Annotated in this window: 87 protein-coding genes and 2 pseudogenes (2 of these 89 only partly in view); 59 read left to right on the forward strand and 30 right to left on the reverse strand. The window is 65.3% G+C overall.

Annotated features, from left to right (window positions below):
- A protein-coding gene (locus tag QCE63_RS23105) for a Flp family type IVb pilin (protein WP_309836266.1) crosses the window boundary here: on the reverse strand, positions 1-77 show its 5' portion. Its footprint begins 94 nt before the window's first position; the window shows 77 of its 171 coding nt (coding positions 1-77); the start codon lies at positions 75-77; its stop codon lies off the left edge, out of view.
- A 522-nt stretch (positions 78-599) separates the two neighbouring features.
- Here QCE63_RS23105 and QCE63_RS23110 point away from each other — a divergent pair.
- The 5 genes from QCE63_RS23110 to QCE63_RS23130 all read left to right on the forward strand — a co-directional run bounded on the left by QCE63_RS23110 (position 600) and on the right by QCE63_RS23130 (position 4624).
- Entirely contained in the window at positions 600-854 is a 255-nt protein-coding gene (locus QCE63_RS23110; protein ID WP_309836268.1) for a hypothetical protein, read from the forward strand.
- A gap of 347 nt (positions 855-1201) precedes the next feature.
- Positions 1202-1480, forward strand: coding sequence for a DUF3649 domain-containing protein (locus tag QCE63_RS23115; protein WP_309837309.1), 279 nt, complete (start codon positions 1202-1204; stop codon positions 1478-1480).
- A 47-nt stretch (positions 1481-1527) separates the two neighbouring features.
- The gene (locus QCE63_RS23120; protein WP_309837312.1) at positions 1528-3105 is read left to right on the forward strand and encodes a PepSY-associated TM helix domain-containing protein; all 1578 of its coding nucleotides are present in this window, start codon (positions 1528-1530) and stop codon (positions 3103-3105) included.
- Positions 3105-3383, forward strand: coding sequence for a DUF3325 domain-containing protein (locus QCE63_RS23125; RefSeq protein ID WP_309836269.1), 279 nt, complete (start codon positions 3105-3107; stop codon positions 3381-3383). Before QCE63_RS23120 ends, QCE63_RS23125 begins: the two co-directional genes overlap by 1 nt.
- 71 nt (positions 3384-3454) lie before the next feature.
- Positions 3455-4624 carry an L-dopachrome tautomerase-related protein gene (locus tag QCE63_RS23130; protein ID WP_309836270.1) on the forward strand — a complete coding sequence of 390 codons (1170 nt, stop codon included), beginning with the start codon at positions 3455-3457 and terminating at the stop codon, positions 4622-4624.
- Positions 4625-4634: 10 nt separating this feature from the next.
- Here QCE63_RS23130 and QCE63_RS23135 read toward each other — a convergent pair whose 3' ends face one another.
- Entirely contained in the window at positions 4635-5759 is a 1125-nt protein-coding gene (locus tag QCE63_RS23135) for a DSD1 family PLP-dependent enzyme (RefSeq protein WP_309836271.1), read from the reverse strand.
- Positions 5760-5775: 16 nt separating this feature from the next.
- Complete coding sequence (locus QCE63_RS23140) at positions 5776-6678, reverse strand: DMT family transporter (RefSeq protein WP_309836272.1); 903 nt, start codon at positions 6676-6678, stop codon at positions 5776-5778.
- A gap of 189 nt (positions 6679-6867) precedes the next feature.
- Between QCE63_RS23140 and QCE63_RS23145 the strand changes: the two genes are divergently transcribed.
- The 13 genes from QCE63_RS23145 to QCE63_RS23205 all read left to right on the forward strand — a co-directional run bounded on the left by QCE63_RS23145 (position 6868) and on the right by QCE63_RS23205 (position 20688).
- Positions 6868-7173 (forward strand): non-heme iron oxygenase ferredoxin subunit, encoded by a 306-nt coding sequence (locus tag QCE63_RS23145; protein WP_309836273.1) that lies wholly within the window; start codon positions 6868-6870, stop codon positions 7171-7173.
- Between the two features lie 25 nt (positions 7174-7198).
- Positions 7199-8443, forward strand: coding sequence for an FAD-dependent oxidoreductase (locus tag QCE63_RS23150; RefSeq protein WP_309836274.1), 1245 nt, complete (start codon positions 7199-7201; stop codon positions 8441-8443).
- On the forward strand, positions 8430-9722 hold the full coding sequence (locus tag QCE63_RS23155; protein ID WP_309836275.1) for an aromatic ring-hydroxylating dioxygenase subunit alpha: 1293 nt from the start codon (positions 8430-8432) through the stop codon (positions 9720-9722). The genes QCE63_RS23150 and QCE63_RS23155 overlap by 14 nt, the downstream gene beginning before the upstream one ends.
- Positions 9723-10232: an aromatic-ring-hydroxylating dioxygenase subunit beta gene (locus QCE63_RS23160; RefSeq protein ID WP_309836276.1), complete on the forward strand. Its 510-nt coding sequence runs from the start codon at positions 9723-9725 to the stop codon at positions 10230-10232.
- Between the two features lie 30 nt (positions 10233-10262).
- Positions 10263-12668, forward strand: a complete 2406-nt coding sequence (locus tag QCE63_RS23165) for a xanthine dehydrogenase family protein molybdopterin-binding subunit (RefSeq protein WP_309836277.1) — start codon at positions 10263-10265, stop codon at positions 12666-12668.
- Positions 12665-13501, forward strand: coding sequence for an FAD binding domain-containing protein (locus QCE63_RS23170; RefSeq protein WP_309836279.1), 837 nt, complete (start codon positions 12665-12667; stop codon positions 13499-13501). The genes QCE63_RS23165 and QCE63_RS23170 overlap by 4 nt, the downstream gene beginning before the upstream one ends.
- Positions 13502-13520: 19 nt before the next feature.
- Positions 13521-14705 carry a 2Fe-2S iron-sulfur cluster-binding protein gene (locus tag QCE63_RS23175; protein ID WP_309836280.1) on the forward strand — a complete coding sequence of 395 codons (1185 nt, stop codon included), beginning with the start codon at positions 13521-13523 and terminating at the stop codon, positions 14703-14705.
- Positions 14706-14785: 80 nt separating this feature from the next.
- On the forward strand, positions 14786-15751 hold the full coding sequence (locus QCE63_RS23180; RefSeq protein ID WP_309836282.1) for an amidohydrolase family protein: 966 nt from the start codon (positions 14786-14788) through the stop codon (positions 15749-15751).
- 34 nt (positions 15752-15785) lie between these two features.
- Positions 15786-16538: an Asp/Glu racemase gene (locus tag QCE63_RS23185; protein ID WP_309836284.1), complete on the forward strand. Its 753-nt coding sequence runs from the start codon at positions 15786-15788 to the stop codon at positions 16536-16538.
- A gap of 11 nt (positions 16539-16549) precedes the next feature.
- On the forward strand, positions 16550-17386 hold the full coding sequence (locus tag QCE63_RS23190; protein WP_309836286.1) for an alpha/beta hydrolase: 837 nt from the start codon (positions 16550-16552) through the stop codon (positions 17384-17386).
- Positions 17373-18407, forward strand: a complete 1035-nt coding sequence (locus tag QCE63_RS23195; RefSeq protein WP_309836287.1) for a 2,5-dihydroxypyridine 5,6-dioxygenase — start codon at positions 17373-17375, stop codon at positions 18405-18407. Before QCE63_RS23190 ends, QCE63_RS23195 begins: the two co-directional genes overlap by 14 nt.
- Before the next feature lie 18 nt (positions 18408-18425).
- Positions 18426-19049, forward strand: coding sequence for an N-carbamoylsarcosine amidohydrolase (locus tag QCE63_RS23200; protein ID WP_309836288.1), 624 nt, complete (start codon positions 18426-18428; stop codon positions 19047-19049).
- Positions 19050-19092: 43 nt separating this feature from the next.
- Positions 19093-20688, forward strand: a complete 1596-nt coding sequence (locus QCE63_RS23205; protein ID WP_309836289.1) for an MFS transporter — start codon at positions 19093-19095, stop codon at positions 20686-20688.
- A gap of 20 nt (positions 20689-20708) precedes the next feature.
- Here the strand turns inward: QCE63_RS23205 and QCE63_RS23210 are convergent, their stop codons facing one another.
- Entirely contained in the window at positions 20709-21215 is a 507-nt protein-coding gene (locus QCE63_RS23210; RefSeq protein ID WP_309836290.1) for a MarR family winged helix-turn-helix transcriptional regulator, read from the reverse strand.
- A gap of 397 nt (positions 21216-21612) precedes the next feature.
- Here QCE63_RS23210 and QCE63_RS23215 point away from each other — a divergent pair, with 397 nt between their 5' ends.
- Positions 21613-22935: an MFS transporter gene (locus QCE63_RS23215; protein WP_309836291.1), complete on the forward strand. Its 1323-nt coding sequence runs from the start codon at positions 21613-21615 to the stop codon at positions 22933-22935.
- Between the two features lie 70 nt (positions 22936-23005).
- Positions 23006-24235, forward strand: coding sequence for a benzoate/H(+) symporter BenE family transporter (locus QCE63_RS23220; RefSeq protein WP_309836292.1), 1230 nt, complete (start codon positions 23006-23008; stop codon positions 24233-24235).
- 174 nt (positions 24236-24409) lie between these two features.
- Here the strand turns inward: QCE63_RS23220 and tssM are convergent, their stop codons facing one another.
- From tssM to tssH, 10 genes and pseudogenes are all read right to left on the reverse strand, one after another.
- Entirely contained in the window at positions 24410-28396 is a 3987-nt protein-coding gene (tssM, locus tag QCE63_RS23225; protein WP_309836293.1) for a type VI secretion system membrane subunit TssM, read from the reverse strand.
- An 84-nt stretch (positions 28397-28480) separates the two neighbouring features.
- On the reverse strand, positions 28481-29896 hold the full coding sequence (gene tssL, locus QCE63_RS23230) for a type VI secretion system protein TssL, long form (RefSeq protein ID WP_309836294.1): 1416 nt from the start codon (positions 29894-29896) through the stop codon (positions 28481-28483).
- A gap of 12 nt (positions 29897-29908) precedes the next feature.
- Entirely contained in the window at positions 29909-31255 is a 1347-nt protein-coding gene (gene tssK, locus QCE63_RS23235; RefSeq protein ID WP_309836296.1) for a type VI secretion system baseplate subunit TssK, read from the reverse strand.
- 92 nt (positions 31256-31347) lie between these two features.
- Positions 31348-31833 (reverse strand): annotated as a pseudogene (gene tssJ / locus QCE63_RS23240) (type VI secretion system lipoprotein TssJ); the annotation flags it as partial.
- Between the two features lie 280 nt (positions 31834-32113).
- A complete protein-coding gene (locus QCE63_RS23245; RefSeq protein ID WP_309816312.1) occupies positions 32114-32596 on the reverse strand; it encodes a type VI secretion system tube protein Hcp in 483 nt (160 codons plus the stop codon).
- 29 nt (positions 32597-32625) lie between these two features.
- Complete coding sequence (locus QCE63_RS23250; RefSeq protein ID WP_309836298.1) at positions 32626-33162, reverse strand: hypothetical protein; 537 nt, start codon at positions 33160-33162, stop codon at positions 32626-32628.
- Positions 33159-33521 carry a tlde1 domain-containing protein gene (locus tag QCE63_RS23255; protein ID WP_309836299.1) on the reverse strand — a complete coding sequence of 121 codons (363 nt, stop codon included), beginning with the start codon at positions 33519-33521 and terminating at the stop codon, positions 33159-33161. Before QCE63_RS23255 ends, QCE63_RS23250 begins: the two co-directional genes overlap by 4 nt.
- A 20-nt stretch (positions 33522-33541) precedes the next feature.
- A complete protein-coding gene (tssC, locus tag QCE63_RS23260; protein WP_309836300.1) occupies positions 33542-35044 on the reverse strand; it encodes a type VI secretion system contractile sheath large subunit in 1503 nt (500 codons plus the stop codon).
- A gap of 75 nt (positions 35045-35119) precedes the next feature.
- Positions 35120-35659 (reverse strand): type VI secretion system contractile sheath small subunit, encoded by a 540-nt coding sequence (gene tssB, locus QCE63_RS23265; RefSeq protein ID WP_309836302.1) that lies wholly within the window; start codon positions 35657-35659, stop codon positions 35120-35122.
- A gap of 51 nt (positions 35660-35710) precedes the next feature.
- Positions 35711-38410, reverse strand: coding sequence for a type VI secretion system ATPase TssH (gene tssH / locus QCE63_RS23270; protein WP_309836303.1), 2700 nt, complete (start codon positions 38408-38410; stop codon positions 35711-35713).
- An 847-nt stretch (positions 38411-39257) separates the two neighbouring features.
- On the opposite strand from tssH, the gene QCE63_RS23275 reads away from it, so the two are divergent.
- From QCE63_RS23275 to QCE63_RS23320, 10 genes are all read left to right on the forward strand, one after another.
- Positions 39258-39761 carry a TagK domain-containing protein gene (locus tag QCE63_RS23275; protein WP_404990170.1) on the forward strand — a complete coding sequence of 168 codons (504 nt, stop codon included), beginning with the start codon at positions 39258-39260 and terminating at the stop codon, positions 39759-39761.
- Positions 39758-40276 carry a type VI secretion system baseplate subunit TssE gene (tssE, locus tag QCE63_RS23280; RefSeq protein ID WP_309836307.1) on the forward strand — a complete coding sequence of 173 codons (519 nt, stop codon included), beginning with the start codon at positions 39758-39760 and terminating at the stop codon, positions 40274-40276. The genes QCE63_RS23275 and tssE overlap by 4 nt, the downstream gene beginning before the upstream one ends.
- A 73-nt stretch (positions 40277-40349) precedes the next feature.
- A complete protein-coding gene (gene tssF, locus QCE63_RS23285) occupies positions 40350-42245 on the forward strand; it encodes a type VI secretion system baseplate subunit TssF (RefSeq protein ID WP_309836308.1) in 1896 nt (631 codons plus the stop codon).
- Positions 42245-43345 carry a type VI secretion system baseplate subunit TssG gene (tssG, locus tag QCE63_RS23290; protein ID WP_309837314.1) on the forward strand — a complete coding sequence of 367 codons (1101 nt, stop codon included), beginning with the start codon at positions 42245-42247 and terminating at the stop codon, positions 43343-43345. The genes tssF and tssG overlap by 1 nt, the downstream gene beginning before the upstream one ends.
- A 47-nt stretch (positions 43346-43392) precedes the next feature.
- The gene (locus QCE63_RS23295) at positions 43393-44385 is read left to right on the forward strand and encodes a type VI secretion system ImpA family N-terminal domain-containing protein (protein ID WP_309837315.1); all 993 of its coding nucleotides are present in this window, start codon (positions 43393-43395) and stop codon (positions 44383-44385) included.
- Positions 44386-44595: 210 nt separating this feature from the next.
- On the forward strand, positions 44596-44754 hold the full coding sequence (locus tag QCE63_RS23300; protein ID WP_309836310.1) for a hypothetical protein: 159 nt from the start codon (positions 44596-44598) through the stop codon (positions 44752-44754).
- Positions 44751-45854: a non-hydrolyzing UDP-N-acetylglucosamine 2-epimerase gene (gene wecB / locus QCE63_RS23305; protein WP_309836311.1), complete on the forward strand. Its 1104-nt coding sequence runs from the start codon at positions 44751-44753 to the stop codon at positions 45852-45854. The genes QCE63_RS23300 and wecB overlap by 4 nt, the downstream gene beginning before the upstream one ends.
- 700 nt (positions 45855-46554) lie before the next feature.
- Entirely contained in the window at positions 46555-47937 is a 1383-nt protein-coding gene (locus QCE63_RS23310) for a hypothetical protein (protein WP_309836312.1), read from the forward strand.
- A gap of 51 nt (positions 47938-47988) precedes the next feature.
- Complete coding sequence (locus QCE63_RS23315; protein ID WP_404990171.1) at positions 47989-48534, forward strand: SDR family oxidoreductase; 546 nt, start codon at positions 47989-47991, stop codon at positions 48532-48534.
- A 139-nt stretch (positions 48535-48673) separates the two neighbouring features.
- Positions 48674-49657 carry a LacI family DNA-binding transcriptional regulator gene (locus QCE63_RS23320; RefSeq protein WP_309836313.1) on the forward strand — a complete coding sequence of 328 codons (984 nt, stop codon included), beginning with the start codon at positions 48674-48676 and terminating at the stop codon, positions 49655-49657.
- A gap of 9 nt (positions 49658-49666) precedes the next feature.
- Here the strand turns inward: QCE63_RS23320 and QCE63_RS23325 are convergent, their stop codons facing one another.
- Together QCE63_RS23325 and QCE63_RS23330 are read right to left on the reverse strand one after the other, a co-directional pair.
- Positions 49667-50407, reverse strand: a complete 741-nt coding sequence (locus QCE63_RS23325; protein ID WP_309836314.1) for an enoyl-CoA hydratase/isomerase family protein — start codon at positions 50405-50407, stop codon at positions 49667-49669.
- A gap of 34 nt (positions 50408-50441) precedes the next feature.
- Complete coding sequence (locus tag QCE63_RS23330; protein WP_309836315.1) at positions 50442-51758, reverse strand: MFS transporter; 1317 nt, start codon at positions 51756-51758, stop codon at positions 50442-50444.
- 272 nt (positions 51759-52030) lie between these two features.
- On the opposite strand from QCE63_RS23330, the gene QCE63_RS23335 reads away from it, so the two are divergent.
- Both QCE63_RS23335 and QCE63_RS23340 read left to right on the forward strand, forming a co-directional pair.
- The gene (locus QCE63_RS23335) at positions 52031-52909 is read left to right on the forward strand and encodes an isocitrate lyase/PEP mutase family protein (RefSeq protein ID WP_309836317.1); all 879 of its coding nucleotides are present in this window, start codon (positions 52031-52033) and stop codon (positions 52907-52909) included.
- Between the two features lie 49 nt (positions 52910-52958).
- The gene (locus QCE63_RS23340; RefSeq protein ID WP_309836318.1) at positions 52959-53732 is read left to right on the forward strand and encodes a carboxymuconolactone decarboxylase family protein; all 774 of its coding nucleotides are present in this window, start codon (positions 52959-52961) and stop codon (positions 53730-53732) included.
- On the opposite strand, the gene QCE63_RS23345 is transcribed toward QCE63_RS23340, so the two are convergent.
- The gene (locus QCE63_RS23345; protein ID WP_309836319.1) at positions 53704-54402 is read right to left on the reverse strand and encodes a GntR family transcriptional regulator; all 699 of its coding nucleotides are present in this window, start codon (positions 54400-54402) and stop codon (positions 53704-53706) included. The two genes, QCE63_RS23340 and QCE63_RS23345, sit on opposite strands and share 29 nt — an antisense overlap.
- A 100-nt stretch (positions 54403-54502) precedes the next feature.
- On the opposite strand from QCE63_RS23345, the gene QCE63_RS23350 reads away from it, so the two are divergent.
- Genes QCE63_RS23350 through QCE63_RS23360 form a run of 3 tightly spaced genes read left to right on the forward strand, consistent with a single transcriptional unit; the run spans position 54503 to position 58222 of the window.
- Positions 54503-55813, forward strand: a complete 1311-nt coding sequence (locus QCE63_RS23350) for an MFS transporter (protein ID WP_309836320.1) — start codon at positions 54503-54505, stop codon at positions 55811-55813.
- Positions 55814-55835: 22 nt separating this feature from the next.
- Positions 55836-56792, forward strand: coding sequence for a D-2-hydroxyacid dehydrogenase (locus QCE63_RS23355; RefSeq protein WP_309836321.1), 957 nt, complete (start codon positions 55836-55838; stop codon positions 56790-56792).
- A gap of 35 nt (positions 56793-56827) precedes the next feature.
- Entirely contained in the window at positions 56828-58222 is a 1395-nt protein-coding gene (locus tag QCE63_RS23360) for an MFS transporter (RefSeq protein ID WP_309836322.1), read from the forward strand.
- Positions 58223-58435: 213 nt separating this feature from the next.
- Here the strand turns inward: QCE63_RS23360 and QCE63_RS23365 are convergent, their stop codons facing one another.
- Positions 58436-59140: a GntR family transcriptional regulator gene (locus tag QCE63_RS23365; protein ID WP_309836324.1), complete on the reverse strand. Its 705-nt coding sequence runs from the start codon at positions 59138-59140 to the stop codon at positions 58436-58438.
- Positions 59141-59220: 80 nt separating this feature from the next.
- Between QCE63_RS23365 and QCE63_RS23370 the strand changes: the two genes are divergently transcribed.
- From QCE63_RS23370 to QCE63_RS23395, 6 genes and pseudogenes are all read left to right on the forward strand, one after another.
- A complete protein-coding gene (locus tag QCE63_RS23370) occupies positions 59221-59976 on the forward strand; it encodes an SDR family NAD(P)-dependent oxidoreductase (RefSeq protein ID WP_309836326.1) in 756 nt (251 codons plus the stop codon).
- Positions 59977-59992: 16 nt separating this feature from the next.
- Positions 59993-61186 (forward strand): acyl-CoA dehydrogenase family protein, encoded by a 1194-nt coding sequence (locus QCE63_RS23375; RefSeq protein WP_309836328.1) that lies wholly within the window; start codon positions 59993-59995, stop codon positions 61184-61186.
- Positions 61176-62252: a phosphotransferase gene (locus tag QCE63_RS23380; protein WP_404990187.1), complete on the forward strand. Its 1077-nt coding sequence runs from the start codon at positions 61176-61178 to the stop codon at positions 62250-62252. Before QCE63_RS23375 ends, QCE63_RS23380 begins: the two co-directional genes overlap by 11 nt.
- Positions 62253-62382: 130 nt before the next feature.
- A complete protein-coding gene (locus QCE63_RS23385; RefSeq protein ID WP_309836330.1) occupies positions 62383-63408 on the forward strand; it encodes a phosphotransferase in 1026 nt (341 codons plus the stop codon).
- A 163-nt stretch (positions 63409-63571) separates the two neighbouring features.
- Positions 63572-63799, forward strand: a pseudogene (locus QCE63_RS23390) (metallophosphoesterase); the annotation flags it as partial.
- Between the two features lie 147 nt (positions 63800-63946).
- Positions 63947-64513 (forward strand): hypothetical protein, encoded by a 567-nt coding sequence (locus QCE63_RS23395; protein ID WP_309837367.1) that lies wholly within the window; start codon positions 63947-63949, stop codon positions 64511-64513.
- Positions 64514-64535: 22 nt separating this feature from the next.
- Here QCE63_RS23395 and QCE63_RS23400 read toward each other — a convergent pair whose 3' ends face one another.
- Entirely contained in the window at positions 64536-64934 is a 399-nt protein-coding gene (locus QCE63_RS23400; protein ID WP_309836331.1) for a hypothetical protein, read from the reverse strand.
- 279 nt (positions 64935-65213) lie between these two features.
- On the opposite strand from QCE63_RS23400, the gene recC reads away from it, so the two are divergent.
- From recC to recD, 3 genes are read left to right on the forward strand one after another with little or no spacing between them, the layout of a single operon-like run.
- Positions 65214-68774 carry an exodeoxyribonuclease V subunit gamma gene (recC, locus tag QCE63_RS23405; RefSeq protein ID WP_309836333.1) on the forward strand — a complete coding sequence of 1187 codons (3561 nt, stop codon included), beginning with the start codon at positions 65214-65216 and terminating at the stop codon, positions 68772-68774.
- Positions 68771-72553, forward strand: coding sequence for an exodeoxyribonuclease V subunit beta (gene recB / locus QCE63_RS23410; protein WP_309836335.1), 3783 nt, complete (start codon positions 68771-68773; stop codon positions 72551-72553). The genes recC and recB overlap by 4 nt, the downstream gene beginning before the upstream one ends.
- Entirely contained in the window at positions 72550-74700 is a 2151-nt protein-coding gene (recD, locus tag QCE63_RS23415) for an exodeoxyribonuclease V subunit alpha (protein WP_309836336.1), read from the forward strand. Before recB ends, recD begins: the two co-directional genes overlap by 4 nt.
- Before the next feature lie 91 nt (positions 74701-74791).
- Here recD and QCE63_RS23420 read toward each other — a convergent pair whose 3' ends face one another.
- Together QCE63_RS23420 and QCE63_RS23425 are read right to left on the reverse strand one after the other, a co-directional pair.
- Entirely contained in the window at positions 74792-75544 is a 753-nt protein-coding gene (locus QCE63_RS23420; protein ID WP_309836338.1) for an SDR family oxidoreductase, read from the reverse strand.
- Between the two features lie 260 nt (positions 75545-75804).
- The gene (locus QCE63_RS23425; RefSeq protein ID WP_309836340.1) at positions 75805-76485 is read right to left on the reverse strand and encodes a TetR/AcrR family transcriptional regulator; all 681 of its coding nucleotides are present in this window, start codon (positions 76483-76485) and stop codon (positions 75805-75807) included.
- 156 nt (positions 76486-76641) lie between these two features.
- Here QCE63_RS23425 and QCE63_RS23430 point away from each other — a divergent pair, with 156 nt between their 5' ends.
- From QCE63_RS23430 to QCE63_RS23445, 4 genes are all read left to right on the forward strand, one after another.
- A complete protein-coding gene (locus tag QCE63_RS23430; RefSeq protein WP_309836341.1) occupies positions 76642-77190 on the forward strand; it encodes a hypothetical protein in 549 nt (182 codons plus the stop codon).
- Positions 77191-77212: 22 nt separating this feature from the next.
- The gene (locus QCE63_RS23435; protein ID WP_309836343.1) at positions 77213-78121 is read left to right on the forward strand and encodes an amidohydrolase family protein; all 909 of its coding nucleotides are present in this window, start codon (positions 77213-77215) and stop codon (positions 78119-78121) included.
- A 21-nt stretch (positions 78122-78142) separates the two neighbouring features.
- Complete coding sequence (locus QCE63_RS23440) at positions 78143-79060, forward strand: alpha/beta hydrolase (protein ID WP_309836345.1); 918 nt, start codon at positions 78143-78145, stop codon at positions 79058-79060.
- Between the two features lie 317 nt (positions 79061-79377).
- Positions 79378-80025, forward strand: coding sequence for a hypothetical protein (locus QCE63_RS23445; RefSeq protein ID WP_309836348.1), 648 nt, complete (start codon positions 79378-79380; stop codon positions 80023-80025).
- 27 nt (positions 80026-80052) lie between these two features.
- On the opposite strand, the gene QCE63_RS23450 is transcribed toward QCE63_RS23445, so the two are convergent.
- Complete coding sequence (locus QCE63_RS23450) at positions 80053-81729, reverse strand: FAD-dependent oxidoreductase (protein WP_309836349.1); 1677 nt, start codon at positions 81727-81729, stop codon at positions 80053-80055.
- Positions 81730-82070: 341 nt separating this feature from the next.
- Between QCE63_RS23450 and QCE63_RS23455 the strand changes: the two genes are divergently transcribed.
- The 10 genes from QCE63_RS23455 to QCE63_RS23500 all read left to right on the forward strand — a co-directional run bounded on the left by QCE63_RS23455 (position 82071) and on the right by QCE63_RS23500 (position 92102).
- Positions 82071-83123 (forward strand): sugar ABC transporter substrate-binding protein, encoded by a 1053-nt coding sequence (locus tag QCE63_RS23455; protein WP_309836350.1) that lies wholly within the window; start codon positions 82071-82073, stop codon positions 83121-83123.
- A gap of 69 nt (positions 83124-83192) precedes the next feature.
- Positions 83193-83996, forward strand: coding sequence for an ATP-binding cassette domain-containing protein (locus tag QCE63_RS23460; RefSeq protein ID WP_309836351.1), 804 nt, complete (start codon positions 83193-83195; stop codon positions 83994-83996).
- Between the two features lie 17 nt (positions 83997-84013).
- Complete coding sequence (locus QCE63_RS23465) at positions 84014-85273, forward strand: ABC transporter permease subunit (RefSeq protein WP_309836354.1); 1260 nt, start codon at positions 84014-84016, stop codon at positions 85271-85273.
- Positions 85274-85308: 35 nt separating this feature from the next.
- The gene (locus QCE63_RS23470) at positions 85309-86040 is read left to right on the forward strand and encodes an SDR family oxidoreductase (protein WP_309836355.1); all 732 of its coding nucleotides are present in this window, start codon (positions 85309-85311) and stop codon (positions 86038-86040) included.
- 22 nt (positions 86041-86062) lie between these two features.
- Positions 86063-86827 carry an SDR family NAD(P)-dependent oxidoreductase gene (locus QCE63_RS23475; RefSeq protein WP_309836356.1) on the forward strand — a complete coding sequence of 255 codons (765 nt, stop codon included), beginning with the start codon at positions 86063-86065 and terminating at the stop codon, positions 86825-86827.
- Between the two features lie 39 nt (positions 86828-86866).
- A complete protein-coding gene (locus QCE63_RS23480) occupies positions 86867-88051 on the forward strand; it encodes an ROK family protein (protein WP_309836357.1) in 1185 nt (394 codons plus the stop codon).
- 88 nt (positions 88052-88139) lie between these two features.
- Positions 88140-89072, forward strand: coding sequence for a sugar kinase (locus QCE63_RS23485; protein WP_309836358.1), 933 nt, complete (start codon positions 88140-88142; stop codon positions 89070-89072).
- The gene (locus QCE63_RS23490; RefSeq protein ID WP_309836359.1) at positions 89065-90348 is read left to right on the forward strand and encodes a D-tagatose-bisphosphate aldolase, class II, non-catalytic subunit; all 1284 of its coding nucleotides are present in this window, start codon (positions 89065-89067) and stop codon (positions 90346-90348) included. Before QCE63_RS23485 ends, QCE63_RS23490 begins: the two co-directional genes overlap by 8 nt.
- A 26-nt stretch (positions 90349-90374) precedes the next feature.
- Entirely contained in the window at positions 90375-91151 is a 777-nt protein-coding gene (locus tag QCE63_RS23495) for an L-iditol 2-dehydrogenase (protein WP_309836360.1), read from the forward strand.
- 171 nt (positions 91152-91322) lie between these two features.
- Positions 91323-92102 carry an SDR family NAD(P)-dependent oxidoreductase gene (locus tag QCE63_RS23500; protein ID WP_309836361.1) on the forward strand — a complete coding sequence of 260 codons (780 nt, stop codon included), beginning with the start codon at positions 91323-91325 and terminating at the stop codon, positions 92100-92102.
- Positions 92103-92161: 59 nt separating this feature from the next.
- Here the strand turns inward: QCE63_RS23500 and QCE63_RS23505 are convergent, their stop codons facing one another.
- A complete protein-coding gene (locus QCE63_RS23505) occupies positions 92162-92401 on the reverse strand; it encodes a hypothetical protein (RefSeq protein ID WP_309836362.1) in 240 nt (79 codons plus the stop codon).
- 196 nt (positions 92402-92597) lie between these two features.
- Between QCE63_RS23505 and QCE63_RS23510 the strand changes: the two genes are divergently transcribed.
- Positions 92598-93242 (forward strand): DsbA family oxidoreductase, encoded by a 645-nt coding sequence (locus QCE63_RS23510; protein ID WP_309836363.1) that lies wholly within the window; start codon positions 92598-92600, stop codon positions 93240-93242.
- A gap of 308 nt (positions 93243-93550) precedes the next feature.
- Here QCE63_RS23510 and QCE63_RS23515 read toward each other — a convergent pair whose 3' ends face one another.
- The 7 genes from QCE63_RS23515 to QCE63_RS23545 all read right to left on the reverse strand — a co-directional run.
- The gene (locus QCE63_RS23515) at positions 93551-95245 is read right to left on the reverse strand and encodes a cyclic peptide export ABC transporter (RefSeq protein ID WP_309836364.1); all 1695 of its coding nucleotides are present in this window, start codon (positions 95243-95245) and stop codon (positions 93551-93553) included.
- Positions 95246-95255: 10 nt separating this feature from the next.
- The gene (locus QCE63_RS23520) at positions 95256-96023 is read right to left on the reverse strand and encodes an ATP-binding cassette domain-containing protein (RefSeq protein WP_309837316.1); all 768 of its coding nucleotides are present in this window, start codon (positions 96021-96023) and stop codon (positions 95256-95258) included.
- A gap of 103 nt (positions 96024-96126) precedes the next feature.
- Positions 96127-98136, reverse strand: a complete 2010-nt coding sequence (gene fhuB, locus QCE63_RS23525) for a Fe(3+)-hydroxamate ABC transporter permease FhuB (RefSeq protein WP_309836365.1) — start codon at positions 98134-98136, stop codon at positions 96127-96129.
- Positions 98129-99064 carry an ABC transporter substrate-binding protein gene (locus QCE63_RS23530; protein ID WP_309836367.1) on the reverse strand — a complete coding sequence of 312 codons (936 nt, stop codon included), beginning with the start codon at positions 99062-99064 and terminating at the stop codon, positions 98129-98131. Before QCE63_RS23530 ends, fhuB begins: the two co-directional genes overlap by 8 nt.
- Positions 99049-102615 (reverse strand): penicillin acylase family protein, encoded by a 3567-nt coding sequence (locus QCE63_RS23535; RefSeq protein ID WP_309836368.1) that lies wholly within the window; start codon positions 102613-102615, stop codon positions 99049-99051. Before QCE63_RS23535 ends, QCE63_RS23530 begins: the two co-directional genes overlap by 16 nt.
- A gap of 16 nt (positions 102616-102631) precedes the next feature.
- On the reverse strand, positions 102632-103903 hold the full coding sequence (ectB, locus tag QCE63_RS23540) for a diaminobutyrate--2-oxoglutarate transaminase (RefSeq protein WP_309836371.1): 1272 nt from the start codon (positions 103901-103903) through the stop codon (positions 102632-102634).
- Positions 103904-103938: 35 nt separating this feature from the next.
- Positions 103939-115343, reverse strand: partial view of a non-ribosomal peptide synthetase gene (locus tag QCE63_RS23545; RefSeq protein WP_309836373.1) — the 3' portion only. It continues 1951 nt past the right edge of the window; only the last 11405 of its 13356 coding nucleotides appear in the window; its start codon lies off the right edge, out of view; the stop codon is at positions 103939-103941.

The raw sequence follows: 115343 nt of genomic DNA on the forward strand, positions 1-115343 counted from the left end.
ACACCGGCAATGAGTCCGTACTCGATGGCCGTGATGCCGCGTGTGTCCGCGAGATAGCGTTTAAAGACGCGTTTCATGATGTTCCTCGGTTCTTTCTGTCGCCGGGTCATCGGCCAGAGATTCACGCGCCGGAATTCTCCATCCTCTCTCAAAGACGGGTCCGTTTTATAAGGCGATTATCGCTGGCCGATGAAGGCGACTGCTCTCAGGTTCTGTTTTAAATCTTCCCGTGTGCCCGGGTGCAAAGCCCCGTTCAGCATTTTTCCGGAATGTGTTCCGGTAAAAAATAGAACAGGTACTTCTTGAGCATGATATCGGCCGGGCCTTACATGGCCTGAGCCCGCCTTTAACAAATCTTTAATCTTTTTTTTGCACGAAGTAATTTCTTCTTCCTGGTTCCGAGGCTGTGTATGAATACCTAGGGTTTTCCGACTTGCCTTTCCGCGCGAAGCATTCTAGGAATTGGGAAATCGATGCGTTCGAACAAGCAGGGCAAGCGATTTACGAGCAGGCGGACGCAGCGTTCGCTCGTACAGATCACGGCTCACCGGCTCACCGGCTCACGAAACAATGCGAAGGCTTGTGCGAAAATGCGGTCCATGAACAAGACCACGTTCCTTATTCTTCCACTCGTCCTCGCTGCGCTTAGCCCGCTCGCGCACGCCAGCTTGGCGGAAGGCGCCCACGAATTCAAGGAAGACGCCAAGTCGGCTGGGCGACAAACCGGTCATGCCGCTCGCGATGCGGCCCACGCCATTGGCCAAGGTGCGAAGACCGCTGGGCATGCTGTTGCCGATACATCCAAACGCGGGTATCACGCCACCAAAAAATGGATCACCGGCGACGACGAATAGCACCCGTGCCACCCCTTGGCTCGAACCCGGTTTTAAGCGTCGTTTGACAAGTCTCGACGCCGGTTAATAATAAGCGTTATCATTTAGGCTGCTCTCCTGGCATCGGGCCGGAGTCGGACATTGCGCGTTTTCGTTACGGCGCAGCGCATTCGGCAAGCGGCGACATCGGCAGTTCCAGTCACGCATCCGGGCTCGATCGACGCCCGATCACCATCACCCACGGCTTTGAACCCGCGCAAACGATCCGGTATCCCGGCTCGCTTTGCGCGGGCGCAGTAACGCACAGCATCTGAGGAATTGACTTGAGAACACACGCCACGGCGGGCGGAACGGGACGTCCCGCAGCAATCGGAAAGTACGGGCCGCTGATCTCCCGCATCGTTGCCGCCATTCTGGGCGGCTATGCACTCGCCTCGCTCACCAGCGTCGCGGCGCTCGTTCTGCCCATGAGCAAGCCGCAAGCGGTGCTCACTGGCATGCTCGCGAGTTTCATCGTGTATGTGTGCGCAGTGATCTGGGTGTTCGCCGTGCGCAGCGCGGGGCGCGCCTGGGGCGGTTTGCTCGTCGCGGCACTGCCTTTGCTGCTTGCGTCGTGGAGCGTGTGGTCCGGAGGAGGCGCATCTTGAAGCCGACGCATGACGCGAAACCGCGAGCACGCGGCATCCGCCAGACCATGTCGGACCTGCATACATGGGCCGGTTTGCTGGCCGGCTGGATTCTCTATGCCATGTTCCTGACCGGTACCGTCAGTTACTTCAAGGACGAGACCTCGCAATGGATGCGCCCCGAGCAGCCGCATCAACAGAACCTGCCCGATCCTGCACAGGTCGCGCAGCGCGTGACGACAACCCTCGGTTCGATTGCCGCAGGCAGCCCGCAATGGAGCTTCGGATTACCGGATGAGCGCACCAGCGTGATCGACTCGTTCTGGCGCGCGCCGCCGAAGGCGAACGGCAAGCGCGCCTTCGAAGAGGCGAGCTTCGATCCCGCCACGGGCGAGCGCAGCAGCGCGCGGAAGACGCTCGGCGGCGAATTTTTTTATCGCTTTCATTTCCAGTTTTATTACATGCCGGTGCTTTGGGGCCGCTGGCTTGCGGGCCTGTGCGCGATGTTCATGCTCGTCGCGATCGTAAGCGGCGTCATCACGCACAAAAAAATCTTTACCGATTTCTTCACGTTTCGTTGGGGCAAGGGCCAGCGTTCCTGGCTCGACGCGCATAACGCGCTGTCGGTCTTCGGCCTGCCGTTCCACGCGATGATTACCTACACCGGCCTCGTCACACTGATGGCGATGTATATGCCGTGGGGCGCGCAGACCGCGTTCAAGACGCCGGCGGAACGGCAGGCGATGATGTCGCAACTGAGTGCGTTCATTCAGCCAGGCAAGCCCTCCGGGCAGAAGGCCGCGCTCGCGCCCGTCGATGCGATGGTGCGCGAAGCCGAAGCGCGCTGGGGCCGCGACAAGGTGGGACGCGTGACGATCACCAATCCGGGCGATAGCACGGCGCGCGTGGCGGTTTCGCGCGGCGAGGCGCAACGCGTGTCGATGAGCCCGCAATATCTGCTCTTCGACGGCGTGAGTGGCAAGCTCATCGACGTGAAGGACAGCGTCGGCGGCGCGGCGGAAACGCGCGGCGTGCTGTACGCGCTGCATCTCGGACGCTTCAGCGATCTGCAGTTACGCTGGCTGTACTTCATCGTGAGTCTCGCGGGTACGGCAATGGTCGGCACCGGGCTCGTCATGTGGACCGTCAAGCGCCGTCAGAAGCTGCCCGATCCGGCGCGGCCTTATTTTGGTTTCCGGCTGGTCGAGCGTCTGAATATCGCGAGCATTGCCGGACTCTCGGTTGCCATGACGAGCTTCCTGTGGGGCAACCGGCTGCTGCCGGTGGGCATCGCCGCGCGCGATGAAACGGAGATCAACGTGTTCTTCACGGTATGGGCCGCAACCTTGCTATACGCAATGATGCGTCCGGCCAGGCGGGCGTGGATCGAACTGCTGTGGCTCGCCGCTGCGCTGCTCGCGCTGCTGCCCGTGCTCAATGCGCTGACCACGGACCGACCGTTCTGGCGCAGCGTCGCGCAAGGCGATTGGATTTTCGCAGGGTTCGATCTCATGATGCTGGCCTTCGCGCTATTGCATGCGTCGCTGGCGCTGCGTGTCATGCGTCATCGTCCGCGCGTGAAGGCAGCGCGTAAGGAAACGCCTGCGCGTGCGATATCCGTTGAGCGCGAAGAGGAGAATGCGTGATGCATCTTCTGACCTTCTTCTTCTGCCTGATTGCCTTCGCGTGTCTGGCTGCTTCAATGGACCATCACCAGCAAGCCGTATGGCGCCGCGAATGGTCGCCAGGAACATCGCGAGGCTTGCGCGTCGCTGGATGGTGCGGGCTGCTGCTCGCGTTGCGCCTGATCGTCGATCAAGACGGATGGGCGCTCGGACTCGTTCGTTACAGCGGCTTGACAAGCCTGGCCGCAGGGCTCGTGTTCGGCTCGCTCATCATGTGGCAAAGGCGCGCCGCGTCTTGACAGTCCAGGCATCCGTTCCTAGCATCAAGCGGTACTCGAAGGATCCACCCTGACTAACGAGGAGACGCTTGATGAAGGATCGGGATGCGCACCGCACGATGCGTCGTCGCGTGCTGGCTTCACTGGGCGCGGGTGCGCTTGCGGCACTGGGTTTTGAGCAGGCGGCGCACGCCGCTGCGCCAAACCTCGAAACGGTCGCCACGTTCGACGATGACTTCCGCCTGGTCGGTATCGGCGTGTCGAAGCAGGGGCGCGTGTTCGCGACCGCGCCTTCGTCGGTCAAGCGCTCGCGCTACAGCATGGTCGAGGTCGATACGCACACTGGTGCGCTCACACCCTTTCCCGATGAAACCTGGAACGTCTTCAAGCCCGATGAAGACGGTGCGCATCAGTGGATCTCGCTTCAGGCGCTATGGGTCGACGAGCACGATCATCTCTGGGCGCTCGACTCGTCATTGCCTTCGGTGGATCAGACCCGTCAACCGCCGAAACTCGTCGAGTTCGATCTCGCCACGCGCAAGGTCGTGCGTCAGTTCGATTACGGCAAGCTCGTCACGCCGAAGGATTCGCTCAACGACATTCGTGTCGATCACACGCATGGCTTTGCGTTCATCAGCAATGCGGCCAATCAGGGCGGCGTGGTGGCGACGAATCTCAGGAGCGGCGCCTCACGCCTGCTGCTTGCCGGCGATCGTTCGAGCGTGTCGGATCCCGCGCAACATCTGATGTTCGGCGACCAGCCCGCCCGCAAGCTCGACGGCAGCGTGCTGGTGCTGCAAACCGACGGCATCGCGCTGTCTCCCGAACGCAAGTGGCTGTACTACCGGCCGTTGACGGATCATCACTACTGGCGCATCGAGACCGCAGCGCTCATCGACGAAACGCTGCCGGCCGGGGCGCTCGCGCAGCGCGTGCAATATCTCGGCGACGGCGCGCTGACGGGCGGCCTCATCATGAGTCCAGCGGGCGTGTTGATTGGCGGCGATCTCGAGAAACGCACGGTGGTCGGGTTCGATGTGATCGAGCGCAACGGCAAGCCCGCCCTCAGGGAGCACACGCTGGTGGGCAAGCATCGCGAGCTGTCATGGGCCGATGGATTCGCGTACTCGAACGGCTATCTCTACATCGCAGATTCCCATCTGCACGAAACCAACTTTTCCAACGGTTATCCGCGCAAGGGCAAGTTCGCGATTTTTCGCGTGCGCTTGCCGAAGCAGCCTGCGCACGGACTCGCGGGTTGAAGTCCTGCGATCACCAGCCATGAAAGCGCGGCCATACGGCGGTGCTTCCGTCGCTCGATAACGCGTGGTACTCGGGATACTGGGCGCCGGTCGCGCAGGCGTGATTCGGCAGGATGCGCAGCTTCATGCCGATGGGAAAACGTCGCGTGAGATCATCGGCTGAGGCGACGGCGATGATGCCGTGCTCCTGATTTGCGCCGATGACTTCGCAGCCCGGCAGCGGCGTCCCATCCAGCGCGCAGGCCAGGCCATAACCGAAGTCGCGCGTCTGCTTCGATGTGCCGCGGTCACGACTCATCGCCATCCAGCCCGCATCGACGATGACCCAGCCCTTGTCGGGCTGATGCCCGATGACACTTGCCAGCACGCTCAACGCAATCTCATCGGTCGTGCATGCGCCGACGTTCGCCATCACCAGATCGAAGAACACATAAACGCCCGCGCGCACTTCATCGATGCCTTCGAGATGGGTCGCGGCGAGCGCGGTCGGCGTGGAGCCGATGCTCACGGTCCTGCAAGCGATACCCGCTTCACGCAGACGTTCGGCCGCACGCACGCAACCGTCGCGTTCCTGGGCGGCCAGTGCGGCAAGCGCGTTGGGTTGGTTCAGTTCATAGCTTGAACCGGCATGCGTCAACACGCCGCCGACCCCGATGCCGCCTTCCTGCAAGATGCGGCCGATGTCGATCAGTGCATCGTCTTCGGGTGCGAGGCCCGAGCGGTGACCGTCAGTATCGATCTCCAGCCACACTTCGAACGATGCCCCTTCCGCGTTGCAATAGTCGCCGATCGCGCGTGCCGCCGCCACGTTGTCCGCGATGATCTTCAGCTCGCAGCCGCGCTGCCTGAGCGCGAATGCGCGCGGCAGTTTTGCGGGCGCGATGCCGACCGCATAAAGAATGTCCGTGATACCAGCCGAGAAGAATTGTTCCGCTTCCTTGAGCGTCGACACCGTGATGCCGCGCGCGCCCGCCGCAATCTGCGCGCGCACGACATCGAGGCACTTCGTGGTCTTCACATGCGGGCGGAACTTCACGCCGAGCGCGTCCATGCGTGATTGCATCGCAGCGATATTGCGCTGCATCCTGGCGATATCGATGATCGCCGCGGGTGTGTCGAGTTGAGCGAGTTGCATGATGTTCGTGAAAGTGTCAGGCGATGGGACCTTCGGGCAGCTTGCTCTGCCACGCCACGGCGATCGCGCTGCCGACGATCAGCGCAATGCCCGCAAGCGACAACGGCGCGATCGTCTCGCCCCAGGCCAGATAGGCAAAGAGCGCGGCCCACACGATGCTCGTGTAGTTGAAGGGCGCGAGCGTGCCGGCGTCCGCGCGGCGAAACGCAACGGTCATCAGGACCTGTCCGGCGGTGGCAAGTGCGCCGAGGAGGGCCATCAGGAGCAGCGCGCCGAGCGTCGGCGCTTTCCAGCTGAATGGAAGTGTCGCGGCCATGACGACCGTGCCCACCGTGGTGAAGAACAGCACCGTGGTGCGGGAATCGTCGCTGGCGCGTATGCGCTTGATCTGGATGATCGACAGCGCGCCGCACAATGCGCTCATGATCAATAACGCCGGGCCGAGCCAGTTCGATTCACCGCCGCCCGGACGCACGACCAGCAGCACGCCGGCAAAGCCGATCATGGCGGCCACCGCCGCGCGTGGCGTGAGCCGTTCCTTGAGCAGGAAAGGTGCGAGCACCACGACCAGCAGCGTCTCCGAATACGCGATCGCCACCGCCTCGCCGAGCGGAATATAGGGCAAACCCGCAAAGAAAAATCCGGACGCGCCGAGCAGCGTCAGCGCGCGCCAGGTCTGTCCCCGGATGTCCAGCCGCCTGACGCGCTGGATGAGCGAGCGCTCGCCGATGCAGCACATCGCGACGGCCGGCACGAGACCGAACAGCATGCGGAAAAAAGTCAGTTCGTTGGCCGGATAGTGCAGCGCGACGGCCTTGGCCAGCGTGTCCACGATGGCGAAGCAGAGCATCGACACGAGGATGTATCCGATGCTCGCAAGCGGAAGATGTCCGGCGCGGGTGGCGACAGTCGAGGGCATGACGCGTGAAGTCGTGACAGAACCCTGAATCATCGCATGACGGCATCGCATACGTTCCGGTCCGCTCTGTTCCGGTTTTTTTCGATACGGGAAACCACTATTTTTGATCAGCTTGACTCGCCGAAAAGTCCTGCTAGGATACGTTCATCAGATTCGTCAGCATACTGAACATATCGGAAGGAGCGACAGATGGCTCTCAAGTTCGCGGCGCAACTCGCCGACCTCGTGGAAGACGAGCCGCTTGGCGTGACGATCGGCGAGGAACGCATCGCGCTCTATCTGCTGGACGGCGAAGTGCATGCCACGCACAACGTCTGCACGCATCAGTTCGCGCTGTTGAGCGACGGCTATATGGAGGACGGTTGCATCGAATGTCCGCTGCATCAGGGGCGTTTCGACATCCGCACGGGCGCCGCGCAGTGCGCGCCCGTCACCGAGCCGCTGCGTGTCTACGGTGTGCAGGTGGAAGGTGGCGAGATCTTCGTCGACCTTTGAAACACGTGAAGCGGAGCGGCGAATCATGACTCAGACGGTATTGATCATCGGTGCAGGGCAGGCCGGCGCGCGCGCTGCCGAGGCGCTGCGCACGCACGGCTTCGACGGCCGCCTCGTGCTGGTCGGCGACGAGGCGCACGCGCCCTACGAAAGGCCGCCGCTATCGAAAGACGTGCTGACCGCGCAGACCGATGCGGACTGCTTCAAGGGCTGGGTGCACCCGGCGCAGTTGTACGCGGATGCACGCATCGAATGGATCAGTGATCGCGTGCTGCAACTCGATACGCAACGTCACGTTGCGACGTTGGAGCAAGGCGGGGAACTGCGCTACGACCACTGTCTCCTGACCACAGGCGGCCGCGCGCGCCAGTTGCCCGGCATGCCCGAAGGCCCGCATACGTTCTATCTGCGCACACTCGACGATGCCATGCGCCTGCGCACACGCCTGGTGGACGCGCGTTCCGTGGCGGTGATCGGCGCCGGTTTCCTGGGGCTCGAATTTGCCGCCAGTGCACGTAGCCGTGGACTCGATGTGAGCGTGTTCGAATCGGCGGCGAGCCTGTTGAGCCGCGCGCTGCCGCCGTCGATGGCAGAACGCCTGCGCCTGAAACACGAAGATCACGGCGTGCGCTTCTTCTTCGACGCAAAGCCGCTGTCGTTGCAGGCGCATGCCACGGGCGTGCAAGTCAACGACATGTCATTCGACTTCTGCGTGATCGCCGTCGGCCAGGAACCGGACGATGCGCTCGCACGGGCCGCAGGCATCGCGACCGACAACGGCATCCGTGTGGATCGCCACTGCCGCACGTCCGCGTCCGATGTCTACGCCGCCGGCGATTGCGCGAGCTTCCCATATGGCCCGGCGGATCGCGCGGTGCGCCTCGAGTCGTGGCAGAACGCGCAGGAACAGGCGGTCATCGCAGCGCGCAACATCGCGGGCCAGTTGGTCGCCTACGCTCCAACGCCGTGGTTCTGGACCGATCAATACGACTGGAACATCCAGATGCTCGGCTGGCCGGGCATCGGCGTGGAGCAATGGATCGAACGCGCGGGCGCGGACGGCAAGACCCTGCTGATGGGCTTGTGCGAAGGCGTCATCGTGCAGGCGCTCGCCATCAATCAGGGCGGCGAGTTGCGCGCGCTCCGGCGGCTCGTCGAGGACGCGTTGCCGGTGGACGCGAACGTGCTGTCCGACCCCACGATCAAGCTGCGCCAGCTCGAACGGCTGATTCGCTCAACACAATCGGGAGATCAAGGTGTACTCGTCTGAAACGGTCATCGGGGTTCATACGCCCCAAACAAAGAATCCGCCGATAGAAGGGCTCGCATGGCCCGAAGAAGGGCTGCAGTGCATCCCCGACTGGGTGTACACGAGCGAAGCGGTCTACACGCGCGAAGTGGAACGGATCTTTCACGGCCGCACCTGGAACTTCGTCGCGCTCGAAGCGGAAGTGCCGAATGCGGGCGACTACAAGCGCTCCTATATCGGACCCACGCCGGTGGTCGTTTCGCGTGCCGAAGACGGCTCGATCAACGTCTTCGAGAACCGCTGCGCGCATCGCGGCGCGGAGTTTTGTCGCCATAGCCGCGGCAACAACAAGGAATTCGTCTGTCCGTATCACCAATGGTCTTATGACCTGAAGGGCAATCTTCAAGGCGTGCCGTTCCGGCGTGGCGTCAACAAGCTCGGCGGCATGCCGAAGGACTTTCGCACCGATGAGCACGGCCTGCGCAAGCTCGCCGTCGCGACCCGCAACGGCGTGGTCTTTGCATCGTTCACGCATGACATGGAACCGCTGGCGGACTATCTCACGCCCGAAATCCTCACGGACTTCGACGCCGTGTTCAACGGCAAAAAGCTGCGCGTGCTCGGCTTCTACAAGAACGAGCTGCCGTGCAACTGGAAGATGTATCACGAGAACCTGAAGGACCCGTATCACGCGACCCTGCTGCATTCCTTCCTCGTCGTGTTCGGCCTGCTGGTGGCGGGCAATCGCTCGGCGATGGTCGCGGACAGCAAGTACGGCATTCACGGCACCATGGCCTCGGCCAAGAGCGATACGCTCTACGCGACCGTCGATGAAGACAAGAAGAAGGAAATGCGTTCGTTCCATGACGGCATGGTGTTGCAGGACGAACGTTTCCTCGAATTCGTCAAGGAGTTCGATTCCGAATGGTCCGTGACGATGCAGACCATCTGGCCCAACCTGATCGTGCAGCGAGAAATGAACACGCTGGGCGTCCGCCATATCGTGCCGAACGGCCCGAACAGCATGATCATGCTCTGGACCATGTTCGGCTATGAAGACGACACGGAAGAGATGGTGCGTCACCGCCTGCGCCAGGGCAATCTGATGGGGCCGTCGGGCTTTCTCGGTCTCGAAGACAACGAGGCGATGAAGTTCGTTCAGGAAGGCGTGCGCCGCTCGGTGACCGACCGCAGCATCATCAAGCTGGACGGCGACAAGATCGGCACGGCGGACAACCTGATCTCCGAGGCTGCCATCCGCGCCATGTACAAACACTATCGTGAAGTGATGGAGTTCTAGATGTTGCCAGGATTCGAGAAGCAGCCCATTGCGCACGACAAGGCGTTGATCGCACGCGCCGCGGTGGAGGACTTTCATGCCGAGTATTGCGCGGCGCTGGATAGCGGCGACATCGAGCGCTGGCCTGAGTTCTTCACCGAGAACTGCGTGTATCGCGTGACCGAATATGAGAATGCCGCGAACGGCTTTCCGGTCGGGCTCGTGTATGCGGAAGGCCGCAACATGCTGCGCGATCGGGCCGTGGCCATCTCCCGCACGCAGATGTTCGCGCCACGTCAGATGCTGCATTTCGTGTCGAACGTGCGCATCCTGAACGCCACTGATGAAGAGATCGTCGCGCAGAGCAACTACATGCTGTTGCAGACGCTGGTGGAAGGCGCAACCACGCTGCATCAGGCGGGCAGGCTTTTTGACCGCTTCGCGCGCAATGGTAACGTGCTGCTGCTGAAGGAAAGGCAGGCGGTGTACGACACGGCGATGATCGCCAACGATCTGGCCTATCCGGTCTGAACTTCAGTGTCGATCCGGGAGAGTGCGCATATGAGTCACACGGAAAATACGGAAGCACCTGTCGAGAGCGGTGGTGTCGGCGCGCGTGTCAGGCGTCGCGAGGACGAACGGCATCTGCAGGGCAAAGGCAAGTTCGTCGCCGACTATACGTTTCCTGATTTGCAGGAGGTCGCGTTCCTGCGCAGTCCCGTGGCGCATGCGCGCATCGTGCGTATCGCCAAGCCGGAGCGCTACGTACAACAGGTGATCCTGCGCGATGACATGCAAGGCGCGACCGATATCGTCGCGGATTCGAGCCTGCCTTCGTACAAGCCTTCGTCACATCCGCCGCTGGCGTCCGGCAAGGTGCGCTTTGTCGGCGAGCCGGTAGCAATGTGTTTCGCGAAGACGCGGGCGCAGGCGGAAGACATCGCCGAAGAAATCGAGCTCGATCTCGACGAATTGCCGGCGCTCGCTAACGCCTTCACCGCGCGCGAGCGGACCGATGTACGCGTGCACGATCACTGGACAGACAATCTTTTTCTCGACCTCAAGGCCGACGTCAACTTCGACGAACGCGCGAAGGACGCGCCCATCGTCGTGAAACAGAAAGTGGATCTCGCGCGTCAATGCATGGTGCCGATGGAAGGCAAGGCCGTGCTCGCGTACTGGGACGATACGCATGGGCAACTCGTCGTGATCACGTCGACGCAGGTGCCGCACATGATCCGCACGGTGCTGTCGCAGTGCCTCGGTATCGACCATGCGCAGGTGCGCGTCATCTCGCCCGACGTGGGCGGCGCGTTCGGCTACAAGTGCGTGTTGCAGCAGGAAGAGCTGTGCATCGCCTGGCTGGCGCTTACTTTCCGGAAACCGTTCCGTTTTATTGAAGATCGCCGCGAGCATCTGATTGCCGGTGCGAACTCGCGTCAGCACCACTATGAACTCACCGCCTATGCCGATGAAACCGGCCGCCTGCTCGCACTCGATGCGGAACTGCTGATCGACGGCGGCGCCTATTCCGCATGGCCCTTCACGATCGGACTGGAAACCGGGCAGGCGCTCGGCAATCTTCCGGGACCGTACGATTTCAAGGGGTATCGCTGCCGCACGCAATGCGCGGCCACCAACAAGCCGGGCTTTCTGCCGTATCGCGGCGTGGCGCGCACGGGCGTGTGCTTCGCAATCGAACTGACGATGGATGCAATTGCGCGCGCGGTCGGACGCGAGGCGTGGCAAGTGCGTCACGACAATCTCGTGCGCGGCGCGGACATGCCTTATACGAACGTCGTGAAGAAGCACTACGACAGTGGCGATTTCCAGGAAAGCCTGCGCCGCGCGGTCGAGCAACTGGACGTGCCGAAGTGGCGCGCGCGCCAGAAGGCGGGCGAGAAGGATGGGCGTCTGGTCGGCGTGGGCTTCGCGACTTTTACTGAACAATCCGCGCATGGCACGGCGGTGTTCGCCTCATGGGGCCTGCCGGTAGTGCCGGGCTACGATCTCGCGACTGTGCGCATCACGGCGGACGGCGGCCTCGAAGTGCGCGCGGGCATTCACTCGCATGGCCAGGGCATGGAGACGACGCTTGCGCAGATCGCAAGCGAAGTGCTCGGCGTGACGCTGCAAAAGATCAAGGTCGTACACGGCGACACGGCGCTGACGCCGTACTCCACCGGCACCTATGCATCGCGGAGCATCGTGATGGCGGGCGGCGCGGTGGCCGCGACCTGCCGCGAGCTCGTGCCGCGCCTGCTGTTCATCGGCGCGCATCTGCTCGGCGAGCCGCAGGAAGCGGTCCGCTTCGAGCAGGGCGAAGTGATCGGCGCGCAGGGCCGTGTATCGATCGGGGAGATCGCGGCCGCATGGTATCTGCGTCCCGAGCGGCTGCCCGCCGGCGTGAACCTCGCCGGTCTGGAAGCGACGCAAGGCTACAAGCCCAAGGTGGACACCGGCGCGTTCAGCTACGCGACGCACGCCGCCGCCGTGGCCGTCGATCCGAAGACGGGCGATGTCGAAATCCTCGACTACGTCATCGTCGAGGACTGCGGCCGCATGATCAATCCGATGGTGGTCGAAGGACAGACGATCGGCGGAACGGCGCAAGGCATCGGCACCGCGTTCTATGAGGAAACGCTCTACGACGACAACGCGCAGCCGCTGACCTCCACGCTCGCCGACTACATGCTGCCCGGGCCGACCGAATTGCCGCCGCTCAGGATCATTCACATGGAAACGCCATCGCCTTATACGGAGTTTGGCGCGAAGGGTGTCGGCGAAGGCGGCGCGATTGCTCCGCCCGCCGCGCTGTTCAACGCGGTGAACGATGCGCTTACGCCGCTCGGCGCCACCGTATCGGAGACGCCGCTCACGCCGCGCCGCTTGCTGTCGGCGATCGAAGCCGCGCGAGCGAACCGTCAGGCCAAGCGCGAGGAACTGAGTCAGGAGGTGGCGGGATGAAGGCCGCTGCGTTCGACTATGTGAGGCCGGCGTCCTTGCCGGAAGCGCTCCGGGAATTGAGTGACGCGAAGCCCATCTCCGGCAGTCAGTCGATGGGTCCGATGCTGAACCTGCGCCTCGCGCGCCCGTCACGCGTGATCGATGTATCGCGCATCGCGGACTTGCGCAGCGTGACCGAGAGCGGCGACTTCGTGCGCGTCGGCGCGGCGGTGACGCATGCGGAGATCGAGGACGGCAAGCACGAACTGCTGCGTCATCCCTATCTGCAACACGTGGCGAGCGGCATCGCGTATCGCGCGATACGGAATCGCGGCACGATCGGCGGCAGTCTCGCGCATGCCGATCCGGCGGCGGACTGGCCGCTAGCGTTGTCCGCGCTGGATGCACGTCTCGAAGTGGCAAAGGCGGGCGGCGCGCGGCAAGTGCGAGCGAGCGGCTTCATGCTCGGCGCGTTCACGACGCTGCTCGAAGAGGGCGAAATCATCACAGCGGTGCTGCTGCCGAAACTGGGTCCGACGCTGCGCTGGGGTTACTACAAGCTGTGTCGCAAGACGGGTGAATTCGCGCATGCCAGCGCGGCAGCGGCGTTCGATGCACGCTCGGGACTCGCACGCGTGGTGCTCGGCGCGCTCGACGGGCCGCCTGCCGCGCTCGATGAACTCGCGCGCCAGATCGCCCAGCGCGGCCCGTCCGCCGTCACTGAAGACGCGCTCGCCCAAGCGGTGGCCGGCGCGATGCCCAACGCCGACAGCATCGACCGCTCGATCCATGCCGCCGCGTTGCAGCGCTGCCTTGCGCAGGCGCTCGGCGACGCCAGCACGACTCAAGCCTAGAAGAGACTGAGAGACTGCAATGTCCGTCATCGAACTCACCATCAACGACCGTTCCGTGCGCAGCGACGTGGAGTCGCGCGTGCATCTCGGCGACTTCCTCCGCGAAACGCATCACCTCACGGGCACGCACCTCGGCTGCGAGCACGGCGTGTGTGGCGCATGCACCGTGCTCGTCGACGGCGAACCGGTCCGTTCGTGCATCACCTTCGCCGTGGCATGCGATCAACAGAAGGTGCGCACGATCGAAGGCTTCGACGACGACGAACTGATGCGCCGTCTGCGCCGTTCGTTTTCGACCCATCACGGCCTGCAATGCGGATACTGCACGCCGGGCATGCTCATCACGGCGCGCGATATCGTGCGACGTTTCCCCGACGCCGACGAAGCGCAGATCCGCCTCGAACTCTCGGGCAACCTGTGCCGCTGTACGGGCTACATGGGTATCGTCGCGGCGATCAAGGCGGTGCTCGCGGACCTGAAGGAGAACCCGATCGCGGATGCGCCTGTCGCCCGCAAAGTGGTTAGCGATGCAACCATCGCCGCGCCCGCGTTTGAGACCTTCTCGGCTGCGCCCGCCAGCGCGTCTCAAGCTGCTGCGCCCACGGTGGCCACCGTCAACGAAGCCGCGGGCACACAGCGCAAGGGCTGGACGGCGATCGACGACAGCTTCGTCGTGCCGTTCCCGCTCGATCAGGTCTGGACTTTCATGGGCGACTTGCCTTCCGTCGCGCGCTGCCTGCCGGGCGCGGAACTGCTGGATCATGACGGCGAGTCGCTGAAGGGCAAGATCGCGATCAAGTTCGGTCCGATGTCGGCGAACTTCGCCGGCGCGGCGCGCCTGGAACGCGATGACGCCGCGCATCGCGCGGTGATGCGCGGCGCGGGGCAGGACAACATCAGCCGCTCGCGCGCCAACGGCGACGTCACCTACGCCTTGTCCAGCGAGGAAAACGGCGCGCGGACGCGCGTCGCGGTCACGCTCGAATACATGCTGCAAGGCCCGCTCGCGCAGTTCTCGCGCTCGGGGCTCGTGAAGGATTTCGTGCGGCGCATGATCGCGGACTTCGGCGCGCGCATCACCGCGCAACTCGGCGGCGGCGATGCGCCGGAGGCATCGGCAGCGTCGGCGAAGTTCAATGCAGGTGGTCTCGTCTGGAGCGTGATCTGGAGCCGCATCAAACAGCTTTTCGGCAAGGGCGATTGAACGGGACATGACCGGCCACGCACCGGCTTTTTTCGGCCATATCGTCAGCCTACTGATCAAATAGCACATCGAGGTTCTACATGAGCAAGCGGATTCGCAAGATCGCCCTGGAAGAGCACTTCAGCACGCCGGGTTTCCAGGGATATTCGAAGAGCTTCACGCAGCACATTGCACCGGACGTACTGCGCGATCTCGCGGCGCGCCTGAATGACTTCGACGAGCAGCGCATCGTCGAGATGGACCGCGCCGGGATCGACTATACGATCCTCTCGCAAACGGGTCCGAGCGTGCAGGGCGAGCCCGACGCGGCGCTTGCGATCAGCCGCGCGCAGGAGAGCAACGACTTCCTGGCCGCGCAGATTGCGCGGCATCCGGCGCGCTTCGGCGGCTTCGCAACCTTGCCGATGCACACGGCGCAAGCCGCATCGAATGAATTGACGCGCGCGGTTCGTGAACTCGGCTTCAAGGGGGCGCTCGTCAACGGCCATACGCTCGGCGTGTATTACGACGACCGCGCCTACGATCCGTTCTGGGCGACGATGCAGGAACTGGACGTGCCGCTCTACCTGCATCCCACCGATGCATTCGTGAATCCGCGCGTGCTCGATGGTCATCCGGAACTCACCGGCGCGACCTGGGGCTGGGGCGTCGAGACGGGCAGCCATGCGTTGCGCTTGCTGTTCAGCGGCGTGTTCGACCGCTTTCCGAAGCTCAAGCTCATCCTCGGTCACATGGGCGAAGGCCTGCCTTATCTGCGCTGGCGCTTCGACAGCCGCTTCGCCGTGTATTCGCACGGCTTGACTCTGGAGCGTGCGCCTTCGGAATACATCGGCACGAATATCCTCATCACGACCTCGGGCGTGTGCTCGGCGCCCGCGCTCATGGGCGCGATCGGCGAGATGGGCGCGGAGGCGGTGATGTTCTCGGTGGACTATCCATACGAATCGACGGCCATCGCAGCGGACTTCATCGAACGCGCGCCGCTCGACGACGCCACGCGCGCGCTCGTCTGCCACGGGAACGCGGAACGCCTGTTCCGCCTTTGATCGGTCGCAAGCAATCAAGCACAGGGAGCAGCACATGACGAAGCCATACCGTATCGGCCAGATCGTGCCGAGTTCGAACACGACGATGGAAACCGAAATCCCCGCGATGTTGCTCGCGCGCCAGTCGATCCGGCCCGAGCGCTTCACGTTCCATTCGAGCCGCATGCGCATGAAGAAGGTCGTCAAGGAGGAACTGGCGGCCATGGATGCGGAGTCGGACCGCTGCGCCGTCGAACTGTCGGATGCGCGCGTGGACGTGCTCGGCTATGCCTGCCTCGTCGCGATCATGGCGATGGGACACGGCTATCACCGCGTGTCGCAGAAGCGCCTGCACGAACGCACGGTGGAAAACGGCGGCGATGCGCCGGTCATCACGAGCGCGGGCGCGCTGGTCGATGCGTTGCAAGTGATCGGGGCGAAGCGTGTCGTGGTGGTCGCGCCGTACATGAAGCCGCTGACTGAACTTGTGGTCGACTATATCCGCAACGAGGATTACGAAGTCATCGACTATCGCGCGCTGGAGATTCCGGACAACCTCGAAGTGGGTCGCCACGATCCGAGCCGCCTGCCCGAGATCGTGATGTCGATGCGTTATCAGGAAGCGGACGCCATCGTGTTGTCGGCGTGCGTGCAGATGCCTTCGCTGCCGGTCATCGCGAAGGTCGAGGCGTTGACGGGCAAGCCGGTCGTCACGGCGGCGGTCGCGACCACGTATGCGATGCTCAAGCAACTCGGCCTCGAAGCCGTGGTGCCGGGCGCGGGCGCGCTGCTGTCGGGCGCTTACTGAACGAGGCGTCTATGTCCACCTTCGTCTGTGGCGCGAACCTTCACGCCAACGGTATTCGCCAGCATTACGTCCGCTATGGCCGCGAGCGTGCCGGCCGCGATCCGGTCATCATCGTGCCGGGCATCACGAGCCCGGCAGTGACCTGGGGATTCGTCGCGGAACATCTCGGCCAGGTCTTCGATACGTATGTGCTCGACGTGCGCGGCCGTGGATTGTCTTCGGCATCGGACACGCTCGATTACAGCCTCGATGCACAGGCTGCCGATCTGATTGCATTCGCAACTACCTTGGGTCTGAAACGCTACAGCGTGCTCGGGCATTCGATGGGCGCGCGCATCGGCATTCGCGCCGCACGATCGGCGCCTGCGGGCATGGTGCGGCTCGCGATGATCGATCCGCCCGTGTCGGGTCCGGGACGGCGCCCGTATCCGTCGCAATTGCCGTGGTACGTCGATTCGATCCGCCAGTCGCGCGAAGGCATGAGCGCCGAGGCGATGCGTGCGTTCTGCCCGACGTGGACCGACGCACAGCTCGCATTGCGCGCGGAATGGCTGCATACCTGCGATGAACGCGCGATTCGCGCGAGCTTCGAAGGCTTCCATACCGATGACATCCACGCCGATCTCCCGCACCTGAAGATTCCCGCCCGGCTGGTGACGGCGGGACGCGGCGACGTGGTACGCGACGAGGATGTCGAGGAAATCCGCGCAAGCGTGCCGCATCTCGAACACGTGCGCGTGCAGAATGCCGGGCACATGATTCCGTGGGACGACGAGGCCGGCTTTTACGCGGCGCTCGGCGAGTTCCTCGGTGCGTCCGTTCAAGGAGGCCGTCATGCCGGTCAGTGACTTTCAAATGGTGGATGCGTGGACCCGGGTTCTGAAGCTTTCGCGTCTGGAAGCCGGGCAGACAGTGACGATCCTCACGAGCGCGTCCACGCATCCGCAGACGCTCGCCACCGCGTTGATCGCGACGCAGGCGCTGGGCGCTATCGTGAACCGTCTCGACTTGCCGCCGGTGAACGGGGAGAAGTCCTTGAGCCGCGATTCGCTCGCGTATCTCGGCACGACGCCGCTCACGGGCAATCGCGCTGCCATCGCGGCGCTCAAGGAAAGCGATCTCGTCCTCGACCTGATGACGCTGTTGTTCTCGCCCGAGCAACTGGACATTCTGAAGACCGGCACGAAGATCCTGCTCGCCGTCGAGCCGCCCGAAGTGCTCACGCGTCTGGTGCCGACCGAAGGCGACCGGACGCGCGTGCTCGCGGCGCAGGCGCGCATTGCACGCGCGAAGAAGATGCACATCGTGTCCGCGGCGGGTACGGACTTCCATTGTCCGCTGGGCGAATTCGAACCCATCGCTGAATACGGTTTCGTCGATGAACCCGGCCGCTGGGATCACTGGCCAAGCGGCTTTGCGCTGACCTTCCCGGACGATCGAACAGCGCATGGCCGCATCGTGATCGATCGCGGCGACATCCTGTTGCCGCAGAAAAGCTACGTGCAGGACCGCATCGAACTGACGGTGGAAGGCGGTTATGCGACGCGCATCGAAGGCGGCATCGACGCGCAGTTGCTGAGCGAATACATGGCCACCTTCAACGATCCCGAGGCCTACGCGATCTCGCATATCGGCTGGGGTCTGCAACCGCGCGCGCACTGGTCGACGCTCGGCCTCTACGATCGCGAAGCGACCATCGGCATGGATGCGCGCGCCTTCGAAGGCAATTTCCTGTTCTCGCTCGGACCGAACAACGAAGCGGGCGGCAGTCGCACGACGACCTGTCACATCGACATTCCGCTGCGGCACTGCGACGTCTTTCTCGACGGCGAGCCGGTCGTGCGCGACGGCGTCGTGCTCGATCGATAAATCACAAAAGGACCCCCCATGTCCCACGATATCGAAACCTATCAGCGTCAGAGCTTCGGCACGGCGCTCGAGCCGAAGGCGCCATTCGGTCTGTTGATCGTCGATCTGGTGAACGGCTTCGCGGATCCCGAAGTGTTTGGCGGCGGCAATATTCCGCAGGCCATCGAGAACACGGTGCCGCTGCTGGCGCATGCGCGCGCGCAGGGCTGGCCGGTGGCGCACAGCCGCATCGTGTTCGCGGACGACGACGCCGACCACAACATCTTCACGATGAAAGTGCCTGGCCTGCTCACACTGAAGGAAGCGGCCCACAACAGCGCGATCGTGCCGCAACTGACGCCGCGCGACGGTGAACTGGTCGTGCGCAAGACCGTGCCGTCCGCGTTCTTCGGTACGCCGCTCGCCGCTTGGCTCACGCAACACGGCGTGCGCACGCTGTTGATTGCGGGCGCGGTGACGAGCGGCTGTGTGCGTTCGTCTGTCGTCGATGCGATGCAGTACGGCTTCCGTCCGTTCGTGCTCTCCGATTGCGTCGGCGATCGTGCGATCGGACCGCACGATGCGAACCTGTTCGACATGGCGCAGAAATACGCGGCCGTGATGAAGCGCGATGAAGCTCTGGCGCTGCTCAAGGACCTGTGATCGTCTGCATGGACGGCGCGCACGTCAACCGCATGGGATCGACATGGATACCTCTGTTTCCGGACAGCCACTGCGCTCCGTCACGCGCCACGAGTTCACGCTGATCGTTGCGTCATCGTTCGGCGCGCTGCTCGAATGGTATGACTTCTACATCTATGCGGCGCTCGCGGGCACGTTCGGCGCATTGTTCTTCCCGAGCGGCAACGACACGGTGGCCTTCCTGGCGAGTCTCGCCACCTTCGGCGCAGGCTTCCTCGTGCGGCCGCTCGGCGCGCTGTTCTTTGGACGGCTCGGCGACCGCATTGGCCGCAAATATACGTTCATGGCGACCATCGTGCTGATGGGTGTGGCGACGGTCGGCGTCGGACTGTTGCCTTCATACGAGCGTATCGGCATGCTGGCGCCGGCCTTGCTCGTCGCGTTGCGGCTGTTGCAAGGTTTCGCGCTCGGCGGCGAGACTGGCGGCGCGGCCACGTATCTCGCGGAACACTCACCCGCGGAACGGCGCGGCTTCTACACGAGTTCGCTGCAAACCACGGCGACGCTCGGATTGCTGGCATCCATCGCGGCCGTGAGCATCAGCCGCGCGGCCATGGACGAAGCCGCGTTTCGCAGCTGGGGCTGGCGCATGCCATTTCTCGTGTCGATCGTGCTGCTCGCGGTCTCGGTCTATCTGCGCACGAAGCTTGCGGAATCACCCACATTCCGCGACATGAAGCGCGCCGGACGGCTGTCGAAGTCGCCGATCGGGGAAAGCTTCGGCACGTGGGGCAATCTCAAGTACGTGCTGATCATGTTGTTCAGCACGGCGTCGGGCGTGGGCGTCGTGTTCGGCACGGGCCATTTCTATTCAATGGTCTTCCTGCAAAACACGCTCAAGGTCGCGCCGAACACGGTGAATCTCTTTCTCGCCATCGCGCTGATCGGCGTGTTTCCGTGTTATCTCGTGTTCGGGTGGCTCTCGGACCGCATCGGACGGAAGTGGATCATGATGCTCGCGTGCCTGCTGCTCGCCGCGACCACTCAGCCGATCTTCCACGCGCTGACGCACTATGCGAACCCGGCGCTCGAAGCCTTTCAGAAGCAGGCGCCCGTGACCGTTCGCGCCGACGATTGCCGCTTCACGCTGTTCTCGGCCCCGGTGACGGAGTGCGACCGCATCCGTGCGTTCCTGAGCGCGTCGGGCGTGTCGTATGAGCAAGCGCGGCCGGCGGCGGGCGAGGGCGCATCGACGACGATCGGTGCGCGCGTGGTGCACGGCAGCGACCGTCCCGCGCTGGAGCAGGCGTTGATTGCCTCCGGCTGGTCGCCGCATGCGGATCCCGCGCGCGTCGACGCCCCGATGGTCGTCTTCCTGATGTGGCTGCTGCTGCTCTATCTCGCGATGATCTACGGCCCGATGGCGGCCTTCATGGTCGAACTGTTTCCCGCGCGCATCCGCTACACGTCGCTGTCGTTGCCGTTTCATCTCGGCTCCGGCTGGTTCGGCGGCATGCTGCCTTTCGTGGTGTCGGCGATGGCGGTGGCGCGCGGCGACGTCTACTTCGGGCTCTGGTATCCGGTGGTGATTGCGCTGGTGTCGTTTGCGGTCGGCGTGCTGTTCGTGCCCGAAACATTCCGGCGCGACATCACGCAATAGCGCAGTAACGATCAAGGCCGTCAGTCGAAGTGCTTGAGCGAAGTCCGGCCGTACTGGTTGTTCCCCTCGACGAGCTTCATCATCATGCGCACGAAATGAACGCGATCTTCGGCACTCAGCGGTTCGAGAAATTTCACCTGTGCCTGGCGCATGCTGCCGTACATGTCCTTCATCGTGCGGCGGCCTTTCGCGGTGATGTTGGCGAGTTTCAGACGGCCGTCGTGCGGGCTCGGCTCGCGCTTGACCAGGCCGCGTTCCTCGAGACGGCGCAACACGTCCGCCATGGTCGTGCGATCGACGCCCACCTCCGCGCACAGCGAAGTCTGGTCGAGGCCGGGACGTTCGCTCAAGGTGGTCAGCAAGCCGTATTGCACTGGCGTGATGGCGAAGTCCTTGCAGCATTCGAAGAAGAGTGCGATGTGAATCTGGTTGAGCCGCCGGATCAGAAAGCCCGGGCGTTGCCACAAATGTCCGGTTTCGATGCCGCTATCGGCGACGGCCGCTTTTTTCTCGGCTGCGGTACCCATCCTTTACCTTTTTCGAAGAAGTTTCGTCACACGGGAGTGTAGCGTTCGCGCGCGGGGTCTGTCACAGACGCGGTCACGAAGCATGCTTGCACATGGTGCCCGATGCACCGCATCAGGGACCATGACGGCCGCGTCGATTGTAGGGGCAATCATGCTTGCGTCGCCATTTTTTTCCAGATACAAAGCTATCAATCAGCGTACTGACGAAATGCGTTGAGTTGCATTGCAGCAAGTCGATGTTGGATGTCGAAGCACGAAGTCAATAGAAGGACGCGTCGCTCAAGTCTCCGTGCGATTCGTTCATGTGCAGTGTCCCGCTCTGCGCATGAATGATCAGCATGCTGATTAAATGGCGGACGCGTTGAATATCACCTCACCCAGCGCCTTGGAGTTTCACATGAGTTCAACCCCTGTAAGGACGGACGACGTCGCCATCAAAGGGCGGTCGATGTCAGGCAACGATATCAAGACGCTGATGCTGGCGTCGCTGGGCGGTGCGCTCGAATACTACGACTTCATCGTCGCCGTGTTCTTCACGAAGCTGCTCGCGACGGTGTTCTTCCCGCCGCAGACGCCCGAGTGGCTCGCGCAGCTTGAAGTGTTCTGCATCTTCGCGGCGGGCTATCTGGTGCGGCCGATCGGCGGCATCTTCTTCGCGCACTTCGGCGACCGTATCGGCCGCAAGAAAATGTTCGCGCTGAGCCTGTTCCTGATGGCCGCGCCGACGCTGCTCATCGGCCTTCTGCCCAGCTACGCGATGCTCGGCATGGCCGCGCCGCTGCTGTTCCTGTTGTGCCGGGTGTTGCAGGGACTGTCGGTCGGCGGGGAAGTGCCGGGCGCGTGGATCTTCTGTTCGGAACACGTGCGGCGCGACCGCATCGGGCTCGCGTGCGGGCTGCTGATGTCGGGCTTGTGCACCGGCATCCTGCTCGGGGCGCTGTCGGCGAAGTTCCTGATCGGCAACATGGATCCCGCCGAACTCAAGACTTGGGGCTGGCGCGTGCCGTTCATCGCGGGCGGAATTTTTGGTCTGATTTCGGTTTATCTGCGCCGCTATCTGCAGGAGACGCCGGTGTTCGAAGCGCTGCGCGCCAAGCGTGAGGCCGATGCGCGCCTGCCGCTCGCGGTCGTGCTGAAGGAGCATCGCGGCGCGGTGATCGTCTCGCTGCTCGCCACGTGGGTGTTCTCGGGCATCTTCGTGCTGTACTTCCTCTACACGCCGACTTTGCTCCAGACGCAATTCCACTTCGCGCCGAAGGACGTCTTCACCAACAACTCGTGGTCGATCTTCGGCCTGATCCTTGGCAGCACCTTCGCCGGATGGGCCGCGGACAAGATCGGCGGCGGGCGCGCGTATGCCATCGGCAGCGTGGCGATGCTGCTCGTGACCGGCGCGTTCTATCTGAGCCTGAATGCGGGCAGCACGTCGGTCTGGGCGTTGTATATCGCGGGCGGTTTCCTGATCGGCACCATCACGCTCGGGCCGTACATCATCGTGAAAAGCTTCCCGGCCGAAGTCCGCTTCACCGGCTTTGCGCTCTCGTACAACACGGCCTATGCCATCTTCGGCGGCACCGCGCCCGCCATTGCGTCCTTCATGGTGGGACGGCAGGGCATGACGATGGCGCCCGCATGGTACATTGCCGCGTTGTGCGTGCTCGGCGTGATCATCGGCCTCATCTGGCGCGCGCCGGTGCACGCCGAAGCGGCCGCGCACTGACGCACGGCCTGGGTTCCGTCGCGGTCTTGCACGCTTTCAGTGCGAGACCGCTTGAGCAAGAGCACTCTCCATGTCCGTTGGTGACACAAGCGGCGAAAGCGGCGAAAGCGGCAAAAGCGGCGATCACGGCCTCGGCCGCTCGTGGCTTCTCTATCTCTCACTCGCGTTCGCGAGCATGAGTTTCTCCGCGACCGGCCCGGTCGCCATCATCATCGCCGCGTCGCGCGAAGGCGGCTTGAGCTTCGCGCAGACGTCGTCGTGGCTGTTCACGTCGATCGGCATCAACGGGCTCGCCAGCATTGCAATCAGCTGGAAGACGCGCCAGCCGCTGCTGTTCCTGTGGACGATTCCCGGCGCGGTGCTCCCCGCACCGGTGATCGCGCAATACGGGTTCGGGGCCGCGGTGGGGACTTATCTGGTGTGCGCGGCCGTGCTGCTGGTGCTGGGCGTGACGAACCTCGTCGGCCTGCTCGACCGCTGGGTGCCGATGCCCATCGTCATGGCGATGATCGCCGGGCTCTTCATCAAATACGTGCTGGCCGTGGTGCATTCGACCGTGGCCGCGCCGCTCATCGGCGGCTGCATGCTGCTGTGCTTCTTCGGCCTGTTGTGGCTCGAACGCCGCAACGCCGCGCCGATCCCGCCGCTGATCGGCGCCATGCTGGCGGGCGCGGCGGTGCTGTTCGCGACCGGCTTCCGGCTGCCGAGCCACAGCGGCGGCGCATGGATTGCGACGCCCGCGTTGATCGTGCCGCGCTTCGACCTTCACGCGATCTCGCAACTGCTGCTGCCGCTGCTCATCACCGTGCTGTTCGTGCAGAACGCGCAGGGCATCGCGGTGACGCGCGCATCGGGTTATCGGACGTCGTTGCGCCTCGTGACGCTCGTCAGCGCGGCGCTCACGGCGATCACCGCGCCCTTCGGCGGTTGTCCCTCGGTGCTGGCCGGGCCGAGCAATGCGATCCTGGTGTCGGGCGGCACGCACGGACGGCATTATCTCGGTGCGTTGATGGCGGGCGTCATCTGCGTGGCGATTGGCGTGTGCTCGACGGCTTATGTCTTCCTTCTGACGAGCCTGCCCGGCGCGTACATCGCGATCCTCGCCGGACTGGCGATGATGGGCGTGCTCGAAAAGTCCTTCGTCAGCGCGTTCCGGTCGGCCTTGCCCTTGAGCGCGATGATCGTGTTCGTCGTCACCTTGAGCGATGTCACGCTGCTGGGCGTCGGCGCGGCATTCTGGGGCGTGGTGGCCGGATGTCTGGTGTATTACGCGATCGAACACCCGCGACCGGCAGATTGACCCGGAAGATGCTGCGCCAGTCGGAGGCCGCTATCAGCAGGCCGCCGAGAATCGGCCCCGAAGCATCGGCCCCAAAGCATCGGCCCCAAAGCATTGGCCCCGAAGCATTGGCCCCGGCGCAATCGACACCGCGCGGATGGGGACGTGCGTTCCTGGTCTTGCAGGGGCTCTTGCTCAAGGCGAGGCCGGCATGGTCGAAGGCGCGGGCAGTCCGGGCGGCGGACCACTGTCCGCGAGGTCGAACAGCGGGACAGCGGCAGGGCAATGAAAGGCCGTGAGCAGGTCGCTCGTCAACGGATTGGCGAGGCTGCCGGTGCTCGCGATATCCAGCGCCGCCTTGCGTCCGTCGAAATCGAACACGACGCGCACGCGTCCCGGCGTCGCGGTCGGCACGATCTGGCCGCGTCCGAGCAGGCGCATCAGCGCCCACGGGCCGTCCACCGAGAGTGTCGAGGTGTCTGTCCGGATCCGCGGGCTCGCCGTGAGTTCGACATGCACGCCGCCGCGCGGTCCCGGCCAGGCGACTCTCAGCGGCGTCACCGGGCCATGCTGATACAACATGCTTTGCCCGTCGATATCGATGGCCAGACTCAGAATGGCGGGATCGAGCTCAGGCACGCGCACATCTGCTTTCCAGGCAATCTGCTTGCCCTGTTCACCGAAGAAGACTTGACGGATCGCCAGCGCGCGCTGGAAGGGTGCGAGATCCGGGCCCAGCACGGGCGCGGTGGAGCCGGGCAGGGTGTGGTAGCGCCAGGGCTGTGAGGACGTATCGACGAAGGGCGCCAGGTTCTTGGTGAAGAAGTCGTCGAGCAGACCGCCTTGCGCGAACATCCGCGTGAAATCGTCGATGCTGATATCGCGCGCGCTGTCCCGCACGAACGGATAGTGGCCTTCGACGGCCAGCCGGCATGCATCGCCGACCACCGCCTGCGTCTGACGCGACAGCAGTTGTCCGACGCCCTGGTTCACGTCGCGCGATCCCTGCAAGGCGAGCGCCTGCAACACCGCGCGAAACGGCGCGGGCATGGTGTCGGCGGCCATCTTGAGCTTCGCGGAGGCGTCGTTCGGCGGCGGCAGGCCATTGTTCGAGAGCGCGCTTTCGGCGATGGTCAGCGCCGTGTAGGTGTCGTTGAGCAAGGTGGCGACGCCGTCGAGTCCCGTGCGGCGTGCCTGCGGCGTCCCCGGTGCAGACGGTGCATCCTGCGCCGCTCGCGCCGGCGCGTCCTGTCGGACCTGCGCTTCGCCCGTCACCATCTCGCGCAGCGCGGCGAAGCGGTCGTCGACGAGTTCACGCTCCACGCGCTCCTGCGCCCGCATGCCGAACGCTCTCGCCTTGCCTGCGAACGCGGCGTCCGCCTGATCGAGCAGCGAACGCTTTTCGTCCGTCAGGCTTTTGGTGAGCGTGGTTTCGCGCGCGGCGGCGAATGCCAGTCGCGCGAGCGGCGAGTCGGGCGCCGCGAACTGACGCATGATCTGCAAGTTGAATCCAGCACTCGATCCGGTCACCGGACGAATATCCGCCAAAAACGCGCTCCAGTGCTGCTGATACTCCGTCAGATACAGGCGGCGGATGGCGTCGGTCAACGCATCGTCTCCGCCGCCGGCGGCGCTCACGAATTCAGCCGTTTTTTTTTGAGCCTCGCGTGCGTTACTGGTCCAGCCCGCGAGATACGCCCGGCCCATGACCCAGGCGTCGTCATCGCGTGCGATCTTGAGGAATTCCGCCAGGCGACGGTCGAACAGGGCGCGGTAGCCATCGAACGTAAAGAGGCCCGGCACGCCGCGCGAAAGCGGCTCGCCGCTTGCACGCGTGAACGACATGCCCGCCTGCGGTCCCACTGCGCGCAGCAGCGTGAAGTCGTCCGGTGCGTCGTCCTGCATCGCGGCCTTTGCGCGATCATAGAGGCGTTGCGTGCCGTTGCTCTGGTCGAGAAAGCCGCGCGCGCGCTCGATCAGTGCGTCGTTGCGGATGAGCGGCGACTGAACGACGCGCTGCCCCGCGAAAAGCCGGTCGAGATGTTCCAGCATCGACGCACGGCCGCCGTAGACCGACGCGCTGTCCGTTCTCGACCAGTCATCGAGCACCCAGGCCTTGATTTCGCTGCCCTTGAACTTCGCTGGCTCGTACAACATCAGGTAGACCCGCAGCGCGCCGTAGGCGGCCTTCGGATCCTGCCGCGCGATGGCCTGCGCGATGACCGCCTCAATGCGATGCACGATCTGCGGCAGCAGCAGGCTGGCTTCGAGGGCGCGATAGGTTGCGCCGCTCGCATCGACGATTTCGGGCGCCACGTACAGCCCATAACGATAGCTTGCGTCGGGACGGGCGAGATCGAGGCCGGTCCGGGCAGGCAGGTGCAGGGCGTCGGTCAGTGCATCGGGCACGTCGTCGGGCCTGGGCTCGCGATACAGTTGCGCGACCTTCGCGGAGAGCGCCTGGGTCTTGTGCGTGACGGCCGCCAGATAGCTGCTGTTGTTGCCGAAGCTTTCGTAGAGGGCGACGGCCAGCCAGGTGAACAGCAGCACCGCGAGCGCATGGCCGATCAGCCGTAGCAGGCGGAAGCGAACCTCCCAGCGCAGGTTGGGCCGCACCAGATGCGCTTCGGGCAGGATCACCTTCCTGAAGACATCGTGCAGGAAGTAGCTGCGGTTGCCGGCTGGAGTCGCTGACGTGGGACGGCCGGGGAGCGCGTGTTCGACGCCGTCGGCCAGACGCCGGGCGATCGTCGCGGGTTCGGCCGGCAGAGGCAGGCCCTCTTGCGCGGCGCTCGTGAAGTACACGCCGCGCAGCATCGCGTGACGTTCGGTGTCGTCGTAACGCGTGCCGGTGAACAGTCGCGCCAAGCACTCCGCGAGCGGCGCGGCGAGCGCGGCGAAGGCCTCGGGAAAGGCCACGAGACGGCGGCGACGGTCGAGATCGAATTCGTCTTCGAGGCGCGTGTTGAGGCCGTCAGCCAGACGCGCCGCCAGCAACGCGAGTTCTTCGCGGCAGCGCGCTTCGGTCGCCGGCGACGCGACCGGCAGCGTGAAGCCCCAGATCTGCGCGCGATGTTCCTCGGTCAGCGCGGCAAAGTAATCGGCAAAGCCGCTCAGGCGGTCCATCTGCGTGACGATCAGATACACCGGAAAGCGAATCCCGAGCATGCGGCGCAGGTCCGCGAGCTGCGTGCGAAGGGCGTCGGCTTCGGCTTCGCGCTGGGTGGCATCGGCGGCGGTGAGCAGGTCGAGCCGGATCGTCAGCAGCGCGCCGTTGATCGGCGCGCGCGGACGGTGGCGGCGCAGCATTCGCAGGAAACCCAGCCATTCCTGCGTGTCTGTCTCGCGTTGGCTCAGTTCATTCTTTGCGATGCCGGGATGCAGCGGTGCGACGGTCGCGGTCCGTGTCTCGCGGGCCAAGGTCAGCGGGCGGGAGGACTGACCTGGACGCGTGTAATAGCCCGGGGTGTCGATGCACAGGGCTTCGTCGGTGAGCCACCAGTCGACGGCGCAAGCAGAAGGCGCATCCGGGCGCGCCTGCCGGAGCGCGGCGCTCGCGGGCACCGGCAGGCCTGCGTTGAGCAGTGCACGCGTCTTGCCCGAGCCCGCTGAACCGAGCGCGATGAACCAGGGCAATTCATACAGATAACGGGTGCGCTGAAACAGCCGGGCGAAGCCGCCCGTGCGCGTGCTCTTGAGGCTCTCCAGCAGGCTCCTGAAGTGTGTTTCGAGTTGCCGGAGCCTGGGATTCGCCGGCGCTTCCTGTTTGTTGCCGAAAGCGAGTGCGCGGCGCAGGAACTGTTCGTCGCTGCGCATGCGGCACCAGATACGGTACAGCAGCCAGCCCACGAAGACGGCGACGACGGCTGCAATAGCGACGATGCGCGTGTCCGTGGACGCGAACGGCTTCTTCTCGCCGAAGCTCAGCAGCGGGGCGGCATGCCAGATGAGCAAGCAGAGCAGCGCGCCGAACACGACCGCCATCGATATATGTCTGAGCCGGAGCAGCGCGCCGCACAGAATCAGCGCGATCACGATCACGCGCAACGCGACGCTTTCGAGCGGCTTGAGTCCGCCGAACGCGAAGTACGGCCCGATGAACCAGACGGCCAGCACGAGCAGCAGCAACGCGATGATCGCGAGAAACATGCGTGAAAACAGGAACGACAACAGCTTCTTCATTCTTCGGGTCCACTTCTTCAAGTCCAGTAACGACGCTCGGCGTGATGGCTCACGCCAGTGAAAGCGGGTGCGCCGTGAGTCCCGTTACGGCACGACAGCGATCTCGACGCGCCGGTTCAGCGCGCGGCCCGACGCCGTGCGGTTGTCGCCGAGCGGACTGGATGCGCCCCGGCCGACCGCTTCCAGTCTTCCCGCCGGCACGCCGGCCGCTTGCAGTTGCTGGACGACCTGCGTGGCGCGTTCGAGCGAGAGCGCGTCGTTGGAGGCGTAGCGGCGGCTGCGGATGGGAAGGTTGTCGGTGTAGCCGGTGACCGTGACGCGGCCGGGAACCCGGGCCACTTCTCCCGCGATCTTTGCGATGAGGGGGTTCATCGCAGCGTTCACGTCGATTCCGCCCGGCGCGAACATTGCGTCGCCCCGGAAGGTCACGGTGCTGTGTTGCGCATCTTCATCAACGCTCACCATGCCGGCCGCAATTTCGTTCGCCAGCAGTTCGCGGAGGCGCGGAACGCGCGGCGCGGGCGGCGGCGTCATGCGGCCAATCTCGATGATCTGCGACTCGAGCGAGGCGCCTTTGTTGAGCAAGTGATACTTGAACCAGCCGAACAGGCCAAGCAACGCGAGCCCGAGGACGGCGAAACTGATCCATGCGGGGAAGTTCCATAACGACAGGCGTTGGCCGCGGGCGCTGGAGTCGGCGTGGGGGGAGAGGGCGAGGGGCAGGGAGGGGCGGGTCTGCTGAAGTTGGTTGAACAGACTGCGGCGGATTTCGTCGTGCTTGCGCGCGCCGTCTGCGTCCTTTGCATACCTGCCTATGAAACCCAGGTTGAGAACCCGGTAGATAACTTCGATCAAGTCCAGGTATTCGTGAGGTTCCGCTGACAGACGGCCGATGAGGTAGAAAATCTTTGCCCCACCATCGCGATCTGCATGGAATTTTGCCGCCAGACCTTCATTGCTCCACATCGCGCCGTTAAACTTCTTGCCCCATGAGGTTTTCATGGCGGCTTCATCAAGAGCGGTACATAGGCAGTAGCGCGCACCGAGCATGTAGTCGTGACGGATATTGGCCTGTTCGCACAGGCGCTGAAAATCGCGCACTTCGTCCTCGAGCAACTGCCGAAGCACTTTCATACCGACTTCATTCAGGTTATCGGGCATTTCCGCAAGCGCGCGCAAAAGCGGCCGCGCCGCTTCAAGCAATGGATTGCGCGCCGCGAGAATTGCACGCAGACGTGCTGCGGGGACTTCGCCTGGTGGCATGCGGCTCATGAGACTTTTGAACGCTTCGGCCGCCGCTTCCGCTTCCGCTTTTGCTTTTGCTTTTGCTTTGGCTTCCGCTTCCGCTGCCGCTTCCGCTGCCGCTTCCGCTTCCGCTTGCTTATCCGGAGCCGGTTTGGCGGGCGTCTTATCTTGCCGCGATGTCTCTTTAACATCCGTCGTGGTCTTAGCGTGTGTAATTTCTAGCCTCCCGATGCCTGCACTAAGTTCTTCCCGCACCTGCCGCTTGCGTCACCCGCGCACGCCCCACAACTGGAGTTGCAGCCCAGGAAAATCGCCCGCGACATGCAGCGCGATGCCGCCATGTTTCTCGACGGCACTCCAGAGCGGCCCGCCGCGCGCGATTTCGAAGTAGACGAAGCCGGTGTTGAAGGGAATCTGGCGCGGCGGCACCGGCAGGCTTTGCAGCGGAATGCCCGGCAGATGCCCGCGCACGAGATCGGGCAGACGCTCGGACGGCCCGACCTTGGCCTGGGACGCGAAGCGGTCGGCCAGCGCATCCGGCGCCATGTTCGCGAACACGGCGAGCACCACGGCGGAGAAGGAGCGCATCTCGCCCGGATCGACGACGGCATTGCTCACACCGTAGCCTGCATCATCGAGCGGAATACGCTGGGCGCTGCGCACCAGCACTGCGTTGAGCAGCCACTGCGTATCTTCGACGATCGGCCGCAGACACAGATGCGGCTCTTCATGCCGATATGGCGGATGCGTGTCGAGCGGACGACGCGTGGCCGGCCGGACATAGGTGGACAGTTCGCCGGCCATGCTCAGCAACAACGCATAGAGCTCCGCCGGAGACGTGGTCGGCACGCGGCGCAGATGCTGCAACAGGGGTTCGTAGCGATTGAGCGTCTGCAACAGCAAATAGTCCGATACTTCGGCCACAGAACCTGCTTGCCCGTCGCTGCCGGTCAGCCGCTTGGCGAGCTTGTCGGCGCGCATGTGAAGCAGGTCGTGGACGTCGCCGAGCCAGGTGGTGAGCAACGCGCTCGCACCGTATCCGCATACGGGTGGGACGAGGGAATCGTCCAGTTCGATGCTGCCGTCGGCGCGCAAGGACTTCACGCGCGCGAGCGGCAGGCCGATCCATCCGCCCGTCATCTCCTTGCGGGGCAACAGGCGCACGCGCAGGTTCGACAGCTGGACAGTCTTGGACCCCAGACCGGTGGAATTGGCATCGCGCAAGTCGATGGCGAACACGGAATGACGCGCGAGCGAATCCGCCGCATCGTCGAAGGTGGTTTCTTCGCCGTTAGGCACACGCACTGGCACCGCAAGGCAGATCTCCTGTTCGAGATGCTCCTGGCGGATGGTCAGCGGCGCGGGCGGCGGCGTGCTGCCGGGCGTGTCGAAGGGGGTGCCGTCGGCGAACAGGCCGCTCGCCGATTTCACGATGACCTTGCCGAGCGCGAGCGCCTCGGAATCGATCGCATAGTGCGAGAAACCGAAGAAGAACGGTGACAGCGGCGCGGCGCGCTTGTGCGCGAACTGCTCCAGATACCGCTCCTGTTGCTGGAACAGTTGCGGACAGAGAAAAAGGCCTTCGCTCCAGGTGACTTTGTTGTGCCAGCTCATGCGCTATGTGCTCATTCGTTGTGCGGCCGGTTGCCGGAAGGGGCGCTCGAGGGGGCGCTTGGGGGATTGAGTGAAGGATTGCCGGATTGAGGGTCGCTGATCCGGATGGCATCGGTATCGAGGTCGATGGCGAGCTGCAGTTTCGGCGCGCGCCGGTACCATGCCGCCGGCGGTGTCGCGGGCAGCATCGTCGTCGCGCGCCACACGGCGTGGGGCAGGTCGCGGTATGCCGCGATCACGCCCAGCGCCGTGCTGGCACCCTGGGCGTTGCGTGCGATGCGCCTGCTCTCGCCGGGCCGCAACATGAACTGGTCCCGCACCACGAGATCTGCCGCGAGCACGGTCTTCTCCTTGTCCTGAAGGGATTGAAAATCCGCCTCGTTGAATGCGTCGACACCCTTCAGTTCGTACACGCGCACGAGAATGGGCGCGGCGCGTTTCTGGTCGTCGGGATTCACCGTCGATGACGCGCGAATGGCCAGGTCGAGCTTCAGCGGCTCGCGTCGGGGCGGGGCGTCGGAGCTTGCGCAGGCGCCCAGTGCCAGCGCGCACACGAGCGTTGATACGCGCGCGCACACGGAAGAAGCACCGGACGAAGCGCCGGGCGAAGCACCGGACGAAGCACCGGACGAAGCACCGGACGAAGCACCGGACGAAGCACCGGACGAAGCACCGGACGAAGCACCGGACGAAGCACCGGACGAAGTACCGGACGAAGCGCCGGGCGAAGCACCGGACGACCACGCGGGCGCGGTGACGGATCGGATGAAACGAGTCAGCAGAAATCGCATGGATGGCGTGCAGGTCGGAACCCGATGCTTGTGCCTCGGGTTCCGGGTGAAAAGGCATCAGGTTCGTTCAGGCTTCCTTGTTGCCCTTGATGTCGAATGCCGCCGTGACGGCTCCGCCGCTGCCGCCCTGGGCGTTCTGCACGATGTACTCCTGTTTCACCTTGGCGAACGCCAGGCGCACTTCCTCGCGGACGCCGTTCTCGCCATGGGAGCCCGAAGGCTGCACCTTGGTGACCATCACGTCGCTCATGGTGATCTTCAGATACTCGAGCGGATTGCCGCCCGCCTTGCGCACGGTCAGGACGGCCTGATCGATGTGCTTGCCGGTCAGGCAATACTTCATCAGGTTGGGACTGGCGCGGTCCATCAGATGCTCGAAACTGAGATCGTCGACGCTTGCCTTGCCCGCGCCGCCGCCACTGCCTGCATGCATCATCGAATCCTGCGAGACGCGCCAGCCCCAGCTCGCCACTTCGATTTCGCTCTTGTGCGCCGCATCCTGCGATTCGCCGTCGATACCGTTGATCTTGATGAAGATGTCTTGTGCCATGTTTGTCTGTTCCTTGAGGTTGAGGGGGGTTATTGAAGTTGCGTCGGGCTCGTTTCGAGCAGCCGCTGGATGTGCGCGAGTCGGTCCAGGCACGGGGCGCGCCGGACCGCATCGCCTTCCGGCACGTCCGATACCGCTGGAATGGCCCGGTCCAGATAGGCCTTCATCTCTCCCGGCGCTGGCTCGATGAACGGCGCACCGCACACGGCGGCGGCGCCGAGCACCGGCCCGTCGTCGAGCACGCTCAGGACGGCCGCGGGATTCTTCGGCAGCGCCGTGGCAAGAGCGATGGTCAGGCCGATGGAAGCGCTCGCGTCCGTACCCTGCGCGAGCCGGGGTGCGAGTTCGACCCAGGCGGCGTTGCCGCTTGCGATGCTGTCGAGCACGGCATCGAACTGACCGTCGCGGTCGAGCGAGGTCACGGCCGGTTGAGCGCCTTGCGTCTCGATCTCCCCGGCGATGCGCGCGGCGTCCGGCGCCACCTGGGCGCTGACGCATGCCGAGGCAAGCAGCGCACTGGCGAAAGACGCAGGCAGGCCGGGTTTGAGGAACAGGAATCGCATCATTGGACGATCAATCCTCTGTCTGCGCTCCGGTTGATCTGTTCGCGCACGGGCCGCCCGAGAATCACGCAGCCGGTGGATGCCGTGTGCTCCAGGTTGTCGCCGTGAATCAAGAAGGCGGATCGTCCGAAGGTGGTGGTGCCGACTTCCGGTGTGAGGTCCATCGAAACGGCGCCTGTGCGTACTGAATGACGCGCATTGCCGATCCGATAACTGCCTCGCGGAATCGGGCCCACGTTTCGGATGTTTTCCATGGCGGGGTTGTTGCGGCCATCTCCTGCGCCGGAATAGCCGTTTCTGGCGACGATGTTGCCGTCCGGATCGCTGAGCGTGCCGGTGGTGCGGGTATAGGTCCAGGGCATGACGGTTCCTCCAGGCTGATTCAGGCGGTTTCCTTCACGGAAGGCAGACGGGCGACGAGTCTCAGCGATACCGTCAGTCCCTCGAGCTGGAAATGCGGACGCAGGAAGAACTTCGCCTGGTAGTAGCCTGGGTTGTCCTCGAGATCTTCGACCACGACCTCGGCAGCCGCGAGCGGACGGCTGGCCTTCGTGTCCTGCGAGGAGTTGGCAGGGTCGGCGTCGACGTAATTCATGATCCAGCCGTTCAGCCACTGCTGCATTTCCTCGCGTTCGCGGAACGAGCCGATCTTGTCGCGCACGATGCACTTCAGGTAATGCGCGAACCGCGAACACGCGAACAGATACGGCAGGCGTGCAGAGAGATTCGCGTTCGCGGTGGCGTCCGGGTCGTAATACTCCGCCGGCTTTTGCAGCGACTGGGCGCCAATGAACGTGGCGTGGTCGGTGTTCTTGCGGTGGATCAGCGGAATCAGGCCATTCTTCGAGAGTTCTGCTTCGCGCCGGTCGGAAATGGCGATTTCGGTCGGGCATTTCATGTCGACGCCGCCGTCGTCGGTCGGGAAGGTATGGCAGGGCAGGCTGTCCACCGTGCCGCCAGACTCGACGCCGCGAATCAGCGAACACCAGCCATACAGCTTGAAGGAGCGGTTGATGTTCACGCCCATCGCATAGGCGGCGTTGGCCCAGGCAAAGCGCTGATGATCCGCGCCGTCGGTCTCCTCTTCGAAATCGAATTCGTCGACCGGATTGCTTTTGGCGCCATAGGGCAGGCGCGCGAGGAAGCGCGGCATGGCCAGGCCCACATAGCGCGCATCCTCGGTGGTACGCAACGAGTTCCACGGCGCGTATTCGAGGTTCTGCGCGAAGATCCGGGACAGGTCGCGCGGGTTGGCGAGTTCCTGCCACGATTCCATCTGCAGGACCGCGGGAGAAGCCCCCGAGATGAAGGGGGTGTGCGCGGCCGCGGCCACCTTGGCGATCGAGCCGAGCAGGTCCACGTCGGGCGGCGTGTGGTCGAAGTAGTAGTCCGCGACGAGACAGCCATACGGCTGGCCGCCCAGTTGCCCGTACTCCTCCTCGTAGATCTGCTTGAACAGCGGGCTCTGGTCCCACGCAAGCCCCTTGTAGCGTTTCATCGTGCGGCGCAGGTCGTTCTTGGACACGTCCATGAAGCGGATCTTGAGCCGCTCGTCCGTCTCGGTGTTCGACACCAGATGATGCAGCCCCCGCCAGGCCGATTCCAGTTGCTGGAAATCGGCGTGATGCAGGATCAGGTTGATCTGCTCGGAAAGCTTGCGGTCGATCTGCGCGATGATGGCTTCAATGCTCTTGTAGGCGTCGTCGCTGATGGTGAGCGTCTGCTGCAAGGCCTGCTCGGCCAGCGTTTGCACGGCCTGTTCCACCGCCTCGCGCGCGGCCGCCGTCTTGGGGCGGAACTCGTGATTCAGCAGGGCGGAAATGTCGCTGTGGGCGAACGGGGCTGTCGGGGCGGCTGCGCTCGCCTGGACCTGGTTGACTGTCATGACGGGTCTCTGTCGTGTCTCGGTCGGGTTCGGTGGGCCAGAGTCGCGCGTGCGCGCGAGTCATCCGGCGGCGGATCAGTTCAGCGTGGCTTCGATGGCGTCCGGCGCGCTGTCGGCGGCCGGCTTCGGCGCGGCGGAGAGGGACTTGAGCAGCGCCGGATCGCGCAGAAGCGTGTTGACGAGCGCTTCCGCGCCGGATTTGCCGTCCATGTAGGTTTGCAGGTTGGCAAGCTGAGTGCGTGCCTCAAGCAACTGGCTCAGCGCGTCCACCTTGCTCGCGACCGCGGCAGGCGAGAAGTCCTCGATGCTTTCGAAGGTCATGTCCACCATCAACTGTCCTTCGCCCGTAAGCGTGTTGTGTACGGGGAACGCCACACGCGGCTTGATGGCCTTCATGCGTTCGTCGAAGTTGTCGATGTCGATTTCCAGGAAACGCCGGTCCGCCACGGCCGGCAGCGGTTCGACCGGCTTGCCGGAGAGGTCCGCTAGCACGCCCATGACGAAGGGCAGCTCGACCTTCTTTTCGGATCCGTAAACCTCGACGTCGTATTCGATCTGCACGCGCGGCGGGCGATTGCGCGCGATGAACTTCTGGGAATTATTGGCCTGCGACATAGGTGCCTCCGTGATCTAAAGAGCGGCGGAATGGGTGAATGAACTTGAGAGCTAGGCGGTGTACGCGACGTCCGCAACAGGCGACGGCGCGGTGAGCGCGAAGACGATGGCCTCGGGAGGATCGAGCAGCGGATCGCCGACGTCGGCGTCGATTCGCGTGATCGGCGTCTGCGCTGACATTGCGTCGAGCCACAGCCCGGACAGGCGCGGCAGCACATGTCTTTCAATGAAGCCGATGAGCACGCGCGCACCGGTTTCCTGCACGAGACAGCGGCTGACGATGTAGTCCGTCAGGCGTTCGCTGCAGACGAGCGAGATGCCGTGGCCTTCCGCCATGCGGCGTACGACGCGATTCAGATGCAGCCGCACGATGACGGCAAGCGACGCCTGCGCGAGCGGCCGGTAAGGCACGACGGTCACGCGGCCGAGGAAGGCGGGCGGGAAGGTCTTCAGCAACTCGGGTGTCAGCGCCGCCTGCAACGTGTCCTGATCGGGCGCACGCGCAGGGTCGGCGCACAGGCTCGCGATGCGCTCCGCGCCGGTATTGCTCGTGAGCAGGATGGTGGTGTTGCGGAAGTCGATATGGCGCCCGTCCGCGTCTTCCATGTAGCCCTTGTCGAACACCTGGAAGAACATTTCGTGCACGTCGCGATGCGCCTTCTCGATCTCGTCGAGCAACAGCACCGCGTAGGGACGGCGCCGCACCGCTTCGGTCAGCACGCCGCCCTCGCCTGAACCGACGTACCCCGGCGGCGCACCCTTGAGGCCTGAGACGCTGTGCGCTTCCTGATACTCGCTCATGTTGATGGTGATGAGATTCTGCTCACCGCCGTACAGCGCTTCGGCGAGCGCCAGCGCGGTTTCCGTCTTGCCGACGCCCGATGGCCCGGCGAGCAGGAACACGCCCACCGGCTTGTGGGGATCGGCGAGGCCGGCGCGCGCGGTCTGGATGCGTTCGCCGATGAGCGCGAGCGATGCAGGCTGACCGATCACGCGCGCCGCCAGCGTGTCGGACAACGCGCGGATGGCCATGATTTCGTCGGTGACCATGCGGCCCACGGGAATGCCGGTCCAGTCCGAAACGACGGCGGCCACGATGGCCTCGTTCACCTCCGGAAACACGAGCGGCATTTCGCCTTGCAGTTCGTGCAGGCCCTGTTCGAGCTGGCGAAGTTCGGCGGGCGTGGGACGGCGCTCGGCCGGCGCCGCGTCAGGGACCGGCGTCAACGCCGCTTCGCGGGCTCTGACGAGCGCTTCCGCCGCGGCGGACTGCGCCTGCCAGTGCGCCTCGAGTGCGCGTTGCTCGGCCAGCAAGGTGTCGATGCGGGCACGCGCCTCCTGCATGGCGCGTCCCGGCTGCAGGCCGATGCGCGCCTCTTGTTCGAGGAGGTCAAGTTCGACTCGTGCGGCCTGCAAGCGCTCAGTCAGTTGCAGGAGTTCACGCGGCGGCGCTTGCTGTGAGAGCGCAACGCGCGCGCAGGCGGTATCGAGCAGGCTGATCGCCTTGTCGGGCAACTGGCGTGACGGGATATACCGGTGCGAGAGCCGGACCGATGCCCGGATCGCTTCGTCGCGCATGATCACGCGATGATGACGCGCGAACATCCCGGCGAGCCCGCGCACCATCTCGATTGCTGCGGCTTCCTGCGGTTCGGCGATCTGCAGGACCTGGAAGCGCCGCGTGAGCGCCGGGTCCTTTTCGATATGACGCTTGTACTCTGCCCAGGTCGTCGCGCCGATGATCCGCACCGCACCTCGCGCCAGGGCGGGCTTGAGCAGGTTGGCCGCGTCGCCGGTGCCGGCCTGGCCGCCTGCGCCGACCAGCGTGTGGATCTCGTCGACGAACAGGATGACCGGCACGGGCGATTTTCTTGCTGCTTCGAGCACGCCCTTGAGGCGGGCCTCGAATTCGCCCTTCATGCTGGCGCCCGCCAGCAGCGCGCCGACGTCGAGCGACAGCAGGCGGACATCGGCGAGCACGCCTGGCACGTCGCCGCTGGCGATGGCCAGCGCGAATCCTTCGACCACGGCGGTCTTGCCGACACCGGCCTCGCCGGTCAGCAACGGGTGATTCTGACGCCGGCGCAGCAGGACGTCGGTCAGTGTGCGGATTTCCTGGTCGCGGCCGCTGATGGCGTCGATCTCGCCGCTGCGCGCGAGCGCCGTGAGGTCCGTGCAATAGTGTCCAAGCGCGCCTTCAGGCGTTGCGCTCACGGCTTGCGACATCTCGCCCGGCAGCGCCGGATCGAAGGCGCTGCCGTCGTAGGGCGGGTCGGCCGCTTCGGGCGAGCCGGCCGCCCAGGAGGCAAAGGTCTCGTCGAGGTTCTCTGAGGGAAGGCGCATGAACTCCCGTGATACCGCCAGCAGCTCCCGCCGCAATTCCGGCGTGCCCGCGAGCGCCGCCAGCAGCCACGCGCCGCGAATGCGCCGCTCGTTGCGGCCGAGCGATGCGATCACCCAGGCGCGTTCGATCGCCATCTCGACCGGGTGTGAGAAATCGCTGATGGAACTCGCGCCCCCCGGAAGCGAGCGCAGTGTGCGCACCAGATCCTGTTCCAGCGTTTCGTACTCGATACCGGCATGTCGCACGATCCGGTGCAGGTCGCTGTCGGTCAGCTGAAGCAACTGATGAATCCAGTGCGCCAGTTCCACATAGGGATTGCCGCGCAATTTGCAGAACGTGGTCGCGGACTCAATTCCGCGAAACAGCGTCACGCCTAGTTTTCCGAATAACGTCTGGCGAGAAATCATTTTCGTACGCGCGCCTGATTCACGCCCATGAATATTCGTTCAGGGCGTGGGTTGAGTTTGTGTTTTATTCCGAGTCCGATTAAAGACAAATGCGAGTGCAATACTTGTCTTCCAGTTCGGAGCCAATGTTATGAAGCCAATCATGAATTTCGATTCTGTAAACGTCAAGCTGGCCTCACGGCTCAACTTATCCCAATTATTCAAATGACAAAAAGCAGCATAGTCGCTCGGAAGAGCGTAGAATCGAATAATTTAATATTTAAAATCAATGTAATACGTATGTATCGCCCTATCGGCCGAAGCGACTCCCAATAGGCGCGGCTAGCCAATGCCGTTTGAGTAAAATCCTAAATTGAGGTTTTTCCGATTGATAAATCGTACAAAAAATCACAATAGGACGTTGCCGAATATTCCGATTACACGAAATCGAGCTTTTGAACTCTGGACAGGCATATTCGATTCGTGCGCTAATTCCTCTTATCGGGAGCAGGCTGAATTAAAAGACTGTTCAGGCTAGTTTTAACTCGCGGGTATTTTCGCGGGCATCAATGCGCGCCACTCTGGCGGCGAGCGTGCGGAGGGTTATCGGATGCGATTTGAATTTCTCTTCAGGCGTCGCTGTTCCATGCGCGACTGCGTGGAGCCCACGTTATCCGGCGCGCCTTCGCTTTCACCCGGTCGGGCGGAGCCGGGGGGCGGTGCGTGGATAGACGGGCTGCAGCCAGGTACCGACACGGACGCTTTCGTTCCAGTTCGCAAGGGCGCCGCTCTCGACGCGGCGCGGCAGGCCGCATGCGCAAGGTCCACGTCTTCCGCGAGTTCTGAGGCAGATGCACTGATCGCCGCCTTGCACACGGGCTATTACGAGGCACTCCATCCGGCTGGCAGTCAGGCCGGCGGCGAGTGGGCGGCGGCGGAAGTGTCCGATCCCGGCCCTCAGGAGGACGCATCGTCCGAATGTGGCAGCGTCGGCGAAGGGATCGACACGGAATCGATCAGTGCGTTTCTGGGTGAGGCACAGCGCGTCGAAGACGCTTTTGGCCCCCTGAACGACAGTCTCGCGTCAGGCGGCGTGGACATGAGCATTCCGCCCACGCCGGAAATTCTGCGGCTCTTCGCGCCGGCCGAGCATTCTGTCGTTCACGCCGGCTACGCCCATCACGCCAACCCTGTGCATGCCCCGCCCCGCAGGTTCACGGCGCCGCCTGCGCTGGCGCGTCGCGAGCATCATGCACTCGCCCTCGACAGCTGGTTGCCCGACCTTCACGCCGGGACCGAGCGGGACGCCGAGTGCACCGTCAGCGACGCTGGCGCGCGCACGCGGGCCCTGAATTGCGAGCAGCCGGCATGAGCGAAGCCAGGCTGCCGCGTCGCGCAGAAAGCCATCTGCTGCCTACGCTGATCGATCGCCTGCGCGACGACGCGCCGCAACGTCAGACGGAGGCGCCAGGCGAATACACCGTGACGCGCGCGCAACTCCGCGACATCATCCAGCGCGACCTTGCCTATCTGCTGAACGCGACCAGTCCCGGGCCGCTGATCGACGCCGTGCGCTACGCGCATGTCGCGGCCTCGACGGTCAATTTCGGCGTGCCGCCGCTGGCGGGCGCCTTCGTCGCGTCGCGTCAATGGGCGAACATCGAGAAGGCGGTCAGCCTGGCCATCGTGCGCTTCGAACCGCGCCTGATACCCGAGTCGCTGCGGATCGTGCCGCGTGTGCAGGGCGAGCGCCTGGCACGGCATGGCGAAGTGGCCTTCGAGATTCATGGTCTGGTGCAGGCCGAGCCGTATCCGCTCGAATTCATGGTGCAAAGCTCGCTTTGCCTGGAGTCGAGCCGTCTGCTGGCCTCCTCGAAGCAAGCTTGAGATTGCCCTGGAACCGAATCGAACCGAACCGAACGACTCAAACCGAACGAATCAAACCGATAGCGAACGCCGCATGGACCCGCGACTCCTCGATTACTACAACCAGGAACTGATCTACCTGCGCGAGAGCGCTGGGGAATTCGCGCAGGCTCATCCGAAGATCGCACGCCGTCTGGGACTGCAAGCCGGGGAAATCACCGATCCCTACGTGGAGCGCCTGATCGAGTCCTTCTGCTTCATGTCCGCGCGCATGCGCCTCAAGCTCGACGCGGAATTCCCGCGCTTCACCCAGCGCCTGCTGGAGGTCACCTATCCGAACTACGTGTCGCCGACGCCTTCGATGGCCGTCGTGCAGATCCATCCGTCCGGTTCCGCCGGCAATCTGAGCGACGGCCCCGTCTTGCCTCGCGGCACGACGTTGAAGACCCGCAAGGCCGATGGAGAAGCCACGTGCTGTACGTTCCGCACGAGCCAGGACGTGGCCCTGTATCCGTTGAAGATCGTGGACGTGCGGCTGACCGGCGTTCCGCCCGATATCCCGCGGCTCGACCGGTACGTGCCCGGGCAGGCGCAGGTTCGCGGCGCGCTGCGTCTGCGCATCCGCACCACGGACAATTCGAGGATTGCCACCCTGACGAAGCTGGACCGCCTGCCGGTGTACCTGGCGGGTGACGAAACCGTGGCGTCGCATCTGTTCGAACTCGTGCATGCGGCGGGCATTGCGTCGATCGTCGGCGAGCCGGGCCAGTTCGGCGACCCGAGCCAGCCATTCGCCGCGGTCCAGACGAACGCCGTGGTGCACGAAGGACTCGGGCTCGATCAGGGGCTGCTGCCGCTCACGTGGTCGAAATTCCATGGCCATAACCTGCTGCACGAGTACTTCGCGTGCCCCAGCCGCTTCCTGTTCTTCACGCTGACCGGCCTGAAGGAAGGGCTTGCCCGGACGCGTGGGCAGGAAGCCGAAATCGTCGTGCTGCTCGACCGTGTGTCCGGTCAGCTGGGCAATCTCGTCGACGCGGCGCGCTTCGCGCTCTTCTGCACGCCAGTCGTCAATCTGTTTCCGGACAGGCTGGACCGCATCGACGTCTCGGCCTCCAACACCGAAATCCATCTGGTGCCGAAGCGGCTGGCCCCGCTCGACTACGAGGTCCATTCCGTCGAGCGCGTGGTTGGGCGTCTGCCGGAGTCTTCGAACCCGCTCGAATTCCGCGCGCTCTATCAGACGCTCAACCACGACGAAGGCAATCACGGGCGCTACTTCTCCGTGCGCCGCGAACGCCGGCTGTTGTCGGACACGACCCGGCGCTATGGCACGCGCACGTCCTATATCGGCAGCGAGACCTTCGTTGCGCTCGTGGATCAGCACGAGGCGCCGTATCACGAAAACCTGCGGACTCTCGAAGCCGACGCCTGGCTCACGAACCGCGACTTGCCCCTGCTCGTGCCGCGCAACGGCGTGGACGACTTCGCGCCGCTCGAGAAGGGCCCTGCGCCGGTCGAAAGCATCGGCCTGATCCGGCCGCCCAGCGCGCCGCGCCCGCCCTGCGCGGAAGGCGAGATCGCCTGGCGGCTGATCCGCCAGTTGAACTTCAACTATCTGCCACTCGAGGAGATGGATCACCGGCCCGGAGGACAGGGCTTGCGCGACATGCTCAGGCTCTTTCTGGGCAGTCACGACGTCGAACAGCATCGGCAGGTGGAGAGTCTCATCGGTGTGAAGACCCATGCCGTCACGCGCAAGCTGCCGGGCAGCGGACCGCTCGTGTTCGGACGCGGCATCGAATGTCAACTGACGGTGGACGAAAGCGGCTTTTCCGGCGCCAGTCCTTATCTGTTCGGCCTGATCCTCGAGCATTACCTCGCGCGTCACGTGTCCATCAACTCGTTCACGCAAACAGAACTGGTGTCGATGCAGCGCGGCCGCATCATGCGCTGGCCGGTCCGCATCGGCACACGCGGGGTGGCGTGATGGAGCGCAGGCCGTCCACCATGCTGTTGCGCGAATCGGCCCTGTCGGCCGCGCTGCTCGAACGCCTTCAGAACGAGCCCTGGCGCTTCGGCTTTCTCGCGCTCGTGCGCCGGATCAGCGCGGACACGCGCATTCATCCTGTCGGCACCGCGGCGCGTCCGGGCGCCGAACCGTTCCGGCTCGGGCAACAGCCCAGCCTGGCGTTCGCGCCGCGCGAGATCGCGAGCGTCGGTGAAATCGATGGCCGTTTGCATCTGCGTCTGTTCGGGCTCGGCATGCTGGGGCCGAACGGGCCGTTGCCCATTCATGTCACGGAGATCGCGCGCGAACGCGAGGAAGCCCGGCGCGACTCAACTCTGAGCCGCTTTCTCGATATCTTTCACCATCGCTACCTGACGCTGCTGTATCGCGCATGGAGCAAGGCGCAGGCAGCGGCAGGGCTGGATCGCGCGGACGACGAAGCCTTTTCGTTTTATGTGGCCTGCCTGACCGGACAGGAGCGCGATGAGATCGCCGGGCGACGCTGGCCCGCGCATGCGCAACTGGCCGCTTCCGCCCATCTGGTGCGCGAGGCGCGCAACCCCGACGGACTGCGCATGACGCTCGAACATTACTTCGGCGTGCCGGTGAGTCTCGACGAATACGTGTTCCACTGGGTCAAGGTCGAACGCGAGGAACAGACCCGGCTGGGCTTGCCGAACCCCGCGTCGGTGATGGGTGACGGCGCCATGCTCGGCGAACAGGCGCCAGACCGGCAATTCCGCTTCCGGATCGTGATCGGGCCGGTGGGAATTGACGAATATTTGCGCTTCACGCCGCACGGCGCGGCCTTGCCGGAACTCGTCGATATCGTGCGCAGCTTCGTGGGCCGGGAGTTCCAGTGGGAACTCGTGCTGCGTATCAGGGCGGAGAGTGCGCCTTGCGCGCAAATCGGCGGTGCGGAGCAACTGGGTTGGTCGGGCTGGCTCGGTTCCTCGCCTGACGGCGAGCCCGTCACCGGAGTGCGCTTCGATCCCGAAGAGTATGCCGGGCAGCCGCACCTCGCGGGCATGCACAGCGAGGCAGTGCGGAATGGTTCGGCGATCAGGAGAACATCATGAGCAAGCAGCGCGGATTGACGCCGCAACCGGACGCACAAGACGACTGGATGACGCCGCTCGACCCGGCCGCGCCGTGTGGCGTGGACCTCGAATACGACCCCGAGTGCGTGGTGTTGTTCGCTCAGGCCGTGGCGCGCGCCGATGCTCAGTACGGCGACTTCGTCGGCACGGCAGAGCCGGTCAACTGGAGCGAGATCGAGCGCGATTGTCGCCGGCTCATGCAGCGCAGCAAGGATATCCGTCTGGCGGTCCTGTTCACGCGTTGCCGCACGCGGCTGGCGGGCGCGCAAGGGCTCGCGGACGGACTCGGCGTGCTGTCGGCGTGGCTGACATCGTATGGCGAGACGATTCATCCGCAAACGGGCGTGGATGAAGACCGGGACGCCGCGCTGGAGATCCGCATGAACGCGTTGCAAACGCTGACCGATACGAACGGTCTGCTTGCAGATGTGCGGGATATTGCGTTCGTGCGCTCGTCGGTGGCGCGTCTGCAGGTACGCGACGTCGAGCGCGCCTTCGCGCAGCCGAGGCCGAGCGACGCGTTGCCGGTGAAATCCGTGATGCAGCAACTGCGCGATCTGCGCATCCGGCAGCCCGAAGTACTCGCGGGTTTCGATCTGGCGCTGCACAGTCTCGGCCTCATCGATGCATGGAATCGCCAGCAGCTGGCCGCGTTCGCAGCCGATCTGGCGCCCTTGAAACGCGCGCTTGAGCGCGTCGTCGGCGAGGGGCCGGTGGACCGGGCATTAATGGAGCCCGACGCGCCCAAGGCGCCCAAGGAAGCCGAACAGGCGTCGGGTTCGGCGAACCCCTCTCCACCACCCGACGACCCGCTCAACGAAAGTACCTTGCCGGGCCGCGACGCAGCGCTGCACGCCATGCGCGATGCCCGGCACTGGTTCGAAGCCCACGAGCCCAGCAGCCCGATCCCCGTGTTGTTGCGCCGAGCGGAACGGTTCGTCGGCAAGCGCTACGGGGAAGCCGTGAAGGCTATCCCCGCTGCCGTGCTCGCCGAGTGGGACGCCGAGGAGTCGCCGTAGCGGCATCCATCCTGGATCCCGTCGTCGGCAGGCCGCGCGGAAGCGGTCGGCAGTCGGCATGCTGCTCGACAAGCCCTTCAGCAGCGTCTCGGACTGCGTTCATGTGACTGGCCGGCTTTTGTCGATGCCGATGCTTCTTTCGCCCATTTTCCATTCGCTGGATAATCTCTCGCGGGTCCGCTGAGGTTCATCGCCGAGCAGACACGGGCCGTGCTGGTGAAGGGCGGCCTGCCGGACTTCACGAGAGTGGAGAGCGTCATCTTCGCGCGGCTGTGCCTCGCCTGGCTCCAGAACGCGCGCAAAGGTTTCGCGGACGCGCTCCAGTCCTTCATCACACACATCATCTGGCTCTTTACGGAATGGTCGTGAACAAACGCAAGATCTTAGTCACTGTCGGGACGCGTCCCGAAGCCGTCAAGATGGCGCCGCTGATCGGGCGGCTGCAGAAGGAAGACTGGGCGGAATGCCGCGTGCTCGCCACCGCCCAGCATCGCGGCATGCTGGATCAGGTGCTCGACCTGTTCAAGATCCACGCGGACGTGGACCTCGACATCATGCAGCCCAACCAGTCGCTGCCCGAACTGACTTCGCGGCTCATCACACGGCTCGATCAGGTTCTCGACGTGGAGAAACCGGATGTCGTGCTCGCGCAGGGCGACACGACAACCGTGCTGACGGCCGCGCTCGCGTGCTTCTACCGGCGCATTCCGTTCGGCCACGTCGAAGCGGGGCTGCGCACCGGCGACCTGGACAATCCGTTTCCCGAGGAAATGAACCGCGTCGTCGCGAGCCGGCTGGCGCGCTGGCATTTCGCGCCGACGCAAAGCTCACGCCAAAACCTGTTGCGGGAGGGCGTGAACGATGCCTCCATTTTCGTGACCGGCAACACCGTGATCGACGCGCTGCTCGACGTGGCCGGGCGCTGCGACGGCGAGGCACCCTATCAGGGCGAGCGTCGTCTGATTCTGGTGACGTCGCATCGCCGTGAGAATTTCGGCGAAGGGTTCCGCAACATCCTGCGCGCGATCAAGGCGGTCGCGGACGCCAACGAGGACACGCACATTCTCTATCCGGTGCATCCGAATCCCAATGTGCGCGATCCGGCCCACGAACACCTCGGCGGGCATCCGCGCATCACGCTGTGCGAGCCGTTGTCCTACCTGCCGTTCGTCGCGGCGATGAAGCAGGCCTACCTGATCCTGACCGACTCGGGCGGCGTGCAGGAGGAAGCGCCCGCGCTGGGCAAACCGGTGCTGGTCATGCGCCGCGAGACCGAGCGTCCGGAAGCGGTCGAACATGAAGTAGTGAAGCTGGTGGGTACGGACTTTGACGAGATCGTGTCGAGCGTGCAGCGTCTGCTCGACGACCCGGCCGAGTACCAGCGCATGGCGCGCGGCGTGTCACCTTATGGCGACGGGCTCGCGTCGGGCCGTATCGTCGATGTCCTCAAGCGGCATTTCGGAGCGTAAGCGCACGGCAGACGTACCCGCATGGTTTTGCAGGGCGAGGACGGCTGCGCGTGTGGGTAGTACACGGCGGCCTGCAAATCATCTGCGCCACCCGCCTGCAATCAGGATCATTGGGCCGGTGACCCACTTTATCGGCAACGAGTCGCGCCTGACGAAGCACTATCGCGACATTGCTTCGAACCGGGCGTGACCGCGTTCTTCTGCACGATGCTGCCGCGCAGCACTGACGAGCGTTGGGGGCCGATCAGCGAGGACTACGGCATCGGCTTCCACGAAGACGACGATCATTGCCGGCTGGTAGAATCGCCGGGGTTGCGCGTCGCCTGCACAGAAGAGGTGTTCGTGCCTCACTGTCTCTCCGCATCCTTCAACAAGCAGGGCAAAGGACGGAAGCTTGCCTTGCTCGCGACGAACCAGGCTGTCCATGAGGCCAGGTGGATGCCGCACACGTCACGCGAACGTGCCAGGGTCGAGGGGTGGCGGTCCGGCATCGCGCAACGCGCGGGTTCGAAGCGGCTCGTCCGCATGTTGCAACCCGCCGCAACCCGCCGCACCCTGCCGGAGCCCGGCATCACGCACGCCGGCTTCGCGCTTGATCCATGTCTTTCGGGCGTTCAGCCAACCCCGGTCCGGGGCCGGCGCACGCCTGCGACCATCCGGCGTGCGCTGACGCGCCGGCAATCAGAACGGAGTTTCAAACATGCAGGTCTGGTCCCGCACAGCCTCGGGAGAAGGGCGCGTTACGTTGCCCATGATCATCGGCGTCGCGTTCGTTGCTTTCCTCATGACAGGCTTCTATCTGTCATACGCGCACACGGCCTGGTTCTTCCAGGACGACTTTGGCTTCATCGAGCATTATGCGGCGGAGGTCAGACTCCCACAGTTGTGGGACTTCACCAACTTCGGCCGCTTCGTCACGCGCAATGTCTACTGGCACTACGGCCAGCAGCTCTTCGCGCTCGACGCGCAGTATTACTATCTCTTCAATCTCTTCTGCATTGGCGTGACGAGCGTGCTGGCCGGACTGATCGTCTCGCGCGGTCATGACCGCTTTGCGGGTGTCGTGGCGGGCCTGTTCTACTATGCACTGCCCGCGACCGCCGCGGCCTACGTGTGGCTGTCGAACTCGCAGCATCTGATCGGCCATCTGTTCGTGGTGCTGTTTGTCTATCTCTTCGTGAGCCGCGCGCCGTCCGCCGATGGCCGCACCCGCTTCGGAACGATCCTCGCGCTGCTGATCGTCCTGACGCTCGGCTACATGTCGAACATCTTCATGTGCATGGCGGTCAGTCTGCCCATCTGGATGCTGGTCGCGGATCCCCGGCATCGCCGGGACTGGCGCAACTATGTGGTGCCCCTGGCCGGCATCGTCTTGTTCGTCATCTTCTATCTCAAGCTCAAGGCACAGCAGTCGGGCGCGTATGGCACGTCGTACAGGCCTTCGGTTTTTTGGGAGAACGCCGCCTACTATTTCTACGGCAACGCGTCGCGGGTCGTGTGGACGATCGCGGTGGTGGCGGGCGCGGCGCTTTCATGGGCCAAGGGCCGGCTGTTCACGGCATGGCTGTTTCTCGCCTCCCTGGCGTTCTTCTTGCCCTTCGCGTTCCTGCTCCACCAGCGCTACGAACAGTATGGCGTTCTCGCGCAATTGTTCTTCTTGATGGCCGCGCTGTGTGCGCTGCACGAGTCGCTGCCGGCGCGGCGCGTGAATCTGGCGCGCTGGATCGGGGTAGCGGCGTTGTTGTTCATCTGCGGGGCGGCATTCCGCGGCCCGATCGCCTATTTCAGCCGCGAACCTTATGGCGCGGGCGTGCGGGCCGACATCGAAACGCTGCGCAACTTTGATCGCGCTCACCCGGAAGTGTCCGTGTATTGCTTCCGTCCTAGCCAGGCGACGGTCAATACATCGGGCGTGAAGACCTGGGATATTCCAGCGGAATGGTGGTTCTCGGGCTTCGGCATGGCCTATACCGTATTCGTGAATCACGGCAAGACCTTCAGGCTCGCGTCCGGGCCGGAAGCGCCCCGATGCGACGTCACGTTCATGCTCGAGAACGGACACGTGGGGATCCCCGCGAACTGATGCCGCGCGGGCCAGGATTACGTCTTCGACGGCACCAAGGACACACCGTATGTGGAAACCGACTCCGTCGCTCCGCTCAACGTCTACGGCGCAACCAAGCTCGCCGGCGAACAGGCGATCGCGGCCAGCGGCTGCCGGCATCTGATCCTGCGCACGAGCGGGGTCTATGGCGCGCGCGGTGCGAACTTCATGCGCACCATCCTGCGGCTGGCGGAGCAGCGCCCGGAACTGACGATCGTCGCGGACCAGTTCGGCGCGCCGACCTGGAGCCGGACCGTCGCCGAACTCAGTGCCGGCATGCCCGGCCAGATTGCGCACGCGGAACGCGCCCGGCCTGGCTCGGCCGATGCGCTCGGTGGCCGCTATCACCTCACCAACGGCGGGCGCACGTCCTGGTGCGAGTTCGCCCGCGAGATCCTGCGCGTGTGGGGCAAGACGGAACAGACCCGCGTGACGCCCATTCCGGCCAGCGCTTATCCGGTGAAGGCGCGCCGGCCGGTCAACTCGTGTCTGTCGAACGCAAAGCTCGCGGCCGCCTTCGGCCTCGCCGCGCCCGACTGGCGGCACGCGCTCGAACTGTGCGCGCGACAGACCTGATTCCCGCCTGCATCGTCATCCAGTAACATGGCCGCACGGCGCACAGTGCGGCCGGTTCAGGCGCGGGGGTGAGCTTGTCGCGCGCCGCATCAGGAGCCAGATCAGAGTGGGAAGAAAAGGAGCGACTCAAGCGACCTCGATGAAAGACGTCGCCCGTCTCGCCGGCGTATCGACGATGACCGTCTCGCGCGCCATGCGCTCGCCGGGCAGCGTCTCGCCACACGTGCTGGAGAGCGTGCGCGCGGCCATCGAGGCGAGCGGCTATGTGCCGAACCGCATCGCGGGCAGCCTGTCGTCCAACCGTTCCACCGTGGTCGCGCTCGTCGTGCCGAGCCTGCGCAATGCGCTCTATGCCGAAACCATCAAGGGCATTTCCGAAGTGCTCACGCGCAACGGCCTGCATCTGATGATCTCCGACAGCGGGCTCGATCTCGAAGAAGAGGAGAAGCTCGTCGCCGAATACATCGCGATGCGCGTCTGCGGCGTGATCCTGCACAACACGAAACACACGCCGCGCACCGTCACCATGCTGCGGAACAACGGCATCCCTTGCGTGGAAACCGGCAATCTCAGCAGCGACCCCATCGACATGGTGGTCAGCTACTCGAATCATGCCGCGGGCAAGGCCATGGCGCGGCATCTGCTCGAACTGGGCTACCGGCGTTTTGCGTTTGCGAGTCTGGCGGTGGCAGGCAGCGACCGGCTGCGTCAGCGGCGCAACGGCTTTCTCGCGGAACTCAAGCGCGCGGGGGCGGGCATTGCGCCGGGGCTGGTGCTGGAAGTGGAGCCGGGACTCGAGAGCGGTTCACGCGCGCTGGCGCGCATCGTCGAACAGGAGCCTTCGGTGCAGGCCGTGTTCTTCGCCGGCGACGTGCTTGCCGCCGGCGCGGTCTTCGAATGCCAGCGGCGCGGCATTGCGGTGCCTGGACGCATTGCGGTGGCTGCATCCGATGACAACGAACTGATGCAGAACATCGTGCCGCCCATCACCACGGTCGCGTTTCCGCGCTATGAGATCGGCGTGCGCAGCGCGAGCATGATCGTCGCGCGGACCAAAGGGGTGACGCTGCCGGTGTCGAGCGTCGATGTCGGCTTCGAAGTGATCCAGCGCGGCAGTACCTGAGCGCGCTGTTTAACCCAGCCCGCTTTCATCCATGGCTTTCAAGGCCGCGATCAGCGCAAAGCGCGACTGCTCGACCGCTTCATTCGGATTGCTGCAACGCGTGTTGTAGTAGAGATCGCGGCCGAGGCTCACGATGTCGCGATTCCATTGCGCCGTGCATCCCGCCAGTTCCACAGCACGCTCCAGCACGGTGTCCGCCGGCACGATCTCGTTGACAAGATGAAACTGCTGCGCCTCCGCCGCGCTGAGCAGCCGCGCGCGATAGACCATGTCCCACAGCACCTTCTTCGGCAGACTGTCCTTCACGATGGCCAGCGCGAGAAACGGAAACAGTCCGTGCGCGATTTCCGGCAGACCGAAGGTCGCGCCTTCGTGCGTGACCGCGAGATCGCACGCGGTGAGCAGGCTGAAGCCGCCCGCATGCGTGGGGCCGTTGTTCGCGCAGACCAGCGGCTTGCCGACGCGTGTCATCGCGCGTTCCATGTCGCTGAACGCGCGCGCGAAGCCGAGCCGTCCTTCGCTCGTGCCGCCCGCGCTCATGTAGTCGCCGCCGGTGCAGAAGACCTCGCCGTGGCCCGTGAGTACGACGCCGCTGACCGACTTGTCGATGCGCGCCGCCTCGAACGCCCGCACGGCCTGTTCGGCCATGGCCTGCGTGACGCGATTGTTCTTGTCCGGCCTGCACATCGTGAGAATGCGGACGCTGCCGCGGTTCGAAATGTCGATCGTGCCTTCCTGCGCTGCATTCATATCGGGTTTCCGTTTGAGTGGTCGGTTGAGGGAGTCAGCCGCGCGCCTCGCGCAGCGCCTGGGCGGCGTCCTGCGCGTTCGTATCTTGGCGATGATGCCGGCTGACGACAGCAAGAATCAACCAGGCGATCACGCCATATGCGCCGATGGCCTGCAATCCGCCCGCCGTGCTGCCGGTCGCATCCTTGATGACGCCCACCACGTAGGGCGCGGCGAAGCCCGACAGATTGCCGAGCGAGTTGATGGCCGCGAAGCCGATGGCCGCGACCGCCGGTCCGAGCAAACCGGGCAGCAGCGCCCAGAAGACCGGCAATGCCGAGAACACGCCGAACGAAGCGAGGCACAGCAAGGCCAGCTTCAGCGCGGGCACGGCGACGAGCGTCGAGCCGACGAGCCCGGCGATGCCGAGCGCCATCGGCAGCAATACATGAAAGCGGCGCTCGCGATGACGATCCGAGCGCCGGCTCCACCACATCATGCCGAACGCGCCGACGGCGAACGGAATCGCGGCGACGATGCCCACCTGCATCAGACTCAGATGGAACTCGCGCACGATCTGCGGCAGGAAGAAGCTCAGGCCGAAGTTGATGCCGACAATGCCGAAGTACGCGGCCGCCAGCATCAGCACGAGCGGCCGTCTGACGATGTTGAGGAAGCCGTGTTCGTTGAACGCGACGCTGCGCCGGCGTTCCGCGTCGAGCGTGGCATCGAGCCAGGCGCGTTCGTCGTCGGCGAGCCATTCGGCTTGCGCGGGAGAATCGCGCAACACCTTCAGCACGACGACTGCGAGCACCAGCGAGGGCAGCGCCTCGGTGATGAACATCAATTGCCAGCCCTTCAGGCCGAAGACGCCGTCATGGCTCAGCAGCCATCCCGAGAGCGGCGCGCCAAACACGCTGGCGAACGGCATCGCGGCCATGAATACGCCCACCACGCGGCCGCGATGACGCTCCGGGACCCAGTACGTCAGGAACAGGATCACGCCGGGGAAAAAGCCCGCTTCGGCTGCACCGAGCAGCACCCGCACGATGTAATAGCTCCATGGCCCGGTAATGAACGCCGTGGCCCCGGACAGGATGCCCCACGTGAGCATGATGCGCGCGATCCAGCGGCGCGCGCCCACGCGTTCGAGCGCGAGGTTCGACGGCACCTCGAAGAAGAAGTAGCCGATGAAGAACAGTCCTGCGCCGAGGCCGAACACGGTGGAGGAGAATTTGAGGTCCGCGCTCATGGTCAGCGCGGCGAAACCGACGTTGACGCGATCGAGGAACGAGATCACGAAGCAGATGATGAGCAAGGGCACGAAGCGGCGCGTGACCCGGCGCATGGTTCGCGATTCGATGTCGGACATGGGTGTGTCTCCTGAGGGCGGCCGGGCGCTTTGGGTCCGGCTTTGTGCATGCATTATCTTGAGCGAGCGGTGTCTTCGAGGAATAGGGGAATACCCTCCGCGCTGACTTCAACCACGCCGATTTCACGAATCAAGTAATTGATATTAAACGCTAAAACAGAATTTATTACGACGTGATATCGATATCAAAAAATTGCCCGCATGTCTTGCTTCCACTGTTGAGTTATCGATATCATGAAACCTCGTCATTCACGCAAGCAGGGGAGAAGACCTTGAACCGTTCCGCCCAATTCCGCGAGTTGCTCAAATCCCCGCCGTTCGTGTGCCTGGGCGCACACGACGCCGTCACCGCCATGCTGGCCGAGCAGGCCGGCGCGAAGGCCATCTATGTGAGCGGCTTCGCGGCGTCCGCCATCGTCGCCGGGCAGCCCGACGTGGGCCAGCTCACGCAGACAGAAATGTTCGATCACATCCGCCGCATCTGCCGCGTGACCAAGGTGCCGGTTTTCGCCGATGCCGATACCGGCTACGGCGGCGTGCTCGATTGCCAGCGCACCATCAAGCTGTGGGAAGAAGCGGGTGCGTCGGTGCTGCATCTGGAAGATCAGGCCGTGCCGAAAAAATGCGGACACTTCGCGGGCAAGCAGTTGGTGCCGAAGGAAGAGATGCAGCAGAAGCTCGCCGCGATGTTGGCCGCGCGCACGGATCCGAACTTCTTCATCGTCGCGCGTACGGATGCGATCGCGGTGACCGGGCTGAACGACGCCATCGAGCGGCTCGAATCGTATGCCGCGATCGGCGCGGACGGGCTGTATGCGGATGCGCCTGAAAGCATCGATCAGATGCGCGAACTGATCCGCCGCCTGAAGCCGCTCGGCAAGCCGATCCTGTTCAACATGGCGCGTTCGGGCAAGAGCCCGTACCTGTCGCTGAAAGAGGTGCATGAGATTGGCTTTGACTACGCGCTGTGCCCGATCGAACCGATGTTCGCGATGCACAAGGCCGTCAAGGAAATGATGGAGATCTTCATGCGCGAAGGATCCACCAATGCGGTGGCGGATCGCCTGACTTCGTTCGAGGACTTCAACAAGTTCGTCGGTCTCGACAAGGCCGTTGCGGAAGAGGCGCGCTACGCGAACATCGGCCGCTGATCGTCCGGTGATATCGGGCGCAATGAAGCCCGCCAAGCCTGGAGGAGACATGCACATCAAGGACCGCATCAGGCATTTTGCCGCGCAGGGCGGGACCTGGAACGCCTCGCTCGATGCGCTCGCGGACGCCGCGCCGGAGTTCATCGACGCGTGGCTCGACTTCGCGGGCAAGCCGCTTCGGCACGGGCCGCTCGCACCGAAGACCAAGGCGCTGATCGGTCTTGCACTCAACGCGGCGATGACGCATCTGCACGAGGACGGCATCCGCGAACACTTGCGCCGGGCGCTCGAACACGGCGCGACGCGCGAGGAGCTGGTCGAAGTGCTGCAACTGGTTAGCGTGATGGCCGTGCATGCCTGCACGCTCGGCGTGCCGATCCTCGCCGAATGCCTGGCGCTCGATCCGCATCAGGCCGACGAACTCCAGCGCAGCGACGCACGCCGCGACGCGTTGCGCGCGGAGTTCGAGGCCAAGCGCGGCTACTGGAATCCGTTGTGGGAAACGCTGCTCGCGCTCGATCCGGAGTACTTCAAGGCCTTCATCGATTTTTCGGCGGCGCCGTGGTTGTCGGGCGCGCTGGAGCCGAAGGTAAAGGAGTTCGTGTACATCGCGGTGGCCGTCTCGGCGACGCATCAGTTCGCGCCGGGGACGCGCATCCACATCAAGAACGCACTGGGCTATGGCGCGAGCGCGGCCGAACTGCTGGAAGTGATGCAGCTTGCCAGCGCGATGGGCATCCAGAGCTTCACGGTAGCGTGGCCCTTACTCGACGAAGCCATCGCGGAGCATGCGCTCAGACCTGATCGAGGCGGAAGTCCCTGAGCGTGTCGAGCTGCTTCTGCACGCCGCGCGCGCGATGTTCGCGAAACAGGCGTTGCGCGGTATCGGCGTCGGCGCGGGCGAGCGCTGCGACGATCTCGCGATGTTCGCCCGCCGATGCATGCGGTTTCGGCCCGAGCTTCAGCGTGATGAAACGCACGCGATGAATCTGGTCCCAGTACTTGCGCACGATCTGTTCGAGCCGCGCGTTGCCGCACAGCTTGAGCAGATGCAGATGGAAGGCTTCGTCGGCGGCGGCCCAGGCTTCGAGATTGTCTTTTGCGAGCGCGCGGTCCATGGCGACGCACGCGCGCTCGAGCGCTTGCAGATCCTTCGCGGCGGGCTTGCTTATGGCGACCAGTTCCGCGGCGGTCGCTTCGAGGCTGGTGAGGATCTGATAGATCTCGCGCATGTCCGCGACGGATACCGGCAACACGCGCATGCCACGGCGCGGCACGAGTTCGACGAGGCCTTCGTCGCGCAGACGCACCATCGCCTCGCGCACCGGCGTGCGGCTCACGCCGAAGGACTCGGCGAGATCCTGTTCGGTGGCATAGGCGCCGGGGCGCAGCGCGTTGTCGAGAATGCGCGCTCGGATCTGCGCGAAGACGGTATCGGAGGAAGTCGTACGGGAAGAAGGAAGGGCGGTCTCGTTCGCTGGTGTCTTCGGCATGGAGGTCGCTCGATGATGATGCGCGCTGTCGCGGGCGTGCCAGGTTGAACGCATTATAGCCAGCGTGTTCACGCTGCATGAGATGTTCAAGGAGACCTGCATGGATGAACTCGAAGTCCGCACCATGCGCCGGGTGCTGCGGCGCTACGTGCCGCTGTTGATCGTGTGCTTCGTGGTGTCGTTTCTCGACCGCGTGAACATCGGCTTCGCCGCGCTGACGATGAATCGCGCGCTTGGCTTTTCGGCGACGACCTTCGGCATCGGCGCGGGCCTGTTCTTTATCGGCTATGTGATCTTCGAGGTGCCGTCGAACCTGATTCTCGAAAGAGTCGGCGCGCGCCGCTGGATTGCGCGGATCATGCTGACCTGGGGCGTGCTGTCCGCCTGCATGGCCTTCGTGCAGGGACCGGCGAGCTTCTTTACGCTGCGCGTGCTGCTCGGCATCGCCGAGGCGGGGTTCTTTCCCGGCATCATGCTGTACTTCACGTACTGGATTCCGGGCGCGTGGCGCGCGCGGGTCGTGAGCGTGTTCATGGCCGCGATGCCGTTCGCCAATGTGTTCGGTTCGCTGTTGTCGGGCGGGCTGCTCGGCCTCGACGGCGTGTTCGGCCTGCATGGCTGGCAACTGATGTTCATCGCGGAAGGTTTGCCGGCCGTCTTGCTCGCGTTCGCCGTGCTCGCCGTGTTGCGCGACACGCCCGCGCAGGCGCAGTGGCTCGCGCCGGACGAACGCGCGTGGCTTGCGAACACCATCGCTGCCGAACGCGCCCGCGTGCCCGCCACGCAACACGGCGGCTGGAGCGCGGTGCGCAACCCGGTGATCGTCGCGCTGGCGCTGGCGTATTTCGGCATCAACCTGTCGATCTTCGGACTGAGTTTCTTCCTGCCGCAGATCGTCCGGGAGTTTCATCTGAGCCTGTCGATGGTCGGCGTGGTCGCGGCCATCCCGTTCTTCATCGCCGGCTTTGGCATGATGTGGTGGGGCAGACGCTCGGACCGCCACGACGAACGCCGCTTCCATGTGCTGCTGCCGATGGCGCTTGCCGTCGTCGGACTCGGCGGCTCCACGCTTGTTGCCACGCCGGTCCTCAAGCTCGCTTGTCTCTGTCTCGCTGCGTTCGGCACTTTTTCGGCGGTGGCGATCTTCTGGTCCACCTTGCCGTTGTTGCTCGGCCCGGCGGTCGCGGCCATCGGCTTCGGCGCGATCAATTCGTTCGGCAATCTCGCGGGCTTCACCGCGCCCTATGCGATCGGCGTCATAAAGGACGCCACGGGTCATTTCGACGCCGGCATCCAGCTGATCGCGCTATATGGCTGCTTCGCGCTTGCTGCGCTGGCGTGGGCGATGCGCGGCCGGCATGGCCGGGCTGGAAACGACGCGAACGAACTCGCCGCCACCGAGCGTCCCTGATCCTCGAACCTCACTCAACCCGATGAACATCGTCTTTCTCGACCGCGCCACCCTCGCTCCGCACACCCGCCTGCGTCGTCCGGATTTTGCGCACACGTGGCGCGAGTATCCGGCGACTGCCGCGCACGAAGTCGCCGAACGCATTCGCGATGCGGACATCGTCATCACGAACAAGGCGCCGATCGGCGCGGCCGCGCTCGAACACGCGGCGCGCGTGAAGCTGGTCGCGGTGGCGGCGACCGGCACGAACGTCATCGACCTGGAGGCGTGCAAGGCGCGCGGCGTCGCCGTCTCGAACATTCGCGACTATGCGCGGCATACGGTGCCCGAACATACCTTCGCGCTGATCTTCGCGTTGCGGCGCAGTCTCGTCGCGTATCGCGAGTCGGTGCGCGCGGGCCGCTGGGAAGAGAGCGGCCAGTTCTGTTTCTTCGATCATCCGATCCGCGACCTTGCCGGCTCGACGCTCGGCGTCATTGGCGACGGCGCGCTCGGACGGGCGGTGGCCGCGCTGGGTCAAGCGCTCGGCATGCGCGTGCTGATGTCGGCGCACAAGGGCCGCGAGGGCATGGGTTCGCTGTACACGCCGTTCGACACGGTGTTGCCCACGAGCGATGTCATCACGCTGCATTGCCCGCTCACGCCCGCGACGCGCAACCTGATCGACACGCCCGAACTAAACGCGATGGAACGCCGCCCGCTGCTCATCAACACGGCGCGCGGCGGGCTCGTCAACGAGCATGCGCTGGGGCCGGCGCTGCGGGACGGGCGAATTGCCGGCGCGGGCTTCGATGTCGCGACGTCCGAGCCGCTCGCCGCCGAGCACCCGTTTCGTGCCTTGCTCGACCTGCCGAACTTCATCCTGACGCCGCACGTCGCGTGGGCCAGCGAGGAGGCCGTGCAGGCGCTCGCGGATCAGTTGACCGACAACCTCGAAGCGTTCGCGCGCGGCGCGCCGCGCAACCTCGTCATCGTCTGACCATCGTCTGACAAACACCGTTTCCGGAGACCGACATGCAGGCTGACACCCGTATCGGCGCACGCCTCGACAGCGTGCCGCTGTCCCGCTATCACTGGAAGCTGCTCGCGTTGATCGCGGCGGGCATGTACTTCGATTCATTCGACATCTACATTGCCGGCACCGTGCTCGCCGCGATGATCAAGAGCGGCGAGTCCACGCTGCAACTCAACGCGACTTTTGTGTCGGTGACCTTCATCGGCATGATGGTGGGCGCGTGGCTGTCGGGCGTGATGGGCGACCGCTACGGACGACGCTTCTGCTATCAATTCAATCTGCTGATCTATGGCCTTGCGTCCATCGCGGCAGCGTTCGCGCCGTCGATGACCTGGCTGATCTTCTTCCGGTTGGTGATGGGCATCGGGATGGGCGCGGAGATCGTGGTCGGCTACGGCACGCTGAGCGAGTTCATTCCGCCTGCGTGGCGCGGCCGCTTTGGCACGATCGTCAATCTGATCATCAACTCGTCGCTGTTTCTTTCGACGCTGCTCGGCTGGATGATCGTGCCGCATTACGGCTGGCGCTGGATGTTCGCGATTGCCGGCGTGGGCGCGCTCGTTGCGTGGTTCCTGCGCAAGCGCATGCCGGAATCGCCGCGCTGGCTGGCGTCGAAAGGACGTGAGCGCGAGGCGCTGGCCGTGGTCGAGTCCATCGAGGCGGCTTGCGGTGTGACGGCTCCGGCACCGTCTTCAGTGGTGCGCGAAAGCACGCCTGAAACGAGCGGCCGTCTGCGCGATCTGTTCGCGCCCGGCATGCGCGCGCGGACGATCAGCGCGATCACGGTGCTCGTGGTGCAGTTCGTCGCGCAATTTGCGTTCGTCAGCTGGATCCCGACGTTTCTCGTGAAGGAAGGTCACACGATTTCCAGTTCGCTCGGGCTGACGGCCATCATGTTCGCGGGCGGACCGGTTGGATCGCTCATCGCGTTCCTGTTGACCGAGCGCATCGGGCGCAAGTGGGGCATCGTCGCGTTCTCGCTGATCTGCGCGGCGCTTGGCGTCGGCTATCCGTTTGCGCAATCCGAGTTCGTGATCGCCGTGCTGGGGTTCGCGATCACCGCGTGCCTCTATGTACTGTCGTCGTTCACGATCGCCAGTTACGTGCCGGAGCTGTTTCCCACTGCATTGCGCTTGCGCGGCACGGGGCTCGCGAACGCCATCGGGCGCGCGGTCAGCATCGCGTTGCCGTATGCCGTGGCGGCGGCTTATGCGGGCACCGGCATCGCGGGCGTGCTGACGCTGATCGTCGGGACGCTGCTGGCGCAAGCGTTGATCGTGGGCATGTTCGGGCCGGAGACGAAGAATCGGTCGCTCGAAGACATTTCGGTGGGGACGGGCGAGGCGGGGCGGGAGCGTAGCGAGGATTTGGGGGCGCTTGAGCGCGGAAGGTGAGGGGGGGCTGCGAGCAAGCCGGACGATTGGCAGGCTTGCTCGTGGGCTTCCGAACATTGAAGGACCGCGACACCCCGCCGGTCAACCCGGTAAATCCGCAAGGTATTCAAAACAGTGCGTCTCCTTCAAAGACGTATTCAAGAGCGCGTGCAGCCTGTTTCGACATGCCGGCTAAAGACCCATTGCCTGAAACAGCCGCTGGCTCACGCCTGATCAATCGGCGTCATTCATCCGCGCGTGATTTTCGACAATGCACGCACGCACCGTCTGGACATGCTCGCGCGCCAGCGCTTCGGCTTCGTCTTCCTTGCCCGCAAGCACCGCGCTTGCAATGCGTTTGTAGTCGCGCAACCTGATCTGCTGCAACGAAGGCAGCCGATGCTGCGCGTACACGATCGGCATATGAATCGTCGGGAAGAGGCGCTTCAGTTCGCGATTGCGCGACAGTTCCAGCAGCGCCCGATAAAACTGTCGCCGTGCAAGGGTGAAGGCAAGGGCGTCGCGGGCATCGTCGGCGCGGGCGAGTTCGCGCAGGCTCTGCCGCACCTTGCTGGCAAGCGGCGCATCGGCGTGATTGCGCGCCGCTCCGCGTGCAAGCAGACCCGTCATCAATTCGGCGACGTCGAGCACGTCCAGCGTGTCCTGCACGTCGAGCGTTCGAATCACCGCGCCCTTGTGTTTCAGCAACTCGATGACACCCTCGGCCACCAGCCGTTGCAGGCCCTCGCGCACCGAATTCCTGCTGACCCCGAAGCGCGTGGAAAGATCGGCTTCCACCAGCCGTTGGCCCGGCACGAACGCCTGGCTTTCAAGACCGCGCAGGATGCCAAGGAACACCGCGTCGGATGCGGCGCCCTTGTCGGCGTCGGTCGCAGCGTTGTCATCCGGAGCGGAGCGGGTGGAGGTTTTTGCGTTCATCGGCGGATCATAACAGTTGAACAAAACGATTTTGTTCCTTAAGATTGTCCAACAATCGGCTTGAACAATAAGGAGACTTCATGTGCCCGAAGGAGACATTCGGCCTGCGCGGGAAGCACGTTCTGGTGACCGGTGCATCGAGCGGACTGGGCGCTCACTTCGCGTCGGTGTGCGCCGCGCAAGGCGCCGAGGTGATTCTCGCCGGGCGGCGCGGCGGCCTGCTGGCGGAGCGGGTCGAGCGTCTCAAGGAAGCGGGCGGCCATGCGTCCTTCATCCAGATCGACGTCAACGATGCCGCTTCGCGCCAGCAGATGGCCGAGTCGATCGGCGAACTGGACGTGCTCGTGAACAACGCCGGCGTGATGATCGACAAATCCGCCGTCGAGCAGAGCGAGGCCGATTGGGATACCGTTGTCGATACCAACCTGAAGGCGATGTTTTTCGTCGCCCAGGCGTTGATGCCCGCGTTGAAGGCCCGCGCGGGATCGATCATCAACGTGGCGTCGATTCTCGGGCTCAGACAGGCGGGCAATGTGCTGCCGTATGCGGTGTCGAAGGCGGGCGTGGTTCAGCTGACGCAGTCGCTTGCGCTCGAATGGGCGCGCCATGGCATCCGTGTGAATGCGATCGCGCCGGGCTACATCGAGACCGAACTGAATCGGGCGTTCTGGCGCACGCCCGCCGGCGAAGCATTGATCCGGCGCATTCCGCAACGCCGCCTCGGGCAACTCGACGACCTCGACGGCCCCTTGCTTCTGCTTGCCTCCGACGCATCGCGCTACATGACCGGGACCGTCATCGTCGCGGATGGCGGCCATTTGACCAGCAGTCTCTAAATCACTCCATCGACCCATGCTGACCGCTCCTCCCACTGCACGCAGCCGCGAGATCGCGGACCGCGTCGAAGCGTTCGTTCGTGAACGCGTGATCCCGTATGAACGCGATGGCCGCCTCGGTCCGCATGGTCCGTCGGCGGAACTGGTCGCGGAGTTGCGGGCGCTTGCACGCGAGGCCGGCGTGCTGACGCCGCACATCCTGTCCGACGGCGCGCATCTGTCCCAACTCGAAACCGCCGCCGTGCTCAAGCGCTCGGGGCTATCGCCGCTCGGACCGGTGGCCGTCAACACGATGGCGCCCGACGAAGGCAACATGTACTTGCTGGGCAAGGTAGGCACACCGGCGCAGAAGACGCGCTTTCTCGAACAACTGGTCTCAGGCGAGGCGCGCTCGGCGTTCTTCATGACGGAACCCGCCGAAGACGGCGGCGCGGGCTCGGACCCGGGCATGCTCAAGACCACCGCGCGGCCCGATGGCGATGCGTGGATCATCGACGGCAACAAGACCTTCATCACCGGTGCGGTCGGCGCGAAGGTGGGCATTGTCATGGCGCGCACCGACGATGGCGACAAGCCGCGCGCCACCATGTTCCTCGTGTCGCTGCCCGATCCGGCCATCGAGATCGTGCGGGTGCTGAATACGATCGATAGTTCGATGCCGGGCGGCCACGCGCGCGTGGCCATTCGCGGCTTGCGGGTGGCGTCGGAGGCGGTGCTGGGCGAGGTGCATGGCGGCTTCGAGTACGCGCAGATCCGTCTGTCGCCGGCGCGTCTGTCGCATTGCATGCGCTGGCTCGGACTCGCGGTGCGTGCGCAGGAGATCGCGGTGGACTACGCGAGCCAGCGTCATGCTTTCGGCAAGCGGCTGATCGATCACGAAGGCGTCGGCTTCATGCTGGCCGACAACGCGATCGACCTGCAACAGGCCGCGCTGATGATCGACTGGTGCGCGGGCGTGCTCGATCAAGGCGATCTCGGCACCACCGAAAGTTCGATGACCAAGGTCGCCGTATCGGACGCGCTGTTCAGGGTCGCGGACCGCTGCGTTCAGGTGATGGGCGGGTCCGGCGTCTCGCGCGACTCGATCGTGGAACAGTTCTTCCGCGAGATCCGCGCGTTTCGCATCTATGACGGTCCGACCGAAGTGCACAAGTGGTCGCTGGCCAAGAAGATCAAGCGGGCCGCGCTGGGAGGACTCTATCGTGTCTGACGCGGCGAATTTTGCAGGGACCGGGCCGGTGCGCGACGCGCATCGCTTCGATGAAGCAGCGCTCGGCCGTTGGATGCAGGAGCACGTCGAAGGCTTTGCCGGGCCGATGCACGTCGAGCAGTTCAAGGGCGGGCAATCGAATCCGACTTATCAGCTGCGCACGCCCGAACGCGAGTACGTGCTGCGCCGCAAGCCGCCTGGTCCGCTGCTGAAAGGCGCTCATGCGGTCGAACGGGAAGCGCGCGTGATCGCGGCGGTCGGCGCGGCGGGTTTTCCGGTGCCGAAGGTGTTCGGCGTCTGCGAAGATCCGCAGGTGCTGGGCAGCGCGTTCTTCGTGATGGAGCGGGTGCGAGGCCGGATCTTTTGGGAATCGGGTTTTTCGAACGTACCGCAGGCGGAACGATTCAGTTATCTCGACGCGATGAACGCGACGCTCGCCGATCTTCACCGGCTCGATTATGTATCGCTCGGTCTCGGCGATTATGGCAAGCCGGGGCGTTACGTGGCACGGCAGGTGGAGCGCTGGTCGCGGCAGTATATGAGCGACGAGGCCGCCGGACGCAATGCGGACATGGACCACGTCATCGCATGGCTCGAAGCGAACCTGCCCGCGCGCGATGAAACCGCGTTGACGCATGGCGATTTCCGCGCGGACAACCTGATCTTCGATGCCGTCGAACCGCGCGTGATTGCCGTGCTCGACTGGGAGCTGTCGACGCTCGGCGATCCGCTCGCCGACTTCGCCTATCACGCGATGATGTATCGCTTGCCGCCGGATATCCTGGGCGGCATCGGCGGGCTCGATTTCGCGCAACTCGGCTTGCCCGACGAAGCGGCCTACGTGCAGGCCTATTGCCGCCGCACCGGGCGCGAAGGCATTGCGGACTTCGACTACTACGTGGTCTTCAACATGTTTCGCTTTGCGGCGATCCTGCATGGCATTCGTGCGCGCGTCGCGCGGGGCACGGCGGTCAGTGAAGACGCGCGCGCCATGGGCGACCGTTTCGCGCGAGTGGCGCAGATCGCCTGGCGCGAGGCGCAACGGGCGGGCGCCATGCGCTCGTGACGATGTGCATCGGCGGCGGCCAGGGCATCGCGGCAATCTTCGAGCGCATCTGAAGGCTGCGATCGTCGATGGCTCGTTGAAAGCCAATGCCTGCACAATGCCCGATCAGTCCAGACCGGGGAGCGTCTGCATGACCGAGTTCGAGTTTCAATCGCCCAGGGCGCTTCGCGCCGTGTATTCGACGGTAGACGGGAATGCCCTGGGCGAATTCATTGCATCGGCTTATCCCTTCGATACGCCGTTCACCTGCCGCTTGCTGAGGCGAGGCTTCAACGATGTGTATCTCCTTCGCTTCGCCGATGGTCACAAGAAGATTGCTCGCCTGAGTTCGCGGCGGGCGAGAGGGGCGTCGAACGTCGCTTACGAAACCGCGCTGCTTCGGCACCTGAAGCAAGCGGGCGGCGATGTGGCCGCTCCGCTTGGCACGAAGACGGGTGCGCTGAGTATCGAGGTTGAGGCAGTCGAAGGCCAACGTTCGCTCGTCGTGTTCGAGTATCTGGAAGGGCAATTCCCCGGTGCCGACCCGCAGGACACGGCAGCGATGGCGGCTGGCCTCGCTACGCTGCATCGGCTGGCGGGAGGTTATGGAGGTCCGCCGAGTCAGTATGTGCTCGATCTCCGGCATCTTGTCGCGCGGCCATTACAGCGGCTGCTGGATCATGAAGCGATGGACGAGGCGCTTGCGGAGCGCTTGCGGAAGAGCGCCTCGGATCTCGTCGCGAAGATCGAGGCGGCCACGCCGCTGACGATGGTCGTCTGCCACGGCGACTGTCATGGCGGCAACACCTTCATCACGAGCGCTCCGGACGGCCGCCGCATCGGCTCGTTTTTCGATTTCGACGACGGCGGCCCGGGTTATCTGGCCTACGACCTTGCGGTCTATCTGTGGGCCATGTTGCTGCACAGGGAAGAACCGGGACTCAGTGACGAGCAGCGGGAACGATGGACGCGTTTCGTCGAGGCTTACCGCGACGTGTCGCCGGTGCCGCCAAACGACTACTCCGCGATTGCGCTGTTTGTTTGCGCGCGGCATTTCTGGTTTCTCGGGGAGTATGCGAGCCGCAGCGACGAATGGGGTTCGTCGGCGCTGCCGCTCGAATGGCTGCGAAAACAGGCCGACAAACTGGAGCAGTGGAGCGAAATGGCGACGCCGTGACGGTTATCTGAGACTCCCGACCCGTCCGATAGCGCTCATGGCACCCGGTTTACCAGCAGTCGAGATGAGATCACGATGAACCGGCGGCGGGACTGGGGAAGCGATAATCGCGGCCGAAGCGGGGTGATACCGACAGCCTTCCATCAAAGGACTCGAGACAAGAATGAACTTCGACATCATCGGAGATATCCACGGGCAAGCAGACAAACTTCGCGTGCTGCTGAAACGCCTGGGCTACGTCGAGCGCGACGGCGCCATGCGTCATTTGGAACGAACTGCCATCTTCGTCGGAGACTTCATCGATCGAGGTCCGCATCAGATGGATACGCTCCGGATTGTCCGCGCGATGACGGACGCAGGCAGTGCGCTGGCGGTCATGGGCAACCATGAATTCAATGCCGTTGCGTGGTTCATGCGCGACCCCGAGCATGACGAAGCGTATCTGCGTACCCGCGATGGAGAGCGAGGCGCGAGAAATCGTCATCAACACGCTGCTTTCCTGGCCGAGGTCGAGCACACGCCGCACGTCCACGCGGAAGTGATCGACTGGTTCCTGACCTTGCCGCTCTGGCTCGATCTGCCCGAGTTGCGCGTGGTGCATGCGTGCTGGCATCCGGACTTCATGGCGGAACTCGAACCGCATCTGAAGCCTGGCCGTCTCCTCGACGAGGCCATGATGATCAAGGCAAGCCACAGAGGTTCGAACGAATACCGGCAGGTCGAAACCTTGTTGAAGGGCATCGAGGTGAAGCTGCCGCCGGGTTGCGCGTTCGAGGACAAGTCGGGCATCACGCGGCATGTAGCGCGCACGCGCTGGTGGGACCCGCAAGCCGTCACGTATCGGGACGCCGCGCTCGTGCCGCCCGAGGACAAGATGCAATTGCCCGATGTCGGGATTCCGGCAACGGCCAGGATCGGCGGTTATGCGGGCGACAAGCCGGTGTTCTTCGGACACTACTGGATGACGGGTTGCCCGGAGGCGTTGTCGTCGAACGTGGCGTGCGTCGACTACAGCGCGGGGAGAGAAGGGCCGCTGGTCGCCTATCGGTGGGGCGGGGAGGATGCGCTGTCGTCGGCTAACTTCGTGTTGTCCGAGGAGGGTTGAGTGTGGTGCGGGAGAGGGTGGGTCAATCATGCCCCCCAACCCGCAACCCGCTCGACCAGAACGTCCGCGCTTCTCCATCAGAAGGAAAATCGCGACACAGGCTCCGGCGGTCCGCGGGCACGACGCTCAGCGCCGCTTCCAACGACGCTGCAAACAACGCTTTCGCGCGTTCGTATTCGTGTGCGCTGACCGGCGCCACGAGCCACCGTTGCGCATCGTCGCCGTTGACCCAGTCGACGGATTCGGTGAACACCGAAAGATATCGGTGCTTGCAGTGGATACATTCCAGCGCGCGCACGTTGAAGTGCGATTCATCGATCCATACGGCGTGCTCGCGCAGTTCGCGGCGGGCCTGCCAAGCCGCTTCAGAGGATTCGGGCCAGCATCGTTCACAACCGTTCAGCTGAGTCATGTCGTGCATTGTTGTTGTTCTCCCGGTGCTTGAGACTTCGCAAAAGGAACGCGCTTGCACGCTGTCCCATATCGACCGTGAGTTTAGTGCCCACCACTCTGCCAGCCAACTGTTCCGCGCTTCGGACACGATATGTCCGACCCGCCCCTCACACTGTGCACCGATGTTTGCACGCAAGCCCCACACGCGAATCGCAGCCTTCGCACATTCGCTAAAATTGATCCCCGCCGGCAGCCCGGCTGCCCGATGCCGTCCGCATGCTACCGCCGCACTCAATACGGAGTCTGCTTGAACCCGAATTCCCTGTCTCCCGGACTGATGCTCGTCCATGGCAACCGTTCCGAGCGTCTGCGCGACCTGCTGGTCGAGTGGATGAAGCGCTATCCGCTCGCGCCGCTCGAAAACGAAACCATCCTCGTGCAAAGCAACGGGATCGCGCAGTGGCTCAAGCTCGCGCTCGCCGCGCCTGCGCGTGCTGCGACCGGCGAGGGCGGTTGCGGGATTGCGGCGGCGCTCGACATCGTGTTGCCGTCGCGTTTCATCTGGAAGGCGTATCGCGCGGTGCTGGGCGCGGAGCAGGTCGCGGAAGTGTCGCCGTTCGACCGCACGCGCCTCGCCTGGCGCCTGATCCGCGTGGTGCCGGCGCTCGCCGGCCAGCCGGGCTTCGAGCCGCTCAGGCGTTTCATCAGCGAAGACGATGATCTCCGCAAGCGCTACCAGCTCGCCATGCGTCTCGCGGATCTGTTCGAGCAGTATCAGATGTATCGCGCCGACTGGCTCGCGGCGTGGGCGCAAGGCGAGGATGTGACGATCAGCGCGCGCGGCGAACCCGAGCCGCTGCCCGACGAGCAGCGCTGGCAAGCCGCGCTGTGGCGCGCGTTGCTGGACGACGTGGCGCAGTCGCCGGGCGGTGACAGCGGCGATATTTCGTCGACAGGCGGGCGCGCCGCCGTCCACGAAGCCTTCATGGCCGCCGCTAGTCTGCCTCATGACACGCGCCCCGCCGGCTTGCCGCGCCGTATCGTCGTGTTCGGGATTTCGAGCCTGCCGCGCCAGTCGCTGGAGGCGCTCGCGGCGCTGTCGCGCTGGAGCCAGGTGTTGTTGTGCGTGCCGAATCCCTGCGCGCATTACTGGGCCGACATCGTTCCCGACAAGGACCTGCTGCGCGCCGAGCACTCGCGTCAGGCGCGGCGCGCGGGCGCGCCCGCCGAACTGAACCCGGACGAACTGCATCTGCATGCGCATCCGCTCCTCGCGTCCTGGGGCAAGCAGGGGCGCGATTTCATCGGCCTGCTCGACGAGTTCGACAGCGCCGAAGCCCGCGAAAGCTATCGCGCGCAGTTCACGAACATCGGCGAGCGGATCGACCTGTTCGAGGAGCGCGAAGCCGAAACGATGCTGGAACAGTTGCAGGACGACATCCGCGACCTGCGTCCGCTCAGCGAAACGCGCGAGACCTGGCCGCCCGTCGATCCGGAATTCGATGATTCGATCCGCTTTCATATCGCACACGGCGCGCAGCGCGAAGTGGAGATCCTGCACGACCAGTTGCTCGCCGCCTTCAACGCCGATGACACCCTGCGGCCGCGCGACATCATCGTGATGGTGCCGGATATCGAAAGCTATGCGCCGCATATCCAGGCGGTATTCGGTCTGCTGGAGCGCGGCGATCCGCGCCATATTCCGTTCACGGTGGCCGATCGTGGTCAGCGCGCGGCTGATCCCTTGATTGGCGCGCTGGAAACGCTGCTCGATCTGCCGCGCTCGCGCTTCACGGTCAGCGACTTGCTCGATCTGCTCGATGTTCCGGCGCTGCGCCGCCGCTTCGGCATCACGACTGCGGACTTGCCGCGCCTGCGCGCCTGGGTGCGCGGCGCCAACGTGCGGTGGGGGCTGCACGCGCAGCAACGCGCCAGCCTCGGCTTGCCGAAGGAGAAGGAAACCGACGCGCTGCATACCTGGGCCTTCGGCCTGCGGCGCATGTTGCTCGGCTACGCGGTCGGCAGCGATGCGGGGGCGTGGCAGGGCATCGAGCCGTTCGGCGAAGTAGGCGGCCTCGATGCCGTGCTGCTCGGCCCGCTCGCGCGCCTGCTCGACGCGCTCGATCACGCCTGGACCACGCTGGGCACGCCCGCGACGCCCTCCGAGTGGGCCGTGCGCCTGCGCGACCTGCGCGAGGCCTTCTTCTTCTCGGACGATGCCGAGGACGCCTATACCTTCGCGCGTCTGGACAGCGTGCTGCAAGGCTGGCTCGACGCCTGCACGGAAGCGCAACTGGAAGACGCGCTGCCGCTTTCCGTGGTGGCGGATCACTGGCTGTCGCAGCTCGACGAGAACGAACTGTCGCAGCGCTTCTTTGGCGGCGCGGTGACCTTCGCGACGCTCATGCCGATGCGCGCGATCCCGTTCCGCCGCGTCTGCCTGCTCGGCATGAACGACGGCGACTATCCGCGCACCCGCGTGCCGATGGACTTCGACCTGATGCGCGGCCACTATCGCCCGGGCGATCGTTCGCGGCGCGAGGACGATCGCTATTTGCTGCTGGAGGCGGTGCTCTCGGCGCGCGATCACCTGCATGTGTCGTGGGTCGGGCGCAGCATCAATGACAACAGCGAGCGGCCGCCTTCGGTGCTGATCGGGCAGTTGCGGGATCACCTGGCGCAGGGCTGGACGCCGATGGACGAGTCCGGTCTGCTCGCGGCCATCACGGTGGAGCATCGTTTGCAGCCGTTCAGCGCGGCGTATTTCCGCGACGAGGACGCGCGTCTCTTCACGTATGCCGGCGAATGGCGCAAGACGCCCGCCGCTGACGCCGCTCCCGCCGATGACGCGCCGCTCGCGCTGCCCGAGCGCGAAGAGCCGTTGTCGCTGCGCGAGCTGGCCGAGTTTGCCAGGGATCCGGTGAAGGCTTTCTTCCGGCAGCGCCTGCGCGTGTCGCTCGACGACGAAGAAGCCGCCAGCGCCGACGAAGAGCCGTTCGTGCTCGATCCTCTCGCGCAATGGTCGTTGCAGAACGAGCTGATCCAGGCGCAGGCTGCCGGTCCGCTCACTGACGAAGCGCTTGCACAGACCCGCGAAACCGTCATGGCGGCCATCCGGAGACGGGGCGATCTGGCGAGCGGCGGTTTCGGCGATCACGCGGGCAGCAAGCTGCTCGAGCCGATGGATGCGCTCTTCGAAGCATGGCGCGCGCAGCTCGAACGCTGGCCGGTCGTGATCGAGCGTGATCGCGAGATTCGCTTCGAGACGGCGGGCGTCGCGCGGAACACGCTTGAACTGGCGGACTGGCTCGGCCACTGGCGCACCGACGAAACGGGCCGCGTCGCGCGGCTGCTGCTCACGACCAGCGCGCTCGTCGATGACAAGCGGCAGTATCGCTACGCGAAGCTGCTCGGGCAGTGGGTCGAACATCTGGCCGCGAACCTCGACGGCGCGGTGACGACGGTGGTGGTGAGCAAGAAGGGCACGGTCGACATGGCGCCGGTCGCGCCGGAGCTCGCGCGCACGCATCTGGCCGATCTGCTGCGGCTGTGGGAAGAGGGCATGACCCGGCCCTTGCCGTTCGCGCTGGATACGGCGCTCAAGTGGCTGTTCGAAAGCGGCAAGGGCGAGGCCGCGGCGCACGGCAAGGCGCGCGCCACGTATGAGGGCAGTCCGCCGTTCACACCCAGCGAAGTGGGGAGGAGCGCGTCGCTGCGGCGCGCCTATCCCGACTACGACGCGCTCGTCGCCAGCGGCGAATTCACGTCGTATGCGAAGCGCATGCTCGAACCGATGCTCACCGCGCTCGCCAGCCATCCCGCCGCCACCGATGACGCCACCGACGCCGCCGCAGGAGCCGAAGCATGACCGTCTCGTTCGAACAAGTCCAGATGCCGCAGCCGCTCGAACCGCTGCGCTTTCCGTTGATGGGGCGCAGTCTCATCGAGGCGAGCGCCGGCACGGGCAAGACTTTTACCATCGCGATGCTTTATGTGCGGCTCGTGCTCGGTCACGACCCCGAGGCCGCGCACGGAGACGCGCCGGCGCGTCCGCTCACGCCGCCGGAGATTCTCGTCGTCACCTTCACGGACGCGGCCACGAAGGAATTGCGCGATCGTATCCGCGCGCGCCTGACCGAAGCGGCGCGCTACTTCCAGGATGAACCGGACGCCGTCGCCGACGAGTTGCTGCACGAACTGCGCGAGCAATACGACCCGCCGCTGTGGCCCGCGTGCGCGCGACGCCTCGCGCTCGCCGCCGAATGGATGGACGAGGCCGCGGTGTCGACCATTCACGGCTGGTGTAACCGGATGCTGCGCGAGCATGCGTTCGACAGCGACAGCCTGTTCGAACAGACACTCGAAACGGATCAGAGCGACCTGCTCGCCGAGGTGGTGCGCGATTACTGGCGCACCTTCATGGCGCCGCTTAATGCCGACGATGCAGCCGCCGTCACGAACTGGGCGGCGGGACCGGAGGCGCTGCAAAAGGCGCTGCGCAACCTGCTCGATGTGAGTGCGCTGCTGCCGGCCGCGAAGACGCCCGCCGAGGAACTCGCTGCGCGTCCGCAACTGCTCGCGGCCCTGAAGGCGCCGTGGAAGGCGTGGCCCGCAGAGATGTCCGACCTGCTCGACGAAGCGCGCAACGCCGGCATCTACGACAAGAAGAAGTACGCGCCGGCCACCTGCCGCAAATGGCTCCAGGCGCTGAGCGACTGGGCGAATGATCCTGAACTGCACGAGCCGAAGCTGACGAAGACGGCGATCAGCCGGCTGTCGCCCGGTGAACTTGCAGAACACTGCGCACCCGGCGCGACGCCGCTATCGCACGAAGCGTTCGATGCGCTCGCGGCGCTCATGCCCAGGCTCGACGCGATCGAGGCCTGCCGTGGCGCGATCCTCGCGCATGCGGCGCGCTGGGTGGCGCGCCGCTTCGGCGACGAGCAGGCGAGCCGCGCGCAAATGGGCTTCGACGATCTGCTCGAACGGCTCGACGCCGCGTTGCAGGGACCGAATGGCGCGCGCCTCGCGGAAGTCATCCGCCGGCAGTTTCCGGTCGCGCTGATCGACGAGTTTCAGGACACGGACCCGGTGCAGTACCGCATCTTCGACGCGATCTATCGCACGGAGGATGCCGACGGCGACGATAGCCGCGAGGCGCTCATCATGATCGGCGACCCGAAGCAGGCCATCTATGCGTTTCGCGGCGCCGATATCTTCACCTACCTCGCGGCGCGGCGTTCCTGCGGCACGCGTCTGTTTACGCTGGCGAAGAACTTCCGCTCGACACACGCGATGGTCGCCGCCGTGAATCACTGCTTCAACCTCGCGGAAACGCGCGAGGACGGCACAGGCGCTTTCCTGTTCCGGCGCGGCGGGGCGAATCCGGTGCCGTTCGTCAGTGTGGACGCGCAGGGCCGCAAGGACCGTTTCGTCGTGGAGGGCGAGACGCCGCGCGCGCTGACGCTGTGGTCAGTCGCATCCCAGGCTGCCGATGAAACCCTGGCCAAGGGCGCCTACCTCGACCGCATGGCGGCGGCGTGCGCCACCGACATGGTGCGCCTGCTCGAACTCGGCCGACGCGGCGCGGCGGGCTTCGAAGGCGCAGCGGAGCGGCGCGCGCTGCGTCCCGCCGACATGGCCGTGCTCGTCAACACCCGCGATGAAGCGCGCAGGATCCGCGCGGAACTGGGTGCGCGCGGCGTGCGCTCGGTGTATCTGTCCGACAAGGATTCGGTGTACGCCAGTGAACAGGCGGGCGAGGTCGCGCACTGGCTGGCGGCCTGTGCCGAACCGGAAGATGGCCGGCTCGTGCGCAATGCGCTGGCTACCGCGACGCTCGGCCTGTCGTACGCGGACCTCGACGCCTTGTTCCGCGACGAAGCGCGCTGGGAAGCGTGCATGCTGCAATTCCGCGGCTATCGCGAGGTCTGGCGCGCGAAGGGCATCCTGCCGATGCTGCGCACCTTCCTGAACGACTTCCACGTGCCGGCGCGGCTGCTCGGACTCGATGCCGACGCACCGCGCACGGACGCCGACGGCGAACGCGTGCTCACCGACCTGCTGCATCTGGCGGAACTGCTGCAACAGGCCAGCGTGCTGATCGAAGGCGAGCAGGGTTTGATCCGGCATCTGCACGAAGAGCGCGAAGCTGCGGGCGACGGCGCAGGCGGCGATGCGCGCCAGATCCGCCTGGAAAGCGACGGCGATCTGGTCAAGGTGGTGACCATCCACAAGTCGAAGGGGCTGGAATATCCGCTCGTGTTCGTGCCGTTCATTTGCGCGTACCGTCCAGTCGAAACCAGCGACACCCTGATCAAATGGCACGATGACAAGGGTGCGCTGCACGTCGCCATCGACGGCGCGGGCGAGATGCTCGGGCGCGCCGACGACGAGCGTCTCGGCGAAGACCTGCGCAAGCTTTATGTGGCGCTGACGCGCGCGCGTTACGCGACGTGGCTCGGCATCGCGCCGCTCAAGGCGCTGGAGCGCAGTGCGATCGGCTATCTGCTGAACGGGCGCCATGCGCTCGGGCCCGCGCGTCTCGGCGCGGCCTTGCAGGAAGGTTTCGCGGCGTCGGACGATGTGGCGTTGCTGCCTGCGCCCGAGGCGGGCGTCGAACGGTTCCAGGCGGATGGAACGGACCAGCAGCGCGGCGCGGCCCGCGTCTCGGCGCGCGTGGTGCGCGAAGCGTGGTGGATCGCCAGCTATTCGAGCCTGAAGACGGCGGGCGGCGTGCATACCGTCGAGCCGGAAACGCGCCGCCAGGATGTGTTCAACGAGATCCGCGACGCGCAGAGCGATGGCGAGGACCCGGCAGGCGGCGAAGAGAACACTGCGCCCGATACCGTCGCGCCGTCCAGCGACACCGCCGCCGCCTTGCACGACTTTCCGCGCGGTTCGGAGCAGGGCAGCTTCCTGCACGACCTGCTCGAATGGGCCGCCGAACGGGGCTTTGCACAGACCGCGAGCGAACCCGCCGAACTGCGCGAAGTCATCGCGCGGCGTTGCAGCGTGCGCGGCTGGGAGCGCTGGATCGATCCGCTCAATGCGTGGATGCAGCAGATCATCTCAACGCCCTTTGTCTTGAAACCGGCATACGGCGTGCGGCCGGCGTCGTTCACGCTGGCCGGCCTGAAGACGGCCATCGGTGAAATGGAGTTCTGGTTCGCGGCCGAACGTGTCGACACCATCGAAATGGACCGGCTCGTGTGCGCGCACACCTTCGGCGGCGCCGAGCGTCCTGCGCTCGAACAGACGCAGCTCAACGGCATGCTGAAGGGCTTCATGGATCTCGTTTTCGAGGACGACGGACGCTATTACGTGGCGGACTACAAGTCGAACTGGCTCGGCGCGGATGACGCCCATTACACCGTCGAGCGGATTCGCACGCAGATGCTGCGCTCGCGCTACGACTTGCAGATGGTGCTGTATCTGCTGGCGCTGCATCGTCTGCTGAAGGCGCGCCTGCCGGACTACGACTACGACGTGCACATGGGCGGCGCGGTCTATCTGTTCGTGCGCGGCCTGAATGCGCCGTCGCAGGGCGTGTGCGCGGAGCGTCCGCCACGCGCGCTGATCGAACGGCTCGACGCCTTGTTCATGGGCGAGCGGCACGCCCTTGCTGCCGGACTGGAGACACAATGAGCACGCAGTTTTTTCTGGCGCCGGCCGCCGTTCCCTTCGATGCACGGCGCGCGCTCGACAGCGCCCATGACGCAATACAACTGCTCACGCAATGGGTGCAGCGCGGCTGGCTGCGCGAGGTCGATGCGGCCTTCGCGCAGTTTCTCGCGCGCGAAGCCAACGACGCCTCCGGCCTGCTGATCCTGGCGGCGGCGTTTGCCAGCCATCAGCTCGGCCGTGGGCATGCGTGTCTCGACTTGTCCGCGACGCTGTCCGATCCCACTTTCGCGTTGTCCTTGCCGCCGGATGGCGCGCCCGCTCGCGGCGATTCCGGGGCAGAAGATGACGACGACGCGCATTTGCTGCCATCCAGCGTGCTCAAGGGCGTGACGCTCGAACGCTGGCAAGCGGCGCTGGCTCATCCCGCCTTGCTGAGCGATGGCCCGGGCGACACGCCGCTCGTGCTGTCGGACGAGCGGCTGTATCTGCGTCGTTACTGGCGGTACGAACAGGACGTGTGCCACGCGATTCATGAGCGCATCGTGGCCGACGACACGGCGCACGACACGTTCGACATGCCCACGCTGCGGCATGCGCTGGATGCGCTGTTTCCCGCTGCGCATGCCACCGGCGACGAAGCCGAAGCCGACTGGCAGAAGCTGGCCTGTGCGCTGGCCGCGAAGAGCGCGTTCGCCATCGTGACGGGCGGGCCGGGCACCGGCAAGACGACGACGGTCGTCAAGCTGCTGGCGCTGTTGCAGGCCCAGGCGCTGTCTCGCGCCGAGCAGCCGCGCGCGTTGCGCATCCGCCTCGCCGCGCCCACCGGCAAGGCGGCGGCGCGGCTCAACGAATCGATTGCAGGCGCGGTCGCGAAACTGCCGCTCGACGCGTTTGCCCAAGGCGAAGCGATCCGCGCGGCGATTCCCGTCGATGTAACCACGCTGCACCGGCTGCTCGGCACGGTGCCGGACTCGCGCCGCTTCCGCCATCACGCGGGGCGTCCGCTGTCGCTCGACGTGCTGGTGATCGACGAAGCATCGATGGTCGATCTGGAGATGATGAACGCGGTGCTCGCCGCCTTGCCGCGCGGGGCGCGCATCGTCTTGCTCGGCGACAAGGACCAGCTCGCGTCGGTCGAAGCGGGCGCGGTGCTGGGCGAGTTGTGCAGCCGGGCCACGCGCGCGCATTACACGCCGGCCACGCAGGCGTGGCTCGAAGCGGCGAGCGGCGAGCGCGTCGCCGAGCGCTACATCGATCCGGCGGGCGGGGCGCTGGACCAGGGCATCGCGATGCTGCGCAAGAGCCACCGCTTCTCATCGACGAGCGGGATCGGCAAGCTCGCGCATGCCGTCAACGAAGGCAAGGGCGGCGACCTCGCGAGGATTCTCGCCAAGGGGCATGAGGACATCGCATTCGTGGACTGTCCCGAGCGCGGCGATGCGGTGTTGAAGGCGCTGGCCGTCGAAGGCGCGGTGGCCGCGACGGGCGTGACCGGCGACCTCTTTGCCGAGACGCCCGTTCGCCACGGCTACCGGCACTATCTGAAGACGATGCACGACCGCACACCCGCATCCAACGCCGATGACGACGCCTTCGACGCCTGGGCGCATGCGGTACTGCGCGCGCACGGCGAGTTCCAGTTGCTGAGCGCGCTGCGGCGCGGGCCGTGGGGTGTCGAGGGCTTGAACCGGCGCATCGCGCGGCTGTTGCAGGATGAGCATCTGATTCACGCGGGCGCCGAGTGGTATGCGGGACGGCCAGTGCTCGTTACCCGCAACGACTACGAACTGGGACTCATGAACGGCGATATCGGCATCACGCTCGCGCGACCGGGCAGCGACGGCAAGCCGATGTTGCGCGTCGCGTTCGCCGCCGGCGACGGCTCGTCGCGCATCCACTGGGTGTTGCCGAGCCGTCTGCAAGCCGTAGAGACCGTGTTCGCGCTCACGGTGCACAAGTCGCAGGGTTCCGAATTCACGCACGCCGCGCTGGTGCTGCCCGAGCGGATCAGCCCGGTGCTGACGCGCGAACTCGTCTATACCGGGATCACGCGCGCCCGAAAGTTCCTGACGATTGCAAGCGCGGGCGGCATGGCCCTGGTCGAGCAGGCGGTGCGGGCGAGCGTGCAGCGTGCGAGCGGTTTGTCCGCTGCGTTCGATGCGCGGTAATTTGACCCAGGAGAGGAGAGTGTGGCTTGACGGCGGAATGAGGGAAGGTTTCGATCGAAGCCATTCCGCCGCATGGATGCGGGTGTTGAACTCAGCGCTTGTCGGCCTGCGCGAGCCATTGCTCGAGACTGATGCGGCCGATTCGCGCCTGGCCGAGCGGCACGAGCGACTGTTCCTCGACACGGCCGCCATAGTAGAGGGCCTCGCGATCCGTCACGACCGGGCGCGTGTCGCCGTGCGCTTTCAGATAGCGCGCGACGATTTCCGCGAAAGGCTTCCGGTCGGGACCCGCGATTTCGACGATGCCGTTCACCGGCTCACCGAGCGCGACCTGCGCGAGGTTGTCGGCTACGTCGTCGGCGGCGATCGGCTGGAACAGGCCTTCGCCGATGCGGACCGTGCCATCGACGGTGCTGAAATCAGCGATACCGCCGATGAACTCCATGAACTGCGTCGCGCGGACGATGGAGTACGGCACGCCTGAGGCCTCGATCAGCTTTTCCTGTTCGACCTTGGCGACGAAGTAGGCATTCTCCGGCGTGCGGTCGCATCCGACGATGGAGAGCGCAACGTGATGACGTACACCCGCCGCCGTTTCGGCGCGGCCGACATTGCGGGCCGACGTGCGGAAAAAATCGAGTACCGCCTGTGGTTCCCACGACGGCGCGTTCGTGACATCGACAACGGCATCCGCGCCGGCAAAAGCGTGATCGAGCCCTTCGCCCGTGATGGCGTTGACACCGCTGCCTGGCGACGCGGCAAGCGCTTCATGACCGGCCGCGCCGAGCCGTGCGACGACACGCGATCCGATCAGGCCGGAACCACCCAATACGACGATCTTCATGGCAGATTCTCCCGAACATAAGAATGATTACGCGACGCGTCCGGCGAGGCTGTGAGTTGCGCACAGCCGTTCGCGCCGGGGCATCGTGTAATGCATTGTGGAAGAATCTTGTTCCACTAGAAAGTGCCAAGAATGGGTGATCCAACTAGTCCATTTGCGCTCGAAGTGAATGTTTTCTGGGGCTGCCCAGTTGCATCGTGCCGCGATGATCCAGAAGGCGATACGGTCTCCCGTGGCAACCAGCCTGGGCATCTACGCAGCTAGTCGGCGGGAGACAGGCGCATGCGTTCGAGAACGGCCGCAACCAGCGCGGCCGCATTGTCGATATCGTCGGTGATCTGCGCGATGCTGTTCAGGCGTTCATCGATGAGCAGCATCGCAAGCCCGTGCACATAGGCCCAACCCGCCGTCATCTCGATTGCCCGCGCCGTGTCGATGCGCTGTATCGCGTGTTCCGGCGCGTTTGCCTGGCCGAGCGTGCCGGCCAGCGCGCGAATCGACATTCTTCTGGCCTGAATAAGCGCCTCGTTCGACTGATCGAGCAACTCGTTGCGCGACATCAGCCTGAACAGATCCGGCTGCTTGACCGCGAAGCTGATGTAGCCCCGCCCGATTGCCTTGCGTCGTTCCAGCGGGTCCGCGATGCCTTTGGCCTGTTTCGCCATCCACGCGGCAAGCCGGTGATGTCCGATCGCCGCCAGTTCGCTCAGCACACCGGCTGTGTCGTTGAAGTGGCGTTGCGGGGCCGTATGCGACACGCCGACTTCCCGGGAAATCGCACGCAAGGTCAGGCCGCGCAGACCGTCCCGGCGTAGCACCTGTTCCGCTGCCTCAAGCAGGGCCTCGCGCAGCGAGCCGTGGTGATAGGGCCGGCCCGGCGGGGCTTGATCCGTCGCGGCTTTGGGTTGTCCCCGGCGCGATTTTCTGGGTGCTTCGTTCATCAGGCAGCCTTTGTCCATATGTTTCCATCGTAAACACATGTTGACCGATCGCGCGAACGAAGTCAAAATGTTTCCACTGGACACATATCGGCAGACGAACAGGCGCGGAGTGAGCGGTTCGTGTCCATTGATCTTCTCTTTCGCAGGAGTTTTGTAATGGACATGCTGCTGGCGTTTGCCCCTTTTATCGCGTTTGTCGTGATCGAGCGTATTGTCGGGATACCGGCCGGTCTGGCCGCCGGCGCGGTCATCTCGGCCATGTTGCTGGTGCGCGATGTGCTGTCGAGCGAACGTCGCGTGAAGATTCTCGAACTTGGCACCTTCCTGCTGTTCGGCGCACTGACGCTGTATTCGCTCGCGTATGGCGCGGCGTGGTCGGTGGCCGAGGTGAGATTGCGCGTCGATGCGGGGCTCTTGCTGATCGTCCTGGCGTCCATCCTGTTGCGTCAGCCGTTCACGTTGCAGTACGCTCGCGAGAGGGTGGCGCCCAAACTCTGGACCTCGCCCGGCTTCGTTCGGACCAACTACGCGATATCCCTCGCCTGGGCGCTCGCGTTCGCGGTGATGGTCGCGGCCGATATGTTGATGGCGTACATGACGTCGGTGCCGCATTCGGTGGGCATCGTCATCACGGTTGCCGCGCTGTATGCGGCGATCAAGTTCACCGGCTGGTATCCGCAGCATCAGGCGGCGCAGCAGGGTTGAAACGGCTGTATTGGAGACGTTCATGAGCACGCCAGCCAGGATCGTCGACGCACATGTCCACTTCTACGACTCGGGACATAATCGTCACGCCTTCCTGGAACGCGTGGATCCGGGCTATGAAGCCTTCGTCGGCCACTACGACGCGCTGCCGCGACGTGATCTGTTGGCCGGCTATCTGGCGGATACGCGCGATCATCGCATCGAAGGCGTGGTCTGGCATGAGTTCCTGTCCGACGATCCGTGGCAGGAAGCGTCATGGGCACAGCAATGCGCGACCGAGTCTGACGTGCGGCACGCGCTAGTCGCCATGGTCGATTTTCTCGATCCGGAACTCGAACGCAAACTGGATCAATATCAAAGCTTGCCGAATCTGACCGCCGTGCGCGAGCACCTTGTATGGGACCCGGCGAACCCGCTCAGGCGATTCGCGAAACGGCCCGATCTTCTCGACGACCCGGCGTGGTGCAAGCAACTGAGTCTGCTCGACGGGCGTTCACTCAAGTGCGGTCTGGAGATATTCGCGCATCAGTTGCCTGCGTTGACGGCTGTCATCAACGCCCATCCTTATATCGGTTTTACGGTGGCCGTGATGGGTTGGCCCCTCGACCTGTCCGACGACGGCTTCGCACGCTGGCGCAGCAATCTCGCCGAACTGGCGCGTTGCGACAACATCCGCGTGAGCATGTCGGCGCTCGAATGTATCTTCGGCATGCGCTGGACGGCCGATCAGGCGGAGCCATGGGTGCGCGCTACGCTGGACATCATCGGCGTTTCGCGATGCATGTTCGGCAGCCATATGCCGATTGCAGGACTGTCGACGGGCTTTGCGGAGTCATACGCGCGTTATGCGGGCTTCGTCGAAACGTACTCCGCCGACGAGCGCGATGCGCTTTTCTACGGCGTCGCGAACGAATGGTTCAAGCCATCCTGAGCGCTGCTTTGGAGAAGACGAATGCCCGAAAGCGAAAGACTTCAGGCGAATGGTGTCGAGCTTCATGTCGAAGTGTTCGGCTCGCGCTCCGATCCCGTGACGCTTCTGCTGATGGGCAATAGCGCCCCCGGGCTCGTATGGCCTGACAGGTTCTGTGAAGCATTGGCTGCCACCGGTCTATGCGTCGTCCGTTTCGATGCCCGCGACACCGGGCTCTCCACCTATATCGACTTCGACGAGGCGCCCTACACGCTGGAAGACCTCGCCGCCGATGCCTTTGCCGTGCTGGATGGGCTGGGTGCACGAAGCGCTCACGTCATCGGCTTGTCGCAAGGCGGGGTGATCGGATACTGGATGGCGCTGCAACAGCCGGAGCGGCTATGCAGCCTGACCGTGATGATGTCCTCGGCCGATTTGCGGCCCAAGAACGACGCTTTCGCGGGCCTCACGCCAAGGGCGGGCGAACTTCCGCGTCCCTCGGCGGACTACGTTGCACAAGTCATCGCGCTGAATGCGAGTGCGCCGGTGACGGCTGAAGCGCTGGCGCAGCGCTTCGTCGACAATTTCCGGCTCGCCGCCGGGCCGCGTTCGCCTTTCGATGAACACACCTGGCTGACGCTCGGCCGTGCGTATGCGGCGCAACTCATGCGGAGAACCGATGGCCTGTCCGCGAAACTCGCCAACAACAGTCATCACGCGCTGGCACAGAAGCGTTCGCGGATGCTGCAATCGAACGAACTTGCTTCGTTGCACGTTCCCGTACTGCTGATTCACGGTAGCGATGACCCGATCTTTCCGCTGGAACATGCGCAGTGGGCTGCGTCCGTGATACCGGGGGCGCGCTTGCATGTCGTGGACGCGATGGGGCATGCATTGGATCCCGCGTTTTTTGAACCGGTTCTCGCGGCGCTGGCCAGCTTTTATGCGCTGATCGATTAATGGCGGCATCGGATTGAGCGCCTGGGCGGACCGTCGGCCGGGAGGCGGGCTCGTGATACGATCGTTGGTGAATCCCGAAAGCCTTCCGGCCTACCCGGTCCCTGTTCATGCCGTGCCCGTCATGATTGAAAAAGGGCGCTGCACGAGCGGCGTGACCGCCACTTCATCTCCGAAACTCCCGACACGACCCGTTCTTCTGTTCGAGCCTGGCGTCGGCAACCTGAACCTGTGCGATTCGATACCCGCCGTGGCCCGATGGCTTCGCCATGAAGCCGCCCATGCAGGTCGAGCAGAAGTGACCATGGAGTCATGCAGCAATGAACAAGTCAAAAGCCAAATTAACCCGTATGGATGCCGAGCGGCTTTTCGAAGGGCTGGCGCCGTCGAAGCAGAGCGTGTCGAAACGCCCGGACAATCCGTTCGGTCCCGACGTGTCCAACGTCGTGAAGCGCGTCGACGATGAGGAGTCGGCGCTGTGGAAGGACAACCTGATTACGCTGCCGGTTGGAATGGATCTGCCGAAAGGCTATGCGTCGGCGGCCCGGATGCGCGAAGCGATGACGCAGGCATTGCACGTGAAATGGGTCAGGGAAGGCAAGGACGAAATCGTCGCCGAGTTTCCGGAAGGATGGGAAGCGATTCGCCCCAAGACCGGCGCCATCGAGCTGCGCGACGCCAGCGGCCGCGTGCGCGCGGTGTACGGCTGGGCCAAGGATGCCGAGTTCCGGCTGCTGCCGCGTTATCTCGTCGAATCGCAGGCGGATGGTTCGAACGGACTCGGCAGCGTGCTGGTTCGTGATCGCGAGAACGGGCGTATCGTTGAGCGGTCGTCGAACTGGTCCGCACAGACCGGAACCCGTCATCCGGACTGGCCCAAGCTCACTGCATGGCTGGACGCACACTACCCGGACCACCATGATCCGCTGCGTTACTGGGAAGACTGCGAGAGCAATCGCCGGGGCTGAGCGGGCAGGGAAGCGCCCGCGCTCCATCTAGTCAGTCTCAGCCAGACAAGCATGGATCTGCGCGACCACGGCCGCGCCTTCGCCGACCGCCGACGCAACCCGCTTGATCGATCCCGACCGCACATCGCCAATGGCGAATACGCGCGCCACGCTCGTCTGCAAGGGCATCGTGGCGGCTTCGGGTTGCGGCACCTGCATGCCGGTCAGGACGAAGCCCTTGCTGTCCAGCGCGACGCCGCAGGTCGCGAGCCAATTGCCGTTCGGCTGCGCCCCGATGAAAACGAACAGATGATGCGTCGCCACCGTGTCGGCGGCACCGTCTTCCCGCCGATAGTGAACGCGTTCGAGCCGGGCATCGCCTTCGAGCGCGGTCAGCTCGGTACGAACGTGCAGCGTCACATTGGACAGCGCCATGATCCGCTCGATCAGATAGTGCGACATGCTGTGCCGCAGGCTCGCGCCGCGAATGCACAGATGGACGTGCTCGGCATGCGACGCCAGAAACACCACGGCCTGCCCCGCCGAATTGCCGCCGCCGACCAGCACGACGGGTTCCTTGCGGCATAGCCGGGCTTCGAGCGGCGTCGCCCAGTAATAGACGCCGTTGCCTTCGAAGCGTGCGAGACCCTGAATATCGGGGCGGCGATATTCCGCGCCGGTTGCGATCACGATCGTGCGCGCCGTGATGCGCCGGCCGTCCGTCAGTTCGACGGACGGCAGCGCGTCGCCGCAGTGCAAGGCCATCGCTTCGCAGGGAATGCCGATATGCGCGCCGAACTTCTGCGCCTGGACGAAAGCGCGTCCGGCGAGCGCATGACCGGTGATGCCGGTCGGAAAGCCCAGATAGTTCTCGATGCGCGAACTGCTGCCTGCCTGACCGCCGGGCGCGCGGCAATCGAGCGCCGCCACCGACAAGCCTTCCGACGCCGCATACACCGCCGTCGCCAGCCCGGCCGGGCCTGAGCCGACGATCGCCACGTCATACACATGCGCCGGGTCGAAGTCCGGAATGAGGCCGAGGCACGATGCCAGTTGCCCCGCGTCGGGATTGCGCAGAATGGTGCCGTCCGGACACAGGACCAGAGGAAAGTCATCGGGTTTGGGGGCAAGGCGTTCGAGCACCGCGAGCGCTTCGGCATTGCTTTCGGCATCGAGGGCGGTACACGGAAACACATTGCGGCGCAGGAAGGTCTGCAGGTCGAGCAGGCGCGCATCGCTCGACGAGCCCACCAGCACCACGCCCTGACCGCGTTCGAACACGAGCACGCGGCGCAGGATCAGCGCGCGCATGATCGTTTCACCGAGGTCGGCTTCGCTGATCATGACGGCCTGGAGCGCATCGGGACGCAGCAGCAGCGCGTCGACGTCTTCGATGACATGAGCGTCCACGACCGCCGGCTTGCTCGACAACTGGGTCACGTCGGACGTGAATGCGCCGCGCTGCGTGTAGGTGCAGAGAACGCGTTCGTGTCCGAGGGCGTCGCGGCTGACGATACGCACCTTGCCGGAGAGCAGAACGAAGACGCCGGGACACAGACTGCCTGCGCGATACAGCAATGCGCCGCGCGCATGCCGGCAGGGCTCGCCGAAACGGCGCAACCGTTCGATATCGCTCTCCGTCAGGACGGGGAACATCTGCTGATGTCGCGGATGCTCGCGCACGCTGGCTTCGTCCGACTCGGGTGTGCCGAAGAAATCGCTCATGCGGGTGATGCTCCGTCGGGATAGCGAACCGGCCGTCTGATACTGCGAAGCCCGGCTGCGATTTCCATCATAGGCGAGCGGTGTGCGCACGAAAGGCGGCTCTGCACAGCGCCATTGAGCGCCCAGGGCACGCCTGCGCGCAATTCGCTGAAGGTCTTGCTGGAGCATGCTTTCGTATAAGCACGACGCGGACGCCTGTGCTTTACTCAACCCCGACCTCGGGGTTTGCCCTCGCTCATCAACATCTCGTTGACTTAGTTAAATCAATTGATTTAATGTCTTTTCGACGCCGACGGAACGAGCCTGCGTCGCCCATACCAAGATCGAATAACGGAGACATGATGACTAGCCCATCCCGGACGCTATTGAGCGCGGCCACGTTTGCGCTCGCCTTGTCGAGCGGCGCCGCCACCGCAGCAACGAGCGGCACCGTTGCATTCCTGATGCCCGATCAGGGCTCGACGCGCTATGAGCAGCACGACTTTCCCGGCTTCAAGGCGGAGATGGGCAAGCTCTGTCCCAACTGCAAGGTGCTCTACCAGAACGCCAATGGCGACGCGTCGCAGCAGCAGCAGCAATTCAACTCGGCGATCTCGCAAGGCGCGAAAGTGATCGTGCTCGATCCGGTCGATTCGGCCGCCGCCGCGTCGCTCGTGCATCTGGCGCAGAGCCAGGGCGTCAAGGTGATCGCCTATGACCGGCCGATTCCATCGACGCCCGCCGACTACTACGTTTCGTTCGACAACCAGCAGATCGGCCGGGCCGTGGCGCAATCGCTGGTGGAGCATCTGAAGGCCAGCGGCGTCGCGCCGGGCAAGGGCGGCGTGCTTCAGGTGAACGGTTCGCCGACGGATGCCGCAGCAGGGCTCATCAAGAAGGGCAGTCATGAAGGGCTCGCGGGCAGCGGCTACAAGACGCTCGCCGAATACGACACGCCGGACTGGGCGCCGCCGAAGGCGCAGCAATGGGTCGGCGGGCAGATCAACCGCTTCTCCGGACAGATTGTCGGCGTGGTCGCGGCCAACGACGGCACCGGCGGCGCCGCCATCGCGGCGCTGAAGGCGGCGGGCGTCAATCCGGTGCCGCCGGTGACGGGCAACGACGCCACCATCGCGGGCCTGCAACTGATCATCGCGGGCGAGCAGTACAACACGATTCTCAAGCCGAGCGAGATCGTCGCGGCAGCGGCGGCGCGCGTTGCGGTCGGGCTGCTCGACGGGCAGAAGCCCAAGGCGCAGACGATGCTCTTCAACACGCCGTCGCAACTCTTCCAGCCGACGGTCATCACGCAGAAGAACCTGAAAGCCGAGGTCGTGGACAAGGGGATCGAAAGCGCGAAGAACCTCTGCACCGACCGCTATGCGGAAGGCTGCAAGAAGCTCGGCATCAACTGATCCGGCGTAGCGGCTGCACGGATGCCGTGTCTGCGGCATCCGCCTTCTTCCGACCCGAGGCCTGTCCAAATGAGCGACCAACCGACTGCGGGAGCGCGGCCCGGCGAGCTCGTGCTGAGCTTGCGCGGCATCTCCAAACATTTCGGCGCGGTGTCGGCGCTGACGGATATCGAGCTCGACGTGCACGCGGGCGAAGTCGTCGCGCTCGTGGGCGACAACGGCGCGGGCAAGTCGACGCTCGTCAAGATTCTCGCCGGCGTGCATCAGCCGAGCAGCGGCACGATCACCTTCGGCGGCCGTGAAGTGACGCTGGCCGATCCGGGCGCGGCGCTCGATCTGGGTATCGCGACCGTGTTCCAGGACCTCGCGCTGTGCGAGAACCTCGATGTCGTCGCGAACATCTTCCTGGGCCGCGAACTCAGCCCGATGCGTCTCGACGAGGTCGCGATGGAAGTGCGCGCGTGGACGCTGCTCAATGAACTGTCGGCGCGCATTCCGAGCGTGCGCGACGTGGTGGCGTCGCTGTCGGGCGGCCAGCGGCAGACCGTGGCGATCGCGCGTTCGCTGCTGCTGGACCCGAAACTCATCATGCTCGACGAACCCACGGCCGCGCTCGGGGTCGCGCAGACGGCCGAGGTGCTGAACCTGATCGAACGGGTACGCGACCGCGGTCACGCCGTGATCATGATCAGCCACAACATGGAAGACGTGCGCGCGGTGGCGGACCGCATCGTCGTGCTGCGGCTCGGGCGCAATAACGGCGTGTTCTATCCGGATTCGTCGAATCAGTCGCTGGTCGCGGCCATCACCGGCGCCACCGAGAACGCCGTGTCGCGCCGCGCGGAGCGTCGTCAGGCTGAGCCCAACGCTTGAAGCCAGGAGCCATCGAGATGAGCGACAAATCCACTGAAACGCGCCCGGCCGGGGCGCCGCTCGACCGCAGCGACGTGCGCGTGAAGCATGCCGCAAGCGCGGGCGATGTCATCTCCGCTTTCTTCGACCGCGTGCGTTCCGGCGATCTTGGATCCTTGCCCGTGGTCGTGGGCCTGATCCTCATCTGGACCGTGTTCACGAGCCTGAATCCGGTGTTCCTGTCGGCGAACAATCTGGTGAACCTGTTGTTCGACTGCTCGACCATCGGCGTGATTTCGCTGGGCATTGTCTGCGTGCTGCTGGTCGGACAGATCGATCTCTCGGTCGGCTCGATGAGCGGTTTCGCCTCCGCGCTGGTCGGCGTGCTGTGGGTCAATCAGGGCTGGCCCGCGCTGGCGGCGATCGTCGTGGCGGCGCTCGCGGGTGCGGCCGTGGGCGTGCTCTACGCGGTGCTGCTGAACCGCTTCGGCATGCCGAGTTTCGTGGCGACGCTCGCGGGTCTGCTCACGCTGCTCGGCTTGCAACTGTACGTGCTCGGCCCGTCGGGCTCGATCAACCTGCCGTACGACTCGGTGATGGTCAACCTCGGGCAGCTGATGATCATTCCCGCTGCCGTTTCCTATGTCATCGCGTTGCTCCCCGGCGCGGCGCTGCTGATTGCGGGATGGCGCACGAGCGCACGGCGGCGGGCCTCGAATCTGTCGGCGGCATCGAGCGCCTCGTTGCTGGCACGAAGTATCGTGATCACCGTGCTGCTGGAAATCGTGGTGGCTTATCTCAACACCGGACGCGGCGTACCGTTGATGTTCGGCCTGTTCGTCGGTCTGGCGGTCGCGCTGGACTACGCGCTGCGCCGCACGCGCTGGGGACGGTCGATGAACGCCGTCGGCGGCAATCGCGAAGCCGCGCGGCGCGCGGGCATCAATGTGCGCGCGATCTACACCAGCGCCTTCGTGCTGTGCGCGACGCTCGCCGCGCTCGGCGGCGTGCTGACGGCTGCGCGCCTCGCGTCGGCGAGCACGCAGGCCGGCACCGGCGATGTCAACCTGAACGCCATCGCGGCGGCGGTGATCGGTGGGACGAGTCTGTTTGGCGGTCGCGGCAGCGCGTATTCGGCGGTGCTCGGCATGATCGTGATCCAGTCGATTGCCAGCGGACTCACGCTGCTGAACCTCTCCTCATCGCTGCGCTTCATGATTACCGGCGCGGTGCTCGCGATTGCGGTGATCGTCGATTCGCTGGCGCGGCAGTCTCGCGTATCGCACGGGCGCGCCTGATTGCATTTCAAACCTCACGAAAGGCAGAAACGGACATGAGTGAACTGCTGAAGGGTAAGGTCGCCGCCGTGACGGGCGCGGCATCGGGCATCGGTCTCGAATGCGCACGCACGTTCGCGGCGGAAGGGGCGAAGGTCGTGCTGATCGATCGCGCCAAAGAGCGGCTCGAGGCGCTGTGTGCCGAGATCGGTCCGAACGCGCTGCCGCTGGTCGTGGACCTGCTGGAGCCGTCGCAGGTGAGCGGCGGCATGCTGTCCGGCATTCTCGATGCGGCCGGCGGCCTCGATATCTTTCACGCGAACGCCGGCGCCTATGTGGGCGGCGAGGTCTCGGCGGGCAATCCCGACGACTGGGACCGCATGCTCAATCTGAACATCAACGCTGCGTTTCGCTCGGTGCACGCGGTGTTGCCGCACATGATCGCGCAGAAATCCGGCGACGTGATGTTCACGAGTTCAGTGGCGGGCTTCGTGCCGGTGGTGTGGGAGCCGGTCTACACGGCGTCGAAATTCGCGGTGCAGGCCTTCGTGCATACGCTCAGGCGGCAGGTGATCAAGCACGGCATTCGCGTCGGCGCGGTGGCGCCGGGCCCGGTGGTGACGGCGCTGCTCGATGACTGGCCCAAAGCCAAGATGGAAGAAGCGCTGGCGGCTGGCAGTCTGATGCAGCCGAAGGAAGTCGCCGATGCCGTGCTCTTCATGCTGAGCCGCCCGCGCAACGTGACCATCCGCGATCTCGTGATCTTGCCGACGAGCGTCGATATCTGAACGCCTTTCAGGACCCCACTCCATGATCCTCGATAAATTCCGCCTCGACGGCAAACTCGCGCTGATCACCGGCGGCACGCGCGGTATCGGCCTGGCGATTGCCCACGCGTTCGGCGAAGCGGGCGCGCGTCTGGTCATCAGCAGTCGCAATCCAGTGCCCGAAGCCGAGCGCAGCCTGCGTGACGCGGGCCTTGAATTCGACTTCATTGCGGCCGATCTCCAGGAGGAGGACGCGCCGCAACGGCTGATCGACGAGACGGTGAAGCGGCACGGCCGGCTCGACATTCTCGTCAACAACGCGGGCGTCGCCATTCACGGCGACAGCGGCGATTTCGACGAAGCGCGCTGGCGTCGCATCATGAGCCTCAATCTCGATGCCGTGTTTCGCGCCTGCCGCGCTGCACTCGTGCCGATGCGCGCGCAGGGCAGCGGCGTGATGCTCAACATGGGCTCGATCTCGGGCATCGTCTCGAACATTCCGCAGAATCAGGTCGCCTACAACAGCTCGAAGGCGGCCGTCCACATGATGACGAAGAGCCTTGCCAGCGAACTGGCCACGGAGAACATCCGTGTCAATGCAGTGGCGCCGGGCTATATCGACACGGACATGTCGCGTGGCGGCATCGAGAATCCGGAGTGGTTCAGGATCTGGAGCGGCATGACGCCGATGGTGCGCGTCGGCCAGCCCGAGGAAGTCGCGGCGGCGGCGCTGTTCCTGTGCTCGCCCGCCGCGAGCTATGTGACCGGCGAAGTGCTGGTCGTCGACGGCGGCTATACCACGCGCTGAGCGGCGCGTCGATTCAAGGCAGAACTGGAGTTTCCAAGCGTGCCCAACAAGCACACACGACAGCACACCCGGCATCAGCACGGCTTCAACGGCCCCCGCGTGCGCGACCTCAATCGCGCGCTGGTGCTCGAAGTCATCCGCCAGGAACCGGGCATCGGACGCGCCGACATCGCGGCCTCGACGCGGCTCACAGCCGCGACGATCACCAACATCGTCGGCGGTCTGATCGGCGACGGCGCGGTGGAGGAATCGATCGATCGCGAAGTGCGCGCGACCGGACAGCCGGTGCGCAGTCTGCACATCATTGCGGACTATGCGTCGACCATCGGCCTGCACTTCGACCACGAATTCGCGACCGGCGTGCTCGTCGACGTAGCCGGTAACGTGATCCACAAGATGCGCCAGCAACTGTCGATAGAGGATCCCGAGCAGGCGGTCGAGGTGCTTTCTTCGCTTTACAACGCGCTGTTCGCGCATCCGGGCCGCATGGGGAAGATGCTTGGCGTTGGCGTTTCGGTGATGGGGCCGATCGATGCCGCGCGCGGCCTGGTCTGTCAGTCGGCGCAGTATCCGGCGTGGCGTGACTATGCGTTTCGCGATGCGTTGTCACAGCACATCGACCACGAAATCCATATCGAGAATAACGGCACGGCAGCGGGGCTCGGCGAGTACTGGTTCGGCAACGGCCGGCACTTCGGCAGCTATCTGCATGTCTATATCGGCAACGGCCTGGGCGGCGCGCTGCTGATGAACCGGCGCGCGGTGCGCGGCCTGACCGGCAACGGTTGCGAGATCGGCCACGTCAATGCGTACCGCGACGGCGTACCGTGCTTCTGCGGCGCGCGCGGCTGCCTGGAGACCATCGTGTCCCTGCGCGGTCTCGCGCATGCGCTGGGCTGCGAGCATATCGGCGATATCGATCTGAGCGCGCTCGACACCGATCGCAGCGCCGCCTTCGAGCGCTGGATCGAACAGGCCGGCGCGGACCTGGGCCGCGTACTCGCGGGCGTGTCGAATATCGTCGACGTGTCGGATGTGATCGTGAATGGCTTGCTGCCGTTGGAGCCGTTGCAGAGGCTCGTCGCCCGGGCGCGCGACGGCGTGTCTGCCTATGAAATGAACGGCCGTCCCGCGCGCATCTCGCTGCATCAGGGCCGCGCCGACAGCGAGATTTCCGCGGCGCTCGGCGCGGCCACCATGCCGCTCTACAGCAACCTGTTCTAGCGGCACGCACGGCGCCGGCTCATCAATGATCGAGGGTAAAGGCATGGCTGATTCACCACTTTTCGGAATCCGGAAGAATGGCGTCATCATGACGATGGGAGAGATTCTCGTCGAGATCATGGCAACCGAACGCGGGCAATCCTTCCGTGCACCCGGCACGCTGATCGGGCCGTATGCGAGCGGCGCGCCGGCCATCTTCATCGATCAGGCGGCCAAGGCCGGCAGCCGTTGCGCGATGATCGGCTGCGTCGGCGACGACGACTTTGGCGTGCTGAACGTGGAACGACTGCGCGCGGACGGCGTGGATGTAGCGGCCATCGAAGTGCTGCGCCACGAAACCACGGGCAGCGCCTTCGTCACCTATCGCGATGACGGCGAGCGCGACTTCATCTACAACATTGCCAACAGCGCATCGGCGAAGCTGTCGGAGGCGCAGGTGAGCGAAGCGCGGCTCAAGGACTGCGCGCATTTTCATGTGATGGGCTCGTCGCTGTTTTCGGCTGCGATCATCGACGCTGTGAAGAAGGCGGTTCGCATCGTCAAGGCGCAAGGCGGCACGGTGAGCTTCGATCCCAACGCGCGCAAGGAAATCCTGGACCGGCCCGGCATGCGTGAAGCATTCGATCATCTGATCGGATGCACGGATGTGTTCCTGCCGAGCGGACATGAAGTGACGCTGCTGACGCAAGCCGACTCCGAAGAAGCCGCCATCGAAGAACTGCTTGGACGGGGCGTGCGCGAGATCGTCGTCAAGCAGGGCGCGTGGGGCTGCCGACTTTACGACGGTGCGCGACGCCTGGACCATCCGGCGTTTGCCGTCGAAGAGGTCGATCCCACCGGCGCGGGCGATTGCTTCGGCGCGACTTACATTGCCTGCCGCATGCAGGGCATGGACGCGGAGCGCGCGCTGCGTTATGCAGGCGCGAGCGGCGCGCGCGCGGTTCAGGTCAAGGGTCCGATGGAAGGCACTGCAACGCTTGCGCAACTCGATCAGTTCATCTCGGAGCACCGATATGCATGACGTGGTGACACGCCTTTCCGGCGATGCAAACGCGGGCCGCAGGCTCAAGGGCATCTACTCGATCTGTTCCGCGCATTCATGGGTACTCGAGGCCGCGTTGCGGCAGGCGCTGGACGACGATACGCCGTTGCTGATCGAATCGACGTCGAATCAGGTCGATCAGTTCGGCGGCTACACCGGCATGAAGCCAGCGGACTTCGTGGGCTTCGTGCACGACATCGCCGGCAAGGTGGGCTTCGCGCGCGAGCGTCTGATACTTGGCGGCGACCATCTCGGTCCGAATGCATGGCGCGCACTGCCTGCCGAGGAAGCGATGCAGCGCGCCGATGCCTTGATCGATGCGTATGTCAGCGCGGGCTTCAGCAAGATCCATCTCGATGCGAGCATGCCGTGCGGCGGCGATCCCGAGCGGCTGTCCGACGCCGTCGTGGCCGAGCGCGCGTCGCGTCTGTGCGCGGTTGCCGAAGCGGCGGCGCAACGCGCAGGCTTCGCCACGCAACCGGTCTATATCATCGGCACTGAAGTGCCCGTGCCGGGCGGTGCGAGCGAGGCGCTGGATGGCGTCGAGGTCACGCATGCGGATGCGGCGCTCGAAACGGTGGCGATCCATCGCGACGCCTGGCGCGCGCGCGGTCTCGACGAAGCCTGGCAGCGCGTGATCGCGCTGGTCGTCCAGCCGGGCGTCGAGTTCGATCATACGAAGGTGATCGATTACCAGCCGGCGCTCGCCAGTGGCTTGTCGCACGCATTGACGCAACTGCCGGGCATGGTCTTCGAGGCGCATTCGACCGACTATCAGACGGCCGATGCACTGCGTGCCCTGGTACGCGACGGCTTCGCGATCCTCAAGGTCGGTCCCGGCGTGACGTTCGCACTGCGCGAGGCGCTGTACGCACTCGCCGATATGGAAGCCGAGCTCGTGCCGGCGGGCGAGCAGTCGAAGCTGCGTGAAGTGGTCGAGAAGGTGATGACGGACAAACCCGGCAACTGGGAGCGCTATTACCACGGCGACGAACACGAAAAGCGTCTGCTGCGCACATATAGCTATAGCGACCGCGTGCGTTACTACTGGACCGATCCCGCCATCGATGCCGCGACGCAGCGCCTGCTGCGTAATCTCGAAGCGACGCCGATCCCCGAGAACCTCTTGAGCCGTCATCTGCCTGCGCAGTACCACGCGCTGCGGACGGGACGCATCGACGGCAGGCCGTCGAGCCTGATCCAAAGCAAGGTACGTGAAGTCATCGAGACGTACGCGGCCGCGTGCCGCGCCTGACTCCCTTCTTTTAATGGACGCTGCAAATGAAACTCGAAGGAAAGATTGCGATTGTGACCGGCGCGGCAGCCGGCATCGGCGAGGCGGTCGTGCGCCGCTATCTCGACGAAGGCGCGAAAGTCGCCGTGGTCGATGTCAAGCCGCAGGCCGACATGAGCGCCACATTCAGCGGGATCGCGGCCGAGCGGCTCCTGCTCATCGAGGCCGACGTCACGAAGCGCGAAGGCATCGAACAGATCGTGAGTGCGACGCTCGGCGCGTTCGGGCGTATCGACATTCTCTACAACAACGCGGCCATCTTCGACATGCGGCCCTTGCTGGACGAATCGTGGGACATCTTCGACCGCGTGTTCGCCGTCAATGTCAAAGGCATGTTCTTCCTGATGCAGCGCGTCGCGCAACAGATGGTGGAGCAGGGCGGCGGCGGGAAGATCATCAACATGGCGTCGCAGGCGGGCCGGCGCGGCGAAGCGCTGGTGTCCCATTACTGCGCGAGCAAGGCCGCCGTGATCAGCTATACGCAGTCGGCGGCGCTCGCGCTGGCGCCGCACAAGATCAACGTGAACGGGATTGCGCCCGGTGTGATCGACACGCCGATGTGGAAGGACGTCGACGCACTCTTCGCCCGTTATGAGAATCGGCCGATCGGCGAAAAGAAGCGGCTTGTGGGCGAAGCGGTGCCGCTCGGGCGCATGGGCAAGCCGGATGAACTGACTGGCGCGGCGGTGTTCCTTGCATCGGCGGATGCGGATTACATCACGGCGCAGACGCTCAATGTCGATGGCGGCAACTGGATGAGCTGAGCTGCTCTTTCGATCTGGAGAATGGAGTAGCAATGACACTGAGCCTCACCCAGCTTGCTGCGCGTGGATCGCGCAGTGCGTCAGGCGGGGTATCAGAAGCAAGGTGATGCCGCGAGCGGCCGGCCTGCGGGCCGCTTTTCTTTGTCAAGCGCGCTGAGGAGGCGTCCACGCATGTACATGAACAAGTTCCGGCTGGACGACAGGATCGCGGTCGTCACGGGCGCGGCGCGAGGGATAGGTTTCGCCATTGCCGAGGCGCTTGCCGAAGCGGGCGCGCGCGTCGTGTTGACCGACTACGATGCGAAGGCGCTTGAAGACGCCGTCGCCCGGCTTGCCGCGACTGGCGCAACAGTCGAAGGTGAGATCTTCGACGTCACCGATTCGGCCGCCGCGCAACGCGTGAACGACGCCATCGTGGCGCGGCACGGGCGCGTGGATGTGCTGGTGAACAACGCGGGCATCGCTATCTCCGATCATCCGGCGGAAGACATGAGCGACGAAACCTGGAGTCGCGTGATCGATGTCAACCTGACCGGCGTATTCCGGGCATGCCGCGCGTTCGGCAAGGGGATGCTGGAGCGGGGCGGCGGCAGTATCGTGAACATTGGCTCGATGTCGGGATTCATCGTCAACCGGCCGCAGGAACAGGTGAACTACAACGCATCGAAGGCAGGCGTGCATCATCTGACGCGTTCTTTGGCGGCCGAATGGGGCGCGCGCGGCGTTCGCGTGAATGCGGTCGCGCCGACCTATATCGACACGGAGATGAACCAGTACGTGCACGCGAAAGAGAACGAGGCGCGCTTGCGGGACTGGATCGGCAACACGCCGATGCACCGGCTCGGCCGCGTGGATGAGATCGCCTCTGTGGTGCTGTTTCTCGCGAGCGACGCAGCGAGTCTCATGACTGGAGCGATCGTGCTCGCCGATGGCGGCTATGTGTGCTGGTGAAGGTGCGCGGGTTGAAGCGCCGTCAGCGAATGCAACCCGCGCAGGAACGCCCTTTATTGTTAATCCGGCGGAACCACCGTCTCCACGCGTCCGCTCTTCACATCGTAGACGAGGCCGGATACCGTCGCACCGCGCGGCAGATTCGGATGTGCCCTGAGTGCAGCGACGTCGTGCGCGACTGCGCGGTACGGGTCCGTGACCGCGAGCGCATCGAGCATCTCTTCGGTCACGCCCATATGCTTCGCCAGCAGTCTGGGCGCGTGATGGTAACAATCCGTGATCCCGCAATCGGTGTCCACGCTTACTTTCCGATGGGTCGTGCAACGCGTCTTGCGGCACGCATATTCGTCGATTTCTTTCGCCGATGAACTGAAGACCCAGCCACTCGATTTCATCGAGCGGACGTGAGGTGCGAGCGCATCGCTTCCGGCCGATGACTGCAGGCCTCGGCAATTGACGCTACCCTGTCGAATTCGTTTTTCACTCGATCCCGTTATGTCCCGCACTCTTCAAATCGACTTCGTTTCCGATATCGCCTGCCCGTGGTGCGCCGTCGGGCTTGCTTCGCTGCAACGCGCGCTGGAGCGTCTCGGCGAATCCGTCGATGCCACTATCACGTTGCATCCGTTCGAACTCAATCCGGACATGGCGCCGGAGGGCGAGCGCATCGTCGACTATATCGGCCGCAAATATGGCCGCACGCCCGCGCAGATCGCCGAATCGCAGGCGACCATCCGCGAGCGCGGCGCGCAAGAAGGCTTCATGTTCGGTGCGCGCGAGCGGGTCTACAACACGTTCGATGCGCATCGGCTGCTGCATTGGGCGCGCATCGAAGGCAAGCAACTCGCGCTCAAGCTCGCGCTGTTGCGTGCTTATCACGGCGAAGGCAAGGACGTGAGCCAGGCGGATGTGCTGATCGATGCCGCACGAAGCGTCGGACTCGATGCCGATCAAGCGCGCGACGTACTCGCCAGCGGCAGGTTCGCGGATGAAGTGCGAGCGGAAGAACGCGAATTCCAGGAACTCGGCATTCAGTCCGTGCCGGCGATCATCTTCGATCGCAAGTATCTGGTGAGCGGCGGACAGCCTTCGGAAGCATTCGAAGAAGCGATCCGCAAGATCATCGACGGGCAGGCTTGATCTCGACTTCGACAGGATCGTCGATCGCATGCGCGCTCGTCGACTTGCTGCATGAAGCCGTCGGGCCTGAATCGATCGGCGACATGCGGAAGTTCACACCATCAAAAAGTTGCATCATAAGCATTATGTCAATACGAGTTTGAAACTCCGTGTCTGAAGAAACGCTGATTGAGGGCTTCCTTGTCTCGATGTCCCGGTACTGCGCTGTGTTTCGAGTTCTCCCAGGCTCGGCGCGTTGCGCCGAGCGCCTGGAAATCTTGAGGAAACACATCGCTCGGGGATCTTTGCTTCTCACCACGAAAAAGCGGTCAGGCCGTGTACGCAAACACGCTGCCCGATTCCACGCGTACAATCCGCCCCTGTTCAAGCCGGACAACGCGGTCGGCCCGCTCAAAATACCGGTCGTCGTGTGAAATAACAATTAGCGTCCTGCCTTGCCGTTTCAGGTCCGGAAGCATTTCCGTATAGAAGAAACGACGAAACGTCGGGTCCTGATCGGCGGCCCATTCGTCGAGCACCATCCACGGCCGGTTTTCGAGATACGCATGCACCAGCGCCAGTCGCTTGCGTTGCCCTGCCGACAAATCGATGGTCGAGAACGCTCCGTCCTCGATCCGTACTTTGTGAGCCAGTTCAAGCTTGTCGAGATAGCCTTGCGCGCGTTTCACCGTGTCGGGATCGCTCGCAACGAGATCATCAAAGAGGTGATAGTCAGAAAAGACCGCGGAAAATTGCTGGCGATAATCGTCGAGCCGGTCGTCGGGAATCGGCTGGCCATCGGCAAGCAACTGACCTCGGCCCGGCGTATAGAGCGACAACAGCAGCTTCACCAGCGTGGTCTTGCCGCAGCCGTTCTCACCGACGATGAACAGCGTTTCTCCGCGACGAATCTCCAGGTCGACCGGCCCCAGTTGAAACGGCGCGGCATCGCCGACAGCCGGAAACGCATGAACCGCTCCGCGCAGCGCGATGCTCTGCAGCGGCGCGACGGATGAAGCCGGCGACGCGATGTCGCGATCCAGCAGGCGCGGTTCACGATTCTCGAACTGGGACGACAACTCGGCGATGCGCCGGAACGACACGCGCGCCTGAATCAGCGCGGGCACGCCGCCTGCAATCTGTTCGATAGGCCCGCGAATGTAGAGCAACACGATCACGAAGCCGCTCACCACTTTGGAATCCACGCCGAGCCGGTCTTGCAAGACAAGAATGATCCCGATCACCATGAAGAACAGCGTCGTGCCGACCGCGCCCGTCGCATAAAAAAGCCGCATCGCGCGAATCTTCAGATCCGCGATGGTGTCCGCCGCCCCCGACAACTGCTCGCCATACACGCGCGCGCGCCGTTCGCGGCTCAGCCGCAACTCCTTCGCGCCTTCGGTGATCGCCCGGTACTGCTTCTGCAGCGCATCCTGCGCGCCGCGCACGCCCTGGTAATGATGATCCCAGCGCAAAGACGCGTAATGGTTGATGCCCAGTCCCCCGAGGATCGCCGCCAGCGCCAGCAGGAACAACAACGGCGACAGCACCAGCATGTACACGATGCAGCCCATCGCGATTGCCAGCGCCACCGCGAAACTCGGAAAGTTGAAGGTGAACGCGCTCACGGTATCGACATCGCTGTTGAGCGTGGCCAGCAGCCGGTGCACCCGATAGCGTTCCACCTCCGCAATCGGCGCGCACACGATGCGCGCGGAAATATCCTTGCGTAAGGACGCGATGATCTTCTGTCCGATCATGCTGTTGCCCACGCCGGAAATCGCGTTTCCCGCCAGCGCAATCGCACACAAGCCGATAAAGGTCGCGATGGTGCGCCCGGAGATACCGCCCGGCGCGTGCAGGCCGTCGTTGATGGCGGCCAGCAGCCAGGCCGTCGCCAGACCCGCGAGGCCGCCCATCGTCGTGGCGAACAGGCTCAGGTGCCAGAACGGGCGGAACAGCCGGAACAGCTCCCGTCCGAAGTGAACCTCCGGCTTGTCTTCGTGTTGCAAAGTGTCGCTCATGTAGAACCCTTTATCGAACCATGCACACCGGCTCGCCGGTATGCGGATGTGGCATGACTTCCATCGCGATGCCGTAAATTTCTTCGAGACGCGCCGCCGTCATGATCTCGGCCGGCGTGCCGCGCGCGCACAGCTTGCCGCCGCGCAGCGCGATGATTTCGTCGCAAAAGCGCACCGCCATGTTGATGTCGTGCAGCACGACCACCACGCCCAGCCCCCGCGCTCGCGACAACTCGCGCACCAGCGACATGACCTCGACCTGATGCGCGACATCCAGCGCCGAGATCGGCTCGTCGAGCAGCAGACAGTCCGCGTTCTGCGCGACCAGCATGGCCAGCCAGACACGCTGGCGCTCGCCGCCTGACAGCGTATCGACGAGACGGCCCGCGAAACGATCGACGCCGGTGAGCGCCATGGCCTCCTCCACCTTCTCGCGGTCTTCCCGCGAGAAACGGCCTAGCGCGCCATGCCAGGGATGGCGGCCGAAGCGCACCAGCTCGTGGACCAGAATGCCCGCGGCCGAAGGCGTGTACTGCGGCAGATAGGCCAGTCTGCGCGCGAGCGCGCGTCCCGGCCACCGATCGAGCGGCGCGTGCTCGAAGCGGATCTCGCCCTGCGCCGGTTCATGCTGCCGCGCGAGCAGTTTGACGAGGGTCGACTTGCCCGAACCGTTGTGGCCGATCAGTCCGATCACGCGATGCGCTTCCAATGCAAGCGACAACGGATGCAGCAGCACGCGCCCCGGCACGGCGAAGCTGACATCGCGCAGCTCGAACATCGGCGACGGCGGCGGCGCGCCGGGCGGCGCGGCGTCGTGGCGCGACGGGTCGTCGAGGACGGAAAGTAAAGTCATGAATGATCCGGATCATGTGAAAGGCGCATCAGGCGCGCTCTCGCCAGAGCAGCAGCAGAAAGTACGGACCGCCGACGAAAGTCGCGAGCAGCCCAGCGGGAATCTGATACGGAAACAGCAGGTTGCGGCCCAGCCAGTCGGCGACGACCAGCATCGCGCCGCCCAGCAGCGCCGCGCCGCTCACCTGCGCGACCGGCCGGCGCAGGCCGAGCAGCCGCGCGATGTGCGGCGCCATCAGGCCGATGAACGAGATCGGCCCGATGATGAGCGTGGCCGCGGCCGTCAGCATCGCCGCGAGCAGCAGCAGGACCAGACGCGTGCGCCCCACGTCGATGCCCAGGCTGCGCGACAGCGGCTCGCCCAGCGGCAAAATATCCAGCGCGCGAGCCGCGAGCAGCACGGCGGGCAACACGATCGCGCCAGCGCCGAGCGCCGCGAGGGCGTCGTGCATTTGCACGCGGTAGGTGGAGCCGGCCATCCACACCATCAGGATCGACATGCGAGGGTCGCCGCTCGCCATCAGCAGCGACGTCAGCCCGCTGAACACCGTGCCAATCGCGATACCCGTCAGCACCAGCCGCTCCGGCGAAAATCCGCTGCGACGCGACTGCATGAACAGCGCGGCGAGTGCCAGCAGCGCGCCAGCCGAGGCGGCAGCGAACTGCATTGCGGCGGTCGGCGCGGCGACCGCGAACAACAGCACGATCAAGCCGAGCGACGCGCCCGACGAAATGCCGAGAATCTCCGGACTCGCCATCGGATTCGACGTCAGGCGCTGAATCACGATGCCCGCCACGGCGAGCATCGCCCCGGCGGCGAGCGCGCCGAGCACGCGCGGTGCACGCAAGGCGGCGAGCGGTCCGAGCGTGTCGAAGGTATCGACATGCCAGCCGCCGAGTCCGCGCGATATCAGCAGCGCACCGGCCATCACCACGGCCAGGCCGAGCAACATCGCGGCGATGCGTCCGGCCGGCAGCGTGGTGCGCGCCCTCTGCGGGGGCGCATCGTTGCGAATGTCGTGCGGCGTGTCGTGCAGTTGGGGCAACAGCCATAACAGCAGCGGCGCGCCCAGCAGCGCGGTGGCCACACCGGTCGGAATCTCGATGAAGCGATGCGCGACGATCTGCACGGCCTGATCCGCCACCCACAGCAGCAGCCCGCCGACCAGCGCGCCCCAGCTGAGCCGCGCGCCTAGCGTGCGCGCCCCGGATAGCCGCGCCAGCGCGGGTCCGGCCAGTCCGATGAAGCCGATCACACCGAGCGCGCTGACCACCCACGCCGACAGCGCCGTACCCAATGCGAGCGCGCCCAGCCGCAGGCCGCGCAGCGAGACGCCCAGCCCGCGTGCGGCCGAATCGCCTGCCGCGAGGACCGACAAGGGCCGCACGAGCAGCATGATCGCCACGCAGGACAGTGCGACGCGCGGCAGCAGATGCAGCACGATCGACCAGCTATTCTGATTGAGCGCGCCCGATTGCCAGACGAACACGCTGATCAAGCCGTCCGAGAAAACCAGCGACAGCACCGACCCCACAGCGCCGGCGCACAGCGTGATGACCAACCCCGCCAGAATCAGCACGAGCGGCGAAAGCGTATGCCTCCAGGCGATCGCGAATACCACGGCAAAGGCCGCCGCGGCGCCGCCCATAGCCACGGCGTCGCGGCCGTCGAGCAACAGCGAGGGAAACCATATCGCCGCGGCCGTCACCGCGACGCTTGCGCCTGCGGCGACGCCGAGTGTCGTCGGCTCGGCGAGCGGATTGCGCAGCACATGCTGGAACAGCGCGCCCGCCAGCGCCAGCGCCGCGCCCGCCAGCAGCGACACCGCCAGACGCGGCAGAAACGAATACAGGATCACGACGCGATGCATGTCGTCGGCATCGGCGGAAGGCAGGAGACCGGCCCATCCTGCAGCGGGCAGCGCGGCGTGCAGATTCGCCCATGTCAGCGCGAGCGCCAGCGCGAGCAGCGCCAGCACGAGCGGCCACGGCGAGCGGGCGTGCCTGCGCGGCATCATGGTGGCCGCCGTGCTAGACATGCCGATACTCCGGTCGTCGTGCGAGGCCCTGCAATCCTTTCAGAAAAGGTTGGGCCGCCGGATACGAACTATAGAGATCGACCAGCGGAATGCGGAACACCCGCCCCCTGCGCACCATGGGAAGGCGATTCCAGAACGGGCTCGCCGCAAGCTCGGCGAGCGCGGCCGTGGTGCCCGCGCCGAAGTCGACGACGATGACATCGGCGTCCGGCGCTTCGGCGAGCGCTTCGACGCCCGTCACCGCGAAACCATAGGTGTTGGTCGGACGCGTCCACGCGTTCGGCAGGCCGAGGCGACGCATCACGTCGAACATCATGCTGTTGCGTCCGTACACGACCATCGAGCGTCCACCGCCATTCAGCGTCAATAGGAACGCCGGCCGCAGCGGTGCGCCCGCCGCGCGCAGCGCCGCAGCGGTGCGCTCGGTCAACGCATCGACGTCCGACATGTAGGCCGTGGCCTGCGGCTCGCGTCCGGTCAATGCGGCTGCGCGTCGAAAGCCCGCTGCAGCGCGCTCGAACGCACCGGTCTCGCCGTTGTAGATCTCGAGATGCAGCACCGGCGCGATCGAGGCGATACGCTCACGCGCTGACGGCAGCGTCGTCACCGTCACACATTGATTGATCCGGAGCGCGAGCATCAGTTCGAGATTCGGTTCGTTGGGATCTCCGCAGTCGGCGATTCCCGGCGGCATGGGCGGCTGGCCGCCCATCGCGTCGTAGAACGACTTGTCGACGCCCGCCACCGGCTGCACGCCGAGCGCCAGCAACGTCGACGTAGCCGCGCGGTCTGGCGCGAGGATCCGCATCCGCCCGACGCCGTTGAATACCCGCGCGATGGCGGGCGAAGGAACCGGCAAGGCCGAGCCGAGCGCCGCCGCGCACAGCAGGCGGCGTCTGGTACGGGAAAGCGTCATTCGGTACGGCATGAAGCGGGCATTCCGTGGGTGTCGGTGAGTGTCGATGCGAGCCGTGCGCGCCAGACGCCGCGCTCCCGCGCCGTGGCCTGCGGGGCGGGTGCAAAGCGCGCGAGCGCCACGCCCGCACGGTCGCTGAAGGTGATGGCATCGTCCGCGCCGGCCTGAGCCAGCACGATATCCGAGACCCGCAGATGCAGCGCGAAGTTGCGCGATTGCACGCTCAGCCAGCCGTCGCCGATATCGTGGACACGCGTGAGCCGCGCCGCATGCGACTGCACGGCGCCGTCGTTGGCGACGCGGCTGGCGAGCGGCAGATGCGCGTCCAGCGCTGCATTCAACCATGCCAGCGCCGCCAGCCGGGCATCCGGACCGCGTGCCTGCGCCGTGCAGCGGGGCACGGCGCTACGCAACGCCACGCTCTGCAAGGCGGGAAGCGCCGCGTGTTCCGCATGCTCCAGCGTCGCGTCCGGATGAAATTCGGCCGATTGATCGTCGGCGCGATACGTCGACACGAATGCGGCATACGCACCGGCGCGCGCGTCATCGACGACATGAATCTTGGCGACGTTGTGCCCCGCACCATCGAAGAACTGCAACTGCCGGTACGGTTCGCGGCTTGGGCCATAGTAACGCGTCACCGCGAACGCCTCCTTCCAGACGCCGGGATCGGGGCGCAAGTCGAGTTGCTGCGGATCGCGCGCGGCGACATGCAGCGGCCGGCCGCGCCGGTCGAAATACGGTGTCGTGGCATCGACCGTACGCTCGCTGATGCCGCTGTCGGTACGCACCATCACTTCCAGTTTGCCGAGCGTTTGCACATGGGCGAGCAGCGCGTCGATGTCTCGCGGCGACGCCCGCAGCCGCACGACGTCCCGCCCCGCTTCAGTCGCGACCAGCGCGGCCTCGGGCGTGTCCAGCCACTGCGCCGCCTCGCGCGACGGCAGCCGCTCGCGCAGCGCCGTCCAGCGTTCGGCGAGCGACGCCGGCGCCACGGCGGAGGTCGCCGAACGCGCATCGACGACCAGCGGCGCGCCCGCATCCGATGCATCGAACGACTGCGTGCTCCATTCCTGATCGGCGTAGCGCAAGAGCCCGTCGCCGTAACGCGGTGACGCCGGATCGTCCGATTGCGCGGCGGCCATCAGCGTTTTGGCATCGACTGCGCCGTCTGCCCCGAACGACACGACCTGCAAATACGTATTGGCGTTCGCGTGCGCATCCAGCACCTTGCCGCCCGTCTCGATGCGCCGCTCCGAACAGGCCGCCGTGAAGTAGCCGTCGCCGTCGCAGCCGCCGAACAGCCCGATCCGTACGCCGTTGCGCCGGACGAACAGCGTGTCTGCCCGCTCGGCGTCGATGGCGAAGCCGCCCTGCTCGATCCGCAGGACCGCAACCGCCAGCATGCGCGCGAGCGTCGCGCCGTCGACCTTGAGGCCAGCGGGCGTGTCGAGCGGACGCGCTGCATCGAACGGCACCGCAGCGCGGGCCGCATCGGGCAGCGTATCGATGCGCGTCCACCAGGCATCCCAGAGTGTCGCGCCGCGCGCATCGGCGCGTGCGGTGTCGTTCCAGTCGCGCAGCACGCGGCAGGCGGGCGCTATGTCGATATCGCGGGCCGCGATGTCCTCGCCGCCCGCCGGATCGCGGTCGACGCGCACTTCGCGGCGTCCCGCTGCATCGGCGCTGACCGCATTGCAGGCGGCGTCGAGCGCGTCGCGCTTGTAGAGCGTCGCGGACATCGAGCGGCTGTCGAGCGCCATCGACCGCAAGGTGGCGGGATTCGCGCCGCGTCCGGGCAAGCCGTCCGTGCCGGCGATGCGCTGCTGCGCCATGCGCAGACCGAGGCGCGCGCGCAGGCCCAGGTCGCTTCGTTCTGCGCCAGTCACCGCGGCGTAGCCGGTCAGCGGCTGGGCGGGATTGGCCAGCCAGTGCGAATTGTTCATGTTCGCCACGAAGTCACGCCGCAGCAGTTGGGGCTGCCGGTCCGCTGGCATCGCGCCGGGCTGCGGCGAGCCCTGATCGGTACGCCAGTCGCAGGCCGTGCGCGAGCCGTCGAGAAACGGCACGCCCGGCGCGCCCGCGGCAAACGCATGGCCGATGGGCGTCGTGCATGCCGCAGCGAGTGCGTCGGGCACGTTCGGCACCGCGCCGATATCGGCGTACCACACGCGCGGATCATCGCGCCCGATGGCGACCGTGTTGACCCACGGCACCGCCGCCTCGCGGGTCTGGATGGCACGGAACTCATCCAGCGAACGCGCCCGCCCCCAGGCCAGAAAATTCTCGAACACGCGATAGTTGGCCGCGTTGATGTCGCGGATCGCGAAAGCCTGCCTGTCTTGCCAGCGCATCGCGGGCGAGTAGCCGGACAAATCAGCGATCGGACCGAACGCGCTCCGGTAGAGCGTGCGCCGCACCGTCGTCAGCGTGCCGTCGGGCGCGCGCGCCTGGACGGCGATCGGCACGGGCGTCATCGCGACGCGCTGGCCGTCGCGCAGATACGTTGTCGGCGAATCGTCCGCGAGCGTCAGCTGAAACACGCCGAAGCGGCGCGCAGCCGACACCGTGTGCGTCCAGGCGACGTCGCGGTTGAAGCCGATCATCACGACCGGCACGCCGAGCATCGCCACGCCGCTGACATCGAGCTTGCCCGGTAGCGACAGACGCATCTGATAGAACTTGTCCGGCCCTTCGAGGAACCAGTGCGGATTGCCGAGAAGAACCGCATGGCCATCGCTGCTGCCCTCCGCGCCGAAGGCCAGCGCATTGCTGCCGATGCCATGTCCGCCGCCGACCGCGAGCGATTCGCCCGCGACCGCGCGCGTGACGCCGGCGAGCGTCGCGGCGGCCGTTCCATCCGAGTGCTGCACGCCCTTGGCAGGAGGCGCGGACGCGCTATCCGGCTTGCCTGCCGAGGGCGGCCGGGCGTTGGCGATGCGGGCGGCGAAACGCGCTTCGCCGCCCGCGAGGTTGGCGGCGAACAGGCGGCGGTACACATCGTCCGCGTCGATCTCGCCGACCCAGCCCGCGCCACGGCATGCCGCGTTTGCAGGTGCGGCCGCGCCGCTGCGCCAGTCGCGCACATAGCGGTTGTAGCCAGCGGCGAAGCCGTCGACCATCTCGCGGATCGCGGGCGGCTGCGCCGCGCGGTAGGCCTGCACTTTCGCGGTGTCATCGACCAGCCGAAAGTAGAAGTCGGAGTCGAGATTGCCGATGTCGCCGAGCGTCGACGCCGTCGGCTGTCTGGCGTCAGCCCCGAACCAGCGCGATCGCTCCCCGCGATACGTGACAAACGCCGCTGCGAGCGTGCACAGATTGTCGGCCGCCTGCGCATACGCCGCGCCCCAGCCAAGACTGCCCCAATCGTTGGCGACGATGTGCGGCACTCCATCCGGCGCACGCGTGATTTCAGCCCGATACGCCGGTGTGGACGGTGGCTGATCTCGCGCCGGGTCCCGCGCCGCAGCGGCTTCCTCGCGATGAGCGGCGCAGGCCGCAAGCCCCGCGCACAGGGTCAACGAGACGGCGAGTGTCAGCCACGGTGTGCTTGCCTCTTTCAATTCGATATCCTCGGATTCAGTTCACGACGGCGGGGTCCAGCACTTCGGCAAGCGCCCGCTCGACAATGGCGAGGCCCTCTGCCAGCGACTCCTCGCTCATGGTCAGCGCGGGCAGGAACTTGAGCACTTCACCCCGCGCCCCCGACGTCTCGATGATGACGCCGTGCCCGAATGTCCGCTGTGCGATGCGCCCGGCGAGCGCGGAGTCGGACGACGCCAGCCCGAGAATCATGCCGCGTCCGCGCACCGCGAGCGCCGCATCGGTATGCGCGGCGGCGATGCGTTCGAGCCCGGCGCGCAAGGTCGCGGCGCGCGCGGCGATCTCGCGCGAGAAACAATCGTCGCTCCAGTAGTGCTCCGCCGCGGCGGCCGCGGTCACGAAAGCGAGGTTGTTGCCGCGGAACGTGCCGCTGTGCGCGCCGGGCTGCCATTGGTCGATGTCCGGGCGCAGCAGCACGAGCGACATCGGCAGGCCGAAGCCCGACAACGACTTCGACAGCGTGACGATGTCCGGCCGGATGCCGCTCGCCTCGAAGCTGAAAAAGTCGCCGGTGCGGCCGCAGCCGGTCTGGATGTCATCGACGATCAGCAGCATGTCGTGCGCGCGGCACAGGCTTTCGAGCCGGCGCAGCCAGCGCGCGCCCGCTTCGTTGATGCCGCCCTCGCCCTGCACCGTCTCGACGATGACAGCCGCAGGCCGGTCCAGGCCGCTGCTCGGATCGCCGAGACAGGTTTGCAGATAGTCGAGCGTGTCGACGCCTTCGCCCAGATAGCCGTCATAAGGCATGAAGCTGACGTTGCCGAGCGCGGTTCCCGCCGCGCCGCGAAACTTCTGGTTGGCCGTGGCGGCAAGCGCGCCTGCCGATACGCCATGGAAGCTGTGCGTGAACGCAACGATGTTGTGCCTGCGCTTGACCTGCCGGGCCAGCTTGAACGCTGCCTCGACCGCGTTGGCGCCGGTCGGACCGGTGAATTGCAGCGTGTAGGCGAGGCCGCGCGGCGCGAGCACGGCACGCTCGAACACCTCCAGGAAACGCTTTTTGGCGCTGGTCGCCATGTCGAGCGCATGCGCGATGCCGTCCGATTCCAGATAGTCGAGCAGCGGACGTTTGAAGACCGGATTGTTGTGACCGTAGTTGAGCGTCCCCGCGCCGCTGAAAAAATCCAGATAGCGCCGGCCGTTCTCATCAAAGATATGTGAACCCTGCGCGCGCGCGAACACCACCGGAAAGTCGCGGATATAACTGCGCACCTGAGATTCCAGCCGGTCGAAAATATCGAGATCCATGGTCGTTTCCTGTCGAGGGTGGTTCGAAGCAGGCGTCATGCGTCGGCGGACAATGCCGCAATGCGCATGCGCATGCCTTCCAGAAATTCGGGATGACGCACGATGCCGATGTGATCGGCGTCGATCGTGGCAATCGCAAGCGTCGGCACGAGGCGACGCCAGTCGTCAGTCGTGCGTTGCGGCTCGCGATGGTCTGCGGCGAGCCAGAGTTGCGCGGCGGCATGCGTCGGACCGGCCGCGCTGGCGGGCGCGCGCGCTTTGACGGCGTCGAAGTGCTTGCCCAGCGCCACGGCCGCCGCGACCAGCCGCCGCCCCGCGTCGCCCGACGGGACGATGGCCTGCCAGCGCGCCTCGTCGCCCGCCATCTCGGCGAGCAGCGCGTCGATCTCGGCGTCGGTTGCGTCGATGCGGTCCAGTCCGTTGTCGGTGCCTGCGGCGCTGTCCGCTGGCGCGACACAGACGCGGTCGACGAGGCCCCGCCAGTCGAGCCGCGCCCCCGGGTGCGCGAGACCCGCCCCCCTCTCCCCGGCGATCTGTCCGCCGCTCGACCAGCCGACGAGCCGGTACGGTCCGCGCGGCTGCACCTGGCGGATTCGCGCGGCGTAATCCTCGGCGAACGCGCGCATGGTCGCGGGACGCCAGTCAGGTTCGCTGTGCCAGGGCGACTGCACGCCGTAAAGCACCGCCACGCCTTCGAGCGCGCGCGCCAGCGGACGGTACTCGCCCACCAGACCGTAACCCGGATGAATCACGAACACGCGCCGGGGCGCGCTGACCGGGCCGAGCGGCAGCACGTTGGCGGGCGTGCCGTCGTCGAACGACAGACGCGCGGCCAGCGCCGCCACGGTTGGATGAGCGAACAGGCTCTCGATCGAAAATCCGCGCATGCCGTGACGCGCAATGCGGGTGGCCACCTTGAGCGCATCGAGCGAGTCTCCGCCCAGTTCGAAGAAATGATCGTGAATGCCCACGTCCTCGCGACCCAGCACCTCGCGCCAGATGGCGAGCAAATGAGCCTGTGCGGCGTCCATCGGGTTCGCCTCGCCGCCGCGCGCGGCAAATGCGGGCGCGGGCAGCGCGGCACGGTCGAGCTTGCCGTTGGGCATCAGCGGCAAGGCGTCGAGCGCGACGAACGCCGAGGGCACCATGAACGCGGGCAGACGTCTGGAGAGGTCCGTGCGCAACGCCGCGGCATCCGCACTGCCGACGGTATAGCCGACCAGATGACGGCCCTCGCCCTCGCCGCGCACGTCGACCACCGCCTCGCGCACCCCGGGCACCTGCCGCAGCGCCGCTTCGACCTCGCCCAGTTCGATACGCAGTCCGCGCAGCTTGACCTGCTGGTCGATGCGCCCCAGAAAATCAATACTTCCGTCGGCACGCTGCCGGCACAGATCGCCGGTGCGGTAAAGCCTGCCGCCGTCGCGGCGATGCGGGTCGGGGATGAACCGCTGCGCCGTTTGCCCGGGCCGGTCGAGATAGCCGCGCGCGAGCGTGTCGCCGCCGATGCAGAGTTCGCCGAGCGCGCCGGGCGGCAGTTCGTTGCCCGCGTCGTCGCACACATAGGCCGTGCGCGACGGATAGGGCTTGCCGATGCCGACGATCGCCTGCGCCGTGTGCTGCGCGCCGGTGCGCTGTGCCATGCAGGCAACGGTGGTTTCGGTCGGACCGTACAGATTGTCGAGCGGAATATGGGCGAGCGGTCCGGCGCGCCACTGCCGCAACGCGTCCCCTGGCAGCCCTTCGCCGCCCACGGTGATCTGCCGCAGCGCCGCCAGCGACTCCGGCGCGGGCGGCTCGCGCAACCATTGCTGCCAGTACGCGGTCGGGATACGCGAGAACGTCACGCGTTCGCGGGCAAGCTGGCGGCTGGTCGTCGCCAGGTCCCAGGGCTTCGGCCCGCGCATTTCGACGCTGCCGCCCTGCATCAGCGCAGGCAGCATTTCATGCAGCGACACATCGAAGTTGATCGTCGACGATTGCAGTTGACGGTCGCCCGCGCCGATTCCGTAGGTGCCGATGAAATCGTCGAGATGCAGGCCCAGTGCGCGGTGGCTGATCGCGACGCCCTTCGGCCTGCCGGTCGAGCCAGACGTGTAGATCACGTAGGCCAGTTGCTCCGGATGGACGGGTGCGTGTGCAGGCGCGAGTGCGGCGCCGGCGAGCGCGGTCACGTCGGTGGTCTGGCAGGAAGCGAACAGCGCGCGCAACGTCTCCTGCGTCTGCGCGTCGGTCAGCACGCGTGTCACACCCGCGTCCTCGATCATGAAGGCGAGGCGTTCCGGCGGGTATTCAGGATCGAGCGGCACGAATGCAGCCCCGGCCTTGAGCGTGCCCAGCAGCGCCGACACCACGGCAACCGAGCGTTGCAGGCAAATGCCCACGCGCTCCTCCGCGCGCACGCCTGCGGTAACGAGCGCGTGCGCGACGCGGTTCGCGGCTGCATCGAGCGCGCGGTAATCCATGCGCTCGCCTTCGCAATGCAACGCGGGCGCAGCGGGGCTGGCGGTGGCGCGGGCCGCGATCCGGCGCGTCACGGGCTCGAAGGCATAGGCCGCGCGCGGTGGCTCGGCGCGGCAAGCGCCGGGCGCGATGTCGCCCAGGGCAATATCGGCCGACGAAGCATCGGCTGACGCTTGCGCGATCGTCTCCAGCATCGCGACGTAATGATGGAGCATGCCCGACACCACCGCTTCGTCGTAGATATCGCGTGCGTAGGTCATCACGAGATCCGGCGTTTCACCGTCGATCACGTTGAGCACCAGGTCGAAACGCGCAGTGTCGCTTCCGGCGCGCAGCGGCGTCACGCGCAGACCCGGCATGGGCGAGGTGTCCGCCGGTGCGGCGCTGTAGTTGAACATCACCTGGAAAAGCGGCGTCTGACCGAGGTTACGGGCGGGTTGCAGCGCATCCACCAGACGCGCGAAGGGCAGCGCCTGGTGAGCCTGAGCCTCGACGAACCGTTCGCGCACCTGCGCCAGCAGTTCGCCGAAAGCGCCGATGCCCGCGAGTTCGGTCCGCATGACCAGCGTGTTGACGAAGAAGCCGACCAGCGCTTCCGTCTCGACCCGTTCGCGCCCGGCCACCGGCACGCCGACGCGCAGATCCTTCTGTCCGCTATAGCGCGACAGCAACAGGTTGAAAGCCGCGAGCAGCGTCATGAAGGGGGTCGCGCCGCGTGCGAGCGACAGACGTCGCAGCGCATCGGCGAGGGGCGCCGGCAACGTGCACACGACGCGCGCGCCCTCGTCGCCGCGCAGACCTGCGCGCTTGCGCGAGGCAGGCAGGTCGAGCGCCGGATGCTGATCGCCGAGGCGCGTGCGCCAGTAGCCGATCTCGCGGGCCTCGCGCTCGCCCGCATCGCGCTCGCGCTGCCACGCGGCGAAATCGCCGTAAGTGAGCGGCAGCGCTGCGTTGTTCGCGGGACGACCCGCGCATGCGTCGGCGTAGGCGCGTGTGACCGTGTCCGCGATTACGCCGATCGACCACTCGTCCGAGACGATGTGATGCGTCGCGAAATGCAGAACATGCTCGCGCTCGGCGACGCGCATCAGCCCGACGCGCAGCAGCGGGCCGGCGGAAAGGTCGAAGGGTTCTCTCGACCACTCGCGAAGTGCGCCGGTGAGCGCGCCCGGCGTGGCGCGCAGGTCGCGCGTGCGCCAGCGATAGTCGGCCGCGCCCGGGACTTGCCAGACCGCGCCGTCGATCTCGACGAACTGCGTGCGCAGTACGTCCTGCCGCGCGACCAGCACATCGAGCGCGACGCGCAGTGCCGCGAGGTCCAGTTCGCCTTCGAGCGTGAACGCGCCGGTCATGTTGTAGGCTGCGCTCGACGGGTCGAGCTTCCACAGGAACCAGAGGCGTTCCTGCGCGAGCGTCAGCGGTGCGCGTGTTGCGTGCGGACGATGCGGGATCGCGTCGACGGCGCGCGCGGACGGTTGCATCGGCGCTTGCATGGGCATGGACGCGGCCATCGCGGCGAGCGTCGGCGAGGTGAAGAAGGCTTGTAGCGGAACCTCGATGCCGTGACGCTGCCCGAGCCGCGCGATGGCCTGCATGATAAGCAGAGAGTGACCGCCGAGCGCGAAGAAGTTGTCGTGGCGGCTCACGCGCCCGACCTTCAGCACGTCCTGCCAGACCTGCGCGAGCAAGGTCTCCGCGCCTTCGTGCGGCGCTTCGTATTCCTGCGTCAACGCATCCGGCGCCGGCAACGCGTTGCGGTCGATCTTGCCGTTCGGCGTGAGCGGCATCGCATCGAGCTTCGCCAGCACGCCCGGCACCATGTAGTCCGGCAGTGTCTTCGCCAGCGCCGCGCATAACGTCTGCGCCGTGGCCGTCCCGGTGTAATAGCCGACCAGCCGCGCATCGTTTGCCGTCACCACCGCTTCGCTCACGCCGTCCTGCGCCAGCAAGTGCGTCTCGATCTCCCCCGGCTCGATGCGAAAGCCCCGGATCTTCACCTGATGATCCGCACGCCCCAGATAGTGCATCTCCCCGGCGCCGTTCACGCGCACGATATCGCCCGTGCGATACATGCGCGCGCCCGGCTCGCCATGCGGATTCGGCACGAAACGCTCAGCGCTCAAGTCCGCGCGATGCAGATACCCTCGCGCAAGCCCTTCGCCACCGAGATACAACTCGCCCGCCACGCCTTGCGGCACCAGCGACAAATTCGCATCCAGCACCAGCGCCTGTGTCGCGGCAATGGCTGCGCCCAGCACCGGCTTGCCCTCCACCCGCCCCAGCAGCGACCAGATCGTCGTCTCCGTCGGCCCGTACAGATTCCACAGTTCCATGCCGCGACCGCGCAACGCATCGGCCAGATCCTGCGGCAACGCCTCGCCTCCGCACAGCGCTTTCAACGCGGGCCACGGCCGCTCGCTTGCCAGCAGCATGCGCCAGGTCGCGGGCGTCGATTGCAGGATCGTGGCGCGCTCCTGTGCCAGCAGCCCGGCCAGCGCGACGCCATCGCGTGCCGTCGCGCGCGAGGCGACGATCACGGTCGCGCCCGCAATCAGCGGCAAGTACAACTCCAGCGCGGCGATATCGAACGACAACGACGTGACCGCCACCCAGCGATCGCTCGCCTCGATGCCCGGCTGCGTGCGCAGGCTCAGCAGGAAGTTCGACAGCCCGCCATGACGCACCATCACGCCCTTCGGTTTGCCCGTCGAACCCGAGGTGTAGATCACATAGGCGAGGTGATCGGCCGACACGTCGATGCGCGGATTCGCATCCGACTCGCCGGACACATCGAGCGTGTCCAGTTCGATCACGCGTGTATCCGCGTCCAGTGTGAGGCTTGATGTCAGCGCGCTCTGCGTGAGCACGAACTTCGCGCCGCTATGCGCGAGCATGTAGTGCACGCGCTCGCGCGGATACTCCGGATCGACCGGCACGTACGCCCCGCCCGCCTTGAGGATCGCCAGCAAGCCGACGAGCAGGCTCTCGGAGCGCTCCAGCACCAGTCCGACCGGCACCTCCGCGCGCACGCCCAGCGCGATCAGACGATGCGCCACGCGGTTGGCCCGCGCGTTCAACCCGGCATAGCTCAGCGCCCGTCCCTCGAAACGCACTGCCTCGGCATGCGGCGTGCGGGCCGCCTGCGACTCGAACAGGCGATGCATCGAAGGCGCATCGGCGAAGCGCGTATCGTTGCGGCCGGCCGCGAGCAGCGCGGCGCGCGACGGCGCATCGAGCAGGTCGATTTCGCCGATCGCAAGCGCCCCGTCCGCTTCCGCGAACGCTTCCAGCAGCGCCACGTAGTGGCGTGCCAGACGCTCGATTGTCGAGGCATCGAACAGGTCGCGTGCATAGCTGAAACTTGCATCGACGCTGCCGTCTTCCGCTTCGTTCACATTCAGCGTCAGTTCGAACTGTGCCGTCTGCTCGCCGATCGCGAAACCACTGACCGTGAGGCCGGGCAAAGCGGCCAGCACGCGATAGTCCTCGCGCTGATGATTGAACATCACCTGGAACAGCGGCGTATGACTGAGACTGCGCTCGGGCTGGAGCGCATCGACCAGCGCATTGAACGGCAGGTCCAGATGCTGGCGCGCCTCGTCGACGCGCGCGCGAACTTGCGCAATCAGCGCATCCAGCGTCGAGTCGTGCGTGACGCGCGCCCGCATCACTTGCGTGTTCACGAACATGCCGATCAGCCCTGCGATTTCAGGCCGCTCGCGATTGGCGACCGGCACGCCGACCCGGATATCGTCCTGACCCGTGTAGCGCGCAAGCAATGTCTGGAATGCCGCCAGCCATAAGGTGAACGGCGTCGCGCCATGGCGGCGCGCACGCGCCTGAAAAGCCGGCAGCACGCGCGCGGGCACCGTGAACGCATGGCGCGCGGCGCGATAGTCGCCAAGCGCGCGGCGCGGATGATCGGCCGGCAACGCCAGCACGGGCGCTTCGGGACCGAGCGCGGCGCACCAGTAATCGAGTTGCCGCGCATGTTCGCCGCTGTCGAGGCGATGCCGCTGCCACACGGAGTAGTCCGCATAGTGCACGGAGAGCGGCGGCAGGTTCACGACCTCGCCGGCGCAGGCGGCGCGATAGCCCGCGACGAATTCGTCGAGCAACACGTCGATCGACCAGCCGTCCGCCACGATGTGGTGCAGCGCCACGACAAGCGCATGCGCGCGCCGGTCTTCCTCGAGCGCGATGATGCCCACGCGCATCAACGGACCGTGTGACAGGTCGAAAGGCGTCGCGACGAAGGCTTGCGCCCAGGCGTGCGCGTGGGGGCCGGTCGCGACGGTTTCGCGATAGTCGTAATGCGCCTGCGCGCGGATGCGCTGACGGGCGACGCCGTCCGCGTCAGCTTCGAAGTGCGTGCGCAGACTCTCATGCCGCGCGACGATGGCGTCGAACGCGGCGCGCAACGCATCGCGATCGAGCGCGCCGTCAAGCCGCAGCGCCCCGGCGACGTGATAAGCCGTGTTGGCGGGCTGGAGATTCCACAGGAACCACAAACGCTCCTGCGCGGGCGACAGGCGCAACGCTTCGCGCGACTCGATGCGCGGGATCGGCGCGGGTGAATGCCGTGCATCGTTCGCGACCATCGCTGCGCACAGCGACGCGAGCGTCTGATCTTCGAAGACCTGACGCGGTGAGACGTTCAGGCTGCGGCGGCCTGCGGCGGCAACCAGTTTGAGGACGAGAATCGAATCTCCGCCGAGCGCGAAGAAGTTGTCGTGGCGGCTCACGCGCCCGACCTTCAGCACGTCCTGCCAGACCTGCGCGAGCAAGGTCTCCGCGCCTTCGTGCGGCGCTTCGTATTCCTGCGTCAACGCATCCGGCGCCGGCAACGCGTTGCGGTCGATCTTGCCGTTCGGCGTGAGCGGCATCGCATCGAGCTTCGCCAGCACGCCCGGCACCATGTAGTCCGGCAGTGTCTTCGCCAGCGCCGCGCATAACGTCTGCGCCGTGGCCGTCCCGGTGTAATAGCCGACCAGCCGCGCATCGTTTGCCGTCACCACCGCTTCGCTCACGCCGTCCTGCGCCAGCAAGTGCGTCTCGATCTCCCCCGGCTCGATGCGAAAGCCCCGGATCTTCACCTGATGATCCGCACGCCCCAGATAGTGCATCTCCCCGGCGCCGTTCACGCGCACGATATCGCCCGTGCGATACATGCGCGCGCCCGGCTCGCCATGCGGATTCGGCACGAAACGCTCAGCGCTCAAGTCCGCGCGATGCAGATACCCTCGCGCAAGCCCTTCGCCACCGAGATACAACTCGCCCGCCACGCCTTGCGGCACCAGCGACAAATTCGCATCCAGCACCAGCGCCTGTGTCGCGGCAATGGCTGCGCCCAGCACCGGCTTGCCCTCCACCCGCCCCAGCAGCGACCAGATCGTCGTCTCCGTCGGCCCGTACAGATTCCACAGTTCCATGCCGCGACCGCGCAACGCATCGGCCAGATCCTGCGGCAACGCCTCGCCTCCGCACAGCGCTTTCAACGCGGGCCACGGCCGCTCGCTTGCCAGCAGCATGCGCCAGGTCGCGGGCGTCGATTGCAGGATCGTGGCGCGCTCCTGTGCCAGCAGCCCGGCCAGCGCGACGCCATCGCGTGCCGTCGCGCGCGAGGCGACGATCACGGTCGCGCCCGCAATCAGCGGCAAGTACAACTCCAGCGCGGCGATATCGAACGACAACGACGTGACCGCCACCCAGCGATCGCTCGCCTCGATGCCCGGCTGCGTGCGCAGGCTCAGCAGGAAGTTCGACAGCCCGCCATGACGCACCATCACGCCCTTCGGTTTGCCCGTCGAACCCGAGGTGTAGATCACATAGGCGAGGTGATCGGCCGACACGTCGATGCGCGGATTCGCATCCGACTCGCCGGACACATCGAGCGTGTCCAGTTCGATCACGCGTGTATCCGCGTCCAGTGTGAGGCTTGATGTCAGCGCGCTCTGCGTGAGCACGAACTTCGCGCCGCTATGCGCGAGCATGTAGTGCACGCGCTCGCGCGGATACTCCGGATCGACCGGCACGTACGCCCCGCCCGCCTTGAGGATCGCCAGCAAGCCGACGAGCAGGCTCTCGGAGCGCTCCAGCACCAGTCCGACCGGCACCTCCGCGCGCACGCCCAGCGCGATCAGACGATGCGCCACGCGGTTGGCCCGCGCGTTCAACCCGGCATAGCTCAGCGCCCGTCCCTCGAAACGCACCGCCTCGGCATGCGGCGTGCGGGCCGCCTGCGACTCGAACAGGCGATGCATCGAAGGTGCATCGGCAAAGCGCGTATCGTTGCGGCCGGCCGCGAGCAGCGCGGCGCGCGACGGTGCATCGAGCAGGTCGATTTCGCCGATCGCAAGCGCCCCGTCTCCTTCCGCGAACGCTTCCAGCAGCGCCACGTAGTGACGTGCCAGACGCGCGATTGTCGAGGCGTCGAACAGATCGCGTGCGTAATCGACAACACCGCTTATCGCGCCTGCCGGCGTTTCGCTCACGTTCAGCGTCAGTTCGAATTGCGCCGCACGCTCGCGCCCTTCGTAATCGGTGATCTGCACGCCCGGCAGATCGTCCAGCACGCGGAAATCCTCGCGCTGGTGATTGAACATCACCTGGAACAGCGGCGTATGACTGAGACTGCGCTCGGGCTGGAGCGCATCGACCAGCGCGTCGAACGGCAGATCGCGATGCGCACGTGCCGCATCGCTGCGCGCCTTGACCTGGTCGATCAGATCCGCGACGCTTGTGCGGGCACCGACTTGCGCGCGCATCACCTGCATGTTGACGAACAGGCCGATCAGCCGCGCCGTCTCCGCGCGCTCGCGATTGGCGACCGGCACGCCGACCCGGATGTCGTCCTGACCCGTATGCCGGTACAACAACGCCTGAAACGCCGCGAGCAACACCACGAAAGGCGTCGCGCCGTGCGCCCGGGCGCGCGCGCGCAATTTGCCGGCAAGCGCGTCGTCGAGTGCGAAGGCATGGGCCTCGGCGCGATAGTCGCCGAGCGCGCGGCGCGGACGATCGGCCGGCAGCATGAGCGGCGGCGCATCGTCGCCGAGTTCGGCACGCCACCAGTCCAGTTGACGTTGGCCTTCGCCGCTATCGAGCCGGTTGCGCTGCCACGCGGCGAAGTCGGCGTACTGAATGGCGGGGGCCGCAAGCGCCAGCGGCTCGCCCGCCAGCGCCGCGCGATACGCGGTGACGAATTCGTCGAGCAGCACGCCGATCGACCAGCCGTCCGCCACGATGTGATGCAGCGCGATCAGCAACACATACGCGGGTTCGCCATCGTCCGCCGCGCCGGGTCCGGCTCGATGCAGCACGCCCACGCGCAGCAGCGGCCCGCGCGTCAGATCGAACGGCCGGGCGCAGAATGCGCGCGCCCATTCGCGCTCTCCGGCCTTGTCCACCACGCGGGTGGAGCGGAATGCGAAATCGGCGGCGGCGTGCACGACTTGCCGGAGCACGCCGTCGTCATCGGCGCTGAAGGTCGTGCGCAGGCTTTCGTGCCGCGCGACGATGTTTTCGAACGCACGCCGAAGCGCGCTTTCGTCCAGCGGACCGCGCCAGCGCATGCCGCCCGCGACGTGCCACGCATCGCTTTCGGGCGCGAGGTTCCAGAGAAACCACAGGCGCTGTTGCGCATGCGATGCCGGCAGCGTGTCGCGCTGCGCGAGCCGCGCGATGCCGTCTTCGGTGCGCGTGCCACCGGCGCGCGCCTGCGCGGCGAGCACGGGCATCTCGAAGATTTGCCGGGGCGTGAGCGCGATGCCCGCCTCCGCCGCGCGCGCGGCGAGTTTCAGCGTCAGAATCGAATCGCCGCCGAGCGCGAAGAAATCGTCGTGACGACCGATCTGCGATACGCCGAGCACATCGCGCCACACGGCCGCGAGCCGCGCTTCGACGCCGCTGCGGGGCGCTTCGAACGCGCTCGCGGCATCGTCGATATCCGGCAGCGCACGGCGGTCGATCTTGCCGTTGGACGTCAGGGGAAACGCATCGAGCACGACGATGCCGGCCGGCACCATGTAGTCGGGCAGACACGCCGACAACGATGCGCGGATCGCGCCGCTGTCGCACGCCGCGCCCGGCTGCGGCGTGACATAGGCGACCAGCCGCGCCGCGCCCGCACTTTCCCGCGCCAGCACGAGGGCTTCGCGCACGCCCGCGCATGCCAGCAGCGCGGCCTCGATCTCGCCCGGCTCGATGCGGAAGCCCCGGATTTTCACCTGATGATCGATGCGGCCGAGATACTCGAGTTCGCCATCGTCGCGCCAGCGCGCGAGATCGCCGGTGCGATACAGCCGTCCGCCGTCGGCGTCGAACGGATCGGGAACGAAGCGCTCCGCCGTCAAGCCGGCTCGCTTCAGATATCCTCGCGCGAGTCCCGCGCCCGACACGTACAGTTCGCCCGGCACGCCGGTCGGCGCACGCGCGCCGGTTTCGTCGAGCACATACAGGCCGAGATCGTCGATGGCGCGGCCCAGCGGACTGCGTCCGCCCAATACGTCCGCCTCCGTGATGACACGGTAGGTCACGTGCACGGTGGTCTCGGTGATGCCGTACATGTTGACGAGCGCGGGACCGCCAACGCCGATGCCGGTGAACCATGGCGCGAGCGTGCGCGGATCGAGCGCCTCGCCGCCGAAGATCACGACGCGCAGCGCCAGCCCGCCGTCATAAACGCCTCGCGCGGACATCAGTTGCCGGAACGCCGATGGCGTCTGGTTGAGCACCGTCACGCGTTCGCGCCGCAGCAGGTCCAGGAACGCCGCTGGCGTGCGGCTCACCTCGAACGGAACGATCACGAGGCGGCCGCCGTTGCACAACGCGCCGAAGATCTCCCACAAGGAAAAATCGAAAGCGGTCGAGTGAAACAACGTCCACACATCTTGCGGACCGAAGCCGAACCAGGCATCGGTGCGCGCAAGCAGCCGCGCGACGTTGCGATGCGTCAGCTGCGCTCCCTTGGGCAGGC

It is taken from the genome of Caballeronia sp. LZ065 (genome assembly GCF_031450975.1).
In the GTDB taxonomy this organism is placed as follows: Bacteria; Pseudomonadota; Gammaproteobacteria; order Burkholderiales; family Burkholderiaceae; genus Caballeronia.

Coding starts and splice junctions, on each gene's coding strand:
- QCE63_RS23110 (WP_309836268.1), top strand. CDS start 600: ATGAACAAGACCACGTTCCTTATTCTTCCACTCGTCCTCGCTGCGCTT.
- QCE63_RS23120 (WP_309837312.1), top strand. CDS start 1,528: ATGTCGGACCTGCATACATGGGCCGGTTTGCTGGCCGGCTGGATTCTC.
- QCE63_RS23125 (WP_309836269.1), top strand. CDS start 3,105: ATGCATCTTCTGACCTTCTTCTTCTGCCTGATTGCCTTCGCGTGTCTG.
- QCE63_RS23130 (WP_309836270.1), top strand. CDS start 3,455: ATGAAGGATCGGGATGCGCACCGCACGATGCGTCGTCGCGTGCTGGCT.
- QCE63_RS23135 (WP_309836271.1), bottom strand. CDS start 5,759: ATGCAACTCGCTCAACTCGACACACCCGCGGCGATCATCGATATCGCC.
- QCE63_RS23140 (WP_309836272.1), bottom strand. CDS start 6,678: ATGCCCTCGACTGTCGCCACCCGCGCCGGACATCTTCCGCTTGCGAGC.
- QCE63_RS23145 (WP_309836273.1), top strand. CDS start 6,868: ATGGCTCTCAAGTTCGCGGCGCAACTCGCCGACCTCGTGGAAGACGAG.
- QCE63_RS23150 (WP_309836274.1), top strand. CDS start 7,199: ATGACTCAGACGGTATTGATCATCGGTGCAGGGCAGGCCGGCGCGCGC.
- QCE63_RS23160 (WP_309836276.1), top strand. CDS start 9,723: ATGTTGCCAGGATTCGAGAAGCAGCCCATTGCGCACGACAAGGCGTTG.
- QCE63_RS23165 (WP_309836277.1), top strand. CDS start 10,263: ATGAGTCACACGGAAAATACGGAAGCACCTGTCGAGAGCGGTGGTGTC.
- QCE63_RS23170 (WP_309836279.1), top strand. CDS start 12,665: ATGAAGGCCGCTGCGTTCGACTATGTGAGGCCGGCGTCCTTGCCGGAA.
- QCE63_RS23175 (WP_309836280.1), top strand. CDS start 13,521: ATGTCCGTCATCGAACTCACCATCAACGACCGTTCCGTGCGCAGCGAC.
- QCE63_RS23180 (WP_309836282.1), top strand. CDS start 14,786: ATGAGCAAGCGGATTCGCAAGATCGCCCTGGAAGAGCACTTCAGCACG.
- QCE63_RS23185 (WP_309836284.1), top strand. CDS start 15,786: ATGACGAAGCCATACCGTATCGGCCAGATCGTGCCGAGTTCGAACACG.
- QCE63_RS23190 (WP_309836286.1), top strand. CDS start 16,550: ATGTCCACCTTCGTCTGTGGCGCGAACCTTCACGCCAACGGTATTCGC.
- QCE63_RS23195 (WP_309836287.1), top strand. CDS start 17,373: ATGCCGGTCAGTGACTTTCAAATGGTGGATGCGTGGACCCGGGTTCTG.
- QCE63_RS23200 (WP_309836288.1), top strand. CDS start 18,426: ATGTCCCACGATATCGAAACCTATCAGCGTCAGAGCTTCGGCACGGCG.
- QCE63_RS23205 (WP_309836289.1), top strand. CDS start 19,093: ATGGATACCTCTGTTTCCGGACAGCCACTGCGCTCCGTCACGCGCCAC.
- QCE63_RS23210 (WP_309836290.1), bottom strand. CDS start 21,215: ATGGGTACCGCAGCCGAGAAAAAAGCGGCCGTCGCCGATAGCGGCATC.
- QCE63_RS23215 (WP_309836291.1), top strand. CDS start 21,613: ATGAGTTCAACCCCTGTAAGGACGGACGACGTCGCCATCAAAGGGCGG.
- QCE63_RS23220 (WP_309836292.1), top strand. CDS start 23,006: ATGTCCGTTGGTGACACAAGCGGCGAAAGCGGCGAAAGCGGCAAAAGC.
- tssM (WP_309836293.1), bottom strand. CDS start 28,396: ATGAAGAAGCTGTTGTCGTTCCTGTTTTCACGCATGTTTCTCGCGATC.
- tssK (WP_309836296.1), bottom strand. CDS start 31,255: ATGAGCTGGCACAACAAAGTCACCTGGAGCGAAGGCCTTTTTCTCTGT.
- QCE63_RS23245 (WP_309816312.1), bottom strand. CDS start 32,596: ATGGCACAAGACATCTTCATCAAGATCAACGGTATCGACGGCGAATCG.
- QCE63_RS23250 (WP_309836298.1), bottom strand. CDS start 33,162: ATGATGCGATTCCTGTTCCTCAAACCCGGCCTGCCTGCGTCTTTCGCC.
- QCE63_RS23255 (WP_309836299.1), bottom strand. CDS start 33,521: ATGCCCTGGACCTATACCCGCACCACCGGCACGCTCAGCGATCCGGAC.
- tssC (WP_309836300.1), bottom strand. CDS start 35,044: ATGACAGTCAACCAGGTCCAGGCGAGCGCAGCCGCCCCGACAGCCCCG.
- tssB (WP_309836302.1), bottom strand. CDS start 35,659: ATGTCGCAGGCCAATAATTCCCAGAAGTTCATCGCGCGCAATCGCCCG.
- tssH (WP_309836303.1), bottom strand. CDS start 38,410: ATGATTTCTCGCCAGACGTTATTCGGAAAACTAGGCGTGACGCTGTTT.
- tssE (WP_309836307.1), top strand. CDS start 39,758: ATGAGCGAAGCCAGGCTGCCGCGTCGCGCAGAAAGCCATCTGCTGCCT.
- tssF (WP_309836308.1), top strand. CDS start 40,350: ATGGACCCGCGACTCCTCGATTACTACAACCAGGAACTGATCTACCTG.
- tssG (WP_309837314.1), top strand. CDS start 42,245: ATGGAGCGCAGGCCGTCCACCATGCTGTTGCGCGAATCGGCCCTGTCG.
- QCE63_RS23295 (WP_309837315.1), top strand. CDS start 43,393: ATGACGCCGCTCGACCCGGCCGCGCCGTGTGGCGTGGACCTCGAATAC.
- QCE63_RS23310 (WP_309836312.1), top strand. CDS start 46,555: ATGCAGGTCTGGTCCCGCACAGCCTCGGGAGAAGGGCGCGTTACGTTG.
- QCE63_RS23320 (WP_309836313.1), top strand. CDS start 48,674: ATGAAAGACGTCGCCCGTCTCGCCGGCGTATCGACGATGACCGTCTCG.
- QCE63_RS23325 (WP_309836314.1), bottom strand. CDS start 50,407: ATGAATGCAGCGCAGGAAGGCACGATCGACATTTCGAACCGCGGCAGC.
- QCE63_RS23330 (WP_309836315.1), bottom strand. CDS start 51,758: ATGTCCGACATCGAATCGCGAACCATGCGCCGGGTCACGCGCCGCTTC.
- QCE63_RS23340 (WP_309836318.1), top strand. CDS start 52,959: ATGCACATCAAGGACCGCATCAGGCATTTTGCCGCGCAGGGCGGGACC.
- QCE63_RS23345 (WP_309836319.1), bottom strand. CDS start 54,402: ATGCCGAAGACACCAGCGAACGAGACCGCCCTTCCTTCTTCCCGTACG.
- QCE63_RS23350 (WP_309836320.1), top strand. CDS start 54,503: ATGGATGAACTCGAAGTCCGCACCATGCGCCGGGTGCTGCGGCGCTAC.
- QCE63_RS23355 (WP_309836321.1), top strand. CDS start 55,836: ATGAACATCGTCTTTCTCGACCGCGCCACCCTCGCTCCGCACACCCGC.
- QCE63_RS23360 (WP_309836322.1), top strand. CDS start 56,828: ATGCAGGCTGACACCCGTATCGGCGCACGCCTCGACAGCGTGCCGCTG.
- QCE63_RS23365 (WP_309836324.1), bottom strand. CDS start 59,140: ATGAACGCAAAAACCTCCACCCGCTCCGCTCCGGATGACAACGCTGCG.
- QCE63_RS23370 (WP_309836326.1), top strand. CDS start 59,221: ATGTGCCCGAAGGAGACATTCGGCCTGCGCGGGAAGCACGTTCTGGTG.
- QCE63_RS23375 (WP_309836328.1), top strand. CDS start 59,993: ATGCTGACCGCTCCTCCCACTGCACGCAGCCGCGAGATCGCGGACCGC.
- QCE63_RS23385 (WP_309836330.1), top strand. CDS start 62,383: ATGACCGAGTTCGAGTTTCAATCGCCCAGGGCGCTTCGCGCCGTGTAT.
- QCE63_RS23400 (WP_309836331.1), bottom strand. CDS start 64,934: ATGCACGACATGACTCAGCTGAACGGTTGTGAACGATGCTGGCCCGAA.
- recB (WP_309836335.1), top strand. CDS start 68,771: ATGACCGTCTCGTTCGAACAAGTCCAGATGCCGCAGCCGCTCGAACCG.
- recD (WP_309836336.1), top strand. CDS start 72,550: ATGAGCACGCAGTTTTTTCTGGCGCCGGCCGCCGTTCCCTTCGATGCA.
- QCE63_RS23420 (WP_309836338.1), bottom strand. CDS start 75,544: ATGAAGATCGTCGTATTGGGTGGTTCCGGCCTGATCGGATCGCGTGTC.
- QCE63_RS23425 (WP_309836340.1), bottom strand. CDS start 76,485: ATGAACGAAGCACCCAGAAAATCGCGCCGGGGACAACCCAAAGCCGCG.
- QCE63_RS23430 (WP_309836341.1), top strand. CDS start 76,642: ATGGACATGCTGCTGGCGTTTGCCCCTTTTATCGCGTTTGTCGTGATC.
- QCE63_RS23435 (WP_309836343.1), top strand. CDS start 77,213: ATGAGCACGCCAGCCAGGATCGTCGACGCACATGTCCACTTCTACGAC.
- QCE63_RS23440 (WP_309836345.1), top strand. CDS start 78,143: ATGCCCGAAAGCGAAAGACTTCAGGCGAATGGTGTCGAGCTTCATGTC.
- QCE63_RS23445 (WP_309836348.1), top strand. CDS start 79,378: ATGAACAAGTCAAAAGCCAAATTAACCCGTATGGATGCCGAGCGGCTT.
- QCE63_RS23450 (WP_309836349.1), bottom strand. CDS start 81,729: ATGAGCGATTTCTTCGGCACACCCGAGTCGGACGAAGCCAGCGTGCGC.
- QCE63_RS23455 (WP_309836350.1), top strand. CDS start 82,071: ATGACTAGCCCATCCCGGACGCTATTGAGCGCGGCCACGTTTGCGCTC.
- QCE63_RS23460 (WP_309836351.1), top strand. CDS start 83,193: ATGAGCGACCAACCGACTGCGGGAGCGCGGCCCGGCGAGCTCGTGCTG.
- QCE63_RS23465 (WP_309836354.1), top strand. CDS start 84,014: ATGAGCGACAAATCCACTGAAACGCGCCCGGCCGGGGCGCCGCTCGAC.
- QCE63_RS23470 (WP_309836355.1), top strand. CDS start 85,309: ATGAGTGAACTGCTGAAGGGTAAGGTCGCCGCCGTGACGGGCGCGGCA.
- QCE63_RS23475 (WP_309836356.1), top strand. CDS start 86,063: ATGATCCTCGATAAATTCCGCCTCGACGGCAAACTCGCGCTGATCACC.
- QCE63_RS23485 (WP_309836358.1), top strand. CDS start 88,140: ATGACGATGGGAGAGATTCTCGTCGAGATCATGGCAACCGAACGCGGG.
- QCE63_RS23490 (WP_309836359.1), top strand. CDS start 89,065: ATGCATGACGTGGTGACACGCCTTTCCGGCGATGCAAACGCGGGCCGC.
- QCE63_RS23495 (WP_309836360.1), top strand. CDS start 90,375: ATGAAACTCGAAGGAAAGATTGCGATTGTGACCGGCGCGGCAGCCGGC.
- QCE63_RS23500 (WP_309836361.1), top strand. CDS start 91,323: ATGTACATGAACAAGTTCCGGCTGGACGACAGGATCGCGGTCGTCACG.
- QCE63_RS23510 (WP_309836363.1), top strand. CDS start 92,598: ATGTCCCGCACTCTTCAAATCGACTTCGTTTCCGATATCGCCTGCCCG.
- QCE63_RS23515 (WP_309836364.1), bottom strand. CDS start 95,245: ATGAGCGACACTTTGCAACACGAAGACAAGCCGGAGGTTCACTTCGGA.
- QCE63_RS23520 (WP_309837316.1), bottom strand. CDS start 96,023: ATGTTCGAGCTGCGCGATGTCAGCTTCGCCGTGCCGGGGCGCGTGCTG.
- fhuB (WP_309836365.1), bottom strand. CDS start 98,136: ATGTCTAGCACGGCGGCCACCATGATGCCGCGCAGGCACGCCCGCTCG.
- QCE63_RS23530 (WP_309836367.1), bottom strand. CDS start 99,064: ATGCCGTACCGAATGACGCTTTCCCGTACCAGACGCCGCCTGCTGTGC.
- ectB (WP_309836371.1), bottom strand. CDS start 103,903: ATGGATCTCGATATTTTCGACCGGCTGGAATCTCAGGTGCGCAGTTAT.